At 66.7% G+C, this 110009-nt stretch carries 104 protein-coding genes and 1 riboswitch; of the genes, 60 read left to right on the forward strand and 44 right to left on the reverse strand.

Annotated features, from left to right (window positions below; genetic code table 11):
• Positions 1 to 79: 79 nt before the first annotated feature.
• Entirely contained in the window at positions 80 to 721 is a 642-nt protein-coding gene (locus AC3FJ6_RS18875; RefSeq protein ID WP_488773246.1) for a BON domain-containing protein, read from the reverse strand.
• Between the two features lie 156 nt (positions 722 to 877).
• Positions 878 to 1777 carry a LysR family transcriptional regulator gene (locus AC3FJ6_RS18880; RefSeq protein ID WP_488773247.1) on the reverse strand — a complete coding sequence of 300 codons (900 nt, stop codon included), beginning with the start codon at positions 1775 to 1777 and terminating at the stop codon, positions 878 to 880.
• Positions 1778 to 1909: 132 nt separating this feature from the next.
• Here AC3FJ6_RS18880 and AC3FJ6_RS18885 point away from each other — a divergent pair, with 132 nt between their 5' ends.
• Positions 1910 to 3364, forward strand: coding sequence for an amidase (locus AC3FJ6_RS18885; protein ID WP_488773248.1), 1455 nt, complete (start codon positions 1910 to 1912; stop codon positions 3362 to 3364).
• Between the two features lie 236 nt (positions 3365 to 3600).
• On the forward strand, positions 3601 to 4536 hold the full coding sequence (locus AC3FJ6_RS18890; protein ID WP_488773249.1) for a LysR family transcriptional regulator: 936 nt from the start codon (positions 3601 to 3603) through the stop codon (positions 4534 to 4536).
• A 16-nt stretch (positions 4537 to 4552) separates the two neighbouring features.
• Here AC3FJ6_RS18890 and AC3FJ6_RS18895 read toward each other — a convergent pair whose 3' ends face one another.
• Positions 4553 to 5503, reverse strand: a complete 951-nt coding sequence (locus AC3FJ6_RS18895; RefSeq protein WP_488773250.1) for a dihydrodipicolinate synthase family protein — start codon at positions 5501 to 5503, stop codon at positions 4553 to 4555.
• 245 nt (positions 5504 to 5748) lie between these two features.
• Here AC3FJ6_RS18895 and AC3FJ6_RS18900 point away from each other — a divergent pair, with 245 nt between their 5' ends.
• From AC3FJ6_RS18900 to AC3FJ6_RS18910, 3 genes are read left to right on the forward strand one after another with little or no spacing between them, the layout of a single operon-like run.
• Complete coding sequence (locus AC3FJ6_RS18900) at positions 5749 to 6714, forward strand: Bug family tripartite tricarboxylate transporter substrate binding protein (RefSeq protein WP_488773251.1); 966 nt, start codon at positions 5749 to 5751, stop codon at positions 6712 to 6714.
• Between the two features lie 47 nt (positions 6715 to 6761).
• On the forward strand, positions 6762 to 7787 hold the full coding sequence (locus AC3FJ6_RS18905; protein WP_488773252.1) for a 4-hydroxythreonine-4-phosphate dehydrogenase PdxA: 1026 nt from the start codon (positions 6762 to 6764) through the stop codon (positions 7785 to 7787).
• Positions 7788 to 7812: 25 nt separating this feature from the next.
• A complete protein-coding gene (locus tag AC3FJ6_RS18910; protein ID WP_488773253.1) occupies positions 7813 to 8988 on the forward strand; it encodes an L-rhamnonate dehydratase in 1176 nt (391 codons plus the stop codon).
• Between the two features lie 24 nt (positions 8989 to 9012).
• On the opposite strand, the gene AC3FJ6_RS18915 is transcribed toward AC3FJ6_RS18910, so the two are convergent.
• A complete protein-coding gene (locus AC3FJ6_RS18915) occupies positions 9013 to 9282 on the reverse strand; it encodes a Txe/YoeB family addiction module toxin (RefSeq protein WP_488773254.1) in 270 nt (89 codons plus the stop codon).
• Positions 9279 to 9548, reverse strand: coding sequence for a type II toxin-antitoxin system Phd/YefM family antitoxin (locus tag AC3FJ6_RS18920; protein ID WP_066740286.1), 270 nt, complete (start codon positions 9546 to 9548; stop codon positions 9279 to 9281). The genes AC3FJ6_RS18915 and AC3FJ6_RS18920 overlap by 4 nt, the downstream gene beginning before the upstream one ends.
• 145 nt (positions 9549 to 9693) lie before the next feature.
• Here AC3FJ6_RS18920 and AC3FJ6_RS18925 point away from each other — a divergent pair, with 145 nt between their 5' ends.
• Together AC3FJ6_RS18925 and AC3FJ6_RS18930 are read left to right on the forward strand one after the other, a co-directional pair.
• Positions 9694 to 10737, forward strand: a complete 1044-nt coding sequence (locus AC3FJ6_RS18925; RefSeq protein WP_488773255.1) for a patatin-like phospholipase family protein — start codon at positions 9694 to 9696, stop codon at positions 10735 to 10737.
• A gap of 3 nt (positions 10738 to 10740) precedes the next feature.
• On the forward strand, positions 10741 to 12222 hold the full coding sequence (locus tag AC3FJ6_RS18930; RefSeq protein ID WP_488773256.1) for a GntP family permease: 1482 nt from the start codon (positions 10741 to 10743) through the stop codon (positions 12220 to 12222).
• Between the two features lie 52 nt (positions 12223 to 12274).
• Here the strand turns inward: AC3FJ6_RS18930 and AC3FJ6_RS18935 are convergent, their stop codons facing one another.
• The gene (locus tag AC3FJ6_RS18935) at positions 12275 to 13384 is read right to left on the reverse strand and encodes an NADH:flavin oxidoreductase/NADH oxidase (protein WP_488773257.1); all 1110 of its coding nucleotides are present in this window, start codon (positions 13382 to 13384) and stop codon (positions 12275 to 12277) included.
• A gap of 93 nt (positions 13385 to 13477) precedes the next feature.
• Here AC3FJ6_RS18935 and AC3FJ6_RS18940 point away from each other — a divergent pair, with 93 nt between their 5' ends.
• On the forward strand, positions 13478 to 14353 hold the full coding sequence (locus tag AC3FJ6_RS18940) for a LysR family transcriptional regulator (protein ID WP_488773258.1): 876 nt from the start codon (positions 13478 to 13480) through the stop codon (positions 14351 to 14353).
• Positions 14354 to 14371: 18 nt separating this feature from the next.
• Here AC3FJ6_RS18940 and AC3FJ6_RS18945 read toward each other — a convergent pair whose 3' ends face one another.
• The gene (locus AC3FJ6_RS18945; RefSeq protein WP_488773259.1) at positions 14372 to 14896 is read right to left on the reverse strand and encodes a cupin domain-containing protein; all 525 of its coding nucleotides are present in this window, start codon (positions 14894 to 14896) and stop codon (positions 14372 to 14374) included.
• Between the two features lie 184 nt (positions 14897 to 15080).
• On the opposite strand from AC3FJ6_RS18945, the gene AC3FJ6_RS18950 reads away from it, so the two are divergent.
• The 5 genes from AC3FJ6_RS18950 (at position 15081) to AC3FJ6_RS18970 (ending at position 20629) form a co-directional block, all read left to right on the forward strand.
• Positions 15081 to 15989 carry a DMT family transporter gene (locus AC3FJ6_RS18950; protein WP_488773260.1) on the forward strand — a complete coding sequence of 303 codons (909 nt, stop codon included), beginning with the start codon at positions 15081 to 15083 and terminating at the stop codon, positions 15987 to 15989.
• Positions 15973 to 16743, forward strand: coding sequence for a helix-turn-helix transcriptional regulator (locus AC3FJ6_RS18955; protein ID WP_488773261.1), 771 nt, complete (start codon positions 15973 to 15975; stop codon positions 16741 to 16743). The genes AC3FJ6_RS18950 and AC3FJ6_RS18955 overlap by 17 nt, the downstream gene beginning before the upstream one ends.
• Before the next feature lie 143 nt (positions 16744 to 16886).
• The gene (locus tag AC3FJ6_RS18960) at positions 16887 to 19103 is read left to right on the forward strand and encodes a VTT domain-containing protein (protein WP_488773262.1); all 2217 of its coding nucleotides are present in this window, start codon (positions 16887 to 16889) and stop codon (positions 19101 to 19103) included.
• Positions 19100 to 19861 (forward strand): endonuclease/exonuclease/phosphatase family protein, encoded by a 762-nt coding sequence (locus AC3FJ6_RS18965; RefSeq protein ID WP_488773263.1) that lies wholly within the window; start codon positions 19100 to 19102, stop codon positions 19859 to 19861. Before AC3FJ6_RS18960 ends, AC3FJ6_RS18965 begins: the two co-directional genes overlap by 4 nt.
• A gap of 342 nt (positions 19862 to 20203) precedes the next feature.
• Positions 20204 to 20629 (forward strand): hypothetical protein, encoded by a 426-nt coding sequence (locus AC3FJ6_RS18970; RefSeq protein WP_066740307.1) that lies wholly within the window; start codon positions 20204 to 20206, stop codon positions 20627 to 20629.
• A gap of 28 nt (positions 20630 to 20657) precedes the next feature.
• On the opposite strand, the gene AC3FJ6_RS18975 is transcribed toward AC3FJ6_RS18970, so the two are convergent.
• A complete protein-coding gene (locus tag AC3FJ6_RS18975) occupies positions 20658 to 21203 on the reverse strand; it encodes a hypothetical protein (RefSeq protein WP_488773264.1) in 546 nt (181 codons plus the stop codon).
• A gap of 196 nt (positions 21204 to 21399) precedes the next feature.
• On the opposite strand from AC3FJ6_RS18975, the gene AC3FJ6_RS18980 reads away from it, so the two are divergent.
• Together AC3FJ6_RS18980 and AC3FJ6_RS18985 are read left to right on the forward strand one after the other, a co-directional pair.
• A complete protein-coding gene (locus AC3FJ6_RS18980) occupies positions 21400 to 23529 on the forward strand; it encodes a TonB-dependent receptor (protein WP_488773265.1) in 2130 nt (709 codons plus the stop codon).
• Between the two features lie 279 nt (positions 23530 to 23808).
• On the forward strand, positions 23809 to 24747 hold the full coding sequence (locus AC3FJ6_RS18985; RefSeq protein WP_488773266.1) for a sterol desaturase family protein: 939 nt from the start codon (positions 23809 to 23811) through the stop codon (positions 24745 to 24747).
• An 80-nt stretch (positions 24748 to 24827) separates the two neighbouring features.
• On the opposite strand, the gene AC3FJ6_RS18990 is transcribed toward AC3FJ6_RS18985, so the two are convergent.
• The 7 genes from AC3FJ6_RS18990 to AC3FJ6_RS19020 all read right to left on the reverse strand — a co-directional run bounded on the left by AC3FJ6_RS18990 (position 24828) and on the right by AC3FJ6_RS19020 (position 32685).
• Complete coding sequence (locus tag AC3FJ6_RS18990; RefSeq protein WP_488773267.1) at positions 24828 to 28016, reverse strand: pilus assembly protein; 3189 nt, start codon at positions 28014 to 28016, stop codon at positions 24828 to 24830.
• Between the two features lie 75 nt (positions 28017 to 28091).
• Positions 28092 to 28634, reverse strand: coding sequence for a pilus assembly PilX family protein (locus AC3FJ6_RS18995; protein ID WP_488773268.1), 543 nt, complete (start codon positions 28632 to 28634; stop codon positions 28092 to 28094).
• A complete protein-coding gene (locus AC3FJ6_RS19000; RefSeq protein ID WP_488773269.1) occupies positions 28631 to 29680 on the reverse strand; it encodes a PilW family protein in 1050 nt (349 codons plus the stop codon). The genes AC3FJ6_RS18995 and AC3FJ6_RS19000 overlap by 4 nt, the downstream gene beginning before the upstream one ends.
• The gene (gene pilV, locus AC3FJ6_RS19005) at positions 29677 to 30279 is read right to left on the reverse strand and encodes a type IV pilus modification protein PilV (RefSeq protein WP_488773270.1); all 603 of its coding nucleotides are present in this window, start codon (positions 30277 to 30279) and stop codon (positions 29677 to 29679) included. Before pilV ends, AC3FJ6_RS19000 begins: the two co-directional genes overlap by 4 nt.
• Positions 30276 to 30779 carry a GspH/FimT family pseudopilin gene (locus AC3FJ6_RS19010; protein ID WP_488773271.1) on the reverse strand — a complete coding sequence of 168 codons (504 nt, stop codon included), beginning with the start codon at positions 30777 to 30779 and terminating at the stop codon, positions 30276 to 30278. Before AC3FJ6_RS19010 ends, pilV begins: the two co-directional genes overlap by 4 nt.
• 2 nt (positions 30780 to 30781) lie before the next feature.
• Positions 30782 to 31228: a type IV pilin protein gene (locus AC3FJ6_RS19015; protein ID WP_488773333.1), complete on the reverse strand. Its 447-nt coding sequence runs from the start codon at positions 31226 to 31228 to the stop codon at positions 30782 to 30784.
• A gap of 374 nt (positions 31229 to 31602) precedes the next feature.
• Complete coding sequence (locus AC3FJ6_RS19020; RefSeq protein WP_488773272.1) at positions 31603 to 32685, reverse strand: mechanosensitive ion channel family protein; 1083 nt, start codon at positions 32683 to 32685, stop codon at positions 31603 to 31605.
• A 276-nt stretch (positions 32686 to 32961) separates the two neighbouring features.
• Here AC3FJ6_RS19020 and AC3FJ6_RS19025 point away from each other — a divergent pair, with 276 nt between their 5' ends.
• Positions 32962 to 33318, forward strand: a complete 357-nt coding sequence (locus AC3FJ6_RS19025; RefSeq protein WP_153947938.1) for a hypothetical protein — start codon at positions 32962 to 32964, stop codon at positions 33316 to 33318.
• A gap of 102 nt (positions 33319 to 33420) precedes the next feature.
• Here AC3FJ6_RS19025 and yddG read toward each other — a convergent pair whose 3' ends face one another.
• On the reverse strand, positions 33421 to 34347 hold the full coding sequence (gene yddG / locus AC3FJ6_RS19030) for an aromatic amino acid DMT transporter YddG (protein ID WP_488773273.1): 927 nt from the start codon (positions 34345 to 34347) through the stop codon (positions 33421 to 33423).
• Positions 34348 to 34467: 120 nt separating this feature from the next.
• Here yddG and AC3FJ6_RS19035 point away from each other — a divergent pair, with 120 nt between their 5' ends.
• From AC3FJ6_RS19035 to rpoD, 3 genes are all read left to right on the forward strand, one after another.
• On the forward strand, positions 34468 to 35076 hold the full coding sequence (locus AC3FJ6_RS19035; protein ID WP_488773274.1) for a hypothetical protein: 609 nt from the start codon (positions 34468 to 34470) through the stop codon (positions 35074 to 35076).
• Positions 35077 to 35222: 146 nt separating this feature from the next.
• On the forward strand, positions 35223 to 36245 hold the full coding sequence (gene yihG / locus AC3FJ6_RS19040; RefSeq protein ID WP_488773275.1) for a 1-acylglycerol-3-phosphate O-acyltransferase, YihG family: 1023 nt from the start codon (positions 35223 to 35225) through the stop codon (positions 36243 to 36245).
• Positions 36246 to 36893: 648 nt separating this feature from the next.
• Positions 36894 to 38861, forward strand: a complete 1968-nt coding sequence (gene rpoD, locus AC3FJ6_RS19045; protein WP_488773276.1) for an RNA polymerase sigma factor RpoD — start codon at positions 36894 to 36896, stop codon at positions 38859 to 38861.
• An 82-nt stretch (positions 38862 to 38943) separates the two neighbouring features.
• On the opposite strand, the gene AC3FJ6_RS19050 is transcribed toward rpoD, so the two are convergent.
• On the reverse strand, positions 38944 to 39147 hold the full coding sequence (locus AC3FJ6_RS19050) for a cold-shock protein (protein WP_066740354.1): 204 nt from the start codon (positions 39145 to 39147) through the stop codon (positions 38944 to 38946).
• Between the two features lie 317 nt (positions 39148 to 39464).
• Here AC3FJ6_RS19050 and AC3FJ6_RS19055 point away from each other — a divergent pair, with 317 nt between their 5' ends.
• The 10 genes from AC3FJ6_RS19055 to AC3FJ6_RS19100 all read left to right on the forward strand — a co-directional run bounded on the left by AC3FJ6_RS19055 (position 39465) and on the right by AC3FJ6_RS19100 (position 48569).
• Complete coding sequence (locus AC3FJ6_RS19055; protein WP_488773277.1) at positions 39465 to 39974, forward strand: hypothetical protein; 510 nt, start codon at positions 39465 to 39467, stop codon at positions 39972 to 39974.
• Positions 39975 to 40079: 105 nt separating this feature from the next.
• Positions 40080 to 40757, forward strand: coding sequence for a ProQ/FinO family protein (locus AC3FJ6_RS19060; protein WP_488773278.1), 678 nt, complete (start codon positions 40080 to 40082; stop codon positions 40755 to 40757).
• 133 nt (positions 40758 to 40890) lie between these two features.
• Positions 40891 to 41478 carry a redoxin domain-containing protein gene (locus AC3FJ6_RS19065; protein WP_488773279.1) on the forward strand — a complete coding sequence of 196 codons (588 nt, stop codon included), beginning with the start codon at positions 40891 to 40893 and terminating at the stop codon, positions 41476 to 41478.
• A gap of 12 nt (positions 41479 to 41490) precedes the next feature.
• Entirely contained in the window at positions 41491 to 42165 is a 675-nt protein-coding gene (gene bluB, locus AC3FJ6_RS19070; RefSeq protein ID WP_488773280.1) for a 5,6-dimethylbenzimidazole synthase, read from the forward strand.
• An 86-nt stretch (positions 42166 to 42251) separates the two neighbouring features.
• The gene (locus AC3FJ6_RS19075) at positions 42252 to 43175 is read left to right on the forward strand and encodes a LysR substrate-binding domain-containing protein (RefSeq protein ID WP_488773281.1); all 924 of its coding nucleotides are present in this window, start codon (positions 42252 to 42254) and stop codon (positions 43173 to 43175) included.
• Positions 43176 to 43340: 165 nt separating this feature from the next.
• Positions 43341 to 44480, forward strand: a complete 1140-nt coding sequence (locus AC3FJ6_RS19080; protein ID WP_488773282.1) for an NAD(P)/FAD-dependent oxidoreductase — start codon at positions 43341 to 43343, stop codon at positions 44478 to 44480.
• Positions 44464 to 44772, forward strand: coding sequence for a (2Fe-2S)-binding protein (locus AC3FJ6_RS19085; RefSeq protein WP_488773283.1), 309 nt, complete (start codon positions 44464 to 44466; stop codon positions 44770 to 44772). Before AC3FJ6_RS19080 ends, AC3FJ6_RS19085 begins: the two co-directional genes overlap by 17 nt.
• Positions 44769 to 46253, forward strand: a complete 1485-nt coding sequence (locus tag AC3FJ6_RS19090) for an FAD/NAD(P)-dependent oxidoreductase (RefSeq protein WP_488773284.1) — start codon at positions 44769 to 44771, stop codon at positions 46251 to 46253. The genes AC3FJ6_RS19085 and AC3FJ6_RS19090 overlap by 4 nt, the downstream gene beginning before the upstream one ends.
• Positions 46254 to 46423: 170 nt before the next feature.
• Positions 46424 to 47401, forward strand: coding sequence for a Bug family tripartite tricarboxylate transporter substrate binding protein (locus tag AC3FJ6_RS19095; RefSeq protein WP_488773285.1), 978 nt, complete (start codon positions 46424 to 46426; stop codon positions 47399 to 47401).
• A gap of 94 nt (positions 47402 to 47495) precedes the next feature.
• A complete protein-coding gene (locus AC3FJ6_RS19100) occupies positions 47496 to 48569 on the forward strand; it encodes an AbrB family transcriptional regulator (RefSeq protein WP_488773286.1) in 1074 nt (357 codons plus the stop codon).
• Positions 48570 to 48574: 5 nt separating this feature from the next.
• On the opposite strand, the gene AC3FJ6_RS19105 is transcribed toward AC3FJ6_RS19100, so the two are convergent.
• Positions 48575 to 49852: a TIGR03862 family flavoprotein gene (locus AC3FJ6_RS19105; RefSeq protein WP_488773287.1), complete on the reverse strand. Its 1278-nt coding sequence runs from the start codon at positions 49850 to 49852 to the stop codon at positions 48575 to 48577.
• Positions 49853 to 50087: 235 nt separating this feature from the next.
• On the opposite strand from AC3FJ6_RS19105, the gene AC3FJ6_RS19110 reads away from it, so the two are divergent.
• On the forward strand, positions 50088 to 51242 hold the full coding sequence (locus tag AC3FJ6_RS19110; protein ID WP_488773288.1) for a 3-deoxy-7-phosphoheptulonate synthase: 1155 nt from the start codon (positions 50088 to 50090) through the stop codon (positions 51240 to 51242).
• 52 nt (positions 51243 to 51294) lie between these two features.
• On the forward strand, positions 51295 to 51630 hold the full coding sequence (locus AC3FJ6_RS19115; RefSeq protein ID WP_400396863.1) for a hypothetical protein: 336 nt from the start codon (positions 51295 to 51297) through the stop codon (positions 51628 to 51630).
• A gap of 39 nt (positions 51631 to 51669) precedes the next feature.
• Here AC3FJ6_RS19115 and AC3FJ6_RS19120 read toward each other — a convergent pair whose 3' ends face one another.
• Positions 51670 to 52329 (reverse strand): TetR/AcrR family transcriptional regulator, encoded by a 660-nt coding sequence (locus AC3FJ6_RS19120; protein WP_488773289.1) that lies wholly within the window; start codon positions 52327 to 52329, stop codon positions 51670 to 51672.
• 122 nt (positions 52330 to 52451) lie between these two features.
• The gene (gene cls, locus AC3FJ6_RS19125; RefSeq protein ID WP_153947952.1) at positions 52452 to 53885 is read right to left on the reverse strand and encodes a cardiolipin synthase; all 1434 of its coding nucleotides are present in this window, start codon (positions 53883 to 53885) and stop codon (positions 52452 to 52454) included.
• Between the two features lie 373 nt (positions 53886 to 54258).
• Here cls and AC3FJ6_RS19130 point away from each other — a divergent pair, with 373 nt between their 5' ends.
• Positions 54259 to 55032: a response regulator transcription factor gene (locus tag AC3FJ6_RS19130; RefSeq protein ID WP_153947953.1), complete on the forward strand. Its 774-nt coding sequence runs from the start codon at positions 54259 to 54261 to the stop codon at positions 55030 to 55032.
• A gap of 4 nt (positions 55033 to 55036) precedes the next feature.
• Here the strand turns inward: AC3FJ6_RS19130 and AC3FJ6_RS19135 are convergent, their stop codons facing one another.
• Positions 55037 to 56869, reverse strand: a complete 1833-nt coding sequence (locus AC3FJ6_RS19135) for an EAL domain-containing protein (protein ID WP_488773290.1) — start codon at positions 56867 to 56869, stop codon at positions 55037 to 55039.
• Between the two features lie 307 nt (positions 56870 to 57176).
• Here AC3FJ6_RS19135 and AC3FJ6_RS19140 point away from each other — a divergent pair, with 307 nt between their 5' ends.
• The 3 genes from AC3FJ6_RS19140 (at position 57177) to AC3FJ6_RS19150 (ending at position 60218) form a co-directional block, all read left to right on the forward strand.
• The gene (locus AC3FJ6_RS19140; protein WP_488773291.1) at positions 57177 to 58781 is read left to right on the forward strand and encodes a methyl-accepting chemotaxis protein; all 1605 of its coding nucleotides are present in this window, start codon (positions 57177 to 57179) and stop codon (positions 58779 to 58781) included.
• 215 nt (positions 58782 to 58996) lie between these two features.
• Complete coding sequence (locus AC3FJ6_RS19145) at positions 58997 to 59197, forward strand: hypothetical protein (protein WP_153947955.1); 201 nt, start codon at positions 58997 to 58999, stop codon at positions 59195 to 59197.
• Between the two features lie 370 nt (positions 59198 to 59567).
• Positions 59568 to 60218 carry an HAD domain-containing protein gene (locus tag AC3FJ6_RS19150; RefSeq protein WP_488773292.1) on the forward strand — a complete coding sequence of 217 codons (651 nt, stop codon included), beginning with the start codon at positions 59568 to 59570 and terminating at the stop codon, positions 60216 to 60218.
• Between the two features lie 103 nt (positions 60219 to 60321).
• Here the strand turns inward: AC3FJ6_RS19150 and AC3FJ6_RS19155 are convergent, their stop codons facing one another.
• Complete coding sequence (locus tag AC3FJ6_RS19155; protein ID WP_488773293.1) at positions 60322 to 60867, reverse strand: carboxymuconolactone decarboxylase family protein; 546 nt, start codon at positions 60865 to 60867, stop codon at positions 60322 to 60324.
• A 133-nt stretch (positions 60868 to 61000) separates the two neighbouring features.
• Here AC3FJ6_RS19155 and AC3FJ6_RS19160 point away from each other — a divergent pair, with 133 nt between their 5' ends.
• Positions 61001 to 61891: an AraC family transcriptional regulator gene (locus AC3FJ6_RS19160; protein WP_488773294.1), complete on the forward strand. Its 891-nt coding sequence runs from the start codon at positions 61001 to 61003 to the stop codon at positions 61889 to 61891.
• Here the strand turns inward: AC3FJ6_RS19160 and AC3FJ6_RS19165 are convergent.
• The 4 genes from AC3FJ6_RS19165 to AC3FJ6_RS19180 form a co-directional block, all read right to left on the reverse strand.
• Positions 61885 to 64092, reverse strand: coding sequence for a TonB-dependent receptor (locus AC3FJ6_RS19165; RefSeq protein WP_488773295.1), 2208 nt, complete (start codon positions 64090 to 64092; stop codon positions 61885 to 61887). The two genes, AC3FJ6_RS19160 and AC3FJ6_RS19165, sit on opposite strands and share 7 nt — an antisense overlap.
• Before the next feature lie 137 nt (positions 64093 to 64229).
• Positions 64230 to 64610: a DUF3325 domain-containing protein gene (locus tag AC3FJ6_RS19170; RefSeq protein WP_488773296.1), complete on the reverse strand. Its 381-nt coding sequence runs from the start codon at positions 64608 to 64610 to the stop codon at positions 64230 to 64232.
• Positions 64607 to 66253 carry a PepSY-associated TM helix domain-containing protein gene (locus AC3FJ6_RS19175; RefSeq protein WP_488773297.1) on the reverse strand — a complete coding sequence of 549 codons (1647 nt, stop codon included), beginning with the start codon at positions 66251 to 66253 and terminating at the stop codon, positions 64607 to 64609. Before AC3FJ6_RS19175 ends, AC3FJ6_RS19170 begins: the two co-directional genes overlap by 4 nt.
• On the reverse strand, positions 66253 to 66552 hold the full coding sequence (locus AC3FJ6_RS19180) for a DUF3649 domain-containing protein (RefSeq protein ID WP_488773298.1): 300 nt from the start codon (positions 66550 to 66552) through the stop codon (positions 66253 to 66255). The genes AC3FJ6_RS19175 and AC3FJ6_RS19180 overlap by 1 nt, the downstream gene beginning before the upstream one ends.
• Before the next feature lie 308 nt (positions 66553 to 66860).
• Between AC3FJ6_RS19180 and AC3FJ6_RS19185 the strand changes: the two genes are divergently transcribed.
• Positions 66861 to 68462: a class I adenylate-forming enzyme family protein gene (locus tag AC3FJ6_RS19185; RefSeq protein WP_488773299.1), complete on the forward strand. Its 1602-nt coding sequence runs from the start codon at positions 66861 to 66863 to the stop codon at positions 68460 to 68462.
• An 8-nt stretch (positions 68463 to 68470) separates the two neighbouring features.
• Entirely contained in the window at positions 68471 to 69343 is an 873-nt protein-coding gene (locus tag AC3FJ6_RS19190; protein WP_488773300.1) for an IclR family transcriptional regulator, read from the forward strand.
• 32 nt (positions 69344 to 69375) lie between these two features.
• On the opposite strand, the gene AC3FJ6_RS19195 is transcribed toward AC3FJ6_RS19190, so the two are convergent.
• Positions 69376 to 69879 (reverse strand): MgtC/SapB family protein, encoded by a 504-nt coding sequence (locus tag AC3FJ6_RS19195; protein ID WP_488773301.1) that lies wholly within the window; start codon positions 69877 to 69879, stop codon positions 69376 to 69378.
• A gap of 91 nt (positions 69880 to 69970) precedes the next feature.
• On the opposite strand from AC3FJ6_RS19195, the gene AC3FJ6_RS19200 reads away from it, so the two are divergent.
• From AC3FJ6_RS19200 to AC3FJ6_RS19210, 3 genes are all read left to right on the forward strand, one after another.
• Positions 69971 to 70339 carry a 5-carboxymethyl-2-hydroxymuconate Delta-isomerase gene (locus tag AC3FJ6_RS19200; RefSeq protein ID WP_487522131.1) on the forward strand — a complete coding sequence of 123 codons (369 nt, stop codon included), beginning with the start codon at positions 69971 to 69973 and terminating at the stop codon, positions 70337 to 70339.
• 105 nt (positions 70340 to 70444) lie between these two features.
• Positions 70445 to 70684 (forward strand): DUF2789 domain-containing protein, encoded by a 240-nt coding sequence (locus AC3FJ6_RS19205; RefSeq protein ID WP_153947963.1) that lies wholly within the window; start codon positions 70445 to 70447, stop codon positions 70682 to 70684.
• Between the two features lie 155 nt (positions 70685 to 70839).
• Entirely contained in the window at positions 70840 to 71217 is a 378-nt protein-coding gene (locus AC3FJ6_RS19210; RefSeq protein WP_488773302.1) for a hypothetical protein, read from the forward strand.
• 92 nt (positions 71218 to 71309) lie between these two features.
• Here AC3FJ6_RS19210 and garD read toward each other — a convergent pair whose 3' ends face one another.
• Both garD and AC3FJ6_RS19220 read right to left on the reverse strand, forming a co-directional pair.
• Positions 71310 to 72899 carry a galactarate dehydratase gene (gene garD, locus AC3FJ6_RS19215; protein WP_488773303.1) on the reverse strand — a complete coding sequence of 530 codons (1590 nt, stop codon included), beginning with the start codon at positions 72897 to 72899 and terminating at the stop codon, positions 71310 to 71312.
• A 16-nt stretch (positions 72900 to 72915) separates the two neighbouring features.
• Positions 72916 to 74283: an MFS transporter gene (locus AC3FJ6_RS19220; protein ID WP_488773304.1), complete on the reverse strand. Its 1368-nt coding sequence runs from the start codon at positions 74281 to 74283 to the stop codon at positions 72916 to 72918.
• 431 nt (positions 74284 to 74714) lie between these two features.
• On the opposite strand from AC3FJ6_RS19220, the gene kdgD reads away from it, so the two are divergent.
• The 3 genes from kdgD (at position 74715) to AC3FJ6_RS19235 (ending at position 77980) form a co-directional block, all read left to right on the forward strand.
• Entirely contained in the window at positions 74715 to 75629 is a 915-nt protein-coding gene (gene kdgD, locus AC3FJ6_RS19225; protein ID WP_153947967.1) for a 5-dehydro-4-deoxyglucarate dehydratase, read from the forward strand.
• A 216-nt stretch (positions 75630 to 75845) separates the two neighbouring features.
• Positions 75846 to 76649 (forward strand): enoyl-CoA hydratase, encoded by an 804-nt coding sequence (locus tag AC3FJ6_RS19230; RefSeq protein WP_488773305.1) that lies wholly within the window; start codon positions 75846 to 75848, stop codon positions 76647 to 76649.
• Between the two features lie 335 nt (positions 76650 to 76984).
• Positions 76985 to 77980: an isopenicillin N synthase family dioxygenase gene (locus AC3FJ6_RS19235; protein ID WP_488773306.1), complete on the forward strand. Its 996-nt coding sequence runs from the start codon at positions 76985 to 76987 to the stop codon at positions 77978 to 77980.
• Between the two features lie 128 nt (positions 77981 to 78108).
• Here the strand turns inward: AC3FJ6_RS19235 and AC3FJ6_RS19240 are convergent, their stop codons facing one another.
• Both AC3FJ6_RS19240 and AC3FJ6_RS19245 read right to left on the reverse strand, forming a co-directional pair.
• On the reverse strand, positions 78109 to 78567 hold the full coding sequence (locus tag AC3FJ6_RS19240; protein WP_153947970.1) for an HU family DNA-binding protein: 459 nt from the start codon (positions 78565 to 78567) through the stop codon (positions 78109 to 78111).
• A gap of 274 nt (positions 78568 to 78841) precedes the next feature.
• Positions 78842 to 79339 (reverse strand): Mpo1 family 2-hydroxy fatty acid dioxygenase, encoded by a 498-nt coding sequence (locus tag AC3FJ6_RS19245; protein ID WP_488773307.1) that lies wholly within the window; start codon positions 79337 to 79339, stop codon positions 78842 to 78844.
• A 203-nt stretch (positions 79340 to 79542) separates the two neighbouring features.
• On the opposite strand from AC3FJ6_RS19245, the gene AC3FJ6_RS19250 reads away from it, so the two are divergent.
• The 3 genes from AC3FJ6_RS19250 to AC3FJ6_RS19260 all read left to right on the forward strand — a co-directional run bounded on the left by AC3FJ6_RS19250 (position 79543) and on the right by AC3FJ6_RS19260 (position 83175).
• A complete protein-coding gene (locus AC3FJ6_RS19250) occupies positions 79543 to 80439 on the forward strand; it encodes an arylamine N-acetyltransferase family protein (protein WP_488773308.1) in 897 nt (298 codons plus the stop codon).
• Positions 80440 to 80619: 180 nt separating this feature from the next.
• Positions 80620 to 81384 carry an SDR family oxidoreductase gene (locus AC3FJ6_RS19255; protein ID WP_488773309.1) on the forward strand — a complete coding sequence of 255 codons (765 nt, stop codon included), beginning with the start codon at positions 80620 to 80622 and terminating at the stop codon, positions 81382 to 81384.
• A gap of 24 nt (positions 81385 to 81408) precedes the next feature.
• The gene (locus tag AC3FJ6_RS19260) at positions 81409 to 83175 is read left to right on the forward strand and encodes a class I adenylate-forming enzyme family protein (RefSeq protein WP_488773310.1); all 1767 of its coding nucleotides are present in this window, start codon (positions 81409 to 81411) and stop codon (positions 83173 to 83175) included.
• Positions 83176 to 83215: 40 nt separating this feature from the next.
• On the opposite strand, the gene AC3FJ6_RS19265 is transcribed toward AC3FJ6_RS19260, so the two are convergent.
• From AC3FJ6_RS19265 to AC3FJ6_RS19275, 3 genes are all read right to left on the reverse strand, one after another.
• On the reverse strand, positions 83216 to 83704 hold the full coding sequence (locus tag AC3FJ6_RS19265; RefSeq protein ID WP_488773311.1) for a CreA family protein: 489 nt from the start codon (positions 83702 to 83704) through the stop codon (positions 83216 to 83218).
• Positions 83701 to 84189: an acyl-CoA thioesterase gene (locus AC3FJ6_RS19270; RefSeq protein WP_124686467.1), complete on the reverse strand. Its 489-nt coding sequence runs from the start codon at positions 84187 to 84189 to the stop codon at positions 83701 to 83703. Before AC3FJ6_RS19270 ends, AC3FJ6_RS19265 begins: the two co-directional genes overlap by 4 nt.
• 205 nt (positions 84190 to 84394) lie before the next feature.
• Positions 84395 to 84676: an HU family DNA-binding protein gene (locus AC3FJ6_RS19275; RefSeq protein ID WP_008651272.1), complete on the reverse strand. Its 282-nt coding sequence runs from the start codon at positions 84674 to 84676 to the stop codon at positions 84395 to 84397.
• A 564-nt stretch (positions 84677 to 85240) separates the two neighbouring features.
• Between AC3FJ6_RS19275 and AC3FJ6_RS19280 the strand changes: the two genes are divergently transcribed.
• On the forward strand, positions 85241 to 86443 hold the full coding sequence (locus tag AC3FJ6_RS19280; RefSeq protein ID WP_488773312.1) for an ammonium transporter: 1203 nt from the start codon (positions 85241 to 85243) through the stop codon (positions 86441 to 86443).
• 233 nt (positions 86444 to 86676) lie between these two features.
• A complete protein-coding gene (locus tag AC3FJ6_RS19285; protein WP_153947977.1) occupies positions 86677 to 87537 on the forward strand; it encodes a mechanosensitive ion channel family protein in 861 nt (286 codons plus the stop codon).
• 40 nt (positions 87538 to 87577) lie between these two features.
• On the opposite strand, the gene AC3FJ6_RS19290 is transcribed toward AC3FJ6_RS19285, so the two are convergent.
• Positions 87578 to 88792: a Bcr/CflA family multidrug efflux MFS transporter gene (locus tag AC3FJ6_RS19290; RefSeq protein ID WP_488773313.1), complete on the reverse strand. Its 1215-nt coding sequence runs from the start codon at positions 88790 to 88792 to the stop codon at positions 87578 to 87580.
• Positions 88793 to 89052: 260 nt separating this feature from the next.
• Between AC3FJ6_RS19290 and AC3FJ6_RS19295 the strand changes: the two genes are divergently transcribed.
• Positions 89053 to 89634, forward strand: a complete 582-nt coding sequence (locus AC3FJ6_RS19295; protein ID WP_487522136.1) for a hypothetical protein — start codon at positions 89053 to 89055, stop codon at positions 89632 to 89634.
• An 88-nt stretch (positions 89635 to 89722) separates the two neighbouring features.
• Here AC3FJ6_RS19295 and mdoH read toward each other — a convergent pair whose 3' ends face one another.
• Together mdoH and AC3FJ6_RS19305 are read right to left on the reverse strand one after the other, a co-directional pair.
• Entirely contained in the window at positions 89723 to 92329 is a 2607-nt protein-coding gene (gene mdoH / locus AC3FJ6_RS19300) for a glucans biosynthesis glucosyltransferase MdoH (RefSeq protein WP_488773314.1), read from the reverse strand.
• Positions 92302 to 93819, reverse strand: a complete 1518-nt coding sequence (locus tag AC3FJ6_RS19305; protein WP_488773334.1) for a glucan biosynthesis protein G — start codon at positions 93817 to 93819, stop codon at positions 92302 to 92304. The genes mdoH and AC3FJ6_RS19305 overlap by 28 nt, the downstream gene beginning before the upstream one ends.
• A 569-nt stretch (positions 93820 to 94388) precedes the next feature.
• Here AC3FJ6_RS19305 and AC3FJ6_RS19310 point away from each other — a divergent pair.
• The gene (locus AC3FJ6_RS19310; protein ID WP_153947981.1) at positions 94389 to 94790 is read left to right on the forward strand and encodes an RT0821/Lpp0805 family surface protein; all 402 of its coding nucleotides are present in this window, start codon (positions 94389 to 94391) and stop codon (positions 94788 to 94790) included.
• Positions 94791 to 94849: 59 nt separating this feature from the next.
• On the opposite strand, the gene AC3FJ6_RS19315 is transcribed toward AC3FJ6_RS19310, so the two are convergent.
• The 3 genes from AC3FJ6_RS19315 to AC3FJ6_RS19325 all read right to left on the reverse strand — a co-directional run bounded on the left by AC3FJ6_RS19315 (position 94850) and on the right by AC3FJ6_RS19325 (position 97559).
• Positions 94850 to 95419: a surface-adhesin E family protein gene (locus AC3FJ6_RS19315; RefSeq protein ID WP_488773315.1), complete on the reverse strand. Its 570-nt coding sequence runs from the start codon at positions 95417 to 95419 to the stop codon at positions 94850 to 94852.
• Between the two features lie 188 nt (positions 95420 to 95607).
• A complete protein-coding gene (ribB, locus tag AC3FJ6_RS19320; RefSeq protein ID WP_488773316.1) occupies positions 95608 to 96294 on the reverse strand; it encodes a 3,4-dihydroxy-2-butanone-4-phosphate synthase in 687 nt (228 codons plus the stop codon).
• Positions 96295 to 96420: 126 nt separating this feature from the next.
• Positions 96421 to 96583, reverse strand: a riboswitch (FMN riboswitch).
• A 106-nt stretch (positions 96584 to 96689) separates the two neighbouring features.
• Positions 96690 to 97559: a helix-turn-helix domain-containing protein gene (locus tag AC3FJ6_RS19325; protein WP_488773317.1), complete on the reverse strand. Its 870-nt coding sequence runs from the start codon at positions 97557 to 97559 to the stop codon at positions 96690 to 96692.
• Between the two features lie 189 nt (positions 97560 to 97748).
• On the opposite strand from AC3FJ6_RS19325, the gene AC3FJ6_RS19330 reads away from it, so the two are divergent.
• The 5 genes from AC3FJ6_RS19330 (at position 97749) to AC3FJ6_RS19350 (ending at position 101880) form a co-directional block, all read left to right on the forward strand.
• Positions 97749 to 98048, forward strand: a complete 300-nt coding sequence (locus tag AC3FJ6_RS19330; protein ID WP_488773318.1) for a type II toxin-antitoxin system RelE/ParE family toxin — start codon at positions 97749 to 97751, stop codon at positions 98046 to 98048.
• A complete protein-coding gene (locus tag AC3FJ6_RS19335) occupies positions 98045 to 98392 on the forward strand; it encodes a HigA family addiction module antitoxin (RefSeq protein ID WP_488773319.1) in 348 nt (115 codons plus the stop codon). Before AC3FJ6_RS19330 ends, AC3FJ6_RS19335 begins: the two co-directional genes overlap by 4 nt.
• 110 nt (positions 98393 to 98502) lie before the next feature.
• A complete protein-coding gene (locus tag AC3FJ6_RS19340) occupies positions 98503 to 99816 on the forward strand; it encodes a hemolysin family protein (RefSeq protein ID WP_488773320.1) in 1314 nt (437 codons plus the stop codon).
• A 454-nt stretch (positions 99817 to 100270) separates the two neighbouring features.
• Positions 100271 to 101605, forward strand: coding sequence for a GGDEF domain-containing phosphodiesterase (locus AC3FJ6_RS19345; protein ID WP_488773321.1), 1335 nt, complete (start codon positions 100271 to 100273; stop codon positions 101603 to 101605).
• A gap of 143 nt (positions 101606 to 101748) precedes the next feature.
• Positions 101749 to 101880 carry an entericidin A/B family lipoprotein gene (locus tag AC3FJ6_RS19350; protein ID WP_066740471.1) on the forward strand — a complete coding sequence of 44 codons (132 nt, stop codon included), beginning with the start codon at positions 101749 to 101751 and terminating at the stop codon, positions 101878 to 101880.
• Positions 101881 to 102018: 138 nt separating this feature from the next.
• On the opposite strand, the gene AC3FJ6_RS19355 is transcribed toward AC3FJ6_RS19350, so the two are convergent.
• From AC3FJ6_RS19355 to AC3FJ6_RS19365, 3 genes are read right to left on the reverse strand one after another with little or no spacing between them, the layout of a single operon-like run.
• Complete coding sequence (locus AC3FJ6_RS19355) at positions 102019 to 102660, reverse strand: bifunctional 4-hydroxy-2-oxoglutarate aldolase/2-dehydro-3-deoxy-phosphogluconate aldolase (RefSeq protein ID WP_488773322.1); 642 nt, start codon at positions 102658 to 102660, stop codon at positions 102019 to 102021.
• Between the two features lie 58 nt (positions 102661 to 102718).
• Positions 102719 to 103654, reverse strand: coding sequence for a sugar kinase (locus AC3FJ6_RS19360; protein ID WP_488773323.1), 936 nt, complete (start codon positions 103652 to 103654; stop codon positions 102719 to 102721).
• A gap of 17 nt (positions 103655 to 103671) precedes the next feature.
• Positions 103672 to 104940 carry an amino acid deaminase gene (locus tag AC3FJ6_RS19365; protein ID WP_488773324.1) on the reverse strand — a complete coding sequence of 423 codons (1269 nt, stop codon included), beginning with the start codon at positions 104938 to 104940 and terminating at the stop codon, positions 103672 to 103674.
• Positions 104941 to 105064: 124 nt separating this feature from the next.
• Here AC3FJ6_RS19365 and AC3FJ6_RS19370 point away from each other — a divergent pair, with 124 nt between their 5' ends.
• From AC3FJ6_RS19370 to AC3FJ6_RS19385, 4 genes are all read left to right on the forward strand, one after another.
• Positions 105065 to 105970, forward strand: a complete 906-nt coding sequence (locus AC3FJ6_RS19370; protein ID WP_488773325.1) for a MurR/RpiR family transcriptional regulator — start codon at positions 105065 to 105067, stop codon at positions 105968 to 105970.
• 2 nt (positions 105971 to 105972) lie between these two features.
• Positions 105973 to 107436 carry an N-acyl-D-amino-acid deacylase family protein gene (locus AC3FJ6_RS19375; protein ID WP_488773326.1) on the forward strand — a complete coding sequence of 488 codons (1464 nt, stop codon included), beginning with the start codon at positions 105973 to 105975 and terminating at the stop codon, positions 107434 to 107436.
• A 67-nt stretch (positions 107437 to 107503) separates the two neighbouring features.
• Complete coding sequence (locus AC3FJ6_RS19380) at positions 107504 to 107896, forward strand: RidA family protein (RefSeq protein WP_153947994.1); 393 nt, start codon at positions 107504 to 107506, stop codon at positions 107894 to 107896.
• Between the two features lie 157 nt (positions 107897 to 108053).
• Positions 108054 to 109409, forward strand: coding sequence for a GntP family permease (locus tag AC3FJ6_RS19385; protein ID WP_488773327.1), 1356 nt, complete (start codon positions 108054 to 108056; stop codon positions 109407 to 109409).
• Between the two features lie 98 nt (positions 109410 to 109507).
• Here AC3FJ6_RS19385 and AC3FJ6_RS19390 read toward each other — a convergent pair.
• Positions 109508 to 110009, reverse strand: a 502-nt coding sequence (locus tag AC3FJ6_RS19390; RefSeq protein ID WP_488773328.1) for a DUF6396 domain-containing protein, incomplete at its 5' end; no start/stop codon positions are given.

Genomic DNA, 110009 nt, shown 5'->3' on the forward strand with positions numbered 1-110009 from the left:
GAACGCGGGGCCGTCGTGACGGCGACAGGCCAGTAAAAAGGCCCGGCACATGGCCGGGCCTTCGGAGGCATATCGCACTTCAGCGAATGCGCAGTTCGTTGCGCACGTCCTTCACGCCCATGACATGTTCGGCGATGTCCTCGATGCGATGCTTCTCGCTCCGGTCATGGGCCGCGCCGCGCAGCGTGACCACGCCGCCATCGACATCGACCTCCACCTCCTGCAAGTCGACGTGGCCGTCGTGCGCCAGGCGCGAGCAGACATCGTCGCGAATGCGCTCGTCGGAGCGGACGTAGCCTTTTGGCCAGACGGGCTCGGATCGATGCACCGGCCCGCCGTAGCCGCCACCATAGCCACCGCCATAGCCACCCCCGTAGCCGCGCTCGGCCTCGGCGGGCACGCCGGCCACACGGCCCCCGGCTCCGGGCCGATAGCGCAGGGCGCCATCCTCGTGCCGATCCTGCCAGTTCACGTCCGCCGCGCGATGCCAGCGGGCGCGGCCGGGTGCGGTGCGCAGGCCGTCGTCGTCGGCAATGCCATAGGCGGCCGGATCGACATGCGATGACGCATACACGCTGGCGTCCGGCCTGGGGCCGCGCGCCCACGGGCGCGGATACGAATCCGGGCCGCCAAAGTCCTCGGTCTGGTCGTGCACGGCCCAGTCGCTGCCTTCATTGAGCACACCGGGGCGGAACCAGGGGTTTTTCAGCTTCTGTGTCATCTGGGTCTCCTTAGCGCGTCTGCCGCGATCCCGGGAACCCTGCAATTTCTGTTCCGCTGCCTGTCCGGCCGCAATCGCCCGAACTTTCGGCGGGAACCGCGCACGGGCCATGTAGACCTGCGCGCGTGCGTGGAAGATTTACCGCACCCGGGTGTGTCAGTCAGCCCCCAGCCGCGCGCGCAGGAAATCCACAAAGGCACGCACTTTGGGCGATGCCACCGCACCGCGCGGAAACACCGCGTTGAAATCCTGCGCAGGCCCGGTCCATTCGGGCAGCACGCGCCGCAGCCGTCCCGCCGTGACATCGGCGGCCATGCTCCGGTGCATGGCCAGCGACAGGCCCTGCCCCGCGCAAAGCGCATCGTGCAGCAGCGCAGGATCGCTGGCGACGATGACCGGGTCCACGGCGAAAGACTGGGTGCGCCCGCCGTCCCTGCGCAGCGGCCACGCATAGCCGCGCTCGCGGCGCGCCTGGTGCAGGGCCAGCGTGGCATGGCCCACGAGTTCGGACGGGTGCACCGGCATGCCGGCGCGCTCCAGATAGCCGGGGCTGGCATAGACGCCCGTGGCAAAGCTGCCGAGCCGGCGCGCCACCAGTTCGGAATCGGGCAGCACACCCAGGCGCAGCGCCACGTCGATGTCATCGGCCACCAGGTCGAGCGGCACATGCGAAGCCAGGATTTCGAGCCTGACCTCGGGACAGGCCGTTCGGAAATCCGCCAGCAATGGCGCGATCCACGCCGCCCCGAACGAATACGGCAGCGTCACGCGCAACCAGCCGCGCGGGCCCGCCTGCAACTGGTGGACCGCCGCCTCGGCGTCGTCGATCTGGCGCACCATGTCGCGCGCATGGGCGTAGTACAGCCCGCCCGCCTCGGTCAGCCCAAGCCGGCGCGTGGTCCGATGCAGCAACTGGGCACCCAATTGCGTTTCCAGCGCCATCACCCGGCGGCTGACCGTGGTCTTGGGCATCTTCAGCAGCCGCGCCCCGGCCGTGAAGCTGCCCGCCTGCACCACGCGCACAAAGATCAGCGTGTCGTTGAGATCCGCGGCCATGCGGTCCACTCCCGAAAGCAAAGAGGCGGAGATTGTCCCATCAATGGGCCAATCACGCCCATTTCCGAGGACTAATCAGCATGCGCGGCCATCTCTACGATGCCCACATTCCCCCTGCAAGCTGGAGCCAACATGAAACTGAGCGAATACGTTACCCACGACGCGCTGGGCCTGGCCGCCCTTGTCGCCCGCAAGGAAGTCACAGCCCAGGAACTGGCCGAACTGGCACGCGCGGCGATCGAAGCGGTCAACCCCGCCATCGGCGCGGTGGTCGAGCATTGGCCGCTGGCCGACGCCGGGCAGGCTTCGATCGATGGGCCACTGGCCGGCGTGCCCTTCCTGATCAAGGACCTGGCCGTCGCCATGGCCGGCAAGCGGCTGGAACTGGGGTCGCGGCTGGCGGCCGGGCTGGTGGCGCCAAACGATTCGAACCTGATGCAGCGGCTGCGCGCCGCCGGACTGGTCACGCTGGGCCGCACGGCAACGCCTGAAATGGCGTTCAGCACGGCCACCGAATCGGTGCAACAAGGCCAGACCCGCAATCCGTGGGATACGCGGCGCAGCGCGGGCGGTTCCAGCGGTGGCGCTGCCGCAGCCGTGGCGGCCGGGATCGTGCCGCTGGCCCATGCCACCGATGCGGCGGGATCGATCCGCGTGCCGGCATCGTTCACAGGCCTGTTCGGTCTCAAATCCACGCGCGGCCGGGTCTCGAATGGTCCGGCACTCGACGAGGTCTTTGCCGGGCTTGGCGTGCAAGGCGGCCTGAGCCGCACCGTGCGCGACAGCGCCGCGCTGCTCGATGCCATCCACGGCACGGCAGCCGGCGAGCCGTACCACACGGCGGCCCCCGCGCGGCCCTTCCTCGCCGAGGTCGGCCGCGACCCGGGACGCCTGCGCATCGGGCTGATGCTGGCGCCCTGGAACGATGGCGCCGTGTCACAAGTTGTGACCGATGCCACTGCCGATGCCGCCCGCAAGCTGGCCGATCTGGGCCATCACGTCGAACTGGTGCGCCCGAACCTTAGGGTGTCCTGGGAAGCCTTCGTCCATGCCAACGCGCAAATCTGGTGTGCCACGCTGGTGAACTGGATCGACGCCATCGCCGTGCAGACCGGCCGGCGCGTGGATGCCGATACGCTGGAACCTGCCACGCTGGCGGCCTATCGCTACGGCCAGCGTGTCACCGGCACCGCCTTCGCGGCGGCCCTGGATGTCCGCAACGCCGTGACGCGCGCCACGGCCGGCTGGTTTGCCGAGACCGACATCCTGATGACGCCCACCATGCCAGACCTGCCCGAGCCGGTGGGCACCTATGCGGCCGGCGCCGAACAGATGGACGGCCTGGCATGGACCGCGCGCGTGTTCCGGCACTCGCCGTTCACCCCGGCCTTTAACGTGGCGGGCCTGCCCGCGATGTCCGTCCCGATGGCGACAACGCCCACGGGGCCGCATGCCGGGTTGCCCATCGGCATCCAGTTCGGCGCCGGCTTCGGGCAGGAAGCGGCGCTGTTGCGCCTGGCCGGCCAGATCGAGCAGGCACACCCATGGGCCGGCCGGCTTCCGGCGGTCTGGGCGGGCCGGATGTGAAGCCCGGGCCGGGCGGATGTGAAGCCCGGTTCGGCGCCGGCTTCGGGCAGGAAGCGGCGCTGTTGCGCCTGGCCGGCCAGATCGAGCAGGCACACCCATGGGCCGGCCGGCTTCCGCCGGTCTGGGCGGGCCGGATGTGAAGCCCGGGCCGGGCGGATGTGAAGCCCGGGCGGGCCGGTGGGGCCGACGCATTAGAATGACGCGCCAGCCCTGCTCCACGTAGCCATCACCGCCCCATGATTCCGTCCGTCTCCGCCCTGCACAACCGCCTGAAGATGCAGCACCTGCGCCTGCTGGTCGCCATCGAGGAACGCGGCTCGCTGCGCCAGGCGGCCGAGGCCCTGACGCTGTCCCAGCCGGCGGTCAGCAAGATGCTGCAGGACATGGAAGACCTGCTCGGCGTGGCGCTGTTCGAGCGGCACGCGCGCGGCCTGCGGCCCACGCGCTTTGGCGGCGCGGCCACGCGCTACGCCAAGCTCGTGTTTGCCGACATGGCCGGGTTGCGCGATGAACTGGTGGCGCTGGAAGCGGGCAAGATCGGCCGGGTGCGCGTGGGCGCGGTGATGGCGCCCACGCCGGGGCTGCTCGCCAGCGCCATCCGCCAGCTCAACCGCGACCACCCGCAGCTTGAGATCGCCGTGCAGGTGGACACCAGCGACGTGCTGATGCCGCAACTGGAGCGCGACCAGCTCGACATCGTGCTGGGCCGCGTGCCCGAGGGCTGGGACAGCAGCGCGCTGGATTTCGAGCAGCTTGGCGACGAGGGCCTGGCCATCGTGGTCGGGCCGCAGCACCCGCTGGCGGCACGCAGCGAACTCGCGTTCGGGGAGCTGACCCGGTATCCGTGGATCATGCAGCCCCGCCCCAGCCCGATGCGGGCGCTGCTGGACCGCTCGTTCGAGGACGCCGGCGTGCCGGCACCGCCATCGACCATCGAGTCGGCAGCCGTGCTGATGACCACCTCGCTGCTGATCGACAGCGAACTGATTGCCGTCCTGCCCGCATCGGTGGCCGCCTACTACGCGCAGCTGGGCGCGCTGGCCGTGCTGCCGCTGCCCCTGCCGATCAAGCTCGGGCCGTACGGCATCGTCACCCGGCGCGGGCGCCCGGTGTCGGCGTCGATGAGCCTGCTGATCGATACCCTGCGCGCCCACGCCGCCTACACCGCCTGACCACTGCCCTGCCGGCTCAGCGGCCCCAGCGCAGCACCAGCGGATCGAGCCGCCGCGCCACCTTCAGCAAACCCTCGCGCGTGGCCGGGTGCATCGGCTGCAGCGGATGCCGCACGGCATCCGAGCGGATCACGCCGCCTTCCTGCATCAGCACCTTGGCCGTGGCCAGCCAGCCCTGTCGGTTTTCGTAGTTGATCAGCGGCAGCCATTGCTGGTAGCGGTCGGCCGCCGCGTCGGCATCGCCCGCCTGCCAGGCATCGAGGATCTGGCGGATGCCGTCCGGGTAGCCGGCCCCGGTCATGGCGCCGGTCGCGCCGGCTTCCAGGTCGGCCATCAGCGTGATGGCTTCCTCGCCGTCCCAAGGCCCCACGATGGCGTCGCCGCCCAGCGCGATCAGTTCGCGCAGCTTGGCGGCCGCCTGCGGCACCTCGATCTTGAAGTACGACACATTGGCCAGTTCGCGGGCCATGCGCGCCAGGAACGGCGCCGACAGCGTGGTGCCGCTGACCGGCGCATCCTGGATCATGATCGGGATGTCGATGGCCGCCGATACCGTGGCAAAGAACTCGTAGATGCTGCGCTCCGGCACCCGGATCGTGGCGCCGTGGTACGGCGGCATGACCATCACCATGGCGGCACCGGCGTCCTGCGCGGCGCGGCTGCGCTCGGCGCAGATGCGCGAACTGAAGTGCGTGGTGGTGACAATCACCGGCACGCGGCCGGCCACGTGGTCGAGCACGGTGGTCATCAGCAGCTGGCGCTCGTCGTCGGTCAGCACGAACTGCTCGGAAAAGTTGGCCAGGATGCAGATGCCGTGCGACCCGGCATCGATCATGAAGTCGATGCAGCGGCGCTGGCCGTCCAGGTCCAGCCCGCCCTGGGCGTCGAAGATCGTGGGCGCCACCGGGAATACGCCGCGATACTGGGTCGGGGCGGGGGTGGGACTGCGGGCCGGAATCTGGGTCATGCGGGTCTCCTGGTTGTCTTGTGCCGCCAAATATACGGGCCGCCCGCTGGCCTGCCTATTGAATCCTGCGGATACCCTGATCGCCTGTGGTGATCGCTCGGCGGCGGGCCAGCGCGCCGACGCCGCGTTAACCCCGATATCACCGCCGCTTATCGCCGCTTCAGAAATGCTCAGTTTTCGGGGGGTACTCATCTTTCGTATAGTGGACGTCACGCAGCGCAGACTGCCCATCGACGGAGACAATCATGAAGACATGGATGGCCGGCACCCTGGCCGGTATCGCGGTGTTTGGCATGGCGGCGCCATGCGCCCGGGCCGACGACGCGCGCCCGATCCGCATGATGGTGGGCGCCGCGCCCGGCGGCGGCACCGACATCATGGCGCGCATCGTCTCGGACAAGCTGTCCGCCATCCTGAAGCAGCCGGTGGTGGTCGACAACCGCCCCGGCGCATCGAACACCATCGCCGCCGACATCACCGCCAAGGCCCCGCCCGATGGCAACACGCTGCTGATGGGCGTGTCGACGTCGCAGGCCATCGCGCCGCACCTGCTCAAGCTGCAGTTCAACCCGCTGAAGGACCTCGTGCCCGTGACCCTGGTGGCCCAGGTGCCCAACGTGCTGGTGGTGAACAACCAGCTGCCGGTCCATGACGCGAAAACGCTGGTGGCCCAGATCCAGGCCAACCCGGACAAGTACCGCTACAGTTCGTCGGGCGTCGGCAGCACGCAGCATCTGGCGGCGGCGGCCTTCGTGCACCAGATCCACGGCAAGATGCTTCATGTGCCCTACAAGAGCAGCGCCAGCGGGCTGGTGGACCTGATGGGCGGCCAGGTGGACATGAGCTTCGAGACCATGCCGTCGGTCATCAACCATATCAAGGCCGGCAAGCTGCGCGCGCTGGCCGTGACGTCCGACAAACGCTCGGCGCTGCTGCCCAACGTACCCACGCTGAAGGAAGCCGGCGTGCCCGATATCCAGGCCAATACCTGGTACGGCGTCTACGCCACCGCCGGCACGCCCCCGGCCACGCTGCAGAAAATCAGCGCCGCCATGGCCCAGGTCATGAAGGACCCCGACACCGTCCGCCGCCTGGCCGACGTGGGGGCCGTGCCCGGCGCGATGGACCCCGCCCAGTTCGACGCCTTCTCGCGCAGCGAATATGCGCGCTACGGCAAGCTGATCGCCGAACTCGGCGTGAAACTGGACTGAATGGACTGAATGGACTGAATGGACGCAATCCTCTGATGGACCGAAACATGCCCCAACGCCCCCGTATTGCCATGGTGCTCGGCGACCCCGCCGGCATCGGCCCCGAACTGATCGCCCGGCTGCTGGCCGACCCCGTTGCCGCGCAGGCGCGCATCCTGCTGATTGCCGACCGCGAGGAATGGCGGCGCGGCATGGACGTGGCGGGCGTGAGCCTGTCGCTGCCCGAAGTGGAGCGGCCCGACTTCCAGGGCACCGAGCAGGGCCCGCGCCTGTATCACTGGAACCTGGACGACAAGCCGGCCTACCCGCGCGGCGAGGCCAGCGCCGCAGGCGGGCGCTACTGCCTCGGTACGCTGCAGGTGGCGCTCACGCTGGCCCAGGCGGGCCAGGCCGATGCCATCCTCTTCGGCCCGCTCAACAAGAGTTCGATGCATGCGGCCGGCATGGGCCACAACGACGAACTGCACTGGTTTGCCGAGAAGCTGGGCTACGGCGGCCCGTTCTGCGAATTCAATGTGCTGGACGGCCTGTGGACGTCGCGCGTGACCTCGCACGTCGCCATCAAGGAGGTGCCCGCGCTGATTACCCCGGCCCGCGTGCGCGACGCCATCGACCTGATCGACCACGCGCTGCGCCGGTCCGGCGTGGCGACCCCGCGCATCGCCGTATGCGGCCTGAACCCGCACAACGGCGACAACGGCGCATTCGGCCGCGAGGAAATCGACGTGATCGGACCGGCCGTGGCCGAGGCGCAATCGCGCGGCGTGGCGGCACAAGGCCCGTTCCCGGCGGACACCATCTTCCTGAAGGTCCAGGGGGGCCCGGACCAGCGCCAGTTCGATGCCATCGTCACGATGTATCACGACCAGGGCCAGATCGGCATCAAGCTGATGGGCTTCTCGCGCGGCGTGACGGTACAGGGCGGGCTGCCCGTGCCGATCACCACGCCGGCCCACGGCACCGCCTTCGACATCACGCAGCAGGGCCGGGCCAATCCGGGCGCCACGCTGCAAGCGTTCCACCTGGCCTGCCAGATGGGCGCCCGCCGGCTGGCGGATGCCCGCGCCGCCTGACCCCCATCGCCACCAGGACTCCACCATGAAAATCACCAACGTCCGCGCCCGCGTCTTTCAATGGAAAGGCAAGACGGTGCCGCCGCAGGCGCACTTCTGCACCAATGCCACCGACATCCTGTATGACCGCGGCGACGCCATGGGGTCGTTCCGCTTCCACGACTGGCTCGTGGTCGAGGTGGAAACCGACGATGGCCATGTGGGCATCGGCAACTGCGCGCTGGCCCCGCGCGTGGCCAAGCAGATCGTCGACCAGTACCTGGCGCCGATCGTGATCGGACAGGACCCGTTCGACAACGAATACCTGTGGCAGAAGATGTACCGCCGCACCCATGCCTGGGGCCGCAAGGGCATCGGCATGGCGGCGATCTCGGCCGTCGATATCGCGCTGTGGGACCTGATGGGCAAGGCCACCGGGCGGCCCGTGTTCAAGCTGCTGGGCGGCCGCACCAAGGAGAAGATCTGGTGCTACGCGTCGAAGCTCTACAACAACGATGACCGCGACGCCTTCCTGGGCGAAGCGCAGCGTTACCTGGATCAGGGCTTCACGGCGATGAAGATGCGCTTCGGCTATGGCCCCAAGGACGGCCCGGCTGGCATGCAGAAGAACCTGGAACAGGTGCGCCTGCTGCGCGAGCTGGTGGGCGATGGCGTGGACATCATGCTCGAGTGCTATATGGGCTGGACGCTCGAATACGCCCGCCGCATGATCCCGCGCCTGGCCGAATTCCATCCGCGCTGGCTGGAGGAGCCGGTCATCGCCGACGACATCGAGGGCTACGCCGAACTGAAGAAGATGAGCCCGTTCCCGATCTCGGGCGGCGAGCACGAATTCACCTCGTACGGCTTCAAGGACCTGCTGGAACGGCGCGCGGTGGACGTGATCCAGTACGACACCAACCGCGTGGGCGGCATCACCGCCGCACAGAAGATCAACGCGATGGCCGAGGCCTGGTCGGTGCCCGTGATCCCCCACGCCGGCCAGATGCACAACTACCACCTGACCATGGCGTCCACGGCATCGCCCATGTCGGAGTTCTTCCCGGTCCACGACGTGGAGGTGGGCAACGAACTGTTCTACTACATCTTCCAGGGCGAACCCGCGCCGGACAATGGCTACCTGCAGCTGGACGACCACCTGCCTGGACTGGGCCTGTCGCTCAACGAGGCGTATTTCGACCAGTTCGAGATTATCGGGTGATTGCCGGGAGGGCCCACACCATCGTCACCTGTCGCCATAGTGATAGCGGCAGCTGACGATGGACACCGCCGCGTCGTCGGCCTTGTAGACAAGGCGATTTGTGTCATCAATGCGCCGTGAGCAAAAGCCTGTCAGGTTTCCTTTCAGGGGTTCCGGCTTGCCGATGCCTTCAAATGGAGACCGCCGCGCGTCTTCGACCAGTTGATTGATCCGTTTCAACGTCTTGCGGTCCTGGCCCTGCCAGAACAGGTACTGCTCCCACGCATCGGCCGTGAACAGGATGTTGCGCGTCATTCGGCCGCATCGTCCGGGTCGACGAGTTTCCGCTGCTGCATCTCGCCTGCGCGCAACTGTTCCATGGAACGGGCAAGGTGAGCGGCGTTCGCCGGAGAGTTCAGCAGGTAGATCGTTTCCGCCCAACTATCGTATTGCTCCTGCGACATGATCACTGCGTTCGGCGCATCCCGGCGCGTGATCAGCACGGCGTCGTGGTCTTCAATCGCCTGATCGATGACGGCCTTGAGATTGTTGCGGGCGTCTGAAAAATGAACTGTGCGCATGTCATCACTCCAAATACATGTCCAATTAGCTGTACAAGTATAGCGGCATTGGCCCCGGTCCAACACTCAACCTTGCTGAAGTTGCACTGCACAACAAATAATAGAGCGGCTTGTACCTCACGTGAGTCACCTTCGGGAGCGTCGGATGAACGAGGAAGGCAAGACCGCCGCGGCGCGCGAGCCGCTGCTGATCGACCTGGCGTTGCAAGGCGGTGGCGCCCATGGCGCCTTTACCTGGGGCGTGCTGGATCGCCTGCTGGAAGAGCCATGGCTCGATATCGAGGGGATATCGGGCACGTCGGCCGGGGCGATGAATGCCGCCGTGCTGGTCTACGGCCACGCGCTCGATGGCCGGGGCGGCGCCCGCCGGGCGCTGGAAGCCTTCTGGCAGCGGGTGTCCGATGCCGCCCGCTTCAGCCCGTTCCGCCGCACCCCGCTCGACGTGATCCTGGGCCGCTGGACGCTCGACAATTCCCCGCTGTTCGTCGCCGCCGACCTGGCCGCGCGCATCTGGTCGCCCTATGACCTCAACAAGGCCGGCAGCAATCCGCTGGCCGAGGTGCTGCAGGCCACCATCGATTTCGATGTGCTGGCCCAGGCGCCGATTCATCTGTTTGTCACGGCCACCAATGTGGAAACGGGCCGTGGCCGCGTATTCAAGAACACGGAAGTCACGGCCAGCGTGCTGCTGGCGTCGGCCTGCCTGCCCACGGTGTTCCAGGCCGTGGAGATCGACGGCGTGCCGTACTGGGATGGCGGCTATGCGGGCAATCCCACCATCACGCCGCTGGTGCGCGAATGCCAGTCGCGCGACACCATCCTCGTGCAGATCAATCCGGTGGCGCGCGCCGGCGTGCCCCGCTCGGCGCGCGACATCCTGAGCCGGGTCAACGAGATCTCCTTCAACGCCGCCCTGCTCAAGGAACTGCGCATGATCGCCGTGCTGCAGCGCGTGGCCGACCCTGGCGCTGCCGAGGGCGCCCAGTGGGCCGACATGCGCATCCACCGCATTGCCAGCGAGCGCATGGCCGAATTCGGGTCGTCGTCGAAGATGAATGCCGAATGGCCGTTCCTGTGCATGCTGCGCGACGAAGGCCGCGCGGCGGCCGGGCAGTTCCTGGCCATGCACGGCGATGCGCTGGGCAACCAGTCCTCGTTCGATCTGGACGAACTGCTGCGGGAGGTCTGAACCATGGACTTGCCAGGCATCGTCATCGCCCTGGCGGCGATGGTCTGGATGGCGTTCCGGGGCTGGAGCATCCTGCTGATCGCCCCGGCCGCCGCGCTGCTGGCGGCTGCCACGGCGGGCGACCCGTTGCTGGCTAACTGGACGCAGACCTTCATGGGCACGGCGGCGGGCTTCGTCGCACAGTTCTTTCCGCTGTTCCTGCTGGGCGCGCTGTTCGGCAAGCTGATGGATGACAGCGGATCGGTCACCGCGATTGCCGACTGGATGACGCGCACGCTCGGCCCCCGCCGCGCGATACTGGCCGTGGTGCTGGCCGGCGCCCTGCTCACCTTTGGGGGTGTCAGCCTGTTTGTGGCGTTCTTCGTGCTGGCGCCGATGGCCCATGCGCTGTTTCGCGCGGCCGATATCCCGCACCGGCTGATGCCGGCCGCCATCGTGCTGGGCACCTCGACCTTCACGATGTCGGCGCTGCCCGGCACGCCGGCCATCCAGAACGCGATTCCGATGCCGTTCTTCAGCACCACGCCGTTCGCGGCGCCCGGGCTGGGCATCGTCGCCAGCCTGATCATGCTGGCATTCGGCATGTGGTGGCTGGCGCGCTGCGAAGGTGCCGCGCGCCGCAAGGGGGAAGGCTATGGCGGGGGATTGCCGGATGGCGTCGGGGAGGTGGCCGGGGTTGCCCAGGTGGCCGAGGTGGCCGAACGCCCGCTGATCCGCGAGCGCGCCAGCACAGCACATGAGTTCGATCCGGCCGAAGCGCGGCATGGCCGGCGCAGTGCCGAGCCGCCCGGCGCGCTGGTGGCGCTGCTGCCGCTGGCCGTGGTGATTGCCGTGAACCTGACCATGAGCCTGGTCGTGCTGCCGCGGCTGGATGCGGACTATCTGGCGCTGCCGGAATGGGGCGCCACGTCATTGCAGGCCGTGGGCGGGGTGTGGTCGGTGATCGTCGCGCTGGCGGCCGCCATCGTTTGCCTGGTGCTGCTGAACTGGCGGCGCCTGACCGCGCTGCGCGAAACCATGGGCGCCGGTGCGCACGCGGCGGCCCTGCCGGTGCTCAGCGTGGCCAGCCTGGTCGGCTTTGGCGCCGTGGTGGCGGGCCTGCCGGGCTTTGCCGTGGTACGGGACTGGGTATTGTCGATCGGAGGCGGCCCGCTGGTGTCGCTGGCCGTGGCCACCAACGTGCTGTCGGCGCTGACCGGCTCCGCTTCGGGCGGCCTGACGATCGCGCTCGATGCGCTGGGCGGCACCTACCTGGCGCGGGCGCTGGAAATCGGGCTCGATCCCGCCGTGCTGCACCGCGTGGCCGTGATGAGTGCCGGCACGCTCGACACACTGCCGCACAACGGCGCGGTGGTCACGCTGCTGGCCGTCTGCGGCACCACGCACAAGCAAAGCTACGGCGGCATCGTGATGGTCGGCATTGTCGGGCCGCTGCTGGCGCTGGTGGCCGTCATCGTGCTGGGCACACTGGTCGGATCGTTCTGACCCGGCCAGTGCCCCGGCACAGCTTCCAGGCCGCTCCGGGCGCCCAGGCCGATCAGGCCGACTGCACGCGGTAGCGTTCCAGCCAGTGGGCGTACGGCGCGGGCAGCACCCACGACGGACGCTCCACGCCCAGCTTCATCGCGGCCTGGTACGGCCAGTGCGGGTTCGACAGCATGGCGCGGCCCACCATCACCAGATCCATCTGGCCCTGCTCGACCACGCGGTTGGCCACCACGGGGTCGTCGATGCCCCACGACGACGCCACCGGCAGGCCGGCTTCGCGATGCACGCGCTCGGCAATGGGCGCCAGGAATGCCGGGCCCCAGGGGATCCTGGCATCGGGCGTGGAAAAGCCGACGCTGACGTTCAGCATGTCCAGGCCGCCCTCGCGCATGGCGCGCACCAGTTCGATCGATTCCTTGAGCGTCTGCTCGTCGTTGCCGTCATATTCGATCACGCCGAAACGGGCGGTCAGCGGCAGGTTTTGCGGCCAGACCTCGCGCACGGCGGCCAGCGTTTCCAGCAGGAAGCGGCCTCGGCCGATGGCGTCCTTGCCGTATTCGTCGGTACGTTCGTTGCCGTGGACCGAGAAGAAGCTCTGCGCCAGATAGCCGTGCGCGAAGTGCAATTCCAGCCACTGGAAGCCGGCGTCGCGGGCGCGCCGGGCGGCAGCCACGAAATCAGCCTGGATACGGGCGATATCGTCGTGCGTCATCGCTTCGGGCATCTTCGACAGGTTGGCGCCGAACGGCTTGGCCGACGGCGAGATGGTCTTCCACCCACGGTCGTCGCCCTCGGGAATATGGTCGTCGCCTTCCCACGGACGATTGGCGCTGGCCTTGCGGCCGGCATGGGCGATCTGGATGCTGGCAACGGCACCGCCCGCCTTGATGGCCTCGGCAATGCGCGCCATGCCGACAGCCTGTTCGTCATTCCACAACCCCGTGCATCCCGGCGTAATGCGGCCTTCCGGCGACACCGCCGTGGCCTCGACGATCACCAAGCCGGCGCCGCCACGGGCCAGGCCGGCGTAATGGGACAGGTGCCAGTCGTTGGTAACGCCGTCGATGGCGCTGTACTGGCACATCGGGGGCACCGCGATACGGTTGCGCAGCGTCACGTCTTTCAGCGTGAAAGGGGTAAAAAGTGCAGGCGTAGTCATGGGTGGTCTCTGCATGTTGCAATGCAGCGATATTAGCCACGCGCCGCTATAATGAAAACCGTCTACGCGTTATCAATTCGATAAGAGTTCATTATGCTCAACCCCCAATGGCTGCGCTCGTTTGCCATGCTGGCGCAAACCGGCAGCTTCACCAGCGCGGCCGACGAGCTGGGCCTGACCCAGGCCGCCGTCAGCCAGCACATCCGGCATCTGGAAGATGCGCTCGGTCCGCTGCTGATCCGCCGCCCGCGCGCGCTGGAACTGACGCCGGCCGGCCGCGCGCTGCTGGAATACTGCGCCGACATGGAACTGGCCAACGACCGCCTGCGCGCCCGGCTGGTCGACGATGGCGAGTCCGGCGTGGTCGGGCTGATCACGCCCGGCAGCATCGGCCTGTTCCTGTATCCGCGCCTGCTGGACCTGCAAGGCAAGACGCCGGGACTGATCATCCGCCACCGTTTCGCGCCCGACGCCGAGGTGCTGGAAGGTGTGCTGCAAAACCGCTTCGACGTGGGGCTGGTGTCGCTCAAGCCCGACGATCCCCGGCTGGCCGCGACGCCGTTCAGCGAGGAACCCCTGGAACTGGTCTATCCGGCGGGCGAACAGGTACAGGGCTGGGACGATCTGCAGCGCATCGGCTTTGTCGACCATCCCGACGGCAAGACCATGGCCAACCGCCTGCTGAGCCGGCACTATCCCGGCAATCCGGGCGTGCATACCTTGCCGTGCCGGGGGTTCAGCAACCAGGTGAGCCTGATGCTGGAACCGGTGGCGCGCGGCTTTGGCTTTACCGTGATTCCGCGCTATGCGCGCGAGGCCTTCGTGCAGAAGGACCAGATCCGGGTGCTGGACTGCCACGCGCCGGTGATCGACAAACTCTGGCTGATCCACCGCTCGGAATGGGCGCTGGCGCCCCGCGTGGCGCGCGTGGTGGACTACCTGCGCACGCAGGTGAAGACTGCCGCGTAGGGCCGGGAACGACGTGCCTCAGCGCTCGCGGGGCCGGCTGCCCAGCCGGGTGATCACATCGGCATGCGCCGGGTGCGAGGCCGCAAGCCTCAGGGGATCGGCCAGTTCGAATTCGCTGAACTCGAAGCCGGGCGCCACCGTACAGCCGGCCAGCGCATAGCCGGCCGCGCCTTCCGTGGCCGGCACGCGTTCGGCGGCGAACCAGCAGCCGGCCGGCACGACGGCCTGGAACACGGTGCCGGGCCGCGCCAGCGGATTGCCAAGCCGGTGCGTGACGAGCGCGCCGTCGGGCGTCAGCCAGTGCACGTGGATCGGGTCTCCGGCGTAGAAGTGCCACGCCTCGTCGGCGTGGATGCGATGCCAGGCCGAGAAGGCGGTATCGCACAGCAGGTAGTAGATCGCGGTGGAAGCCGAACGCTCGGCGCCATCGGACACGCGCCGCACACGGGCCGCGTCGCGGAACGTTTCGCGGTAATAGCCGCCTTCCGGGTGCGGAATCAGGCCAAGATCGTCGATCAGGCGTTGCTGCGGGGTATCGGTCATGGTGAAGCGCGGCAGTGGCACGGCGGGCCGCCACCATACCATGGTGCCCCGGGCGAACAGTGCAGGATTTGCCAAGACAGCCGTGCCGGGCTGCGCTAGTCTGCCGGCCATGTCCGGAAATCCGCCCGCGTTTCGCCGCTGAGGACGATCCGGGCCTGCAAGCTGCCCCTTACCAAGATTCAAGATGTCGCGCCCCGTTCCCGCCTGGCTGCCCGCCATGGCCTTTGTCCTGATCTGGTCCACCGGTTTCATCGTCGGCAAGGCCGTCGTGCCGGTGGCCGATACCAGCCTGTTCCTGCTGGCCCGCTTTGCGCTGGCCACGCTGATGTTCGCCGCCGTGGCCGCCGCCGGGCGCGCCGCATGGCCGCCGCTGTCGCAGGTGCCGCGCCATCTGCTGGCCGGCGCGCTGATGCAGGGCGTCTACCTGTGCGCCGGCTATGGCGCGGTGGCGCATGGCCTGTCCCCATCGATCATGGCACTGCTGGGCGCGCTGCAGCCGTTGCTGACCGCCCTGCTGGCCATCCCGCTGCTGGGCGAGCAGCCGACCGCGCGCACCTGGCGCGGACTGGGGCTGGGCGCGCTGGGCGTGGGTCTGGTAGTCTTGCCAGCCATGCAGGCCGGCGCGCCGCACGCGGTGTCCCCGTGGATCGTGCTGGTCGGCGTGCTGGCGATTGTCTCGATCACCATGGGAACCCTGCTCCAGAAAACCTCGATCCGCCGCGCGGATATCCGCGCCAGTTCGGCCTGGCAGAACGCCGGGGCGCTGCTGGTGGCCGGCGTGGTCGTCAGTGCATCGGGCGGCATCGGCGCGTTGCGTTGGCAAGGCGGCCCCACGCTATGGATGTCGCTGGCGTGGGCCGCGGTGGTGCTGTCCGGCCTGGGCACGTGGCTGTTGCTGGGCCTGGTGCGGCGCGGCCAGGCGGCCAATGCCGCCGCGCTGATGTTCCTGGCGCCGCCGCTGGCGGCCGTGCAGGCGGCGCTGCTGTTCGGCGACCGCCTTGGGCCCGTGCAGTGGCTCGGCATGGCCATCGCCGGGGTGGGCGTCTGGCTCTGCCAGACCCAGGGCAAGCCGCGTCATGCCGAAGCTCGTTGAGCACGCCTCGCCCCTGGTCGAACCGCGCCGCTACCCGCACCGGCCGTTCGGCCACGCGCACGACTATCACCAGTTGCTGTTTGGCGTGGATGGCCAGACCGAACTGGAAATCGACGGCCATGCCTACCGGGTTGACGGCACGCACGGCCTGGTCATCCCGGCCGGCATGCACCACCTGTGCAGCGGCCTGACCGACAACCTGCAACTGGTGGCCGACTTTCCCTCCAGCTCCGTGGCGCTGCCGGCACGGCTGATGGCAACACCCCGCATGTTCGCGATGGATACCGCCTTTGCCACGCGTGTCCGCCGGCTGGCCACCGCCGGTCAGGCGTCCGGCACCGCGCCGGCCCAGCATGCCTGGCAACAGGCCGCGGCGCTGGCGGGCGGCCTGTCCGCCATGCTCGGCCTCGATGACCGGCAGGCCGATGCGGCACGCTTTCCGGTGGGCGCCATCGACCACTACCTGCGCACCCATCTTTCCACGCCGTTGCGGGTGGACCAGCTCGCCGCACGCATCGGCTGGGGGACCCGGCGCTTTCATACGCTGTTCTGCGAGGCATTCGGCGACACGCCCCACGGCTATCAGACGCGCCTGCGGCTGGACCAGGCCGTGCAGTGGCTGATGGCCGGCACGATGCCGCTGGCCGATATCGCGTCGGGCGTCGGTTATCCCGACCAGACCACCTTCACCCGCGCCTTCGCGCGGCGTTTTGGCATGCCGCCGGCCGCGTGGCGCATGGCCGCCGCTGCCTGACGCGCAACTTTTACAAAGCCGGGTAAGGGACACACAAGGCGCGCACGACGCCCACTCGGGCATATCCGGAGATCCCGCACCCACGCCCGCGGCATCGCGCGGCCGCGCGACCGGTACGGAACTTGCGAAGCTAGCCCTTCGCCATGTCGAACGTCGCCGAACCCTCCCTGCTGCGCCCGGGCCACAATTGCTGGCGCGTGGCCCCGTGCACGCGCTTCGCGATGCTCGTCGATGCCGATGCGTATTTTCCGGTGCTGCGTCAGGCGCTGACCCGCGCAGAGCACAGCATCTTCATCCTCGGCTGGGATATCGACAGCCGTACGCGCCTGCAGCCGGAATCGCCCACCGACGGCCTGCCCGCCGAACTGCGCGACTTCCTCAACGCCCTGTGCCGCCGGCGCCGGGGCCTGCGCGTGTACGTGCTGAGCTGGGATTACGCGATGGTGTTCGCGCTGGAGCGCGAATTCCTGCCGGCCGCCAAGGCGCACTGGCAAGCCCACCGGCGGCTGTCGTTCTGCCTCGACGGCAATCACCCCGTGGGCGCCTCGCATCATCAGAAGGTGGTGGTCATCGACCATCGGCTGGCATTTGTGGGCGGGCTGGACCTGACCATCCGGCGCTGGGACACCCACCACCACCTGCCCGACGATCCGCGACGCGTGGACCCTGACGGCAAGCCCTACGCACCGTTCCACGACGTCCAATGCATGGTCGATGGCGAGGCCGCGCACGCGCTGGGCGAACTCGCGGCCGACCGCTGGCTGCGCGCGACCGGACGGCATCCGCGCGTGCCGCCCCCTCTGGCGGCATCGGCCACCGACCTGTGGCCCGAGCAGGTGCCGCCCGACATCACCAAGGTGCCAGTGGGTATCAGCCGCACATTTCCCATGCGCGACGACGAACCGGGTATCAGCGAGATCCGCACGCTCTACACCGATGCCATCGGCGCCGCCCGAGACAGCATCTACCTGGAAAACCAGTACTTCAGTTCGGGGCTGATCGCCGACGCGTTTGCGGCCCGGCTGCGCGAGCCCGACGCGCCGGACATCGCCCTGGTATCGCGCCGCACCGAAAGCGGCTGGCTGGAAGAGGCCAGCATGGGCGTGCTGCGGGCGCGCCTGTATCGCGGCCTGCGCGCGGCCGATCCGGATGGCCGCTTCCAGTTGTACTGTCCGCACGTGCCCGGCCTGGGCGATGCTTGCGTCAACGTGCACAGCAAGATCATGGCCGTGGACGACCGCCTGCTGACCATCGGCTCCGCCAACCTGAGCAACCGTTCGTTCGGGCTCGATACCGAGTGCAACCTGGCGATCGAATCCCGGGGCGACCCGCGTGTTGCCGCCGCCATCCGCGCCATGCGCGACCGCCTGCTGTGCGAGCACCTGGCCGTCACGCCCGACGCGCTGCACCAGGCCATGGCCGCGCACCCGCGCCTGCACGCCGCGCTGGCCGCGCTGCATCGGCCCGAAGGGCGCACGCTGCAACCCTTTGCGCCCGCGGTGCCCGACAACGTGGACGCCGCGCTGCCCGATGCCACGCTGCTCGATCCGATGGAGCCCATTGACGCGGAACAGGTCATGGCCGAGTTCGTCGGCCCCGACGCCCGCCCGCATGTGGCCAGCCGTGTGGCGCTGCTGGTGGCATTCGTGCTGCTGCTGGCCGGCGTGGTCTTTGCCTGGCACTACACGCCATTGCGCGAATGGGCCGATTTCCGCCACGTGCTGGCCTGGGTGCAACGCCTGGACGACATGCCAATGGCCCCGCTGGCGATGATGGGCGCCTTCGTCGCCGGCGGGCTGGCGCTATTCCCGGTGACGGTGCTGATCGTGGTGACCGTGGTGGTTTTCGGGCCGCTGTACGGTGGCGCGATTGCGCTGGCCGGGACCGTGCTCAGCACGGCGGCCGGCTACACCGTGGGACGCCTGCTGGGGCGCAACGCCGTGCGGCGCTTTGGCGGGCGGCGGTTGAACCGCCTGAGCCAGAAGGTGAGCCAGCACGGCCTGCTGGCCATGGTGGCGCTGCGGCTGGTGCCGGTGGCACCGTTCACGCTGGTCAACCTGGTGGTCGGGGCGTCGCGCATCCGGTTGCGCGACTGCCTGCTGGGCACGGCCATCGGCATGTCGCCCGGCATCATCGTGTCGGCGTCGCTGGTGGACCGCATCGCGGCCGTCGCCCAGCATCCCGAGCCGAAGACGTTCGCGCTGCTGGCGCTGGTCCTGCTGATTCCCGCCGCGCTGTGGTGGATGTTGCGGCGCCGCCGCCAGCGGCGCAGCCGGGCGGCCCATGGTCATGCGCGGGCCGGCACCGGGCCGCAGCCGCCGCACTGCTGCCGCCCGCCGTCCGGCGAGGGTGCCCGATGACCGCCCGCGAACCGCGCCACGCGGCGCCAGCCGCGCCAGCCGCGCTGCATGCCGATATCGCGGTGGCCAGCTACAACATCCACGGCGGCGTCGGCACCGATGGGCATTTCGTGCCCAAGCGCATTTGCGAGGTCATCAACGAACTGCGTGCCGACATGATCGCCCTGCAGGAGGTGGAGACGCGCGGCACGGGGTTCGACATGCTGCGCTTCCTGTCCCAGCACACCGGCCTGCACGCGATCCCCGGTCCGACGCTGGTGCGCGACGATGGCGACTACGGCAACGCGCTGCTCACGCGCTACCCGCCGCTCAAGGTGCGGCAGATCGATCTGAGCGTGAAGGGGTGCGAGCCGCGCGGCGCCATCGACGCACTGCTGGAATGCAATGCCATCGAATCGGGCACGTTCGCGCTGCGCGTGATCGCCACGCACCTGGGCCTGCGCCCCGGCGAACGGCGCTGGCAGGTGCGGCGCCTGCTGACCGCGCTGGCCGAGGCGCCGGCGCAGCCGACCATCCTGCTTGGCGACGTCAACGAATGGTTTCTGTGGGGCCGCCCGCTGCGCTGGCTGCATGCCTACTTCCAGCGCACGCCGCATGTCTCGACATTCCCGTCGCGGCTGCCGTTCCTGGCGCTGGACCGCATCTGGACGTCGCCGCGCGCCCACCTGGTGGCGGTATCGAGCCATCGCACGCCACTGGCCCGGCTGGCCTCCGACCACCTGCCGCTGCTGGCACAGATGCGGCTCACTTCGGCATAGCAACCATTGCATACCGCGCCGCGCCGGTCCCGGGCAGGCATTCCCCGCGGCGAAGCCAGCCGCAACGCGCAGGCACAACGTTGCACTGCAACGCCGGCATGCGCCACAGGGCGCGTCCGGCATGGCGGGCACCCGTTGCCGCAGGGCCGCAATACGGGTATTTCGCTAGGCGGGCGCGCTAGATTGGGGCCATGACGCTGCCTATACTGACTTGCACACCGTGCATGCCATCGGGCGTGGACGTGTGTTTCCGATAACAACGGGCGGGTGAATGGTGGCCCCGGGAGGACGCCACCGAAGGTCATGTCGATACGGCCTGCCCCATGAACAGGAAAAGTGGAGATGGGCATGCCCAGCGAACAGTTCCTTGCTACCCAGGAAACCCGCCGCTCAGGGCTGCGTGCCTTGCGGGCGGCGTTGCTCCAGGTCCACAAGGAGGTCATCGGCTATGACCGCGGCCAGTATGAAAGACTGCATGGGCCGATTCCCGCAGGACAGTTTGTGCAACTGGTGACGGAGGAATCGTTCTTCCGCTGGCTCGATCCGTTGTCGCGCCTGATCATCGAGATCGACGAGGAACTCGACGGCGACGAGCATCACGATGAAACCTGCCGCGCCGTGGCCGGCGCCACGCAGAAACTGTTCAGCGAACACGGCGACCAGGCATTCCGCCGGCGCTATCAGGAAGCCCTGCAGGACGAAGCATCGGTCACGGTGGCCCACGGCAGGCTGATGTCCGTCATCGGCCAGTTGCGCCAGTTGCCGTAGCAGCCACGATCAAGCGAAGGACGGCCGCCTAGCGGCCCCTGCCACCCCCCCGGCCGCCGCCACGGTAGCCGCCGCCATACGCGCCACCATATCCACCGCCATACCCGCCACCATATCCCCTGCCATACCCGCCGCCGTACCCGCGGTAGCCCCCGCCGTAGCCGTGGTAGCCGCCGTAGTAGCCGCCGTGATATCCACCGTGATAGCCATACCCGCCACGGTAGCCGTAGTAGCCGCGATGTCCGTAATACCCCCGATACCCGCAGCACCCGTAGCCGAACCAGATGCTGCTGTAGACGGGCCAGCCCGCGTAGCCATACGGATATCCGTAGGGATAGCCGGCGTAGTAGCCGCCGTAGTAGTTGCCGTAGTAGTACGGATATCCGCTATAGAACGTGCCGTAGGCGTTGATCGGATAGCTGGCGTCACCGGTGCCGGTGTAACTGCTGTAGCTGCCGGCATAGCTGCCATAGGTCGTGCCATAGGTGTCATAGCCCGGATAGGCCACGCATCCGCCCAGCATCAGGGCCGTCCCGGCCACGACTCCCGCGAGCATCCCGCGTATGGCAACCATTTCCCGTCTCCCGCCTGCCTTCGGAGCGCGTGCGCCCAGCCTCTTGATTCTATTGCTTATGGATGGGCACACAAGCTAGTGCCCGCCCCTATGACGCAGCATGACATTGCACCGAAATAATCACATTGACCGCAGGGATACTTGCAAATGATAATCGCTCCCATTTCTTATTATTACAAGACATTACACTAGGGAAATGGGCCGTTATCTGCACAATCACCGTATTACCCGGTCGCTGGCCGCTTGCCCGGCCCTGCTCGTCGGGCTGGTTCACGCGCAAGGCGCCACGCCGGCGCCGCAAAACCTGCCGGCGGTCACCGTCAAGGCCGACGCCAGCAAGGAGCTGGGCACCGGGTATAACCCGTCCAACACCGTCAGCGCTACCAAGACCGACGCCCCGCTGCGCGACATTCCCCAGACGGTCAACGTGGTGACTGCCGAGGTCATGCAGGACCAGCGCGCCACGTCGATGCAGGACGTGCTCAAGAACGTGCCGGGCGTGAGTTTTTCGACGGGCGACGGGCAGCGCGACCAGGTATCGATTCGTGGCTTTTCGGCCATTGCCGACCAGTTCGTCGACGGCATTCGCGACGACGCGCTGTACTTTCGCGATCTGTCCAACGTCGATCGGGTCGAGGTCATCAAGGGCCCGGCCGCGGTGCTGTATGGCCGGGGTTCGTCGGGTGGCCTGATCAACCGCGTGACCAAGAAGCCGGGGCTCGACGTGACGGACTTCGCATTGAGCTATGGCATGTGGGCCGATCGCCGCGTCGAAGGCGATGTGGGCCGTGTGTTCGCGGATGGCGCCGCGGCCTTCCGCATCACGGCCGCCCACGAAGAAGCCAACAGCTACCGCTCGCAGCAGTTCCTGAACCGCACGGCCGTGGCGCCGTCGCTGGAACTGCGCCTGGCGCCGCAGACGACGGTATTGCTGCAAGCCGACTACCTGGAAGACCGCCGCGTCACGGACTTCGGCATTCCGGCGTACAAGGGCCGGCCGGTGGCGGTGGACCCGTCCACGTACTACGGCGCCGCCAATGCCCGCGACTCGGACTACAGCCAGAGCCGCGTGTACTCGGGCACGGCAACGGTCAACCATCGCTTCAACGAAAACTGGTCGATCCGCAATGCCACGCGCTACTACCATTACTCGCTGGAGCGGAACAACACGCTGACCAACACGGTCAACGAAGCGGCCCAGACCTTCACGATGAATCACGGCAATGTCTATCGTGAAGAGCACGGGTGGTTCAACCAGACCGACCTGACCCAGAAGGCGCAATTCCTGGGCATGCAGCATGAACTGCTGTACGGCGTGGAAGTGGGCCAGCAGAACAAGGACGTGATGAACTACACGGCGCCGGTGCGAAATTCGGCCGGTGCGGTGGCGAACTTTGCGCTGTTCAACCCGATATTGCCCACGTTGCCGCGCCTGGTCGGCGGCAACCCCGGCACGAGCAACCTGGGCGTCTTCAAGACGCTGGGGCTCTACACGCAGGACATGATCCAGTTCTCCGAGCAGTGGAAGGCGCTGGTGGGCGTGCGCTACGACCGCTTCGAGCAGGAGACCTTCCAGCGCGTGCCGGGACAGGCCGACCTGTCGCGCACGGACAATGCGTGGAGCCCGCGCGCGGGCCTGGTCTGGCAACCGTCGAAGCAGCAGTCGTACTACCTGTCGTGGAGCCGGTCGTTCCAGCCGTCCGGCGAAGCCTTCTCGCTGGCCGCCAACAACGCCCAGCTGGCGCCGGAAACCACGCGCAATACCGAGGTGGGCGCCAAGTATGACTTCCTGGATGGCAAGGCCAGCACCACGGTATCGCTGTTCCGCATCGAGCGCACCAACATCAAGGTGGCCAACGCCACCGGTACCGCGCTGATCCCGATCGGCGAGCAGCGCACCGATGGCCTGGAACTGAGCGGTGCCGCGCAACTGGGCGGCGGCTGGCGCATGCTGGCCGGCTATGCCTATCTGGATGCCGTGGTCACGCAGTCCACCCCCGCGCTGCAAGGCAAGCGGGCCACGCTGACGCCGCGCCATTCCGGCAATGTCTGGATCACCAAGGACCTCGGCCACGGCTTCGGCCTGGGCGGCGGGCTGAACCTGGTGGGCGCGCGGCAGGCCGATCCGGCCAACACCGTGACGCTGCCGGGCTATGTCACCGCCGACATGGTGGCGTGGTACCGGCGCGGCAAGTTCGAGGCCCAGCTCAACGTGTACAACCTCTTCAACCAGGGCTACATCGTTTCCGGGCACGGTTCGAGCCCGAACCTGAACCTGCCCGGCGCCCCGCGCAGCGTGATGGCGACGGTGCGGTATCGCATGTAAGGGCTATCCGGCCGATGGCCGGGCCCCGGCGCCCTGCCCCGGCCTGACGGGCGGGCGACCGGGACGCCGCATGCGCCGGCTCCGCCGCATCCCCCTGTGTCACCGGCGCCGTCGGGCGCCCTCGCCATCGCCCGCAAACCGTTACCCGGCGCGGCTTTCCGCGCGGTGACATGGGGCGACATACTTCCCGCATGGCGCCCCGCCCGATCGCCCCCTACATTTGGCTCACCGACGCCGCGACAGCTACGCCAGCGTCACCGCCAAACCGAAAGGACGATCATGCAACTTCATCAAATCACCCTCCTGGCCACCGGCGTCATCGTCGCCGCGTCGATGGTCGAAGCCGCGTTCCTGGCCCGCAAGGCGCGCCAGCAAGGCAAGACCTATCCGTGGCACGAAATGGCCCTGTCGCTGGTCGACATGATCGGCCGCAAGCTGATGGCCTTCCTGCCGCTGTCGCTGGCCACGCCGATCTTTGCACTGGCCTGGCAGCACCGCATCTTCACGGTGGAGATCAACAGCGCGCTGGCCGTGCTGCTGCTCTTCGTCGGCCAGGAATTCTGCTACTACTGGTATCACCGCGCCTCGCACCGCATCCGCTTCTTCTGGGCCACGCACGCCGTGCACCACTCGCCCAATGAACTGACGCTGGGCACCGCGTATCGGCTGGGCTGGACCGGCAAGATCACCGGCACCGCCATCTTCTTCGCGCCGCTGGTCTTCCTGGGCGTGCGCCCCGAGGTGGTACTGGCCACGCTGAGCCTGAACCTGCTGTACCAGTTCTGGCTGCACACCACCTGGATTCCCCGGCTCGGCTGGCTCGAATACGTGTTCAACACCCCGTCGGCCCACCGCGTCCATCATGCTTCCAACGTGGACTACCTCGATGCCAACTACGGCGGCGTGCTGATCCTGTTCGACCGCCTGTTCGGCACCTACGTGGCAGAGCGCGACGACGAACCGTGCCGCTTCGGGCTGGTCCACCCGACCACCACGCACAACCCGCTGGTCAACCAGTTCGAACACTGGATCAGCCTGGGCAAGGACATGCTGGCATCGGGCAGCCTGGCGAGCGCCATCGGCTACCTGACGATGCCTCCGGGCTGGGCACCGAACGGCCAGGGCACCACGACCGAGGCACTGCGCCAGCAGCAGACGCTGCAACGGGGGCAGCAGATCGATCGGGAAATTGAGGGGAAAGTGGCTGTCGCGCAGTGACGGGGGAGTCGCAACGGAAGAACGGGCAGCGTGGGCTGCCCGTTCTTCTTTTTGCGGGCCGGGTACGTCAGGCCGCCGGCTTACTTCTGGTCGGTCTCGGGATACCAGTAGATGCGCTTGCGCTTGCCCACGCCGGTCAGCGCCACCTTCTGCACGCCCAGCGCCGATTTGTCGTCGCCGCCGGCGCTGCTGTTCTGGTTGCCCACCCCGAACAGCACCGGCACTACCACGGGCTGCCCGTCCTTGTCGACGCTCACCACGCCGAATACCGGCGACGGCGGGAACCCGCCGCCATCCAGAATGATGGAGCGGTCGGGATTCAGCCCCGCGCTGGTCAGGAAGCTGTACGAATAGCTGCGCGCCGTGCCCAGGTTCGGATAGCAGACGCCGGCCTTGGGCACCGAGGGCGTGTTCGTTCCGACGCTGGTATAGCCGGCGACGGTAAGCGGCGCGTTCACGGCCTTTTCGCCGGGATTCACCAGCGTGATGTAGAAGCCCGAGCGCGAACCGTCGTAGCCGGCCGTCGTGGCATCGACGAGGTTCGCCTCTGTCAACGGCGTCCAGGTGGACGGCATGCGCGACGTGTTGGTATCGCGGATCATGTAGAGCCGGTTGACCACGTTGTAGGCCGTGCCCGGCGTGGCGGAGGCCGAATAGAGCGGATGCTCGCGGTCGCCGGACCCCAGGGACACCGCGTCGTAGCCGCGCGTGGAAATCACGTCGGGCGCATAGACGAACTTGCGCGCACTGTTGGTATTGGCCGCGCCGCCCAGCGCGGCGAGCTTGTTCATCGTCCAGTTGGCCGGCGCGGTGCCGCCAGCGGTTTCGAAATCGGCCCGCCAGACGTTGCCGCCCACGTCGCCGACGTAGATCCGCTCCACGTAGCCATCGCCGTTGCGATCCAGCGTGGTGACGTCCGACGGAATCGAGCGGGTCAGTGCGGGCACCGCCGTGCAGGCGCCGGTGGCGCCCATGCAGGATGGCTGCGCCGACCACACCATGTTGCCCGTGTAGGCGTCCAGCACCAGCACGCCCCGGCCCATGGTATCCACGCCAGGCGACGGATCGCTGTCCTCGGCCGGATCGTAGCCGGCGCCCATGATGATCACCGGATTCGTATTGCCGCGCACGCGTGCCACCTTCGGTTGCGACCAGCTCTGCCCCAGTTCCGGGATATCGGCGTTGGACCGCTTCCACACAAAGCGCGGGCTCGCGGGGTTGGTGACATCGAGCGCATAGACCAGCCGGCCTCCGCGCCGCGCGGTCAGGTACAGCATCACGCGGGGATTGGCCGGGTCCCGCTGGTCCTGCATCACCGTGGTGCTGCCATCGAAGAAGTAATCGCGCGGCTTGGGCTCCGGCGAGATGCCTGCCGGCGTGGTCGACAGCTTGACTTCAGGCGAGTTGGTGTAGAGCCGGCTCAGCCTGTCCAGGAATTCCGGTGCCACGAAGCCCCACAGTTCGCCGCCGGGCCGCACCGTGCCGATGCCCTGTGTCTGGTTGCCGTTGACGGCGTGGAATACGCCGTCGTTGGTGCCGTAGAACACCACCACGCCCGTGGTGCCGCCATAGTTGACCACGGCCGGGCGCGAATGCAGCACATCGGCGTGGATCGATGACCGCACCGTGACGGGCGAGCCCGGGCCCGTTTCGCTTTCAATGCCGGCGATGCTCTTGTTGTCGACGGCCGCCTCGTCCTGGCCGCGCATCCAGGCAATGAGCTTGGGCAATTCGGTCGCGGTGATCGTGGCCCCGCCATTGGTGCCGCCATTGAACGCCGCCAGCCCGGTCGAGCCCGTCAGCCAGCTATTCGACGCATCGAAACTCGGGAACGCGGCCGACACCGGGCAATTGCCCACGCCATTGCAGGTCAGCAGCGTGCGCGAGTCCTGGCTGGTCAGCCACTGCACGCGCATCATCTCGCCGACGCCGCCCTTTTCGACGATTTCCCCGTCGGGCGTGTCGAGCTTCCACCCCGTGCCGGACGGGCTGTTCTGCCAGTAACCCGTGCTTGGCCAGTTCTTGACCGTGCCGCCATACTTGCCACCTGAAAACGACAGCGGCGCGTCAGCCGTCCAGTAGCTCACCGCGTTCGCCGACACGAACCCCGTCTGGGCGTTGCTGATGGCCGATGCGCCCGTCGCATCCTGCATCACGAGCTTGCCGGTCTTGTCGTAGCCCACCTTGTACTGCTTGAGGTTGCCCATCCAGCGCGGCGCCGCCGTGGCGTCGGGCCGGAACATGCCGATGTACACCTGGTTCAGGAACTGCCCCTGCGCGTTGACCGATGCCGGCAGGCTGACTGACGCGAACACGCTGTTCACGGCCTGCACCTCATTGAAGATCGAAAGCAGGTCGGCCGCCAGGCCGTTGGCATCGCCAAGCTGCACCGTATACGACTTGCCCCCGCCGTTGGTGCCCATGCTCTGGGCCAGCTGCACGTAGTCGGGGTTGTTGTTGTCGGTCACCGCGATCGTGTACGTCGTCACGTTCTGACGGTTGTCCATGTTGCCCAGCACATCGGTCTGGTTCAGGAACCGCGCCCACTCGTCGCCCCAGTTGCTCTGGTACTTGGCGTTGGTCGCCAGCACGATTTCCTGCTGCTGCGCCTTGGTGGCGCCGGCGCTGACCAGTGAATCGAAGGCGTTCTGTCCGGTGTCCTGCGGCTTGCCGTTGTTCACGGCGTTGCCAATGTAGATGATGAAGTTGCGCTGGCACGGGTTGTCGATCGGCGACGCGTACTTGGTACCGGACAGCCCCGTGTTGCCCGAGAAGAAGGCCCAGGCCTCCTGCATCGCGCCGCCTACCTGCGAATTGTTCGAGTTGTCGGCCTGCCGGTCGATCGACTTCAGGTAGGTAAGGAATGCGGGGATCCCCTTCTCGTCCATCAGCGGCAACTTGTACGGCGCCGCGCCCGGATAGCGCATCTTGCCGCCTGCGTTGTTGCCGGTGCCGAACATCATCAACCCGATGTTGATGTTGCCGAAGAGCGTGGGCGACGTCGTGATCGAGTTGATCGCGTTATAGAGCGCGCACTGCAGCGCGCCTACGTCCTTGCCGGCGTTGTTGCTGCTGACCACACCGTCCGTGGAGCAGGTGAAGCTGGCGGAGGCATCCCACGTCGACGCATTGTCGAGAATGATCAGCACGTTCGGCTTGCCCGCCTGGGGCTGCAGCCCGGTGTAGAGGTCGATATCCTCCGCCAGGCTCGGAGACGCCGCCGTGGCCAGGCTCAGGGCAAGGGCCAGACAAAGAGAAGAGATGCGCATGAGTGCGGAGCCCGGAAGAAGACAGCTAGCTGGAAAACGGTTTGGCGATCGGTCAGGCAATCGGCCGGGCCATGGTCACGACGGACATGCGGTGCCATACGGCACCCGCACGGCAATCCCCTGATGCAGGGTGGTGCGGCTGGCGGTCACGGCGGTATCGCTGACCGTCGCGGCCACGTCCCACTGGGTCCCGTTACAGAGCGAATTGCCGCCCCCGCCGCCGCTCCCGGTCACGATGCCGGTGTTGTTGTTGCCATTGCCCACGAAACAGGACACATCGTCGGCATTGTTCTCGTCGAGTTCGATATTCTTGACCGGCTTGCTGGTCTCGCAGACCGGTGCGGCGACCTGCACGGTGTAGTCGGCCTTGCCGTCGCCCGTCACGTCGACGGGCACGGTCCTGGCCACCGGCGCCGCCGTGAAGTCCTGGCTGATGACCTGTTCGATCCCTTGCTGCGCGGCGTGGCGCGCCTCCACGCCGTACTGCTGGTTCGCCGCCACCTTGGTATTGACCACGCTGGAGCCCACCAGCGAGATGGTCAGCATCAGGAACACGACCAGGAACACCAGCGTGATCAGCAGCGTGACGCCGTTCTGGCGATGTCGGATCGGACTCATTGGGACTCCCGGGAACCGGCAATGTTGGCAACGCGGGCCAGTTCCGCATAGACGTGGCGCTTGTATCCATCCCGGAACGGGCCGCTTGCCTGGGCCCGACCCAGATCGTAGGTGCGCTGGTCGGTCCAGCCACTGGTCACCACGGCGGTGCGGGCCAGCAACTGGACCCGCACGGCGGTCACGTTGCGCCAGTTCGTCAGCGGCACGGACCAGTCGTAGGCGGGCGCACCGGTGCAATCCGCCGAGTGGTCGGCACCGGGGTCGGCGACGTAGCAGTCCGGCGCGCCGTTACCATCGAGGTCGACCCCGTACGACAGATGCATGTCCTCGATGCCGTTGGCCACGGACTGCACGCGGAAGGCGCCATTGAACAGTTCCGCCATCTTCAGCGTTGGCTTGCCGTCGCCTGCGCCGGTGCACAGGTCGCATCCGGCCAGGTAGAAGATGCGGACCACCGCCGCACGCAGTTCGGATGGCACCGCGCTGTCGCAGGCCTTGGTGCGCAGCTTGAACGCCGGCGCGCTGGCGTCGAATACCAGCGATGCCGTGTCGTCGGCACAGTAGGAAGCCTGCAGGTATGGCGTCCCGACCACCGCGGCCGACACCGGCGTGGTGCTGACGCGCCGCACGGCCAGGATCTCCGATCCGGCCAGCAGGTTGGGCAGGCATGGCGCCACGGCGCCCGGCGCGAAGCCCTGCACGGCAAGCGGCACGGTGGCGGGCGACGCCGAGAAGCCGAGCGACGCCGGGTCCGTCGCGCACAGGTCGGGGGCCGACACCAGCGCGCCGGCCGCCACGTTGGCGGGGCCGAAGAAGCCGGCCAGTTCCACCTCGCGGCTCATGATGTCCAGCGCGTATCGGCCGTTCTCGATCTGCTCGGCGCTGTTTGAAAACGCATTGCGCGCACGGCTGGTATGGAAGTACAGCGTCGCCAGCGCCGTGATCAGCAGCAGGCCAAGCGTCATCGACACCATCAGTTCCACCAGCGACAGGCCTCGCTGGCGGCGCATCGGCGCGATGTGTCGCACGGGAACGTGCCGCGTCATGACAGCACCCCGATCCGCACCTGCACGCTGACCGCACGCCGGTTCGCGTCATTGCCGAACTGGTTCTGCCCGCACGGCAACGCCGGCGCCCCCGTTTTGGCCAGGCCTTGCCAGGCTACCGTGACGCGGTACGTCTGCGTGGCGGGATCGATCGCCTCGATACAGCCCAGCGCCCCGATCATCGCGCCCACCTTGTTGCCCCCATCGGTCTCCGCACTGCCCTGCAGGGCCGCGCCCCATGTCGCCAGGTCTGAGGCGGCCACTGCGCGTTGCGCGTTGGTTCCCACCGTGCACGCGGCTGGCGGCACCGTCGTGCTGCCCGCCACGGTGGCGTTTGGCCCGCTTGCGTAGCAGCCGATGACCTGCCGGTTGGCGTTGAGCCGCGCCACCATGTCCTGGAGCAGCGTCAACGCCTGCCCACGCTGGTACGACTCCATTTCCGTCTGGCCCGAGCGCGCAATCATCCCGGCTGTGCCGAGCAACGCCACCAGCACGATCACCACCGAGACCAGCACCTCGATCAGCGTCGACCCGCGCTGCGAGGCTCGCGGGCCGCTGCCGGAACGCCGCCACCGGCGAGTACGGACAGACGTGTTCATGAGCAGGCTCCGCTGACAGTGGCCACACGGCCGGTGCCGTTGATCTGGATACAGACGACGTTCGACGTGCCGGTGCCCCCCATCGAGACCTGGAACGTCTGGCTGCCGTTGCCGGGCCGGCCATCGTTGCCGACCCACAGCGAGTTCCCGCCCGCCGTGCTGACGGTGATATCCGTATAGGGGCCATAGGCACGCAGGCGCTCGGTGCCGGCCGTGACGACCCAGCCGGCCGACCACGTGCCATTGGCCGACAGCGTCGTGATGCCATTGCGCTTGACGGCCTCGCTGCGCATCAGCGTGACCGCCGACGCCAGGTCGCTGGCCGCATTGCGCAGGCGCTGGCCGGCAATGAATTGCTGGAACGAAGGCGCCGCCATGGTGGACAGGATGGTCAGCACCAGTAGCGTCACGATCAGTTCGACCAGGGTAAAGCCCCTGGCCTGCCCATTCGTCCCGGCCACACGGCGCGAGCGGCTTGCTGATCCCAGATTGACCGGCATGCTTATCTCCAGCAGCCGGCCTGTCCGGCAGCGCCGGTGGCGCTCTTGTCGCCGGCCTGCGTCAGGGCCAGCGTGCCGCAGCTGGTATCGCGCGACGCCTGGCTGCCGATTGGCGCGGCCGTGATCGTATAGGCCGGCGGCGTCGCGGTGGCGGTCACGGTGATCTGGTAGTACGCCGACACGCTGGCCGGCGTGGCCGGGGCGTTCAGCGCCGCCAGGCTGGCGGCATAGGCGCGGTTGTCGACCATGAACCGCTCCTGCAGGCTCGCCAGTTCCAGCATGTAGGACTCGGCGGCCGCGCGGTTGCCGCGGACGACATAACTGGTATACGAGGGAAATACGAATGCGGCGATGATGCCGATGATGGCGACCGTGATCATCAGTTCGACCAGCGTGAAGCCGGACGACGGCGCCCGGGCGCGCGAAGTGGCGCCCCTGCCCGACCCGATAATCCCGACGATCCCGATAATCCCGTCTGGCGCAGGCGCAAATATGCGTCCGCGACCCGGCTGCCTTGTGGGGCTATGCTTGCCCATTTTTTTTGCTCCCGTTCTTTCCGGCTGACCCTAGCCGCGAGGAACCTTTGCCGGCGAGTGTAGAGGGAGCGCTCCAAATGAGTCAACGCTTTCTGAGTATCGATCAGGTACAGCGTTGCCGATTTGCAAACGGACGAAAATTACGGGATCCAGCGGGCGCCTGTGCACGCGGATTAATGCATGGTTAATGTTTGGCCAGTAGCGTCATTCGGCCAATGACTTTCCGTTCCGGCACATTAGGCTGCTTCCTTTCCCCTCTAGGAAGCAGCCTGTTTTTTTGGCGACGATCAGGCGGGCCCCGACTGCACGGGCTGCACCGCGGGCCGGTCCCCGTCGCCCTCGATCCGCAACCTGGGCAGGAACTGCGGATACTCGCGCTGCATGAAGTCGATCAGTGCCTCACGCACGGCGCAGCGCAGATCCCATGCAAGCCCTGAGGACGCCGCGGTGCACAGCACCCGCAACTGCATCGTCTTGTCGGTGGTGTCGCTGACCACGAGATTAAAGAATCTGCCATCCCACTCGGGACGCGCATGGACGATGCGGGTCAGTGCCTCGCGCAACGGCGCCAGCGGCATGCCGTAGTCCACGTGAAAAAAGACCGACCCCATGATCTGGGCGCTGTTGCGGGTCCAGTTCTGGAATGGCTTTTCGATGAAATACTGCAGCGGAATAATCAGGCGGCGTTCGTCCCAGATCTGCAGCACCACATAGGTGCTGGTGATTTCTTCCACGCGGCCCCATTCGCCCTCGACGATCAGCACGTCGTCAAGCCGCAGCGGCTGCGTCAGGGCCAGCTGCAGCCCGGCGATCATGTTGCTGAACACGGGCTTGGCCGCAAAACCGGCAATCAGGCCGACCACGCCGGCCGATGCCAGCAGGCTCGCGCCCACCTGCCGCGCGCCCGGAAACGTCATCAGCAGCATGGCCGCGCCCATCACGATGACCAGCGTCATGGCGATCCGCGAGATCACGCGCGTCTGGGTGTGGATGCGGCGCGCGCCCATGTTGTCGGCCACATTGACCGGGTGCTGGTCCAGCACACCCTGCGCGAACCCGGCGATGATGCGCACCAGCAGCCAGGTCATCGACACGATCATCAGCAGGCCGTTCAGATGCCGGACGCTGTTGATCCAGGCCAGGTCGTCGGGCGCGGCCTGCCAGGTGGTCTGCAGCAGGAACAGCGGCACCACCACCTTGGCGGGCACGCGGGCCTTCACCACCATCGCATGCAGCACCGGGGTATGGCGGGTCATCCGCAACAGCAGCAGGCCGCCCAGCCGGTGGGCGAGCAGCCCGAGCAGAATGGCGGCAACTGCACCCATCGCCGTGCCAAACCACGGATGACTCGCCACGATTGCCATGTTCATCTGTCGCGCCCCCTGCGCTGTTGCATCACGGATATGCAGATAGCGACGCCTGCGGCGCCCGAAAGTTTCCCCAAAGGCGGTTTTCAGGATCAGACAAAGACCGACACGGCGAGATGGCGCACCGGGCATAGGCGTATCGGGCATCTGGCGCCTAGACTCGTATCTGGTACGACGTGGAGTATCGCTTGCGTACCGCACACCCAGACGCACCGGCCGGCATCCCAACCGATGGGCAGGCCGTCGGTGCCTTCCACGATCGGATATGGAGTCAATAATATGAAGTATCCCGTCATCGTCGTACTGGCCGTGGCCACGCTTGCAGGCTGCGCCAACATGCCCGCCCCCTACACCCCGCCGCCAACGCCCACCACGCGAGCCGTTGGCGAAAGCAAGCTGGCGCCGAAGGCGGCCGCGCAATGCATCGGGCAGAAATGGGCGGATGCCACCAACCAGCAGGTTTGGATGCAATACATGCTGGCCAATGACCAGGCATTCGATGTCTACGTGCCAGGTCAGCAACCGCCAGCCGGGTCCGCAGCCGTCGTGCGCAAATCCACCAACGGGCCAGGCTCGTGGCTGGGCTTCCGCGGCGACGACAGCAACGCTGCGGGCGCGCTCAGCCAGTGCCAGTAACAGCGCGACCGATGCGGATGGCGCAAGGCGCCTGAGGGCCGGACGGCTGGCGTACGCGAGGCGCGCCCGACCGGCGCGCCGCGCGTGCCTGTCGGGCGGTGCTCATGCCCCGGATCGCCTTGCAGCCGGTGCCGCGCTGCGGCCGCGCGTCGCGAGCCAGCACAGGATGGACCCCGCGCAGACCATTGCCGCGCCTTTCCAGAACGACAAGGAAAGCGGCGCGTGCAGCAGCACGGCCGCCAGCGCGGCCGAGATCACCGGGATAAAGTACGACGCGCCCGCCAGCACGGTGACGTTGCCGTGCAGGATGCCGACATTCCAGGCGGCATAGCCGAACCCCATCGCACAGGCCGCGAGCACCAGGTTCGTAACGCCCCTGAGACCGAACACCATGGTTTCGCCATCGGTGATCAGGTATTTGCCCCATAGCGCCAGCGCCGTCAGCATGAAGAACAGCGTCACAGCGTTTTTGCCTTGCGCGATACGGCTGGTCACGGTGCAATACGCGGCCCAGATCAGGGCCCCGGCGAACGCCAGGCCATAGCTGAGCGGGTTGTCCCGCACGTTGCCGGCCATGCCGGCCAGATCCAGCCCCTGGTCGCCGCCCAGCACCGACGCAATCCCCAGGACGGCCACCAGGAATCCCGGCACCACCAGCCAGTTGGCCCGCTGGCCATTGAAGGCGATGGCGGCCAGCATCGTGAAGCTCGGCCACAGGTAGTTGACCATGCCTACCTCGATGGCCTGCCTGCCGGTGTTGGCGTATCCGATGGACAGTGACAGGCAGAGTTCGTAGGCCACGAACAGCAGGCTGCCCCAGATCAGGTAGGCGCGCGGCAGTACCCGCGTGCGAGGCGGGCCCACGGTGAGCCAGAGCAGTGCGGCAGCAACCGTATAGATCAGCGCGGCGCCGCCCGTGGCCCCGAAACTTTCACTGACACTCCGGATCAGTCCGACGATCGAACTCCACAAAAGGACCGCGACGAGCCCGATCAGCGTTGCCTGCCTCTTACTGCGCGTGACTGCCATTTACGTGTGCACTGGGATGGATGCGGAAGGAGCGGCATTCTACCCGCTGGCGCCACTGAAACCCCGGCGCGTGGCGCCCGGCCGGTAGAATGCCGGCCATCGACAGACAACCTGCCCCGGATGTACCGCCTCGAATCCATCCAGATGATGCTGGTCACCGCCCTGGCCGCCCTTGTGACAACGGCATGCTCACGCGAAGCGCAGACGCCGCCGGCCCCGCCTTCGCAGCGCGACGCCCGCAGCGAGCTTGCCGTGTCCGCCGGGCTGGTGCCCCAGATGGACGAGGCCGTGCTGCGCAATACGGTCGACTTCTGTGTCGAGCATGCGCCCCAGGCGCGCAAGGCCGTCGAAGCGGCGTGGACACTCTGGCTGGACCGCAACGCGGCGCGGCTGGCCGTGGCCCGCGTCTATCGCCAGCGCCTCGAAGACGCGGCCGCCAATGGCCCCAGCGAAAGCGAGCGGCAGGCCAACCAGAGCCTGCTGGACCAGCACGCCACGCTGATCGGCAGCTTTACCAACCAGCAGCTCGACGTGATGCGCGTGGCCCTCGAGCATGAGCAGCCCGGAACGGTCGAGCAACTGTGCATGGAGCAATTCGCCAAGGTCAACGCCGGCGAATGGGACATCGGCCAGCGCGACCCCGAGATCGCCGCGCTGCTGGATGCGGGGCCGCCAAAGCCGGCCGTCCCGGCATCGGCTCCAGCATCACCCGACACTGGCCAGCGTTGATTCGCCCGGGCGTTCGCCTTATCGGACGCATCCGACCCAGCCATGCCACGGAAACGCCCCTTCACATCGTCGATTCTTTAGTTTCAACGTCTTCCAATTGATTGAAGACAAATTGACGGCCTTCTGGCTCTTGCAAACTTGCGCACATGAATTCGACCTCCCCTTCGTCCCCATCCTCACCACGCGCTTCCCGCACCGGAACGCTCCCGCCCCAACCACCCCAACCGCCCGAATCTGTCGATACCGCCGGCCGGCAGCCGCCGAAGGCCCGGCCGCAACGCCTGGCATGGCTGACCGGCCTGCTCAGCGCCACGCTGCTGGTGCTCAACACGCTGGCCTGCTTTGTACCGATCGTGCCGCTGGCACTGCTCAAGCTGGCCGTGCCGACGCAGGCGGTGCGCCGCCGCGTGGACCCCTGGCTGAACGGCATCGCAACGGGCTGGGTATCCCGGAACACCCGCTGGATCGCGCGTCTGCAACCACAGATCTGGGACGTCCAGGGCAATACGGATCTGCGCCTGGACGACTGGTATCTGGTCAACTGCAACCACCAGTCGTGGGTGGATATCTTTGTGCTCCAGCGGGTGCTGAACAAGCGCATTCCGCTGCTGAAGTTCTTCCTGAAGCAGCAGTTGCTCTACGTGCCGGTGATTGGCCTGGCCTGGTGGGCGCTGGACTTCCCGTTCATGAAGCGGTACAGCAAGGCACAGTTGCGCCGCAATCCGGCGCTGGGCCGCAAGGACCAGGACACCGCGCGGCGCGCCTGCGAGAAATTCAGGCTGGTGCCCACCAGCGTGATGGTATTTGCCGAGGGCACGCGGTTTTCGCCAGCGCGGCGGCAGGCGCAATCGTCGCCGTATCGCCACCTCCTCAAGCCCCGCGCCGGCGCGCTGGCCACCACGCTGAATGCCATGGGCACCCAGTTCCGCTCGATGATCGACGCGACGATCATCTACCCGGACGGCGTGCCCAGCTTCTGGCACCTTGCCTCGGGCCGTGCCGGCCGGATCGTCGTCCGCATTCGGCAAATTCCGATTCCCGATGCCTTTTGCGGCGCCGACTACGCGACCGACAAGGCTTTCCGGTCGGCGTTTCACCACTGGCTTGCCGATCAGTGGCAAGCCAAGGACCGCGAAATCGATGCATTCATGGCGGCGCAGCGGCCCTGACCGGGCGGCCGCGACTGAGACAAGTCGCACCCGAATTTCAGAAGATTCCGATGTTCGAATGAGAATTGTCTTCTTACACTGCAGTCGCCCGTGCAATGCGGGCGACCCAATGGAGTTCAGGGTTGACCCCTCCCCTGCTCTCTTCACTTCAGATGCCACGCGGTTCCCCGCCGCGTGGCATTTTTTTGTGCCTGGCCGATGACAGGAGGTGCGCCAGCGCGGCAACAGATGTCCGGTGCCGGTGACCATCGCGGCAAACCGCCTGGCCATCCGCCAGACCTGTCGCTTGGGTCATCGCCGATCCTTTGGCTTGAAATGTTCTGGCCTGCCCCCACACCAGAACATGTCACCGGCGAACAGCATCAACCGTGTTTTTTTTGTTGTAATGCGCCCTAATCGGCCCTTTTTGCGACAAAAAGCGGGCCGCCGGTTATTGCACCGCACAACATCGTCAAGTATGATGCGCGGTTCCCCATTTTGCGCACACTGGATTCTGCGGGAGGCATTCGGCCTCGACGTTCCGTGCGCCACTCCACGATTTCGTTCGCGCCCGCAGGCTTGACCGACGGTCATGTCCGCGACGATCGTCGGCCACCAGTCCAGGAGAATGTATTGGCAAATCCGGTTCGTGACGATTCCGCATCCCGCATGACGACGGCTATTTCGAAGACCGCCCGCCGCAAGCCGGCCGGCAAGGCCCCGGCCACCGCCGCCCCGCTGGACCACGCCCAGGCCGCGCGCCTGGACGAGGAGCGCCAGCGCCAGATGCGCGCCCTGATCGCGCTTGGCCGGGAGCGGGGCTACCTCACCCACGCGGACATCAACGATCACCTTCCCGACAACGTGACGCAGACGGCTGCGATGGAAACCATCGTCAGCACGTTCAACGACATGGGGGTGTCCGTCTACGAACAGGCGCCGGACGCCGAGACGCTGCTGCTGAGCGATGCCGCCCCGGCTGCGACATCGGACGACCAGGCGTACGAGGAAGCCGAAGCTGCCCTGTCCACCGTGGACTCCGAATTCGGCCGCACCACCGATCCCGTGCGCCTGTACATGCGTGAAATGGGCGCCAGCGAGCTGCTGACCCGCGCCGGCGAGATCGAGATCGCCAAGCGCATCGAAAGCGGCCTGCAGGAAATGATCCAGGCCGTTGCGGCGTGCCCGTCCATCGTTGCCGCGCTGCTGGCCGACGTGGACCGCATCGTCGCCGGCGAACTGCGCATCGACGAACTGGTTGACGGCATCAACGACGGCGCCGAAGACGTCGACATGGCCAGTGCGGCCGATGACGCCTCCGACGACGCCGATGCCGACGACGACAGCGCATCCGACGACGAATCGGACGATGACGAGGACGATTCAGACACCCCGAACCCGGAAAAGGCGAACGCTGCCCGGCTGGAGCAACTGACGGCCGACAGCCTGGCGATTTTCGCGCGCGTGCGGACCCTGTACGCGCAACTGCCCGGCACCCCGGTAACGGGCAAGGCCCGCTCGGCGGCCGTCGCGCAGGTGCTTGCCGAGATCCAGCGCGAACTGGCGCCGATCCGCTTCGGCGCCAAGATGATCGACCGCCTGTGCGCCAGCATGCGCGAACAGGTTGACGCCGTGCGCGCGATCGAGCGCAGCATCCTGGAGATCGCCGTCGAGCGTTGCAGCATGCCGCGCGAGGCCTTCGTGGCGTCGTTCCCGGGCCGCGAGACCGATCTCGGCTGGACCAGCCAGATGGCGGCCACGTCGCCGCAGTTCGGCCCGGCGCTGGAGCGTCACCTGCCGGCCATCCAGGCCTGCCAGCGCAAGCTGGTCGATATCGAGACCGCTGTCTCGGTGCCGCTGCAGCAGCTCAAGCAGATCTACCGCCAGATGAGCGCCGCCGAGCAGAAGATGCGGCAGGCCAAGCGCGAACTGACCGAGGCCAACCTGCGCCTGGTGATTTCCATCGCCAAGAAGTACGTGAACCGCGGCATGCAGTTCCTGGACCTGATCCAGGAAGGCAACATCGGCCTGATGAAGGCCGTGGACAAGTTCGAATACCGGCGCGGCTGGAAGTTTTCGACGTATGCCACGTGGTGGGTGCGGCAGGCCGTCACGCGCGCGCTGGCCGATCAGGCACGCACCATCCGGGTGCCGGTTCACATGATCGAGACGATCAACAAGCTGAACCGCATTTCACGCGAAATCCTGCAGCAGACCGGCCAGGAGGCCCATCCCGCGGTGCTGGCGGAACGCATGGAAATGACCGAGGAAAAGGTACGCGGCATCCTGCGGATTGCGCGGCAACCCGTTTCGCTGGAAACCCCGGTGGGCGACGACGCCGACGCCACGCTCGGCGACATGATCGAGGACGTGTCGGCAAGCTCGCCGGCCGAAGCGGCGATTCAAGCCAACCTGCGGGCGGCAATCGACGAGGCGCTCGACGCGCTGACGCCGCGCGAGGCAAAGGTCCTGCGCATGCGATTCGGCCTCGACATGGTGTCCGATCACACGCTGGAAGAGGTCGGCAAGCAGTTCGACGTGACCCGCGAGCGGATCCGGCAGATCGAGACCAAGGCGATGCGCAAGCTGCAGCATCCCAGCCGCGCCGACAAGCTGAAGCTGTTCCTGGAGCGTTAAGCAGGAACCCGGCAGCAAAAGTGATACGGCGCCCCGTTTTCAAGGCGGGGCGCCGCAGATCACGCAGTCAATGCGTGAGGATTTACAGCGGCTTGATCGCGCCTGCCTGCTTGCCCTTGGGGCCTTGCTTCACTTCGAAGCTGACCTTCTGGCCTTCTTGCAGCGACTTGAAGCCGTTGCCCTGAATTTCGGAGAAGTGCGCGAACAGGTCTTCACCGCCGTCATCCGGCGAGATGAAACCAAAACCCTTCGCATCGTTAAACCACTTCACGGTACCAGTTGCCATTTTCTGAATATTCCAACTAAAACGAGATAAAGACGACGCCGCCAGTATGGCGGGCGCGCAGTTATCTTGTATCACACCCCGGGCGTTCGCGACAATCAGGATTGTTCTGACCCCGCCAATTAGGCATTGTCAGGCATCGCACCGACATCGCGGCCCCTCGCGCGGATCACCTGCCCCACTCCCAGCCGCTTCAGACTGTGCGCCAGGCGCCTAATGCTACGCAAGGCGTGCCCGGACGGCACCGTGCGGGCTGGCGACTGGGCTAGAATGCCAGCCTTTCGGCCCCAGCCGCTCCCCCTGCCCAGCTTTTCCGCGTCATGCCTCAGCCCCATACCGACACCACGGTTTCCGATGCCGACCTCGAACCCGACCAGATTCACGAGCCCCGGCTCTGGCGCGACAAGGGCTGGACCGCACGCGTCATCAAGAACGAGGACGGCGACGGCTGGGCCGTCGAAATGATCCGCGACGGCAGCGCCGAACCCGCCCTGGTCGGCCCGTGGACCATGGGCCGAAACAAGGTCGATCCCAAGCCGCTCGATGCCACCGCGCACCAGACCCTGGTGAAGACCGCCTCCGAGGTGATCCGCCGCCACGAGCAGCAGTTGCACGCGCAACTTAACAAGCAAATTACGATTGAAGTCGACGATCAGGTCATCAGCGTCAAGCTGGCCATCACGCCGGACGAGTTCGAGCCATTCGGCACGCTGACGGCCACCAGCGCGTTCGGTGACGTACTCGCCACCGCCAATGTACGGCCCGATTTCCGCCTGACGCGCGAGAGCGCCGGGCGCTGGGCAGCCGACGGGTTCGGCAAGATCCGCTGACCCATTTCAGCCTTCCCGGTGACGCCGGGGCGGCATTTTCCGACGACAACCGGCCTCGGCCGGTATCCACGCTATAATCCCGCGTCGTTTGACTGAGCTAGAGCAATGGGTTTCGAACAACTGGCAGGACTGAGGGCAAAACTGGCCGAGCAGGCAAAGAAAGAGGCGCGCGAGAAGGCTCCGCGCCAGCCTGCGCCTGCCGCCAAGCCGAACAAGCCGTCGCGGCCGAACAAGCCGGGCGCCAAACCGGGTGCAAAACCGGCCGCAAAGCCGTCTGGCCAGGCGGCGCAACAGGCCAGGCCGGCGACGCCTGTCGATCCGGTGGTCCGCAATATCGGCAAGCTGCAAAAGAAATTCCCGCTGGCGTTCCCGAAGAACCCCGCGCCCAAGGTGCCGCTCAAGATCGGTGTCTTCGACGATCTGCTGACGCACGCCACCGAACTGGGCCTGTCCGAAGCCGAACTGCGCGAGGCGATCCGCACCTGGTGCCGTGGCGCCCGCTACTGGACTTGCCTGACGCAGGGCGCGCCGCGTCTGGATCTGGCTGGCCAGCCGGCCGGCGAAGTGACCGAGGCCGATGCGGCACGCGGCCGCCAGTTGCGCTCCGCCCGCCCGAAGCAGAAGCCGGCCCAGCCGAAGGCGGCGGCGCAGCAAGCTGCCCAGCCGGCCGCCTCCCAGGCCGAAGCGCAGGCCGCCCCGCAGCCGGAAGCCGCCGCGGCAGACACGCTTGACGTCACGCCCGCCGCACCCGCCGCACCCGAAACCCCTTCCCAGCCGGAATAACGCGCCAAGGGATACCCCAGCAGCCCGTCGCACGCCCCCGCGTACGAACGGGCTGTTTTCCTGGACGAATCGCCATCCCACGGAGTTTTCGCCGCCGCATACTGCCGCAGTCATGCAGCCGGAGATCCCTACCATGAGCGAATTTCGTCCACAGCCCGCACCCGCGTGGGCCGTCCAGCAGTGGTTCAACACTGACCGTCCCCTGTCCATCGAAGCCTTGCGCGGCAAGGTCATCGTGCTGGAAGCGTTCCAGATGCTGTGCCCGGGCTGCGTGTCGCACGGCTTGCCGCAGGCGCTGCGGGTCCATCAGACGTTTCAGTCGTCCGAAGTGGCCGTGGTCGGCCTGCACACCGTATTCGAGCACCACGACGCCATGACGCCCACGGCGCTGCGCGCGTTCCTGCACGAGTACCGGATTCCGTTCCCGGTTGGGGTGGACATGCCCGACGGCCACGGCGGCGTGCCGCTGACGATGCAGGCCTACGCCATGCGCGGCACGCCGACGCTAATCCTGATCGACGCGGATGGCCTGCTGCGCCGGCAGTATTTCGGCTCGGTCAGCGATCTCACGCTGGGCGCCGACATTGCCGAACTGATTCTCGAAGCGCGCGCGGACTCCCGCGCAGACAAGGGGCAGCCTTCCGCCCTGCCGGCCGGCAATCCAGCCAGCACGGCAGCCGGCGACTGCGCATCGGGCGCCTGTCCCGTCGACACCCCATAACCTACCCAAGACATGGCAGACACCGGGCCCGGCCCTCACGTTGACGATACCGAGCGCGCCGCGCTGTACCGCATCCTGGCGCTGCGGCGCGACTGCCGGCACTTCACGCCCGGGCCCCGTCTGCCCGATGACCAGCTGGAACGCCTGCTGCGCGCCGCCCACCAAGCGCCCTCGGTGGGCATGATGCAGCCGTGGCGCTTCATGCGCTTGAGCACGCCGGCCTGGCGCTCGCGCCTGGCGCCGCTGGTGGAAGCCGAACGGCAGGCCACGGCCCAGGCACTGGGCGAACGCGGTGCCGAATTCCTGCGGCTCAAGGTCGAGGGCATGCGCGACTGCGCCGAATTGCTGGCGGTGATACTGGCACCCGACGACGGCACGGTATTCGGCCGCCGCAGCATGCCCACCGAAATGGCGTGGGCGTCCGCCGCCTGTGCGGTGCAGAACCTCTGGCTGGCCGCACGGGCCGAGAATCTCGGCCTGGGCTGGGTATCGATGTTCGACCCCGCTGCCCTGGCGCGCGAGCTGGGTCTGCCCCCCGGCGCAAAGCCATTCGGGCTGCTCTGCCTGGGGCCGGTGCCGGCGTTCTACGCGGCGCCGATGCTCGAACAGGAGGGCTGGCGCAAACGCGCCCCGCTGCAGGACATCCTCTGGGAGCCTCCGGCGCCGCCTGGCCCGCCGACGGCCTAGTCGTCCATACCGGCATATCGTTCTACCAGGGCTTCCCATACGGATTTGCTATACCATCGCCGCAGCATCCATCCAAAGACCCTGGCATGAAGTTCAAGGAAATCCACGCGTTCCAGGCAGTAATGCGGTCCGGCTCGATGACCGCGGCCGCCACCGAGCTCTATACGTCGCAGCCAAACGTGAGCCGGCTCATCGCCCAGCTCGAATACTCCACCGGCCTGACGCTGTTCACGCGCACGGCGGGCCGCCTGCATCCGACCGAAGAAGGGCTGGCCTTCGTGCGCGAGGTCGAACGCGCCTTCGTCGGCCTTGACGCGCTGAAGGACGCCGCGCGCAATATCCGCCAGTTCGGCAAGGGCCGCCTGCGCATTGCCACCGTGCCGTCGCTGGCGATGACCGTGCTGCCGCTCGTGCTGCAGCGGTTTCATGCCGAGTACCCCGACGTCAACGTGGCCATGGAAACGGGCAGCACCCAACTGGTGGCCGACCAGGTCGGCAGCCGCTACTGCGATCTGGGGCTGGTCTCGTTCCTGCCGCCCGCCGCCGTGACCGAAGCCCGGCCCGTGGCCGAACTGTCGGGCTGTTGCGTGCTGCCGCCCGGACACCGGCTTGCCGCGCTCGATGCCATCACGCCCGCCGACCTGGCCGGCGAATCGTTCATCTCGATGAGCCATGGCGACGGCCTGCGCGCCGCCGTGGATGCCGCGTTCGCCAGCGACGACCGGCGCGTGATGCACTTCGAGACTCCCTACGGTGCCACCATCTGCAAAATGGTCGGCCTGGGTCTCGGGGTCGGCATCGTCAATCCGCTGGTGGCCCGCATGCACGCCGCGGAAGTCGTCATCCGGCCATTCCGGCCGCAGATCCCGTTTGTCAGCTACCTGCTGCTGGCCCGCAACCGGCCGGCCAATTTGCTGGTGGACCGGTTCACCGAACGGATGATCGAGGTGATCGCCACCGAAACGGCATCCCTGCCGGCCACCCTATCAGGTTTTGGTATGACCGCCTGACAGACTCGTATTTGCGTCCGGGGTGCTGGCTCCGCAATACTCGTCCGGACAGACATCCCGGCCAGATCGTCCCAGATGGCCGGTGGTGTCACGATTCTTGCGAGTAGCCGACATGCATTCCAGCAGGGCCCAAGGCCCGCACATTCCCCACGGGAGGCGCCGCTGATGGTGGCCTCCAGCCCCCGATATCACGTATTCGACGTCGCCGTGGTGGGCGGCGGCCTGGTCGGCTCCGCCGTGGCCTACGGCTTGCGCAACCGCGTCGGCACCATTGCCGTGCTGGACGAAGGCGATATCGCCCTGCGCGCCTCGCGCGGCAATTTCGGCCTGGTCTGGCTGCAGAGCAAGGGCTACGGCATGGGTGCCTACAGCCGCTGGACGCTGCATTCCACGCGCCTGTGGCCGCAACTGGCGGCCGACCTGCTCAAGGAAACCGGCATCGACGTCGCGCTGGAACAGAAAGGCGGCCTCACGCCGCTGATGGGCGACTACGAGGTGGAAGCCCGCCTGGCGTGGGTCAATACGCTGATGTCTCAGCCCGGCGTCGAGCCGTACGAGTGGAAGCTGCTCGATCACCACCAGGCGGCGTCGCTGGTGCCCGGCCTTGGCCCGGACGTGACCGGCGCGATCTGGACGCCGCACGACGGCATCGTCAATCCGCTCAAGCTGCTGCGCGCGTTCCATACCGCGTTCAGCACCAGTGGGGTCGAATACCTGCCGCACCATGGCGTCACCGATATCGCGCAGCAGCCCGGCGGCGATTTCGTGCTGACCACGCCGAACGGCGAGGTGCGGGCGCGCAAGATCGTGCTGGCCGGCGGCCTGCGCAACGGCGACCTGGGCGCCATGGTGGGCATCGACCTGCCGATGGCGCCGCAGCGCGGCCAGATCCTGGTGCTGGAGCGCACGCGCCGCCTGCTGGACACCCCGCTGGTCACGCTGCGCCAGAACGACGAAGGCAGCTGGCTGGTCGGCGATTCGCAGGAAGATGCCGGCTATGCCGACCATGTGACCACGCTGCCCGTGCTGGCCACGCTGGCCGACCGCGCCGTGCGGACGCTGCCGGCGCTGCGCGACGTTCGCGCCGTGCGCGCCTGGTCAGCCCTGCGCGTGCGCGCCAAGGACGGCTTTCCGGTCTACGAGCAATCGGCCACGCATCCCGGCGCGTTCATTGTCACCTGCCATAGCGGCGTGACGCTGGCCGCCACGCACGCCATGCACCTGGCTCCGATGATCGCCGCCGGGGCGCTGGCGCCGGAGCTGGACACCTTTTCGACCCGGAGATTCCATGTTCAAACGAATTGACGCGGCCGTGCTGCAAGGGACGGCGCGCAGCGTGCGGGTCACCGTGGACGGCACCCCGCTCGAATGCCGGGAAGGCGACAGCGTCGCCGCCGCACTGTTTGCGGCCGGCGTGCTGGCCTGCCGCGACACCGCCGTATCGGGCGCCGCGCGCGGGCCTTACTGCATGATGGGCGTGTGCTACGACTGCCTGGTACGCATCGACGGCCGGCCCAACCAGCAGGCCTGCATGACGCGCGTGCAGGACGGCATGAAGGTGGAGCGCCAGCTTGGCGCACGCGAGGTGGCAGCATGACGGCCGATATCACGACGTGCGACCTGCTGGTGATCGGCGCCGGCCCGGCCGGGCTGGCCGCCGCCACCCAGGCCGCCGCGCTGGGCCTGTCGACGGTGCTGATCGACGAGCAACCCGCACCGGGCGGCCAGATCTATCGCGCCATCGGCAGCACGCCGGTGCAGAACCGCGCCATCCTTGGCCAGGACTACTGGCACGGCCTGCGCCTGCTGGAGCCGTTTGCCCGCAGCGGCGCGCGCCATATTCCGGCCGCCACCGTGTGGTCGATCCATGCACGCGAAGGCCAGCCTGACGCAGCGGAAACAGGCGAGTCCGCCGGCTACGAGGTGGCCTACTCGGTAGCCCATGCCGGCCGGGACCCGCAGGCCGCGCTGCTGCACTGCCGCCATCTCATCCTGGCCACCGGCGCGCAGGAGCGGCCGTTCCCGATTCCCGGCTGGACCCTGCCGGGCGTGATCACGGCCGGCGCCGCGCAGATCCTGCTGAAGACATCGGGCGTGGTGCCCGAGGGGCGGACCGTGCTGGCAGGCGGCGGCCCGCTGCTCTATCTGCTGGCCTGGCAGTACCTGAATGCCGGCGTGAAGCTGGCAGCCATTCTGGAAACCACGGCCAGCGGCCAATGGCGCCAGGCGCTACCGCATGCCTGGGGCTTCCTGCGCTCGCCCTACCTGGGCAAGGGCCTGAAGCTGCTGCGCGCCGTGCGCAAGGCGGTGCCCATCGTCAGCGGCGTGACCGCGCTGGAGGCCGTGGCGGGGCCCGGCGGCCAGGTCGCCGAACTGCGCTACGAGGCCGGCGGCCAGCGCCGCACCATCGCCATCGACCAGTTGCTGCTGCACCAGGGCGTGGTGCCGAACACCAACCTGTCGCGCGCCGTGGGCGCCGAGCATGTGTGGAACGACCGCCAGGATTGCTGGGAGCCGCAGGTCGATGAGTGGGGCGCCACGTCGGTGCCGCACGTCAGCATTGCCGGCGACGGCGCAGGCATTGCGGGTGCCGTCGCCGCCGAGCATCGGGGCCGTATCGCCGCCGCGCATGCGGCCGCTGCGCTGGGCCGCATCAGCACCGCCACGCGCGACCGCACGGCGGCCCAGCCGCGCGCCGAACTGGCACGCGCCACACGTGGCCGCGAGTTCTTCGAGGTGCTGTACCGCCCGCTGCCGCAGTTCCGCCGCCCGGTGGGCGACACCATCGTGTGCCGCTGCGAGGAAGCCACGGCCGAACAGGTACGCCATGCCGCGCGCATCGGTTGCCAGGGGCCGAACCAGCTGAAGGCGTTCCTGCGCTGCGGCATGGGGCCGTGCCAGGGCCGCTTCTGCGGGCTGACCGTGACCGAACTGATCGCCGACGAGCAGCAGCGGCATCCGCGCGATGTGGGTTACTACCGCCTGCGGTTTCCCACCAAGCCCGTGACGCTTGGCGAAATTGCGACGTTGCCGCAGACCCAGGCCTCGCGCGAAGCCGTGGTGCGATTCAAGAAATAAGCCGCGACATGGCGAACGCGTGGCCGGATTGCCAGGCCGGCCGGCCACGCCAGCAGCAAACGCCTGCACAAAATGAGCGGGAGCCGGGATACACCGCGCCCCACCAGTTGGACCAGCACAGCGAGTTCATCCTGAGAGCACTTATCCACCCATCTTTTAGAGAATCAACCATGTTGTTTTCCAAGATCGCCCCCGCTCTCGCGCTCGCAGTGGCAGCTGCCTCGGCCGCCATCCCTGCCGTGGCCCAGGAACTGCCCCCAGGCCCGCTCCGCATGCTGGTCGGATTCGCGCCCGGCGGCGGCAACGACGTCATCGCGCGCACCGTCGCCACGCAATTCCAGCTGAACACCAGGACGACGATCGTGGTGGAGAACAAGCCCGGCGGCGGCAGCACGCTGGCCACCGCCGAGATGGCGCGCGCCAAGCCTGATGGCTCGGTGCTGCTGCTGGGCTCGGTCGGCGGCCAGGCCATCGCGCCGTCGATCTACAGCAAGCTGCCCTACGACCCGGTCAAGGGCGTACAGCCGGTGTCGCTGGTGGCCAAGTCCGCCAACGCGCTGGTGGTCAACAACGACCTGCCGGTCAAGAACGTGCAGGAACTGCTGGCCTACGCCAAGGCCCACCCCGGCAAGCTCAACGTGACGTCGCCCGGCAATGGCACGATCTCGCACCTGTCGGCGGAGCTGTTCAAGAGCATGGCGGGCGTGTCCATCACGCACATTCCGTATCGCGGCGATGCCCCCGCCATGCAGGACGTGATGGCCGGCCAGGCCCAGATGACGTTTGCCAGCCTGCCGTCGGCCAAGGCCGGCGCCGATTCCGGCAAGGTCCGCATCCTGGCCGTGACCAGCGCCAAGCGCGTGGAAACGATGCCGAACGTGCCCACCATCGCCGAATCGGGCGTGCCCGGCTATGAGGTGGTGTCGTGGTATGGCGTTTTTACGACGGGCGGCACGCCGATGCCGACCGTCAACCGCCTGGCCCAGGAAATTGCCGCCGTGGTGGCGCAGCCGTCGATCCGCGAATCGATCGCCAAGCAGGGCATGGAGCCCAGCGCGCTGGGCCCGGTGGAATTCGCGCAACTGGTGAACCGCGACACCCAGAAGTGGGACAAGGTCGTGAAGAGCGTCGGCATCAAGCTGGACTGAGCGCCGCCGACCCGCGTACCGAATGGCGGAGCATCGCAGACAGGGAAGATAGAATTCGCGGCTGGGTCACCCTTCGGGCAACACCGCACAGGACATGGCACACACAAGCCGCGCGCTGCAATGGTCCGCGCTCATGGCCGGTACGCTCGTATTGAGCTATCTGCTGCAACCCGTGATATCGACTGCCAGCGTGCTGGTTGCCGCGATGGCGTGCGCCATGGTCGCCGGGTTCATGGACATCCGGCTGCGCATCCGCCCCGCGTTGACGGCGTTCGCGCAGGCCATGACGGGAACGGCCATTGCCAGCACGCTGCATCTGGCGGAACTGCTCGAAGCGGCCTCCGACGGGCTGGTGGTGCTGGGCGTGGCCCTGACCATCGGCAGCGCCGCGGCCGTGGGCTGGCTGCTGGTCCGCTATTCGCCGTTGCCTGGCACCACGGGCGCCTGGGGCAGCCTACCCGGCGCGGCGTCGATCATGGGCGCACTGGCCACCGAGAACGGCGGCGACGGCATCCTGGTGTCGCTGATGCAGTACCTGCGCGTGGTGCTGGTGGTCGTCACCGGGCCGCTGGTGGCCCATGCCATCGTCGATGCACAGATGGCGACGGCCTCGGCATCGGCATCGGCGACTGCCGTGCAGGCATTCCGCCATGTCTCGCCGGTCGGCACGCCGGTCGCCATCGGGATTGCGATGGTGGGCTGCTGGATTGGCGTGCGCTTTCGCATCCTGGCCGGGGCGTTCCTGGTGCCGCTGGCGCTGGGCGCCGTGTGGGTGACGGTGGTGCCGGCTCCGGTGGTGGTGCCCACCCCGCTGCTCGGCTGCGGCTTCGCGGTGCTGGGCTGGACCATCGGCCTGCAGTTCCGGCGCGACCTGCTGCGGCCGCTGGTGGCGTCGCTGCCAACCATGCTGGCTGCCATCGTGGCCATGATTGCGCTGTGCGCCGCCTCGGCCTGGCTGATCTCGGCCAGCCACAAGGTCAGCTTCCTGACGGCCTACCTGGCCATGTCGCCGGGCGGCGTGGAATCGATCGTGGCCATCGCGCTCGGCACCAACGCGGACATGAACTTCGTGGTGGCCACCCAGACGCTGCGGCTGTTCTCGGTCGTGCTGATCGGGCCGTGGCTGGCCAGGCGGATCGGCAGGTCGGTTGGCGGGTCGATGGGCTGACGCCGTCAGCCGGCCAGATATGCCGCGGCGCCCACCCCCGCCACCCGCCCGCTGGCAAAGCAGGCCGTCAGCAGGTATCCGCCGGTCGGCGCTTCCCAGTCGAGCATCTCGCCCGCACAAAACACGCCCGGCATCGCGTTGAGCATCAGGTGGGCGTCCATCGCCTCGAACCGGACACCGCCCGCCGTGCTGATGACTTCGTCGATGGGCCGTGCGCGCGCCAGCCGCAACGGTAGCGCCTTGATGGCCGCGGCCAGCGCCACGGGGTCGTGCATCGCTTCCCGGGTCAGCGCCTCGCGCAGCAGCCGCGCCTTGACGCCAGTAATGCCCAGCCGGCTCTGCAGATGACTGGACACCGAGCGCGATCCGCGCGGCCGTGCGACTTCGGCGGCAACGTCCTCGGCCGACCGCCCCGGCGCCAGGTCCAGCGTGATGGTGGCGCTTCCCTGGGCGTCGATCAAGTCGCGGATCGGCGCGGACAGCGCGTAGACCAGGCTGCCCTCGATGCCGGTTTCGCTGATCACGAACTCGCCTTGCCGATACAGTACCGTGCCGTCGCGCGCGGTCACGCCGATGGCCACCGGCTTGACGGGCTCGCCGGCGTGCTGGGCGCGGAACACCTCGCTCCATTCGACGTCGAAGCCGCAGTTGGCGGGCCGCAGCGGCGCCACATCGACACCCCGGGCTGCCAGCATCGGCAGCCACGCGCCATCGGACCCAAGTCGCGCCCAACTGCCCCCGCCCAGCGCCAGCACCACGGCGCGGGCCGCCACTTCCACGTCGACCTGCTCGTCGCCCTGGCGGGTAGCGAAACGCAGCACGTGCCAGCCATCGACGGGCTGGCCGAAACCGACCCAGCGATGCCGCACATGTAGCCGCATGCCGGCTTCGCGCAGGCGATGGAGCCACGCGCGCAGCAGCGGGGCGGCCTTCATGTCGGTGGGAAATACCCGGCCGGAACTGCCCACGAAGGTGTCGATGCCCAGCGCATGCACCCAGGCGCGCAGCTGGGTGGCATCGAACGCGTCGAGCAACGGCCCGATGCGGTCGGCGCGCACGCCGTAACGGCCCAGGAAGGCATCGGCCGGCTCCGAATGCGTGATGTTCATGCCGCCCTTGCCCGCCATGAGGAACTTGCGCCCGACCGACGGCATGGCGTCGTAGACATCGACCGGCAAACCCTGGGCGGCCAGCATCTCGGCTGCCATCAGGCCGGCCGGGCCACCGCCCACGACAAGGGCACCGGCAAGGCGGACGGGTTCGGCGGAAGTGACAGCGGACATGGAATCGATGCGGTGGCGAGGGCGGAAAGCCGGCGAATTATAAGCGTAGCGATGCGGGCATGCCGGGCGCCCCGGTGACGGCGCCGTTGCCGGCAGCGTTTTCCAGCCCATGCCCGGCGACGTGGCCGCCGGCCTGCCTTAGAATCGCTTTCCATCGACATCCGCGCCGGGTGGCCCCATGTTTGCGGCAGGCTTTCCGCAGGTGTCCTTTTCCCCAGATTCGCAGGAGTTCGCCATGCAAGACCCACATAAATCGCCGCCGACCGTTGCCGAGGGCTGGCAGGCGCCGCCGCCGGACCGTACGAGCGTGACCGATGACGCGCATGTCGACGACATCATCCCCCTGCCCCCGCCCGAGCACCTGATCCGCTTCTTCCCGATCCGGGGCACGCCGGTGGAATCGCTGGTCACCCAGACGCGCCAGCGCATCTCGCGCATCCTGCACGGCCAGGACGACCGGCTGCTGGTCATCATGGGCCCCTGCTCGATCCACGACCCGCAGGCGGCCCTGGACTACGCGCGGCGGCTGATGGCCCAGCGCGAGCACTATGCCGACTCGCTGGAAATCGTGATGCGGGTGTATTTCGAGAAACCCCGCACCACGGTGGGCTGGAAGGGCCTGATCAACGACCCGTACCTGGACGAGAGCTATCGCATCGACGAAGGGCTGCGCATTGCGCGCAGCCTGCTGCTGGACATCAACCGGCTGGGCCTGCCGGCCGCCGGAGAATTCCTGGACGTGATTTCGCCCCAATATATCGGCGACCTGATCTGCTGGGGCGCGATTGGCGCCCGCACCACCGAGAGCCAGGTACATCGGGAACTGGCCTCGGGCATTTCCGCGCCAATCGGCTTCAAGAACGGCACCGACGGCAACATCAAGATCGCCATCGACGCCATCCAGGCCGCATCGCGTCCGCATCACTTCCTGGGGGTGCACAAGAACGGCCAGGTCGCCACGGTCCATACCAAGGGCAACCCGGACTGCCACGTCATCCTGCGCGGCGGCAAGGTGCCCAACTACGATGCCGATGCGGTGGCCACCGCGTGCCGCGAACTGGAAGCGGCCGGGCTGCGCAATACGCTGATGGTCGATTGCAGCCACGCCAACAGCAGCAAGCAGCACCAGAAGCAGATCGACGTGGCGGCCGACCTGGCGCGGCAGATCAGCGCCGGCAGCGGCTCGATCTTCGGCGTCATGGTGGAAAGCCATCTGCTGCCGGGCGCGCAGAAATTTACCCCGGGCGAACACGAGCCGTGCAACCTGACCTACGGCCAAAGCATCACGGATGCGTGCATCGGCTGGGACGATTCGGTCGCGGTGCTCGAAACGCTGAGCCAGGCAGTCAAGGCGCGCCGCGGGGTGGCCAAGCCGCAAGCGGCAAGCTGATCGGCGGCGTTGCGGGATGGCGCCGGCTTGAGGCCGGGTAGAATCCGGCCCCATGTCGAGTGTCATCCATTACCTTCGCGGCGGGGCTGCGGCCATCGCCGCCGGCGTGGCCTGCGCGGCCCACGCCAGCGATATCGCTTGCGAGGCGCCGGCCACGCGCGCCAGCCAGATCATCTGCGAGACCGCACTGTTCTCGATGGGCTACCAGCGCATCTATGCCGACCAGCAGCGGCTACTCAAGGCCGGCGTGATCTCGCAGGCGGACATCGACGCCTTCCGGCGTCAGCGCGACGCATGCGACACGGCCAGTTGCCTGGATGCGGTGTTTTCCGCGTGGCGGCAGCACCTGACGGACATCGGCGCACCGCGCTCCCGCCAGGGCCGGTAAGCCAGCGCGTCGGGGGCCGTTGCGCCGCCGCGCCGCATTTCACCCCCCGGCCTGCAGCCCTCGATCCACCATCTCCAGTAACCGCTGCCCGATTACCGCGGCCTGCTCCTTCGCCCGGCTGCGCAGGGGGCCGTCGATCAGCAGGACGGCCAGGCCATGGACTGCCGACCACGCGATGTATTCGGCGCCGGGCCGGCGGTCCGGTGCCAGCAGGCCCGCTTCCACCCAGCGATCCAGCGCGGCGCCCAGCAGCTCGAACGGATTCAGTCCGCTGTTGCCGGCCTTGGCCGGGTCGGTATCGTCTTCCACATCGTCCGGCACCGAAAACGCGGTGCGGAACAGGCCGGTCTCCGCCAGCGCGAACTGCAGATATCCCATGCCGACCGCCCGCAGACTGCCCCGCGCGCGCTCGGCCGGCGACGCATCGGCAGGAATCGCCGCCATCTCGGCCTCCATGGCCATCGCCAGGTTCGACAGGGCCCACGCGCGCACCGCCTGCAGCAAATCCTGCCGGCTGGCGAAATGGCGATACGCGGCGTTGGGCACCACGCCCGCGCGCCGCGTGGCTTCGCGCAGCACGATGGCGTCCGGCCCGCCATCGCGGGCCAGGTCGATACCGGCCTCCAGCAGCGCCCGGCGCAGGTCGCCGTGCCGATAGGTCGTGCGCGTAGGCGGCGTTGCAGCAACGGCACGGTTCATGTCATCCCCCATGTGGACGGCGTCCACCCCATTTCGTTTCATAGTAGACAGTGTACACAAATCCTGCCAGTGCCTGACACGTCATCCGGAGCGAATATGGACAGCACGGCACGTTGGAATCGTCAGAGGATCGGCGCGAACAGCTTGGCCACATGCATGGCCACGCGCAGGATCGCAGGCGAGCCCAGGAAGTCGCTTGGGCCAATCTGGCGCGCCTGGGCAAAATCGGCTTCGAGCATGCGCGCCACGTCCGCGGCGAATTCGGGGTGGGCGGTCATCACCATCAACTCGAAATTCAGGCGGAAAGACCGGTTGTCCAGGTTGGCGGTGCCCACGGCGGCCGCCTCGTCGTCGATCAGGATCACCTTCTGGTGCAGGAAGCCAGGCTGGTAGCGATAGATCTTCACGCCCGCGCGAATCGCCTGGTACGCGTAGATGGTGGATGCCCCGTAAACCACCTTGTGATCGGGCCGCGACGGGATCAGGATGCGCACATCCACGCCACGCAGCACGGCCAGCCGCAGCATTGCAAACACGGCTTCGTCGGGCACGAAGTATGGCGATGTCATCCACAGCCGGCGCGTGGCCGACTGGATGGCCTCCACAAAGAACAGCGAACAGGTTTCCTGCGCGTCGGCCGGCCCCGACGGCACGACCTGACACACCATGTCGCCCACGTGGCCCGACGGCGGCGTCATCAGGTACGGCACTTCCCGCGCAGCCCAGTACCAGTCCTCGGCAAAGGCCATCTGCAGGTCCAGCACCGCCGCGCCCCGGATGGCGATATGCGTATCGCGCCACGGCGCCAGCGGCGGCCGGCGGCCCAGGTACTCGTTGCCGACGTTGTGCCCGCCCACGAAGGCCTGCGCGCCATCGACGACCACAAGCTTGCGATGATTGCGAAAATTGAGCTGGAAGCGATTGACAAAGCCGGGATGTGTGGAAAACGGTCGCGCCTCCACGCCGGCCTCCTGCAGCACGCGCACGTAGCCACGCCCCAGCGCATGGCAACCGATGCTGTCGTACAGGAAATAGACCCGGACGCCGGCACGCGCCCGGTCGCAGAGGCGCTTTTGCAGCGCGCGTCCGAGTTCGTCGTCATGCACGATGAAGAACTGCACCAGCACCTGCTCGGTGGCCGCGTCGATGGCGGCAAAAATGGCGTCGAAGGTGGCATCGCCGTTGATGAGCAGCCGCACATCGTTATTCATCAGGCATGGCACACCGGTCAGGCTGGGCAGCGCGCGCATGCAGGCCTGCTCGGGCTGCAGCACCACGCTGGCGGCCAGGGCCTCCCGATCCTTGGCCGTCATGCCGTGCCGGATCTCGCGCAGGCGGTCGTTGTTGAACCGGCGCGCATTGACATAACCGGCGAAACGGCTGCGCCCGAAGATCAGGTACGGGATGATCGTGAAGTACGGCATCATCACCAGCGAGCCCGCCCACGCGATGGCGCCCGGCGCCGTGCGCACGGTCATCACGGCATGCAGCGCCGCAAGGACGCCGACGATATGGAACGCGAGGACAACGGCGGCAATGACGCTGGGACTGAGCATAGGCACTGGCACCACGAACGGCCCGGATTCGATGAGCCGTATTCTGGCATAGCGGATCACTTTGGCGCAGCCGATATCGCGGGCGGTGGGTCGCGCGGCCCAGCTCAGCCCCCGCGCCAGCCCGATGCCTTCGCCCCGTTTGCTCAATTTTTAATCACACCGATCCGTTACCCGCTCCGCCGCACTCCACCGCCCGTCCCCGCTCCGGTTATCCACAAAATCTGTGGATAACGATGGCTGTTTGCAACAAGCCGTCGGCATGCACGCTGATCCCCTCCATTTAAAGAAACGCCGATTGTTGGACCTTTGCCGGGCCGATACGCTGCATCGTGTTTGCCCGATTCAATGCGTTTCGCCCGTCCGATAGTGTCGTATGAATGCCCAATCCAATATTGCGCTGCTCGCCAGCCGCAACTCGCCTCTCCATCCCATGCAGGAGCTGCTCTCCATCGCGGGATTCCAATGCAACGTCTTCCAGGCAGGCCGCGACCTGATCCACGGCCTGGGTCATGACAGCTACGACATGCTGCTGATCGACCGCGACCTGCCCGATATCTCCGCCATCGACGTCATCCGTGCCGTGCGCGCGGTGCGCAATCGCGACGTGCCCATCGTGATGTTCTCGGGCGACAGCGACGACGACGACATGGTGGAAGCCCTGGACGCGGGCGCCGATGATTACATCGTGCGGCCGCTCAATGCCCGCGTGCTGCTGGCCCGCATCGCCGCGTTGCGCCGGCGCATGGCCGGCACCCGGCTCAATGCCAGCATGCCGCTGCGTGCCGGCCCCTATGAGCTCAACAACCCCGGGCGCTTCGCCACGCTCCATGGACAGCGGATTCCGATGACCCCAAAGGAATTCGACCTGGCCATGCTGATGTTCGCCAATGCCGGCCGCATCCTGGCGACGCAGCGCATCGAAAACACCATCTGGGGACACACGCTGCCGCATTCGTCGCGCGCGCTTGCCGGCCTGGTCTCGCGCATGCGCCGCACGCTGGACCTTCGGGCCGAGAACGGCGTGACGATCACGGTGGTATACGCACAGGGGTATCGCCTCGACATCCTGGACAGCGCCGCGCGGGCCGAACTGACGGCACACCGCCGGCTCGGACTGGTTGGCAACGGCGCGCTCGCCGACTACTAGCGCGCTAGCGGTCCAGTTCTCCGCGGGCGGCCAGGTCGGCAATGTCGATACATGCCACGCCCTGCGCCACCGCCTTAGCCCTGCGCTTGGCCACGGCCGCTGCCGCACCCACGTGCTGGCTGCCAAGCCGCCACGCGGCCATTGCATCGGCACCCACGCGCACAGCGCCGACAGCCATCGTCACCGGGGGAAAGAACATGGGCCGCCCGTGGCGATCTTCCGACTGAATGCCGCCGGCCGCGCGGTCAGACGCGGCATACATGGCCAGTGCGCCATCGTTGAAGCGGGCCATCGCGCCGTGGATGCGCGGCTCCCAGTCGTCGCCCTGGAACAGCACCAGATAGTCGTCGCCGCCGATATGGCCCAGGAAATCGCGGGCCGGATCGCAGGCCTGCGCCAGGATGGCGGCCGCCCCCTTGAGCAGTTCGTCGCCCTTCCAGTAGCCGTAGTGGTCGTTGAAGGACTTGAAATGGTTCAGGTCGGCATAGCAGGCGTGAAACGGACTGCGCGCCTCGATCAGGCGATCGATATGCTGGTTCAGCAGGATGTTGCCGGGCAGGAAGGTCAGCGGGTTGGCATAGCGTGCGGCTTCCATCCGGACATCGGAAATTGCGCGCAGGAGGTCGGCGCCCGTGCCCAGGCCCACATAGCGGCCTTCGTCCGTGATGACGAAACCATCGGCCAGCGCCCGTGACGGCTCGCCGGCCACATGCTGGGCCATTTCCTCGAGCGTGGCGCGCCGGTCGAAGCAGACCGGCTGCGGATTGGCCAGCGTGACGCACGCCTTGCGGCCGTACAACTCGCGATGGAACGGCGTGGCGTAGCGATCGATCAGCGTCTGGCGGCTGATCAGGCCAATCGGCCTCAGGTCATCGTCGACCACGGCCATCGCATGCAGGTCCCCTTGCTCATGAAAGCGCGTCAGCACATCGTTGTTCGATGTCTCGGCGTTGACGGCCGGCAGCGGGCGCACCAGACTGCCTGCGGTCATGCCCGACCAGCCCGTGCGCAACGTTTGCGGAAACACCGCGATTTGCCGCGACGACAGCAAAGCACGGGCCTCTGACGTGATCTCGGCCGGTGGCTGCGCGGCGGGACGCCCCAGGAAGTAGCCCTGCCCCGCAGACACGCCCAGATCCCTGACCAGTGCCAGTTCCTCGGCCGTCTCGATGCCTTCGGCGATGACCCGGCCGCCCAGCGCATGCATCAGGCTCAGGACCGCACGCAGGACCTCCAGCCGGCGAGAACTGGCGTGGATGCCTCGCACCAGCGATTTGTCGATCTTGATGAACTGCGGCGTCAGTTCCGCCAGCCGGTCCAGGTTGGCGTGGCCCGTGCCAAAGTCGTCGAGCGCGTACTGCACGCCCAGTTCCGCCAGCACGGCCACGGCGTTGGCAAAGCTGGCGGCATCACCCACCGCGGTCTGCTCCGTAACCTCGATGACCACGCGCGACGGTGCAATCCGCGCCCCGTTGCCTTGCGCACCATCCAGGCCCAGCAGCGCCGCCATGGCACGGCCGCGATGGCCGAGCAGATGGCGCAGCGTCAGCGGGCTGAAGTTCAGGAATAGCTTGCCGGACAGGTCCAGCGCCGCCCACGACGCCAGCGCGGTACGCGCCGCCGTCATCTCGAGCGCGATCGTGGTGCCGGTTTCCTGGGCCATGCGGAACAGCGCATCGGCAGCGGCATGCATCGAACCGGCGGGGCCGCGAATCAGTGCTTCGTAGCCAAGGATCTCGCCGCTGGCCAGCGTCACGATAGGCTGAAACACCGCATGGAGGGGTGGCGGTCGCACGGCCTCGCGGGCCGGAGCCAGATCGGAGGCAACGGGAAACATGAAACAAGTTCAGACGGATGGCAGGCCACCTGGTTGTTGACAGCCGGCCAGAGAGAGTTTGAGCACGGCGTTGCAATACAGGCACGTATGCAGCGCGCGCCATTGCATGACAGTCATATGTCACCCGTATGACAAACGCGCCGCCTGTCGTTTGTCACGCAGCCGTCACATGCTTGCCCGACGATCACGCCGCACCGCAACAAGACCCGGCCCCGCGACGCGTCGCTGACGATGTCTCGCCAAGAGGCCGGGCTGCTGCAGCGCAAGGGTCATGGTATGGCGGGGCGTCGCCCCGAAGGAGTTCGTAGTGTTGCAAGCCATCAAGCTGGGATTGCAGGGACGGCGCGGCCGATCCGCATGGCAAGGACTGGCGGGGTTGCCGCTGGTCGTGCGGCTGTCCGCAGCATTTGTCCTGATCTACGCGTTCGGCGCGATTGTCGGGCTCACCGGCATCGTCAACCTGATCGACCTCAAGCGCGATACCGACAGGCTGTACCAGCGCGACATGCGCGGCGCCATCGCCGCCGAACGCGCGCAGGCATCGCTGGCCATGCTGGGCCGCGCACAGCTTGCGTTGACACTGGCCACCAGTTCCGCCGAACGCGACACCGCGGCGAATGACATCGCCCAGGCATCGAAACAGCTCGACGCGGCGGTCGACGACGTTCGCGTGGCCGCACCGGCGCAGGCCCGCGCCTTGCTCGCCGAGCGTGCCGCGGCCGGCGAACTGGTGACGAAATACGTCGAACTGATCCGCAAGCAGCCGCTCGATTCGCTGCAATTCGACGCATCGGTTTCGATTGACGGCCACTTTCTAGGAGAACAGCTACGAAAACTTGGCGCCCTGATGGAGTCCACGCGTACGACGCTGGCACAGCAGGCCGCCGATACCGTTGCCGGCGTGGCATCGGCCCAGGTGACCGCGCAAACGTGGATGAGCGTGCTGCTCGTGGCCAGCCTCGGCGCGGCCGGACTGCTGGCATGGATTGCCGCGCGCAGCCTGACGCGTGAACTGGGCGGCGAGCCGCGCGACGCGGCGGCCATCGCCACGCGCATTGCCGGCGGCGACCTCACCGCCCGCATTGCCTTGCGCGAGCGTGATGGCGGCAGCCTCCTGTTCAACCTGGCGGGCATGCGCGACCAGCTGGCAGGCGTGCTGGCGCGCATCCAGCATTGCGCGCACGAGATTTCGGCCGCCAGCGACGGCATTGCGCGCGGCAACCAGGCGTTGGCGACCCGCACCGGCCTGCAGACCGCCGCGCTGGGCGAGGCCACTGCGAATGTGGCCCGGCTTACCGCGCTGGTTCAGCAGGCCCACGCGCAGGCGCAGGAATCGAGCGAAATGGCCAGCCGGGCGCGCGAAGCCACGGGCACGGGCATGGCTGCCGTGCGCGACATGAGTGGCGCGATGGCCAACGTGCACGCACAGTCGCGCAATATCTCGGAGATTGTCTCCGTCATCGAGAGCATCGCCTTCCAGACCAATATCCTCGCGCTCAACGCCGCCGTGGAAGCCGCCCGGGCCGGCGAGGCGGGCCGCGGCTTTGCCGTGGTGGCGCAGGAAGTCCGGGCCCTTGCCCAGCGCAGCGCCACGGCCGCCCGCGAGATTGGCGGCATTATTGGCGACGCCGCCAACGAGATTGCCCGGGGCGCCAGCCTGAGCGGCCGCGTGGAATCTGCCATGTCAGGCATCGACGCCGCAGTGCAGCACAGCCACACCCTGGCCGCGGAACTGCGCATGCTGGCCGACGAACAGGCCAGCGGCATTCGCACGGTAGGCGATGCATTGTCCCGCCTTGAGCAGACCAGCGCCGACAACGCCAAGCTCGTCGACGAGGTCAGCGACCAGGCGTCGCGGCTTGACCATCAGGCGGCCGCACTGGAGACCGACGTCGCGCGCTTCCAGTTCTGACTGGCTACCGCACCGCCGCACGTTCGACGCCGCCACCTGAAGCGGCCCCCCGACGCACTGGCCCCACTTCAGCTTCGTTCCGCCCCGCCGTAATTCAAGAAGATCCGATTCGACGGCAAGCATTGCGCCGCTAGCATGGCGATAGCCCCGTCGCCCTCCGGCGGCGGGTCGAGACAGGGATCATCGCCGAGGCGGACAAAGAGCGGAGAACACACATGCTACGCAAGGCAGTGGATGACGATGCAGCGTTCCAGGAGGATTTCGAGGCGGCGGGACGCGACTGGGCCCCCAGGCTCAGGCCGTGCGGCACCTGCCATGCCTGCGAGAAGCCGGTCGGCCAGGCCGAGCTGTTCTGCAGCATCACCTGCCAGTACGCCTTCGAGCATTTCGAAATGCGTTTATTGCGCAAGGAATAGAACCGGAAGCCAAACCGGCACGACGCCCGCTGCCAGAAATTTCTGCCTACACCGGACGGCATTCCCGTTGCAGTGTGCTGTGTGTCAAAGCCACGAACATTTCCTTTCAAATTCCTGTCAACCACCCTCGCCTACCACCCGTTGAGGCGTGCATTACGGCGATATCCGCAAGGCGGAGCAGGCCGGAAAACGAGGCCTGGCGCGGCAGGTGTGTCCGCGAGAAACACTTCGACCTACGCAGTAACCGGCATTAACGAGTCACGCGTAAAAGTTACACAACTGTTGCACTTACGCACACTTTGTGTCGCCTTTCCCACGCGAAAGCCGGATACGCTTGATTCATCCCATCACTGATTGACCGCGAGAAATCATGACTGAACGCCTGATCATGCTGGACGTACCCGGCGTCCTGTATTCGGACCGCTCCGCAGCCCGCCTGGGCGGCACGCCTAACACGGGGACCCTGCGTGACGTCAGGTTTTTCGACCCCATCGCGCTGGGCTTCCTGCGCCGCCTTTTCGGTATCGCTGGCGCGCGCGTGGTGGTGTCCGACGCATGGCGCCGTGGCACCCCGGCGGCCATCTTCCAGCAGCTTGATCTGCAGGTGGAAGGCATGACGCCCCGCGTGGCAGGTGGCCATGGCGCCGAAATCGACGCCTGGTTCAGCCAACGCCCGGCCCCGGGCGCCTGGGTCATCCTGTCGAGCGCGCCGGCATCGTCGTTCACCGAGGCTCAACGCGCCCGCCTGGTACAGGTGAATCCGGCCGAAGGTCTGACGGTCGACAACTTCCGTCAGGCGCTGGACATCCTCGGTGTGGCCTGCCCGTCCACCGTGACGCCCGATTCGCGCGTGGAGCCCGGTCTGAAAGCCAAGCTGCGTCACCTGCAACGCCTGGCACGCGACGAACCCGAGCGTTTCATGCCGGCGCCGGCCGCGGCGGAAGCCCGCGAACAGGCGATGGCCGTGGCTGTGGCCAGCCTGACGGGCAAGCATCTGGAACCTGCCGTCATTCACGCCTGATCCGCGCCGGGTCTCAGGAACCGCCGCAAGCATCACGCCGTGATGCAACAACAAGAAGGCCGCCAGCGTTGGCGGCCTTTTTCATGCGCGGGCGACGCGCAGATCAGCGGGCGGTCAGCTTGACCGCCGGGAAATCCACGGGCACGGCAAATGCCACGTTGATGTAGTTGGTGAACAGATTCAGCGCGACATGGGCGACGATCTCGACGATTTCCCCGTCGTTGAAGCCCACTTCGCGCAGCCCGGCCACGTCGGCACCGGATACCTGACCGCGTGCCTCGACGAGTTTCAGCGCAAACGCCAGCGCCGCCGCGGTCTTCGGGTCATCCGATTGGCCGGCCTGGGCGGCCGCCATCTCTTCGGCCGACGCGCCAGCTTTGCGGCCCAGCGCCGTATGCGCGGCCAGGCAATAGTCGCAGCGATTGCGGTCGGCCACGGCCACGGCAATCTGCTCGCCCAGCTTGGCCGGAATCACGCCAGCGCCGAGCGCGCCAAACGCGGCCCACATCGACTGCAGGGCGGCCGGCGAATTGGACACGGCGCGGAACATCTGGGGTACACCGCCAAAAGCGGCCTGGATCTGGGCCAGCGCGGCCTGGCTGCCCGCGGGCGCGGCCTTGGGTTCCGGTACGGAAATACGTGCGGTCATGATGGAATCTCCTGTCGAAGTGATCTGGAAAGTGATCGAAATCAGGACGTCGCCGTCCATGGGTTCCACTATGGTGGCGCAAGGCGTACGATGGGATACCAACCGTCCCAAAAACGTATCAATTCATCCCGCCGTGTCCACCACCGCTGCACCGCTTACCGTCGATCGCCTGTCCGCGCTGCTTGAGCGGTTCCGCATCCAGGCGCACCTGTTCCATACCGGCCCGCTATGCGGTGTGTCACGTTTCGACGAGTCCCATCGCGGCTTTCTGCACGTCATGCGCGAAGGCAGCATGACGGTGACCCATCAGAGCCGGGGGCTGCCCCGGCGGCTCGAAGTTCACGAGCCCTCGCTGCTGTTTTATCCGCGTCCCGCGATCCACACCTTTCACAATCCACCGGCCGAAGGGTCACAGTTCTCGTGTGCCACGCTGGAATTTGCCGGCGGTGCCCGCAATCCGCTGGCACGTGCCCTGCCGCCGCTGATCGTGCTGCCGCTGGCTGACGTGCCAGGGCTGGCCCCAGCACTGTCGCTGCTGTTCGCGGAAACCGAACGCGTGCGATGCGGCCAGCGATTACTGGCCGATCGGCTATTCGAAGTGGTGGTGATCCAGCTCTTGCGCTGGATGCTCGATCATCCCCGGCAGGTCGGGGTCCAGCCCGGGCTGATCACGGGGCTGTCCGATCCGCGCCTGGCGCGGGTGCTGGTCGCCATGCACGAGGCCCCGGGCGCCAGCTGGAATCTGGAAAAGATGGCGGCCTGCGCGGGCATGTCGCGCAGCGCCTTCGCAGCAGCCTTTCGCGACATCGTCGGCCAGACCCCGGCCGACTATCTGACGGACTGGCGCATCAGCCTGGCCCAGACCCGGCTGCGCGACGGCGCGCCACTCAAGCTGCTGGCCGACGAACTCGGCTATGCCAATCCGTCGGCCCTGTCACGCGTCTTCCTGGCCAGGGTGGGCCAGTCTCCGCGCGACTGGCTGCGCGCGGAGAGTCACGGCATGGCGGAGGCCGCGACTCAGTAGTCGACCGTCATCGACACCTTGAACGTACGCGGATTGCCGATGTACAGCGTGCTGGCCGATGTCGACACGCCAGCCCAGTAAGCCTTGTTCGCCACGTTCTCCACGGCGGCGCGCAGCGTGTAGCGCATTTGCGAGGCCTTGAAGGTGTAACGCGCGCCCAGGTCGAAGCGGTTCCAGGACGGCAGCGCGATCGTGTTCGTGTTGTTCGCGTACTGGCGGCCGGTCTGGATATAGCGGCCCGACACGGTGGCCCCCGCCAGGAACGGCAGGTCGTACTCGCCGCTCAGCGTCATCGTGTAGTTCGGAACGCCCACGCCCTTCTTGCCTTCCGTCAGCGGGTTGCCGGTGTCCTGGTACTGCGAATCGATATACGACACGCCGCCCAGCAGGCGCACGCCGCGCACGGGTTCGCCAAACACGCTCAATTCCACGCCGCGATTGCGCAGGTCCTGCAGGCCGAACACGTTGCCCTGCATGGTGGTGCCCTGCGGCTGTTCGATCTGGAAGAACGCCAGTGTCGTGCCGAACGCGCCCGCGTCGTACTTCACGCCCGCCTCGTGCTGCTTCGACTTGACCGGCGCGAAGACCTCGCCGCGGTTGACGGCGGTATTGCCCGCCGTCGGACCCTGCGCCAGGCCTTCGATGTAGTTGTAGTAGACCGATACGTTCTGGAGCGGCTTGACCACCAGACCGAACATCGGCGACGTGGCAGAATCGCTATAGGTCGACGTCTGGGCACCGGTCGCCGTGGCGTAGCCACGCACGTTGATCACCTGCTGGCGCACGCCGGCGGTCAGCAGCACGCGGTCATTCAGGAAGCCCAGCGTATCGGACACCGACACGCCATTGAGGTTGGTCCGCTGCGTCACGTACGGATCGGACATATTGCCGGTGGCCGGGGCGGCCGGATAGGGAACAACCGGCGCGTTGTAGAGATTGGTCGCAAACGCGCCCGAGAATTCGAACGCCGTGGCCCGCTTCTGCTCCAGCCCCGACCAGCTCAGGTTGACCGTATGCTTGACGGGCCCGGTCACGAAGCGGCCGCGCACGCCGACTTCGCCGGAGAACGTGTCCTGCTCGAACGGCACGGTCAGGCGCGTTGCCGTGCCCACGCCGTTGTTGCCGACGCTCGCGCCGCTATAGCTGCCGAATTCGTTGGTATGGTGTCCGCCGAAGGCGGCATAGGCCGTCCAGTCCTTCGTGATGTCGTACTCGGCGCGGATCGTGCCGTAGATATCTTCGAGCGAAGAATTGGTCCACGGCTGCGCGAAGTTCGTGCTGGCCGACGGCACCGGCGGCAGCGCCGTGCCAGTCAGGTTGACCGTGCTGCGGCCCTGGTAGATGCGCTGCTTCTGATAGCCGAAATCGGCGTTCACGCGCAGGTTGTCGCCCTGGTAGTCCAGGCCCAGCGTGAACAGGCGCTGCTGGCGGCTTTCGTTGTCGATGGCCGTGCCGCCACCGCGCGCCATGGCGTTCACGCGCACCCCGAATTCCTTCTTTTCGCCGAAACGGCGGCCCACGTCGATGTGGCCGCCGGCCTGCCCGTCGCTGGTGTAGTCAAGCGTGCCCTGCGTGATCGGCGCGGCCGTGGCGTACTTCGGCACCAGGTTGATCGCGCCGCCCACGGCGGTGCCGGCGGCCGACACGCCGGTCAGGAAAGCGTTGGCGCCACGGAACACTTCCACACGCTCCAGCCCCTCGGTCGATGCCAGCTGGCGCGGCGCAATGCCGTACAGCCCGTTGTAGCCAAGGTCATCCGAACCCAGCGTGAAGCCGCGCACGACGAAGGTTTCCGAAAAATTGCCGAAGCCCGAGCTGACGCGGACGGCCGGATCGTCGGCCAGCACCTGGCCCACCGTGTGTGCCTGCTGGTTCTGGATCTGCCCGGCCGTGTACGACGTGACGCTGAACGGCACATCCATGAAATCCTGGTTGCCCAGGATGCCGATGCGGCCGCCGCGTGCCACCTGGCCGCCGGCGTACGGCGCGGGCAACTGGTCTGGCGACGACTCGCCCTTGACCGTCACCGTCGGCAGCGTCTGCTGCGTGGGCGGCGGCGCTGCTTCCTGCGCGGACGCCAGGGACGGCTGCGCGGCAGCCAGCGAGGCGGCCAGGATACTGAGGCGGGCACTACGGGACGAACTAGAAGAGCGGGCGGCGCGTGCGGCATGTGCAACGGCGCGAGGTACGGCAAAAGACAAGATGACACTCCCAAAAATAAAACGATGACGCCTGCACCGCGTTCCCGACGCGGCGGACAGGCATGACCCGTGTCCGTGAATGGCGGCATCGCTCTGTCGGCGATGCTCGTTGGAAATCGTTGTGATGCGTCGGCGCCTTATGACGGCATGAGCCATGGCGATGCCATGGTCGCCGCCATGCCCACCGCGATGGACGCGCGCGCCAGCCGCGGCGTGGCATGCGGCGCCCAGGCAAACGCACCGACCACGGCCAGCGCGCCAAGCGTCAGCAGTCCGGCCCAGTAGACGACACCGAAGGCCCAGCCTTCGGCCAGCACGCACGCGGCCAGGGCCAGCACCAGCGCGAGCCATCCCTGCCAGCGCAGCCGCATGGCCAGGGCCGGTGCCGGCGTGCTGCCGCGCCCGAACATGTCCGCGTGATGGCGATCCATGGCCTGCGCCAGCCACATGAAGCCGCCGATCGCGAAGCCCAGGCCTGCGACGCAGGCCGGCCCGACCGGCATCCATGCCACGCTCATTGTGACACCTCCCGCGACATCTCGCCCACGCCAGCTACCGCGCGCGGGGCAGCCGCCTTGCGCGGGGCGGCGCCTCGCTTGCCAAGCCCCCAGGCCGCCGCACCCAGGGCGATGCCCAGCGCCATCGCAGTCAGATCGAAGCCGGCGACCATGCCGGGCCCGTGGAACAGCGTCACGCCAAGATGGGTCGATGTGGTGAGCGCGTTCAGCACGGGCACGCCGGCAAACAGCGTCGCGGCCACCCACAGCTGCACGCGCCACATGGCGCGCGTGGGGCGCCATTGCGCCAGCAGCGCCGCCACGGCCCAGGCGCCGAAGAATGTCTGGATTTCGGCGGCCTGGCGTTGCGCCAGATCGACGGGAAGCAAACGATTGGCCCAGAAGTACGCGCCGATCGCGATCGGCAGGCCCGCAATCACGCCGAGGTTCAGCGCCTCGACCAGCCGCAGGCCGAACGGCGTGCGGCCCGTGGCGGCAATCCGTTTGGCATGGCCCTGGCGCGTCTTGACCGCCCATAGCAACGCGCCGGTGGCCACCATCAGGCAGCCAGCGAGGCCGGACGCGAAGAACAGCGCGCGCAGCAGCGGCGGCGCGAAGTGCGCCACGTGCAGACCGATCATGGCCGAACGCGTGGTGGCCGCCGGCGCCATGTCATCGCCCAGCGTTGCCTTCCGTTCACCGGTGGCACCCGTGAAGACCACGGTGGGCGTCGTCGTGCCGAACTGCCGGCCTTGCTCGCGTGCCACGGCTACCGTGGCGTTGGCCTTGTTGGGCGCCTCCACGGTGACGCGGCGCGGCGCGGCACCCTGCCAGTGCGCCGTGGCCTGCGCGAGCATCGGCCCGATCGGCGCCAGCGGCGCGGTTTCGGTGGCTGGCTTCGCGCGGGGCGCGCGGGCGGCCAGCTCGGCGTTGAAGGCCTGCTCGTCGCCCTTGTACACGGCCTGGATGCCCCAGGGCATGTACATGAACAAAAGCGTCACCAGGCCCGTGTAGGTGATCATCAGATGGAACGGCAGCGCCAGCACGGCCACCGCGTTGTGGGCGTCAAGCCAGGAACGCTGTCCCTTGCGGGCGCGGAACGTGAAGAAGTCCGCAAAGATGCGCCGGTGCGTGATCACGCCGCTGATGATGGCCACGAGCATGAACATGGTGCAGAAGCCGATAATCCAGCGGGCCCAGATCGCGGGCATGTAGTGCAGGTCGAAATGGAGCCGGTACAGGAATTCGCCGCCGCGCGTCTGGCGGGCGCCGGGGATTGGTTCGCCGGATACGGCGTCGAGCGTACGCGTTTCCAGCCGCGCGCGATTGGGCTTGCCAGCGTCCTCGGGCTTGGCCGGACGCAGCCAGAACATCGAGATGGCCGGATTGCGGTCGTCCGGCAGGGTGATGAACCAGCGTTCCGCGTCCGGTGCCTCGCGCTGCAGGAAGGCAACGGCGCGCCCGACGGCATCGGCGGCCGGCACGTTCCGGTTCAGCGAAGCGTGGAACTCCGGCTTCATCCAGACGGTGATCTCGTCCTTGACATAGCTGGCGGTGCCGCCGCAGAACACCAGGAACAGCACCCAGCACACCAGCAGGCCCGACCACGTATGCAGCCACGCCATCGACTGCCGCAGGCCCTGGCCTTTCTTGAGTTCGGCCATCACGCGCTCCGCAAAGCGAGCCAGCCCGCCGCCAGCACGGCGGCGGGCACGGCCAGGCCGATCCAGGCACGCCGGGCCGTATCGGCGGCAAACACCCAGATCACCGCCAGCGCAAACCACAGGAACGACAGCAGCGTGGACGTGATGACCGCCTCGACGCGCGCCATGCCCGCCCAGTTGGCAAGCACCAGCGCCAGGCATCCCGTCGCCAGGGCTGCAACGGCGTAGCCGCCCAGGATGGCGGCCACTGCGCGCGAGGCAATCGCCATGCGATAGCCCATCGGAACGCCCTGCTTCATGTTTGTACTAGCCCGGAAAAAATGGAACGCACATGATAAGCGTTCTCATCTCCATTGTCTTTGGGGACGTATGACAAGTTCCATGACTGGCACAAGACATTGGCATACATGTCGCAAACACGACAAATCCGGGGCACGAGCGGCGAGCGTGGCGCTCCGATATTCGCACAGAGATTCGCGTATGATTCCGCTATGCAGAACCACTATTCCACGGTGCGGTTGCACTCGTTGAAAAACGATGGGACGATGGCCCACATCGAATACCGGCGATCCCAAGGGTCAACGCCGGAGCCTTACCCGGAGACATCATGCGCAGTACCGCTGCACCCGCGACCCATTCCGCGTCCGCACCCGCTCAGCCGCCATCCGCCGCACCCCCCACCGATTCGCCGCCCCCGTTCGAACCCGCGTTCGCCCGCCTGCACCAGACCATGGCTCCGTGGGTGGCCAGCACGCCCGAGCGGATCGCGATCATGGACGCGCACCGGGCCTTGCGCTACGCCGAACTCGACGTGGCGGTTCGTGAAACGGCGACGACGCTGTCCGAACTCGGTGTGCGCGGCGGCGACCGCGTGGTGCTGGTGACCGAAAACAGCGTGGGCTGCGCGGTGCTGCTGCTGGCGCTGAGCGCCATCGACGCCTGGTCGGTGCCGGTCAATGCGCGGCTGTCGCAGCGCGAGATCGCCAATATCGTCGAGCACGCCGGCGCGCGCGTGACGCTGTATCTCGACAACGATTTTCCCGAGGCGCGCGAGCACGGCCTGGCGCGTGGCGCGCAGTGGGCCGAATGGCCGCACGTGGGCAAGCTGCTGGTCAGCGTCATCGACGACGGCGTCGAGCCCGAACCCGTCGAAGCCGACCCGCGCCAGCAGGTGGCGGCGATGATCTACACGACAGGCACCACCGGCGCGTCGAAAGCCGTGATGCTGACGCACGCCAACCTGATGTTCATCGGCCATTCCAACCGGATGCAGTCACGCGTGAAGCCTGGCGACCGCATCTACGGCGTGCTGCCGATCTCGCACGTGTACGGCCTGTCGGTGCTGCTGGTGGGCCCGGTATCGAACGGTGCGACAGTGTTCTACGAACCGCGTTTCCGGCCCGACAAGCTGGTGCGTACGCTGATCGACGATCAACTGACGGTGCTGCACGGTGTGCCGGCCATGTACGCCAAGATCATCGAATGGGCCCGCGCCAACAACCAGTCGCTGCGCACGCCGTCGCTGCGCATTGCCCAGTCGGGCGGCGCACCGCTCACGGCAACGCTGAAGGCCGCCTTTGAAGACGCCTTCGGTATCGTGCTGAACAATGGCTACGGCATGACCGAGACATCTCCCACGGTCTGCCAGACCCGGGTGGAACAGCCACGCAATGACTGCTCCGTGGGCCCGGCCGTGCCCGACGTGGAAATCCGCCTGGGCAACCCGCTGCCCGACGGCAGTGGCGAACTGCTGGTGCGCGGGCCCAATGTGATGAAGGGCTACTACCGCAGGCCCGACCTGACCGCGCAGACCATCGACAGCGATGGCTGGCTGCATACCGGCGACCTCGCGCGCATCGATGCCGACGGCGCCGTGTCGATCGTCGGCCGCTCGAAGGAAATCATCATCCATTCGGGCTTCAACGTGTATCCGGAGGAAGTGGAGCAGTCGCTCAATGCCTTCCCCGCCGTGCTGCAGTCGGCCGTGGTGGGCCGCGCCGTCGAAGGCAACGAGGAAGTGATTGCGTTTGTCGAGGTACGCAGTGGCATGGCGCTGGACGAAGCCGCCTTGCGGGCCTTCCTGCGCGAGCGCCTGTCGCCCTACAAGATTCCCGCCGAAATCCGCACGGTGCAGCAACTGCCTGCCGCACCGTCGGGCAAGATCCTCAAGGCCCGCCTGCGCGAGCAGCTGGCGGCCGGCAACGTGTGAGCAGCCTCATGGAAGACACCCTGACCGAACGGCCGGACGCCGCCGACCTTGGCGACCGCGACGACGCCATCGACATGCCGTCCGACACCACCCCGGCACGCAAGGACAACCGCAAGGAAGACCGCCACTTCGTGACGGCGCTGGCGCGCGGGCTCGACGTGCTGGCGTGCTTTCGCGGGTTCGACGCGGAACTCGGCAATGCCGAACTGGCACAACGCTGCGGCCTGCCGAAATCGACGATCTCGCGGCTGACCCACACGCTGACCGAACTCGGCTACCTGCAGGCACTGTCCGACCCCGTTCGTTACCGCCTGGGCAGTTCCGCGCTGGCGCTGGCGCCGGCCGGTCAGCAAGGCGCCGACGTGCTGTCGGTGGCCAAGCCCTTCATGCGCGAACTGGCCGAACTGTCGCAAGGCGTGGCGTCGCTGATCGTGCGCGACCGCGGCCGCATGCTGATCTATGAAAACTGCCAGTCCGAAAGCTACCTGACGCTACGGGTGCCGGTCGGCAGCCGCGTTTCGGGCCTGACCACTGCGGCGGGCCGCGCGTACCTGCTGGCCCTGCCGCCGGCCGAGCAGCGCCAGGCGCTGAGCGCATTCCGCGCCGACGACAAGGTCAGCGCCGCGCAGGCCGAAGGCATCCTGTCGAACTGCCGCGACGAACAGCGCCGGCTGGGCTGCACGACGTCGTTCGGGGAATGGCTGCCCGACATCAACTCGATTGCGCTGGCGTTCCGGCCGGGGTCGTCGCTGCCGCCGATGACGTTGAGCTGCAGCGGCCCCAACGCGCTGGTGCCGCCCGCCCACCTGCTGGAAAAAGTCCGGCCGCTGCTGCAGCAGCACATCCGGGGCATCGAGGCGGCACTGGGCGTGAGCGCCTGAGCCGGCAGCCTGCCGGACACGCCGCCTCGCGCTCAGCGCGGCGGCGTGTCGGCCCCATCGTCGTCGCCGTCGCGGTATTCCGGGGGCAGCTTCTTGGTCAGCCTGCCGTCGAAGCGGGCATGCAGGCTGTTCTCGAACTTGCCGCCCAGCCGCAGCAGCAGCATGCCCAGCGCGAGCGCCATCACCACGATCGCGTAATAGCCGGCGCCCGACGCCGCACCCAGGATGGCCGCCAGCCAGATGCCCGCCGCCGTGGTCAGCCCCTGCGGACGGTCATGCACGCCGTGCCGCGCAATCACGCCCACCCCCAGGAAGCCCACCCCGGTCAGCAAGCCCTGCAGCACGCGCGACATGGCATCGGCAGGGTGTCCGTTGAGCGTCACCACGCACACGGCCGTGGCCGCCCCCAGCGCCACCAGTCCCAGCGTGCGCATGCCGGCCGCCTTGCCGTGCAGATTGCGGTCCAGGCCGATGATGGCTCCCGCGGCAAGCCCGCCAAGCAGCCGCCAGAAGAGTTCCAGAGAGAATTGGTCCATGTCGGCAAGCTTAGCGCGTGAAGCGTCGACATGACAGCCGGGATTGCCGTACGATGCGGATTCCCTGCCTTCGCCCCACGGAACCGATTCCATGCCCCATCTGATTGTCGAAATCACCGAAAACACGCGCCTGACCTGCTCCTTCGAGGAACTTCTGGACGAAGCGAATGCCGCGCTGCTGTCGAGCGGCCAGTTCCAGGAACCCGATATCAAGTCGCGTTGCGTCACGCTGTCCACGTTCCGCCAGGGCACGGAGCCGGCCGACCGCGCCTTCGTCCATGCCACGCTGCAGATCCTGGACGGCCGCGACCAGGGCGTGCGCAAGCAGCTTGGCGAACTGGTGGTGAATGCGATTTCGGAAATGGTGCGCCCCGGCGCGCCAGGACAGACCGTGCAAGTCACGGTGAACGTCGTGGAAATGGAGCGCGCCACGTTTTCCAAGCAGATCATTGCCGGCTGAATGGCCGGCTGGATCGGGACGGCGCGATCTCGGCAGCGCCAATCCTGACCTAAGCTGGAACCTCCGGCTGGCCACGCCGGCCGCCAGTTACCGGGAGACATCGCCATGGACACCCCCTTCCACCCGTTCTCCGACCTCTTCGCACAGCTTGGCCTGCCGTCGGACGAGGCCAGCATCCGCGCCTTTATCGCCAGGCATTCGCCGGTTCCGCAGGATGTCGATCTCTGGGACGCCCCCTTCTGGACACCGGCACAGGCCGCGCTGCTGCGCGACGAGATCATCGAGGATGCCGACTGGGCCGAGGCCGTCGATCAGCTGAACCTGGCCCTGCGCGCGCCGGCCTGATCCGCGCCGCGCGTCGCTGCTGGCGCGTAGCACCTTGGGCCGATGGACGCGGGCGCGGGATCGGCGCTACCATCGGCTGATCCACCCTCCAGGGTGGTTGCGACCCGCCACCCGCCGCCCTGCGGCGGGCGTGCCAGTCCGCCACGGAGATATCCATGCTGCTGCGCCGTCATGCAAACCGACTCGCATTGTTCGCCGCGTCGTTCGCCATCCTGTTCGCCGGTCTGACGCCCGTTTTCCATGGGCATGCCCAGACACCGCAGCCGTCCCCGGGCGACGCCGCCATCAACGACGCCATTTCCGATGCGGTCCGTCAGGGCTCGATCCGCTTCCAGCCCACACCGTCGCATGCGCCCACGCTCGAAGAGCAATGCGACCAGCTTGCCTTGCAGATCGGCGAAACCCCGCGCCGCAGCTACCGGCCCTCGAACGCGCCGGTAGAAAACAGCCAGGGCAATGAAATCTCGACGGTCGAGCGCGACCGCACCCGGCGGCAACTGCAGAAGGTTTATCAGGAAAAATGCATGCAGTAGCGGACCATCGCGCCGCGACGGCCGGGACGGCGGCCCTGCCGTGATCGGATAACGGGGGTCACGGCATAAGGCGCCGTATTCAGCACTTCCGCTCAGGTCACCGGCGCCGGGTTGAACAGTGCCAGCGAATTGTGCAGGCCATGGTGCTCGGCCCAGGTCTTCTTGCGGCCGCTGGCCACGTCGATCATCAGGCGGAACAGTTCCCAGCCCACATCCTCGATAGTGGCTTCGCCCGTGGCGATGCGGCCGGCGTTGACATCCATCAGGTCGTGCCAGCGTCGCGCCAGGTCGCTGCGGGTGGCCACCTTGATGACCGGCACCTCGGCCAGGCCGTAAGGCGTACCCCGGCCCGTGGTGAACACGTGCAGATTCATGCCGGCCGCCAGTTGCAGCGTGCCGCAGATAAAGTCGCTGGCCGGCGTGGCGGCGTAGATCAGGCCCTTGGTGCGGACCTTGTCCCCGGGCGACACCACGCCCGAGATCGGCGCGCTGCCCGATTTCACGATCGACCCCATGGCCTTTTCGACGATGTTCGACAGGCCGCCCTTCTTGTTGCCCGGCGTGGTGTTCGCGCTGCGGTCTACACGGCCGCGGTCCAGGTATTTGTCATACCAGTCCATCTCGCGAATCATCGCCTCGGCCACTTCGGGCGTGGCGGCGCGCGAGGTCAGCTGGTCGATGCCGTCGCGCACTTCGGTCACTTCGGAGAACATCACCGTGGCGCCGGCACGCACCAGCAGGTCGGTGGCAAAACCGACGGCCGGGTTGGCGGTGACGCCCGAGAACGCATCGCTGCCGCCGCACTGCACGCCTACCACCAGCTCGGAAACAGGCACCGTCTCGCGCTTGCGCGCATTGAGCGCCTCGAGGTGCGGAATGGCCATCTGCACGATCGAATCGATCATCGAGCCGAAGCCCACATGCTTGTCGTCCTGCAGGCAGACCACGCCCACCTGCACTTCGCCGGCGCCGGTCTGGATCGGGATCGTGCCTGGCGGCATCAGGCGCTCGGGTTGCAGCTTCTCGCAGCCCAGGCTCACCATCATGGCGGTTCCGCCAAAATTCGGGTTCAGCGCGATATTGCGCAGCGTGCGGATCGGCACCACGGCATCGGGCGCATCGATGGCCACGCCGCAACCGTAGGTGTGCTCCAGCCCGATCACGTCGTCCACGTTCGGATACTTCGGCAGCAGTTCGGCCTTGATGCGCTTGACCGCGTGGTCGACCACGCCAGCCACGCACTGCACGGTCTGGGTAATGGCGAGGATGTTGCGGGTGCCCACCGAGCCGTCTGGATTGCGGAAGCCTTCGAACGTGTAGCCTTCCAGCGGCGGCAGCGGCTCGGGCAGGCGCGTGCCGATCGGCAGGTCGGTCAGCCCCGGAGCCACGGGCATCTCGATCACGCGTTCGTTGACCCAGCTGCCGCGCGGCAGGTCCTGCAGCGCATAGCCGATGGTCACGTTGTAGCGCGTGACCGCGTCGCCCTTTTTCAGGTCCGCCAGCGCCACCTTGTGGCCCTGCGGCACGCGTTCCACCAGAGTCAGGCCGCACGGGAACACCGTGCCGGCAGGCAGGCCGCCGTCATTGGCGACGATGGCCACGTTGTCATTGGCGTGGATGCGGATGTACAGCGGCGGACGTTGCTCCGCGGCCTGGGCGTTCTGTACCGACAGGTCCGACATGGTGGGGATTCCTTCTCTATTGGGGGTGCTTCAGTTCGACGCGGCGAATGTCCTTGACGATCACCAGGTAGCTCAGCACGGTCACCAGGGCGTTGATGCCCACGAAGACCAGCGCGCCGTTGAACGAGCCCGTGGCGCTCAGGATATAGCCGATCACAATCGGCGTCACGATGCCCGCGATATTGCCAAACGTGTTGAAAATGCTGCCGGCCAGGCCGATCACTTCCTTGGGCGCCGTATCGGCCACCACGGCCCAGCCCAGCGCGCCAATACCCTTGCCGAAGAACGCCAGCGCCATGATGCCCACGACCAGCCATTCGGCATCGACGTAGTTGCACGCGATCATCGACACCGACAGCAGCATGCCGGCCACGATGGGTACCTTGCGGGCCAGCGTCAGCGAATGGCCACGGCGCAGCAGCGTGTCGGAGATCACGCCGCCCAGCACGCCGCCCAGGAAACCGCAGATGGCCGGCAGCGAGGCCACGAAACCGGCCTTCAGGATCGACATGCCGCGCGCCTGCACCAGGTACACCGGGAACCACGTCAGGAAGAAGTACGTCAGCACGTTGATGCAGTACTGGCCCAGGTAGACGCCGGCCAGCATGCGGTTGGTCAGCAGCTGCCTGGCGTAGAACCAGCCGGCCGGATTGGCCACGGGGCCGCCGTTTCTGGCGTCTTCGCCTTCGCCCATGTGGATCAGGCCGCCGCCCTGCGCGATATGGTCGAGCTCGGCCTGGTTCACGCCGGTGTGCGTGGCCGGGCTGCGCATGACCTTGAGCCACACCAGCGCCAGCAGCATGCCCATGATGCCCATCCACAGGTACACATGGTGCCAGCCCCAGCTATGGACGATCCACGCCATCAGCGGCGTGAACACCACGGCCGCAAAATACTGCGCGGCATTGAAGATGGCCGACGCGGTACCGCGCTCGGCGGTCGGGAACCAGCTGGCCACCACCTTGGCGTTGGCCGGGAAAGCCGGCGACTCCGCCAGCCCCACGGCAAAGCGCAGCGCGAAAAGAATGCTGATGGCCTGGCCGATCGTAGCGAAAACGCCAATCCAGCCTTGCAGCAGCGTGAAGAACGACCACAGGAAAATGCTGAAGGCATAGATGCGGCGCGCGCCGAAACGGTCGAGCAGCCAGCCGCCCGGGATCTGCGCCATCACGTAGGCCCAGCTGAAGGCCGAGAAGATATAGCCCATCTGCACCGCCGAGAAGCCGAACTCCTCGCGCATGGCGGGCCCGGTGATGGACAGCGTGGCACGATCGGCGTAATTGATCGTGGTCACGATAAAGATCAGGGCAAGGATCCAGTAGCGGACGTTGGTGCGGCGGGCGCCGGCTGCGGCGGCCGCGCTGGAAGCGGGTGTTGCGTTCATCGGGGTCTCCTCACAGCCGGTGGACCTCGATGCGGGAATGCGTCTGGACCGGCGTGTGATATGTCGTCGTACGACCAGAATTATAGAGACGCGGTTCCGTCCGCCACAGTGCGCGTTTACCCTGCCTTGGTGCAATGGTCTGTATTTCGGCGCGTGGGCCGATATCGCTGCCTTTCAATTGGCTTGCGGCTTTGCGGCGGATTCTGTCCGGTTTGCCAGCCCACCCTGCCCGGCTGCAGCAACGCGTGGGCACCCGTCTTCGCCACCTTTTTCACCGGGGTTTTCCCTTGGTTTGCGCCGTCCCACTTGCACGGTCAAGTTGTTAGTTGTACGATGACTTATCTCGAATTTAACAACGATGGATCGGGCACCCACCGGCCTTGATTCACACTTCACCCACCATTCGCCATGTGGCGATCAGGAAGAGCGACATGACTACACCGCAAGAACTGAAGCAGATTATTTCCGAAGGCCTGCTCTCGTTCCCCGTTACCGATTTCGACGCACAGGGCAACTTCCGCGCCGACACCTATACCGAGCGCCTGGAATGGCTGGCGCCGTACGGTGCCTCGGCCCTGTTCGCCGCGGGCGGCACCGGTGAGTTCTTCTCGCTGACGCAGCAGGACTACTCGAATGTGATCCGCACCGCCGTGGAAACGTGCCGTGGCAAGGTGCCCATCCTGGCTGGCGCTGGCGGCCCGACCCGCGTGGCCATCGAGTACGCCAGGGAAGCCGAGCGCCTGGGCGCCCACGGCATCCTGCTGATGCCGCACTACCTGACCGAAGCCAGCGAAGACGGCATCGCCAACCATATCGAAGAGGTTTGCAAGGCGACCCGGTGCGGCGTGATCGTCTACAACCGCGCCAATTCGCGCATCGGCGCCGACCTGCTGGCCAAGGTGGTGGACAAGTGCCCGAACCTGATCGGTTTCAAGGACGGCGTGGGTGACATCGAAGCCATGGTTCGCGTGCGCCGCAAGCTGGGCGACCGCCTGGCCTACCTGGGTGGCCTGCCCACCGCCGAAGTCTATGCCGCTGCCTACAAGGCGCTGGGCGTGCCGGTGTACTCGTCGGCCGTGTTCAACTTCATCCCGAAGACCGCGATGGACTTCTACCGTGCCGTGGCCGCCGACGACCACGCCACGATCGGCCGCCTGATCGACGACTTCTTCCTGCCGTACCTGGACATCCGAAACCGCAAGCATGGCTACGCCGTGTCGATCGTGAAGGCCGGCGCCAGGCTGGTTGGCCACGACGCCGGCCCGGTGCGCGCGCCGCTGACCGACCTGACCGAGGAAGAAGTGGCCAAGCTGGACGCCCTGATCAAGAAGCTGGGTCCGCAATAAGCCATACCGTATCGAGTTGAAGCATTGCGAGCCGACACAAGTCGGCTCTTTTTTTTTGAGCCGCCGCCGGTGCCAGCGGTGGACGCCGGCAGGCCACTGGCAACCCACCGGTACGCCAATCGTCCGCGATCCCGGCATCCGGATTCACCCTGATTCCGCACCCATTGCGAGCAAATCGCGCGATCATTGCGCCATTGACCGATGACGGAGCCCGATATGGCAGCGCAGTCAGACGACAAGGCAACCGAGCCGCTGGTGCTGCATGACAGCCGCGATGGCGTGGTGACACTGCGGCTGAACCGGCCGCTGCAGTTCAATGCGCTCTCGGAAGCCATGCTGGCCGCGCTGCACGGCGCCCTCCACGGCATCGCCAGCGATGACAGCGTGCGTTGCGTGATTCTGGCAGCCCAGGGCAAGGCATTCTGCGCGGGCCACGATCTGCGGGAAATGCGCGGCCAGCCCGCGCTTTCGTACTACCAGGGCCTGTTCGCCCGGTGCAGCGTCGTGATGCAGGCCATCCAGGCGCTGCCGGTGCCTGTCATTGCGCGCGTCCATGGCATTGCCACCGCCGCCGGCTGCCAGCTGGTCGCCAGTTGCGACCTGGCGGTCGCGTCCATGCAGGCGCAGTTTGCCGTGTCCGGCATCAACGTCGGGCTCTTTTGCTCCACGCCGTCGGTGGCGCTGTCGCGCAACGTGGCAACGAAACGGGCCTTCGACCTGCTGGTGACCGGGCGCTTCATCGACGCCCAGACAGCGGCCGATTGGGGCCTGATCAACGAAGCCGTGGCCGACGATGATCTCGATGCCGCCGTCGCACGCAAGGTCGCCCAGATCTGCGCAAAAAGCCCGACGGCCATCCGCTATGGCAAGGCCATGTTCTACAGGCAGCAGTCGATGCAGCTGGCCGACGCCTACGCCTTCGCTGGCGACGTGATGGCCCGCAACATGATGGAAGAGGATGCGGGCGAAGGGATCGACGCGTTCCTGCAGAAGCGCGATCCGCGCTGGACCCAGCGGTAGCACCGGATGCATCGCCCCGCGCGGACGATGCACCGTCGCCAGCCCATCCACGCACCACAACCGCCCCGCCATGCGCCAGGAAGGTGAAAAACAGCCGGATTTCGTCCGTTTTGCGCTGGCCCAAAACCTGCGATGGTGATGATTGAAGAGTAGAAGCGTTCAACCGCCCGTTTCCTGACGCCCCTATTGGCGCAGGCGGGCGGCAGGAAATTGCTCTTGATGTCCGCGCCGCTGCGGAACTCGAGAGCCAGAGACTTCCTGCATCCCAGGTATTCCAGGTATCCCGCTTTCCCGGTCGGCCGGACCCGTTCAACTTTTCCTGAACCCGGAACGACATGACCAGGACAACCACCCTCCCCCTGCACGAACTGGCGCGCGAGTCGCGCATGGGCGCCCACGGCACCGAGACCGATGCGCGGGACATCCGCCGCATCGACCTGTCGGATTTTGACCAACGCAAAGCCGAGATTGCCGACCAGCTCTGGCAGGCTGCCGTCGAAATTGGCTTCTTCCAGCTGGAAAACCACGGCATCGACCTGACAGCCGTGCGCGAAGCGTTTGCCATGACCGAACAGTTCTTCGCGCTGCCTGAGGCGATCAAGGGCCAGTATCCGCTGCAGAAGGCCAACAACGCCGGCTGGGAAACCCGCGCCCAGGTGCGCCCGTCCACCGGCACCCCCGATCAGAAGGAGTCGTACCAGATCACGCGCCCGCATATGGCCGCGCTGTGGCCCACCGACACCGAGCTGCCCGGTTTCCAGGCCACCATGCTTGCGTTCGAACGGCAATGCTGGGACGTCGGCATGAAGGTGCTGTCCTGCTTTGCCGACAAGCTGGGATTTGACGCGGATTTCTTCAGGCGCGCGCACGACCCCGTAGCGCCCGACTATCAGAGCACGCTGCGCCTGCTCCACTACTACGCGATTCCGCCTGAGGCGCAGGACAAACTCGACCTGTGGCGCGCCGGCGCGCACACCGATTTCGACTGCCTGACGCTGCTGTTCCAGCGCCAGGGACAAGGCGGTTTGCAGGTTTGCCCCGGCAAGGAGATGGAAGCCCAGGCATGGACGCCGATTCCACCGGACGAGGACGTGATCACCTGCAACATCGGCGACATGCTGATGCGCTGGAGCGACGACCGCCTGCCGTCGAACTTTCACCGCGTACGCAACCCGCTGCCGGGCGAATACATGGGCCCGCGCTACAGCCTGGCGTTCTTTTGCCAGGCCAACCGCAATGCCGTGATCGAGGGGCCGGCGAAGCAGTATCCGGCGATCACCGCCGGCGATTTCCTGCGCCAGCGCGTGGCGGCTAACTTCAAGGCGTACTGACGCCCGGGCGCCGGCCGGGCGCCCATAAACCAAAAGACCCCGTGCTCTTGCGAGACACGGGGTCTTTAGCCGTCCGGCGCCTGCACGGGGCAGGCAGCGGGCGGGCGACTACCAAAGTGGGTCGGCGATCAGGCCGCAGCGTCCTTCAGCTTCTTCAGCGGACGGACCTTGACCTTGACGCTGGCCGGCTTGGCCGGGAACCAACGCTCTTCACCCGTGAACGGGTCCTTGCCGAAACGCTTCTTCTTGGCCGGCACTTGCTGCGCGGTCACCTTCAGCAGGCCCGGCAGCGTGAATTCGCCAGCGCCCTTCTTGTTCAGCGCGCTGACGATGGTGTTTTCGAGGTGAGCCAGCACCGTCTTCACAGCCTTGGCTTCGAGCTGGGTTTGTGCCACCAGGTGAGCGACCAGGCTCGACTTGTTGAAGGTGTCCTTCAGCGGCTTCACGGTCGGAGCAGCAGCGGGAGCAGCCTTCTTGGCCGGTGCGGCCTTCTTTGCGGCAGCCTTCACGGGTGCCTTGGTTGCTGCGGCCTTCTTGGCAGCAGGCTTGGTTGCAGTCTTCGCGGTCGGTTTCGCTTTGGTCGCCATATCGATATACGAGAGTTGAAGATTGATGTCCCGGCCATTTGCCATCCATCGCAGCGTAGCACCTGTCATCGCTTGCGAATCGTGCTGGCCGGCACGCACTGAATCATAGCGGAAACAGCCAGAAGTAAAGGGGTTTTCTCACATGCGACAGGTCAAACCAAGGGAAAAACCCGGGTTTTGTCGCTGGTTTGCGTCAGCAGATGCGCTGCGGAGCGGTACGTCCCCCCACTTTCGCACGTGACAGACGCCGCGAACGCGCAAAAGTTTCCGCGAATCAGTGCGCGTGCGCGGCCACCGCATCGCGCGTTTCGCGCGCCAGCCCCATGGCAAAGGCGGCTTCGGCCACCAGAAACAGCGGGCCCACCAGCAGGCCGACGAGGTCGTCGACAAAGGCCGGCTTGCGACCCTCGAAGTAGTGGCCGACAAACTGGATGACCCACCCTGCCACGAACAGGCCGATCCCCGTGGTCAGCCACGCCACGGTGGAAAGCGCGGCAATCCAGGCCCCCGCCCACACGAATACCGCCAGGATCGCGGCCATCGCCACGCCAAAGCCGAACGACAGGCGCAGGTAGAACAGGCAGGCCAGCACATAGACGACGATGGCCGGCGTCAGGAACAGCACGCCGTCCCCCAGCGGCATGGCGGGGCGGCCCAGCAGCGCGGTAACGGCCAGCACGATCATCGGAATGCCGACGAAATGCGTGACGACGTTACGGCTGTCGCGGTGGTAGGCTGCGTAGCTGGACAGATGATCGATCAGGGTTTTCACGGGGCGTCTCCTCTCTTCTGGCTGTTTTCAGGCGCTGTCTGGTCTCTGGTCGTGCGCGGTCGCACCCGCAGGCCGCCGGCACCGCCAGACCACGTTGCGCGCCGGGTTTTGCTGTGGATTTATATTAGTGACGCACCGCGTGCTCCGGAAGAGGGTCAACCCGCCGTTCGAGCCGCCCTACTAATTCTTCCAGTCCCCTCGATATGCGCCACGAAGACGAGATCCCCGCCCTCACCATCGGCCAGCGCGATGCCTGGCTCGAACGGATCGGCATCGGCAACGAGGCCGATCTGTCGCCCACCCTGGACACGCTGAATATCCTGATCGGCGCCCACCTGCGGCATATCGCGTTCGAAAACCTGACCCCGCTGGTGGGCTGGCGCGTGAATATCGATCTGCCGGCGGTATTCGACAAGCTCGTCGCGCAGCGGCGCGGTGGCTACTGTTTCGAGCTCAATACGCTGTTTTGCGCGGGCCTCAAGGCGCTGGGATTCGCGGTGACGCCACTGGCCGCCCGCGTGCGCTGGAACGTGCCCGACGAGCGCCCCACGGGGCTGTCGCACATGCTGCTGCGCGTGGAAGTGGCGCACGAAAGCCATGTCGCCGATGTCGGCTTTGGCGGACCCACGCCGGACCGCGCGCTGGCGCTGTCACTGCCGGCGGCTGCCGCCTCACCGTACCGGCTGCTGCCCACGCCGCCCGCCGTGGCCGGCACGGGCTTCCATTCGTATGATCTGGCCGTACGTGATCCCGAGGCGAATGCTGACGATGCAGAGGCCTGGCGCGTGCTGTACCGCTTCGACTTGACCCCGCAGCCGCAAATCGACTACGTGGCGCGCAACTGGTACGTCTCGACGCATCCCGACAGCCACTTCACGCAGAAGTTGATCGCCGCCCGCACGGAAGCCGACGGCACGCGGCTGTCGCTCGGCAACGGCAGCCTGACCGCGCGCATGCCGGACGGCAGCGTGCAAAAGACCGACCTGCCGACGGCCGGCCACGTCATCGACGTCCTGGCCGGCCGCTTCGGCATCCGTATCGACGACGACCTGCGCGCCGCGCTGGCGGCACGGCTGCCGGCCGTGCTGGCAGCGCCCTGATATGCCGCGCTGCGGCACGGTCCATGCATCGCATGAATTGCCCGCAGAAAGTTTGCTGATATCGGCCCTGCCGCGCCAGTCGGGCTGTGGACTGGGAAACGACGCCTGCCCATAATGTCCCGGCCCATTCACGATTCAGGCGGCGGCCAAGACCGCTGCCCATCCCTATCAGGAGACACCATGTCATTGTTCGATCTGTCGGGCAAGGTTGCCATCATCACCGGGTCCTCGCGCGGTATCGGCCGGGCCATTGCCGAGCAAATGGCCATCCAGGGCGCCAAGGTCGTCATCTCGTCGCGCAAGGCCGAGGCCTGCCAGGAGGTGGCCGATGCCATCAATGCGCAACACGGCGCCGGCACCGCGCTGGCCGTGGCCGCCAACATCTCGTCCAAGGAAGCCCTGCAAAACCTGGTCGACGAAACCAACCGCACTTTCGGCAAGGTCGACATCCTGGTCTGCAACGCCGCGTCGAATCCCTACTACGGGCCGATGAGCGGTGTGTCGGACGACCAGTTCCGCAAGGTGCTGGACAACAACGTGATCTCGAACCACTGGCTGATCCAGATGGTGGCGCCGCAGATGATCGAACGCAAGGAAGGCTCGATCATCATCGTGTCGTCGATCGGCGGCCTGCGCGGATCGCCCACGATTGGCGTCTACAACGTCTCGAAGGCAGCCGACTTCCAGCTGGCGCGCAACCTGGCCGTGGAGTTCGGGCCGCACAACGTGCGCGTGAACTGCATCGCCCCGGGCCTGATCAAGACCGATTTCGCCAAGGCGCTGTGGGACGATCCCGTGCGCTACAAGCAGTCCACCGAGAATGCGCCGCTGCGCCGCATCGGCGAGCCGGTGGAAATCGCCGGCGCGGCCTGCTTCCTGGCATCGGCGGCCAGTACCTTCATGACCGGCCAGGCCTTGGTGGTGGACGGGGGCGTCACGATCTGATCTGTCTTGCGCGGGAGGCAACGCATGTCGCAACATCCGCAACATCCGCAGCAACCCTCGCCGGCCGGCCCACAGTGGCCGGTCATGTCGATTGCCGAGGCGCACGCCCGGCTGACCGCCTCCGGGGCGCCGTTCGAAACCGAGACGCGTGTGATCCGGGGCATCCCCACCACGGTCTGGAAGAATGCCCCGCCCACGCTGCGCGACCTGTTCCTGGTCGCCGCGGGCTGGGGCGAAAAGACGTTCGTCGTCTACGAGGACGAACGGGTCAGCTATCGCGCATTTGCGCTGGCCGCCACCGCGCTTGCCCACCAGCTGGTGGGCGACGGCGTGCGCAAGGGCGACCGCGTGGCCGTGGCCATGCGCAACCTGCCCGAGTGGCCCGTGGCGCTCTATGCCGGGCTGCTGGCGGGCGCCATCGTCACGCCGCTCAATGCCTGGTGGACCGGTCCCGAACTCGAATATGGCCTGTCGGATTCGGGCAGCCGGATCGCCATCGTCGATCACGAGCGCCTTGACCGCATCCTGGAGCACCTGCCGGACTGCCCCGCGCTGGAACGCATCTACGTGTCCCGTGCGCCGGCCGACGCCACGTTCGACGACCCGCGCATCGTGCCGCTGGCGTCGGTGATCGGCGAATCCGGCGCCTGGCCGTCGCTGCCGTCGCAATCGCTGCCGCTGGTGCCGCTCGACCCCGAAGACGACGCCACGATCTTCTATACGTCGGGCACCACGGGCAAACCCAAGGGCGCCGTCGGCACCCACCGCAACGCCTGCTCGGTGGCCGTCTGCGCCCAGTTCAGCCCGCTGCGCAACCTGCTGCGGCGCGGCGAGCCGGTGCCAGAGCCGAATCGCGATGCCCCGCAGAAGGCCGCGCTGCTGGCCGTGCCGTTCTTCCACGTCACCGGATGCATGTCGGTGCTGAACGGGGCGCTGGCCAGCGGCGGCAAGATCGTGCTGATGTATCGCTGGGACACGCTGCGCGCAATGGAACTGATCGAACGCGAGCGATGCACGTCGGCCGGCGGCGTACCCACGATCGCCTGGCAGATCATCGAACATCCGCGGCGCGACGAATTCGACCTGTCATCGCTCGAAAACATCCACTACGGCGGCGCGCCGGCATCGCCCGAACTGGTGCGCCGGATCCAGACGGCCTTTCCGAACGCCGCGCCCGGCATCGGCTGGGGCATGACGGAAACGTCCGCCACGTTCACCAGCCACAGCGCCGACGAGTACATTCACCGGCCGGACGCCAGCGGCCCTGCGCTGCCAATCGGCGAGATGAAGATCGACGATGGCTTCGGCAATGCGCTGCCGCCCGGCGAGATCGGCGAATTGATGGTGCGCGGCGCCAACGTCGTGCGTGGCTACTGGAACAAGCCTGAGGCCACGGCAAAGACCTTTGTCGATGGATGGCTGCACACCGGCGACGTGGCGCGGCTGGACGAGGAAGGCTTTCTCTACATCGTCGACCGCATGAAGGACATGCTGATCCGTGGCGGCGAGAACATCTACTGCATCGAGGTGGAAAGCGCGTTGTATGCCCATCCGGCCGTCATGGATGCGGCCGTGGTCGGCATTGCGCACCGGACGCTGGGCGAGGAACCGGGGGCCGTGGTCAGCCTGAAGCCGGGCGCCCGGGCCACCGAAGCGGAGCTGCAGGATTTCGTGCGCCAGCAGCTGGCCGCGTTCAAGGTGCCGGTGCGGATCATCGTCCGGGACGACATGCTGCCCCGCAATCCGAATGGCAAGATCCTGAAATCGAACCTGCGCAAGCTGTTCGAATAGGAAGGCCGGCGTCGCAAGGCCCTGCGACGCCGCGAGGCCGTCACTTCACAGGAATCGGCGTCCCGGCCGGCACCGGGACGGCCGTCACCGCGTTCTGCGGGCTGCCGCTGACGATGCGGTCCGAATAGGTCAGGTAGACCAGCGTATTGCGCTTGCGATCCACCGCGCGCACCACGTGCAGCGTCTTGAACAGGATCGACATGCGTTCCGAGAACACGTCTTCCTGCGCCTTGAGCGGGCCCTTGAACGCGATCGTCCCCACCTGCCGGCAGGCAATCGACGCCTCGGGCGGGTCCTCGGCCATGCCGAACGTGCCTTTGATGCCACCGGTGCGGGCACGCGACACGTAGCACGTCACGCCTTCCACCTGCGGATCGTCGTAGGCCTCGATCACAACCTTGTCCGACCCCGTCACCCGGAAATTGGTCGAAACGCTACCGATTTCCTCGGCATGGGCGGCAGCCAGCAGCGTGGCCAGGCCACATGCCAGCCCAGCCGCCAGCACAATACGCAATGGCCTCGGCGTCATTCGGCGGTCGCCCCCTTGATCTCGTCGTGGCGGCGCTCCATTTCCTGGCGCAGCGCACGGCGTTGCCGGGCGGCTTCGAAACGCTGGCGCTCCACCTCGTCGCGCGGCTGCAGCGGCGGCACTTCGGCCGGCGTGCCGTTGTCGTCCACGGCCACCATCGTGAAATAGCAGCTGTTGGTATGGCGAACCACCTTGCTGCGGATGTTCTCGGTCACCACCTTGATGCCGATTTCCATCGAGCTGCGGCCCGTGAAGTTCACCGCCGCCAGGAACGTCACCAGTTCGCCGACGTGAATCGGCTGGCGAAACACCACCTGGTCAACCGACAGCGTCACGACATACCGTCCGGCGTAGCGGCTCGCGCACGCGTAGGCCACCATATCCAGGTACTTGAGGATGGTGCCGCCGTGGACATTGCCGGAAAAATTGGCCATGTCCGGCGTCATCAGCACGGTCATGGACAGCTGGTGGGACAGATCATTCATCGCAGAAAATCCAGAAATCGAGCATGAGGCGCGGGCAGTGTAACCCGCTCGGCCGGGTCATGGCATATCGGATGTGCGCGATTTCCGCTGCGAAGCAGCAAAACAGTCTGAATACCCTGCGGGACAAATAAAAAAAGCGGCCCCGCAGGCCGCTTTCTGTACTTCCGTACTTCTGTACTTCTGTAACGCTCCGGACGCGATGCGCTTACTTCTTCTTGTTCACGGCGTCCTTGAAACCCTGGCCGGCCGAGAACTTCACCGTCTTGGCGGCCGGGATCTTGATCGTTTCGCCGGTGCGCGGATTGCGACCGGTACGTGCAGCACGCTTGCCCGAGCTGAAGCTGCCAAAACCTACCAGCGTAACCGAGTCACCCTTCGCAACTGCCTTCTTGATACTGTCCAGCGCAGCGTTCAGCGCGCGCTCGGCGGCGGCGTTGCTGAGTTCTGCTTCCGCGGCGATGGCCGATACCAGTTCACCTTTATTCATGGCTGATTTCCCTTGTTTGGTCGTCGTCACCGGACTTTTGCCAAGTGGCAAAAGTCCGATCGGCGCAGTCTAATCTGCCCTTTACGGCTTGAGCAATCCCCAGTGGCACCGATGCAACGAAAACTGCCGAAAATCGTTCTCCGACAAGACTTAGCGGGGTTTTTACCCCTCTGTTTTTCGAATCGGCACATCACATTTGAGGATCAAGACGTATCGGACGGCGCACTTTATGAAACCGGCAGATTATTGCCGATTATTCACCGTACGGCGCAATTTCCGCCTTCCGGTTTGCCGAGGTCGGATTGCCAGCCCACGGCGCGCATTTTCGGTGCAGCGCGGCGCCATGCACCAATCAGGGTCCGCTCGCGCGCTGACATGCGTCTTTTTGGCGCACGCATGCCCCATGATCGCTCCACCCTCGCCCTGCTCCGTGCCGCGTGGGGGGATGCACCGACAGCGCGCCCGGTGCGGCGCGCCCAGATTTGGCGCGGCATTCCCCGTTTTGCGCCAAAAACTGGAACGCTAATTGCTTATCCGTGCTCCCATTTTGAGCATGAGGTAACGATGGAGAACCTGAAGACAGGCACGGATGCCTTGTTCATCCTGCTGGGCGCGATCATGGTGCTGGCAATGCACGCGGGGTTCGCATTCCTGGAACTTGGCACGGTTCGCAAGAAGAATCAGGTCAATGCACTGGTAAAGATACTGGTCGATTTCGCGGTGTCGACGCTGGCCTACTTCTTCATCGGATACACCATCGCCTATGGGGTCCAGTTCTTTGCCGGCGCGGAGACACTGGCCGAGAAAAATGGCCACGAACTGGTGAAGTTCTTCTTCCTGGCGACGTTTGCCGCCGCCATTCCGGCGATTATCTCGGGCGGCATCGCGGAACGCTCGCGCTTCAATCCGCAACTGATGGCGACCTTCGTCCTGGTGGGCTTTGTCTATCCGTTCTTCGAAGGCATCGTCTGGAACAACCGCCTGGGCGTGCAGGACTGGCTGGCTTCGGTCACGGGCGCACCGTTCCACGACTTTGCCGGTTCGGTGGTCGTGCACGCGGTGGGCGGCTGGATCGCCCTGCCCGCCGTGCTGCTGCTCGGTGCCCGCCGCGGCCGTTATCAGAAGGATGGCCGCATCAGCGCGCATCCGCCGTCGAACATCCCCTTCCTGGCGCTGGGCGCCTGGGTGCTGGCGGTGGGCTGGTTCGGCTTCAACGTGATGAGCGCGCAGACCATCGACAAGATTAGCGGCCTGGTGGCCATCAATTCGCTGATGGCGATGGTCGGCGGCACGCTGGCGGCCTGGGCGGCGGGCCGCAACGACCCGGGCTTCTCGTACAACGGCCCGCTGGCCGGGCTGGTGGCGGTCTGCGCAGGCTCCGACATCATGCATCCGCTGGGCGCGCTGGTGACTGGCGCCGTGGCTGGCGTGCTGTTCGTCTATCTGTTTACGCTGGCCCAGAACAAATGGCATATCGACGATGTGCTGGGTGTCTGGCCGCTGCACGGCCTCTGCGGCGCCTGGGGCGGCATTGCAGCGGGCGTTTTCGGCAGCCGCCTGCTGGGCGGGATGGGCGGCGTGTCGCTGGTGTCGCAAGTGGCCGGCACGCTGATGGGGATCGTGGTCGCGCTGGTTGGCGGCACGGTGGTCTATGGCACGCTGAAAAAGCTGGTAGGCATCCGCCTGGACCCGGAAGAGGAGTTCAACGGCGCCGACCTGACGCTGCACCGCATCTCGGCCACGCCGGAGCGTGAAACCAACTGGTAAACCACGTATTTGCAGGGCATTGTGGAAAAAAGCGGCCGGGCATTAACCCGGCCGTTTTTACTTGGCGCGCAAAAAAGATTGACTTGAACTTTCGCGCGCGAGCGCCCAATAATGCCCTTGCGGTTTCCTCAAACGCCGACACAGGCGTGCCTTGTGATCCTGACATTATCGACAGCATGCTTTCGTTTTCGCTGTCCCTGTTTTTCCTGCCCGTAAATCACAGGAGTATGTTCATGGATACCACCTCGCTGCAAAGCATCCGCGACGTCATTTACAGCTACGCCACCATATTCGGCGTGAAAATCCTGGCCGCGCTGGCGTTCTGGGTGGTGGGCCGCTGGCTGATTCATTTCGTGGTGCGGCTCGTACAGAATTCGCTTGCCAGGCAAAGCGTCGACCCCACCCTGCTGCGCTATGTCGGATCGATCGTCACCGTCACGCTGAATGTCGTGCTGGTGATCGGCATCCTGGGATACTTCGGCATCCAGACCACCACGTTCGCGGCGCTGATCGCGGCGGCCGGCGTGGCCATCGGCATGGCGTGGTCCGGACTGATGTCCAATTTCGCTGCTGGCGCGTTCCTGGTGGTCCTGCGTCCGTTCAAGGTCGGCGACTTCGTGACCGTGGGCGGCGTGACCGGCACGGTGCGCGAAATTGGCCTGTTCGCCACGTCGCTCGATACCCCGGACAACGTCCTGACCGTGGTCGGCAACAACAAGATCTTCAGCGACACGATCCAGAATTTCACGGCCAACCCGTACCGGCGCGTGGAACTGAAGGCGCAACTGGCCGGCACCACCGACGCCGTGGCAGCCATCGCGCTGCTCAAGGAAAAACTGGCCGCCATCCCGAACGTACTGGCCGAACCGGCGGTCGATGTGGAGATCCTGGAATTCACGCTGGTGGGGCCGGTGCTGGCGGTACGCCCGTACTGCCACAACGACCACTACTGGCAGGTGTACTTCGACACCAATCGGACCATCCGCGACAGCTTCGGTGCGGCCGGTTTTGCGGCCCCGATGCCGGCGCAGATGGTGGTCATGCAGAACGCCCCGGCCGTGCCGTTGACCCAGCCGGCCAACCAGGCCGCCTGAGCAGTGAGCCCGGCGCGCCCGGGCCCATCTGCTTGACCGCTCACCCGGGCTGGCGCATGCCGGCCCGCCCGTACAGACGCAGCAGCACGGCGCCGCTGCCGCAGACCGCCATCACCACGGCCAGCGGCAGCGCCGTGCCGTCGTGCCAGACACTGACCGCGGCACCGGCCAGCGTGCCGAAACCGAACTGGAGCGTGCCCATCAGCGCAGACGCCGTGCCGGCCCGATGGCTTTGATGGGCCAGGGCCAGCGCCGAAGCGTTCGGCGTGATGCATCCCAGCCCGGCCAGGAACACGAAGAAACAGCACAGCAGCACCGGCAGCGACGCCACGCCCAGCAGCGTGGCCGCAGCCAGCGTCAGGCCCGCCACGCATGGCGCGATCAGCGCGACGCGCAGCACATCGTCCAGCGCGCGAGCGCGCACCAGCTTGGCGTTGACCTGCGACATCGCGATCAGGCCAAATGCGTTGGCCCCGAAAACAAAGCCGTAGTGGGAGGGATCGATGCCATGCAGTTCGATCAGCACGAACGGCGAGCCCGCGATATAGGCGAACATCCCCCCCTGCACGCATCCGGCGGACAGCGAGTACCCCAGGAATTCACGGTCGCGCAACAGCTCCCAGTAGCCGCGCAGCACCGTGCCGGGATGCAGCGTGCGGCGGCGCTGCGGATCCAGCGATTCTTCCATGCGCGTATGGATCAGCCACAGCAGCAGCACGGCCGCGCCGCAGTGAATCCAGAAGATCGCGCGCCACCCCGTGGCCGCCAGGACGGCCCCACCGATCAGCGGCGCCAGGATCGGCGCCAGCCCCATCACCAGCATCAGCGACGAAAAAGCCCGCGCGGATTCGCGTGCCTCGAGCCGGTCGCGAATCACCGCCCGCGAGACCACCAGCCCGGTGCAGCCGCCCAGCGCCTGCAGGAAGCGCCAGACCATCAGCGACTCCACGCTCGACGCCAGCGCACAGCCGGCGGCGGCCACGCCATAGATCGTCAGGCCCGCATAGAGCGGCGCCTTGCGCCCGAAACGGTCGCTGACCGGGCCGTAAAACGCCTGGCCGATGGCCAGCCCCACCAGGAACGTGCCCAGCGTCAGTTGCACCTTGCCGATGTCGGTATGAAGGTCGGCTGCCAGCGCGGGGAAGCTGGGCAGGTACATGTCAATGGAAAGCGGTGCGATGGCGGTGAGCGACGCGCAGATCAGCAGCCAGAGCGGAAAGCGCGCGTCGGTGCGCGCGCTTGCGGAGGACGTCATGAAAGGGATCCGGTAAGACAAGCCGCAATTGTTGCATAGCGGGCAAGCCCCTGGCGGCGCGCGCGTCAAGTCACCAGACGTACCGTGGAAAATCCGCCGCAAACCGGCTGCCCGTGCGGCATCACGGGTGGCGCTGCTTTCACGTGTGGCGGCGTGGAGGGTACAATGCGTGCCTGTCGGGACGGATGTCCCCAGACCACGCAGTCAGACGCATCGCGGGAGACGGATCACGGGACCCGTCCCCGGCAACGTTATCCTGCATGACCATACGACATACGCCGTTTATTGCTTCGCTGAGCCTGGTTGCACTCGCAGCCTTGCCGTCGTTGCCCGCATGGGCCGCGCCTGGCAAGCCGCCCGCCATGGCACCGGCTTCGTCGCCCGCGCCCGTGGCGATCGACGAAGCCGAGGCCCTGTCACGCATGCTCAAGGGCGCGGCCACCGGACAGAACACCGGCGCGGCCGGCGTTCCCGAACTGCTGCGCAACACCAATCGCCCGGACAGCGTGCTGGCACGCGCCTGCCGCCAGCTCAACGACATCCTGCCCATCGAGATCGACGGCGAGACGCGCCTGCGCCGCTGCCAGTCGATCCCCGGCAAGCACGTGCTCTTCCAGCTGGAACTGACCAACTTCCGCGGCCCGATGCTCGACCTGGCCAGCTTCGAGGTGAATTACGCCGCGCCGCTCCAGCGCAACATCTGCGCCAACCGCGACGTGGAAATCCTGACCAAGCTCGGCGTCAGCATGATGTTCCGCTACATGACGCGTAACGACCGCGGCGAACGCCGCGTGGGCGACGTCTATATCAACGCGCCGATCTGCGTGTCGGCGCTGCGCTGAAACGCGCCGCTGAAACGCTCCCGTTTGAAACGGGCAAAAAAAACGGCAGGCCCTGGCGCCTGCCGTTCTTTATGGTGCGGACCGACGGTCACGCCACCCTTGGCCGCAATGGCAGCACGTTGGGGGCGCGGCGCAGCAGCACCCGCGTTTCCTTCCAGGCGGCATCGGCCAGCGGCGACCCCCAGACCAGTTCGTGCAGCTTCGACAGGGCGAACGGGTCGCCCAGCAGCACATGTTTCTGTGCCGCCGACAGCGAACCGGGGCCATGGGTCAGCGCGTGCTGCACCAGCGACGCATGCTGCAGCCTGGCCGGCTCCGGCTGTACCGTACGCGGCGTGGCCGTGGCGCACATCAGCGCATTGGTCACCGGATCGACCACGGCATCGACGAAGCGCGGCGTTTCCTGGGCGTTTTCCACATGCTGCTGCGTTTCGACGATCTCGCGCGGCACATAGGTTTCCTCGGGGATCATGAACAGGCCCGCGCGACGCGCGGCACGGCCCAGCGATACGCGCGACAGCATCACCGACAGCGGAATCGACATCGCCAGCGAGCCCACGATCGGCAGCAGCCACCAGATGAAGCCCGGGCTCAGCCAGTACACGCCGGCGCCCCACACCAGGCCCAGCACCGTGTGCCAGCCGTGGCGGCGGAACGCTTCGCCCCAGGTGGTTTCGGCATCCTCGCGCGGGGGCGACTTCCACGAAATGCCCCAGCCGCTGTACGCGGCGATCACGAACTTGGTATGGAACAGCATGCGCGTCGGTGCCAGCAGCGCCGAGAGCGTCATCTCGATCAGCATGCTCAGGAACAGGCGCACCACGCCGCCGTACTGCTTTGCATCCTTGAGCAGCAGGATCACGCTGGCCAGCTTCGGCAGGAACAACAGTGTCGCCGTGGCCGAAAACAGCATCAGCGCCTTTTCCGGATGCCATTCGGGCCAGGTCGGGAACAGCTGGTATGGCTTGGTGAAATACTCGGGCGGCACCAGCGCATGCTTGGCCAGCGCGGCGGTGGACAGCAGCAGGAACAGCAGCCACAGCGGCGCCGACACATAGGCCATGATGCCGGTCAGGAACACGGCCCGGTGCACGGCATGAAAGCCCTGCTTCATCCACAGCCGGAAGTTCATCAGGTTGCCCTGGCACCAGCGGCGGTCGCGCTTGACCTCGTCCAGCAGGTTCGGCGGCAATTCCTCGAACGAACCGGGCAGGTCATAGGCAATCCACACGCCCCATCCCGCGCGCCGCATCATGGCGGCCTCGACAAAGTCGTGCGACAGGATTTCGCCGGACAGCGGCCCCTTGCCGGGCAGCGGCGCCAGGCCGCAATGCTCCATGAAGGGCTTGATCCGGATGATGGCGTTGTGGCCCCAGTAGTGCGATTCGCCAAGCTGCCAGTAGTGCAGCCCGGCCGTGAACAGCGGACCATAGACGCGCGTGGAGAACTGCTGCATGCGGGCATAGAGCGTGTCGCGGCCCACGGCCAGCGGCGCGGTCTGGATAATGCCGGCGCCCGGGTTGGCTTCCATCAGCCTGGCCAGCGTGGCAAGGCAGTCGCCGCTCATCACGCTGTCGGCGTCCAGCACGATCATGTAGCGGTACTTGCTGCCCCAACGGCGGCAGAAGTCGGCCACATTGCCGGTCTTGCGCTTTACGCGGTGACGGCGCCAGCGATAGAAGATGCGGCCAAAGCCGCCCACGGCACGGCACAGTTCGATCCAGGCGTCGTGCTCGGCGGTGCGCAGGTCGGGATTGCCACTGTCGGACAGCACGAAGAAATCGAAATGCTGCAGCTCGCCCGTGCGTTCCAGCGACTCGTAGGTTGCGCGCAAGCCCGCGAAGACGCGCGTCACGTCTTCATTGCAGATTGGCATGATGATCGCCGTCCGCGCGGACGGGTCGATCGGCGCGTCGCTGGCGGCACTGCGCGAGATCAGGTGCTTGTCACCGCCCTTGAACAGGACCAGGAAGCCCATCATCGCCGTCCAGAAACCGGCCGAGACCCACGAGAACAGGATCGCGAACAGCGTCAGGATGGCCACTTCGAGCGGATCGGCGCCGTGGTACGGCAGCACACGCGACATGAAGTACGTGGCCATGACGGTCTGGCCCACCACCAGCGCCAGCAGGAACCAGCGACGGTGCGAACCGGCCGGGTGCCACTTGCCTTCGGCGTCGGGGCCGTCGTGCAGCGTGTCCCAGGTCTCGGGCACGGGCGGGCGGCCCAGCATCTTGCGCCAGGCATTGCGGATGCCGCCCCAGACGATATGCGGCGGCCACTGGCGCGGCACCATCGAGGCGCGCTCGGGCTCCGGCCCCGTATGCACGCGCACGGTGCCATCGTCGTTGCGCTGCAGCAGCGGCTGGCCGTCCACCTGCGGGTTGCCATAGGCCATCGCGAAGCGACGGCCCACCGAAGCGTAGGTGGCCCCGCCCGGGGCGTTGCCGTGATTCAAATCGGGAGCTTCCTTGTCCTTCGGGTCGCGACCGGCCAGGCGCGTTTGCAGTTCAATCATGGCCGACGGCACTTCGATACCCTCGGCCGGCACGCTGGACATCAGCGATTTGGGGGTATCGGCCAGCAGCTCGCTACGCAGTTCGGGCGAAGCCGGCAGGCGGTCGACATAGCGCTCGCATGCTGCCGCCGCCTGGGCCGGGCGCTGCTTTAGCCGGGGGGTAAGATGTAGCTCCATGTTTCGGATTGGGTTGTATTGCCGTTGCGAAGGTAGCCGCGCAACTCAACCGGCTTGTTCTCGTCCTTGCGCCGCATGAACATCGTCATGCGCCAGCCACCAGTGGCCTCGTTGCGCTGGACTGTTGTCTTGAGCAGTTCGCCATTGGCGTCCGCCGATACCACGGGGTCCAGGCGCGCCTCTTCGGGCAGCCTCTTGAACGCCGGTCCCTCGAAATCCACCACCAGCGAGAAACTGGTGTCGTCGGCCTTGCGCGTCAGGCCCTGGCCGCGACGCGTCTGCGTGACCCAGGACATCGGCGGCAGGTTCTCGCCGTCCTTCTGCCACTTGAGCCGGTACTCGTAGTCGAAAGCCTGCTTCGGCTTGGGCGGGTTGTCCGGCACCCAGAACGCCACGATGTTGTCGTTGGTCTCGTCCGGCGTCGGGATCTGCACCAGCTCCACGCGACCCGACCCCCAGTTGCCCCGGGGCTCCACCCAGCCGCTCGGGCGGCGCTCGTACCAGGAACCGATTTCCTGGTAGTTGTCGAAGCTGCGGTCGCGCTGCATCAGGCCGTAGCCCTGCGGATTGTTCGCGGCGAACGACGTCACGAGCAGGCGTTTGGGATTGACCAGCGGACGCCAGATCCACTCGCCGGTGCCGAGCTGCACCGACAGTCCGTCGGAGTCATGCACCTCGGGGCGGAAATCGGTGGTGGCCGACGGCTGGTTTTCGCCGAACAGATACATGCTCGTCAGCGGCGCCAGGCCAAGCTTGGTCACGTGCTCGCGCAGAAACAGACGCGACTTGACCTCCATCACCGTCTCGTTGCCGGGCTTGATGACGAAGCGGTACGCACCGCTCATGCGGCGCGAATCCATCAGCGCGTAAATCGTCAGCTGCTTGTCGTTGGCCGACGGCCGTTCGATCCAGAATTCGGTGAAGCGCGGAAACTCCTCGCCGGAGTTCAACGCCGTATCCACGGCCAGGCCGCGCGCCGACAGACCGTACCATTGGTCCTTGCCCAACGCGCGGAAGTAGCTGGCCCCCAGGAACGACGCCAGTTCGTCCTTGCGCTTGCCCTGCTGGTTCAGCGGATACATCAGCCGAAAGCCGGCAAACCCGAGGCCCTTGAGCTTGGCGGGGTCCACCTTGTGCGAGCCATAGTTGAACGCCGCGGGATCGAAGCGGAATTCGCGCACGCTGTTGCTGACCAACTCGTTGATCCGCACGGGCTGGTCGAACACCATACCCTCGTGGAAGAACGATATCTCGAACGGCAGGCGCGCGCCGCGCCAGGCAAATCGCTCGGGCTTGTATTCGATCTCGCGATAGCGTTCGTAGGTCAGTTCCTTCAGCTCGCGCGGCAGTTCCTGCGCCTTGGGCGGCTTGTACGGCGAGGCCGAGAGCTGGCGCGCACGCGCGGCCACGGTTTCGAAATCGAAGGCGTGGGCGGTCAGCGCCAGCAAGGCCAGCATGCCGCCGCCAATCCAGCGCCCCATCCCTGACATCCGGCCGGATATGCGGCGCGCTGGCGCGGCGGTCGGGCGTTGGATCGGCAGGAACGACGTCGGATATGCGGACATGAAGGCCGTGGACAGGTTTGGCGGGGAAGCAGGCAGCCGGACGAAGCGGCCGCCCCGGAATACGTCAGGAAACTTCAACGATTGGCTACAGCAAAAGACGGACCAGCGTGCGGCGCACCAGGCGCGGCACCGATATCAAACATCGGTGCAGTCGCGCCCAACGCAACGTACGCATGTCGAGATTGTTGCAATGCGAGGCGAAACCTTAACAATTCGAGACTTAAAAGTCACGTTTCGTCACGGCAACGTTTGCAACAAAATGTCTCACCTGTCGGCTCGAAGGCGCCTCGCGCGCGGGCTACGAGGCTGATGTCAAGCATAGGTCATCCATCGGACGGCGCCACGATGGTGCCGCGAGGGTGAAAAAGGAGCTCACCCGATGCCGGGCCGGCGACTGAGCGGGTTGCCGCACGACCGCCGGCTGTGCATTCCGATGCACTGCGCTTACAATCGCCAACGTTATCCATCCGCTGTTTCAGCCAAAAGGAATCGTCATGCACGTTCGGCGCCTAACCCGTCCGGCCCTGGCCGCCAGCCTGGGCTGCGCCCTGCTCCTGGGCACCGCGCAACCCGCGTTCGCCTATTTCCAGACGTATCTGTCCGGCAGCATCATTGGCACGCTGACCAAGAAGGAAGCGGCCTCGCTGCAGCAGTCCGTTGGAAAGGCGCTCAATAGCACCGAGGACAACCAGGTGGTGGAATGGCACTACCCGGCCGAGAACCGCCGCCAGGCCGTCGATGGCACGATCAGCCCGATCGCCACCAAGACCGACCAGGGCCAGAAGTGCCGCCGGCTCAAATCCGACCTCAAGCGTGGCAGCGCCACCGAGGCCTGGTCGGGATGGTTCTGCCAGCAGTCGAACGGCACCTGGAAAGCGCGGCACGTCGAAGACTGAAGCCGCGACAAACCGCCGCTGTCCGCCCGCGCTCGGGCATCACTGCCTGAGCGGCCTGCTCAGTGGCAGAGGCGCGTCATCAGGTCGCCGGCCAGCGTGCCGGATACCGCTTGCTGCGGCATGCCTGCCTGAGGCCCGCGGATCGTATACAGCGAGTCGCCTCGGGCATAGCGTTTGGCATATAGCGTCTGCTCGATCACGGCATACATGGATGTGGCGCAGTTGAGCACCATGCGCTTGAGCGACGAGCGGATGTTGTCGCCGCTGGCGGTCTTGATCACGCCCGGCGGCGCGTTGTGCACCAGCGCGACGCCCACCTCCGATCCGCGCCGGCGAATCGACGTCTGGTCCAGATAGGAAATCACGCCATTGGCGCCCATCAGTGGCAGCCAGCGTTGCGGGTCGGGCGCGCCCGGATCGGGAGACACCACCTGCGTGCATCCTTCACGCGGCGCGCCACGGAAGATGTTGCCGCCATTGGGCCCCTGACACTGGTACAGGCCGCTGGCCGCGGCCGCCCGCGCAGACGGATTGGCGAGTGACGGCGCGCCGTTGGACTCGGCCTGCGCCGCCATGCTGAAACACGCGCCGGCGAGCAGGGCCGTGCGTGCGAACATGCGGAAAAACATCGGGAGGTACCCTCGTAAGGACGGGAAGAAGCCCACGATTTTCGCACAGCACGCGCCCCGGAAGACACCCCGCCGCGCAGGAAAGCGCATGAAACCGCGCCAAACCGCCATGGGCATACGGCGGTTTCACGCGATATTCGCGCCTGGCTTGCGCTGGATCAGTCCCGCCGTCCTTCAGCGTTGCCGCGTCAGCCCTGCTGCTCGCGCCACGCCACCAGGTCGGCGATGGTCAGCACCGGCAGCTGGTACTTGTGTGCGAAGGCCAGCGCCTCAGGACGGCGCGCCATCGTCCCATCGGGATTCATCAGCTCGCACAGCACCGCCGCGGGCGACAGGCCGGCCATGCGCGCCAGTTCCACCGAGCCTTCGGTATGGCCCCGGCGCTTGAGCACGCCGCCGTCCACGGCCACCAGCGGAAACACGTGCCCCGGGCTGACCACCGCATCGGTGCCGGCATCGTCGGCAATGGCGGCGCGGATCGTCGTGATGCGATCGGCCGCGCTGACGCCGGTGGTCACGCCTTCGCGCGCCTCGATCGACACCGTAAACGCAGTGCCGTACTGGCTGCGGTTGTTCTCGACCATCGGACGCAGACCCAGCTTGCGCACCTTGGCGGCGGTCAGGCACAGGCAGACGATGCCGCTGCATTCGCGGATCATCATCGCCATGTTGGCGTTGGTCAGGCGCTCGGCGGCCAGGATCAGATCGGCCTCGTTCTCGCGGTCGTCATCGTCGAGCAGCACGACGGGACGCCCCTCGCGCATGGCGTCCAGCGCCTGTGCGATGCGCTCGGCAAGCGGACGCGGGTCGGCTTCAGCCATGGCAATATCGCCAGATGGCAGGTCGGAAAGAGGGTCTTGATTGAGAGCCAGCATGGGTGAAACGCTCCGTGCAATGAAGTTCATGGGCGTTTCAGGGGAACGATCAGCGAACGTCCGCACAACGCTCCGCCCGCGCGGACGGACAGCGCCGTTCGCGCGTGGGCGTGCCATGCGGATTCCGCCCATCTTCTTTCATCCGGACTATGACCGTCGGCCCTGGCTTCTCACCAGGTCTGCTGACCCCGCACGGGAATGCGGGCGCTCGCGGGCTCGTGGCGCCGCTGTCTTTCGACAGTGGCCACATACCGCCGGTGGGGACTTGCACCCCGCCCTGAAGACGTAACGATGCCGCCGCAGCCTGCAAGCCACGACGGCCGGGCGATGTTAGCACGACTGTGCTTTTCTGGCTGAACTGCGATGTCGAAGGATCTCGGCGGCGATCCTGCCGGCTACGGACGGCCTGGCGCCGCCGCCAACGCTTCGAACAGGTCACGGGTCGCATCGTCGGCCGGATAGAAGCACTCGATTCTCAGCTCCTGCAGCGTAACGTCCTGCGGATTGCCCAGCGTGGTGAGCGTGGAAAACAGCGACGCGCGGAAGCGTCCCGCATGCACCACGACCGGCAGCACGGGCGGCAGCGGCCCGTCTGCCGGGTCGTCCTCCACCAGCAGCACGCCGCCCGGCCCCACCAGATCCGGATGCCATTCGGCAATGCGACGAAAGATCTCACGCGCGGTCTGGTCATGCGCCTGCACCTGCAGCTCCTGCCAGACGCGGCGCAGCAGGTAGCGGCCCACCTGGCGCGCGTTTTCCAGCACCGGCCACAGCCCGTTCGGGTCGAACACCGCCAGCATCAGGTTGACGCGTCCGCCGTCACCGTCCAGCGTGGCCGGCTGGCGGCTGCCCAGCAGCTGTTCGAGCATGCGCCGGTACGCCTGGTTGGCATCGACCAGATGCCAGAAGCGGTCCAGCACCACGGCCGGATACGGTTCCTGCTTGGCAAGGATCAGCGAGATGGCGTGCCGCACCATCTGCATCGCGGGCGCGCCCAGCGCGTTTTCGCTGTAGGCCGGCGCATAGCCGCTGGCCAATAGCAGCCGGTTGCGCTGGCGCAGCGGCACGCCGAGCCGGTCTGCCAGCGCCAGCACCATCTCGCGGCTGGGCCGGGCGCGGCCCGATTCGAGAAAACTGATATGGCGCTGGGATACCCCGGCCGCCAGCGACAGCGCCAGCTGGCTGTAGCCGCGCTTGCTGCGCCAGTAGCGCAGGAGTCCGGGAAAGTCGATGGCGGCTTCGGAGCCAGGCGTGAGCGTTTCCATGTGCCGCATTACAGCACATGGCCGGACGTTGCACGACTACCTGCCAGGTAATCGCCGCCATTCATCCGCCCTCACGCCATTCAGACATCGATCGAACCTCTTTCAGATTCGTCGCATTTCGATTCCGCCCCGTCCCGCCTAGCATGACCACTTTCCCTTTGCCTCCCGCTACCCCGATGCGGGCCGACCATGATCCGTTCCCTTGCCAACAAGTCCACGGCCGCGCTGTTCTGTGGCCATGCCGTACACACCCTGCCGCTCGCCATCCAGGCCGGCGCCATGCGCAAGCTGGCCATGCTGGATGCCGCCGTGTGCCCGCCTGACCTGGCCGCCGCGCCGGCCAACGAACTGGAGCCGATGCGCGGCCGCCGCCGCGGCCTGTGGCGCGTCCGTATCGAGGGGGATTGGCACCTCTGCTTCCGCTTCCTGAACGGCGAAGCCTGGGATGTCGAGGTGGCGCAGTGCCCGGCCGACGAGGAGGACGCATGAGCCTCAAGCGAGACGACCTGTCGCGCAGCGACTTCAGCAGCTACGTTACCGGCGACCCCGTGCCGCCTACCCCGCCCGGCGATATCCTGTTGCATGAGTTCATGGTGCCCAACGCGTTGTCGGCGGGCGCGCTGGCCGTGGCGCTGCGCGTGCCGGTGACCAGGATCGAGGGCATTCTCTGGCGCGAACGCGCCATTTCGCCTGAAACCGCGTTGCGGCTGGCCCGCTTTTTCGGTACGTCGGCCGAGTTCTGGGTGCGGCTGGAAGCGAACCATGCGCTACGCATGGCCCAGGCCTATGCCGGAGCGGCGATCGAACGGGACGTCCAGCCGATCACGGCATGATTCCTGCACACCCATTCGGGTGACGTCCGCGTCACTGCAGCGATGCGGCGTCACATGCGGATGGTATGCTCTGACTTTTCAATTCCCGCGCGCACAGGGCGCGCATCCTGATGGAAATAGCCATACTGCTGGCGCTGATATTGCTGAACGGCCTGTTCGCCATGTCCGAAATCGCGCTGGTGACAGCCCGCAAGGCCCGTTTGCAGCGCCAGATCGAAGCGGGCGACCGCGGTGCCATCGAGGCGGTCAAACTGGGCGAGGACCCGACCCGCTTCCTGTCCACGGTGCAGATCGGCATCACGTCGATCGGCGTGCTCAACGGCGTGGTCGGCGAATCGACACTGGCCGCCCCGCTCGCCATATGGCTGCAAGGCTTCGGTATCTCGTCCACCACGGCGGGCTACATGGCCACCGCCATCGTCGTCGCGGGCCTGACCTATTTCTCCATCGTGCTGGGCGAACTGGTGCCGAAGCGCCTGGGCCAGATGGCACCCGAAACAATCGCCCGCCTGGCCGCGCGCCCGATTTCGATCCTGGCCGTGGCGTCCACGCCGTTCGTCAAGCTGCTGTCCGGCTCCACGCAACTGGTGCTGCGCATGCTGGGCGTGAAGTCCGATCGCGGCCCGGCCGTGACCGAGGAAGAGATCCACGCGCTGCTGGTGGAGGGCTCCGAAGCGGGCGTGATCGAACGCCACGAGCACACGATGGTGCGTAACGTATTCCGGCTGGACGACCGCCAGCTGGCCTCGCTGATGGTGCCCCGGGGCGACGTGGTCTACCTCGACGTGGAGTCCTCCGAGGACGAAAACCTGCGCCGCATCGAGGAATCGGATCATTCGCGCTTTCCCGTGGTGCGCGGCGGCATGCATGACATCCTTGGCGTGGTAAGCGCGCGCCAGCTGCTGGCCCGACGCCTGCGCGGGGAAAAGGCCGACCTGACCGCCGTGCTGCAGGCCGCCGTGTTCGTGCCGGAAAGCGTGACCGGCATGGAACTGCTGGAGAACTTCCGGTCTTCGGGCGGCCAGATCGCGTTCGTGATCGACGAGTACGGCGAGGTTTTGGGCCTGGTCACGCTGCAGGACCTGATCGAGGCCATCACGGGCGAGTTCAAGACGGAAACGGCTGGCGAGGAATGGGCCATCCAGCGCGACGATGGCTCATGGTTGCTGGACGGCCTGATCCCGATCCCGGAACTCAAGGACCGCACGGGCCTGCGCGCCGTCCCTGAGGAAGACAAGGAGCGCTATCACACGCTGTCGGGCATGCTGCTGCTGTTGCTGGGCCGCTTGCCGCAAACGGCAGATACGGTCCAGTGGCACGACTGGAAGTTCGAGATCATCGACATGGACGGCAAACGCATCGACAAGGTGCTGGCCTCCAGGGTACCGCCGGAAGACGGCCCGGAGTCCGAGACCACCGGCTGAGACCGGCCGACAAAATGAAACAACAACGGGCGCACCATGCGCCCGTTGTTGTTTGCCCTTTTTCTTTGCCGTTTTTCCTCGGCGGGACGGCCATCACGGCCGACTTCGGGCTCCATTGCGCGGCCGCCCTTTATCGCCAATCCCCCTCGATGGTCAAGATAACAAAGGTAGCGACAATTGAGATCGTTGTTTGAAATCAAAACGTGTGCGCCGCACGCGCCACGCCAACATCGGCGTTCGCCGAAATTCTTCGTCACTGCCGTATGATCTCAGCTATGCGGCCCAACAACTAAGTAGTACCACTTAGATGACGGGCCGCGTCATCATAAAAATAATGAAAACGAGCGCGCTTGTCGGATGTGGAACGCGCGCCTTCACGCATGAACGGGAATGCAGTCCGATGTATCGCGGGCGGCCAATGCACAAATGAACTCGCTGCCAGCACGGGTAATAGATGGATCCTGACACCAAAGACACGCCGACGCCCGGCGTCGGTGCTAGCGGGTCACCTGCCGACCCACCCTCCAAGGCCATCCAGCCGGTGTCCTTTCTGGCCGCGCTGGAGGAACACCGCACGCACTTCGGCCCGGCCCACCTGCTGGCCGTGATGGTGATCCGGCTCGACCGCTTCGCCCACGCCTGTGAAAGCATCGGGCCGCAGCGCGCGCACGACCTCCGCGCCCAGGTGAAGTCCCGCGTCACCTCGGTGACCAGCATGCCGGTGGCCATGCAATGGCTGGGGCCGGCCGATCTTGGCGTGGCCTGCGTGTTGCCCGACAGCGCCGAAAGCGCCCATTCGCTGAGCGAGGCAGTGGCCTGCCAACTTGGCCGGCCCTTCCAGGTGGGCGGCTTCGAAGCGTATCTATCGTGCAGCATCGGCAGTGCCGTGGACGAGCCCGACACCGGCACCGAACGGCTGTTGCAGCAGGCCTTCGACGCCATGCTGCAGGTCAACCGTCGGGGTGGCGCCGGCATCGGCACGGCCAGCCGCCCCGCCACGCCGCGCATGGCGACGCTGCTGGCGGCATTGCCCAGCGCCATCGAACGTGGCGAACTGAGCCTGCAACTGCAGCCGCGTGCGTCGCTGGCCACCGCCGCGATCACCGCCTATACGGTGCGTCTGCGTTGGCAGCACCCGGTTCTGGGTCGCGTGGCGCCGCAAGACTTCCTGCCGGCCGCCGAAGCCCTGGGCCTGATGAATGTGATTGGCGGCTGGACGCTCCAGCAGCTGCTGCAGCTGTTGCGCGATACGGCAACGCTCGGGCCCTTGCAGTTCACGCTGCTGGCCACCAGCTCCCAGCTTCAGGCCGATGACACGATCTGCATGCTGCGTCGGGCCATCGACGCCCATCACGTCAGGCCTGGACAGATCTGCGTCGAGGTGCCGGTCGATATCGTGCCCCCCGCCGAGGCAACCGACAAGGCGCAGCGCCTGCGCGATGGCGGCGTGGTTATCGCGCTGGCGGACTTTACCGACTCGGCGGCCAGCCTGCGGGCGCTTTCACTGGTGCAGCCCGATATCGTGACGCTCGACGCGCGCCATCTCGGCCATGCCAGCCAGAAGCCCGACATGGCGGCAAGCCTGCGCCGTGCCTGCGAGTGGGCCAAGGCGCGCGGGGTGGCGGTCTGTGCCAAGGGCGTGGAAACCCAGGCGCAGCTCGATGTGATCCGCAGCTGGGGTTGCGACACCATGCAGGGCTTTTTGCTGGCGCAACCGTTTCCGGCACCGTGGCTCATGCAGACGCACGCCGCCGTCACCGAACGTGCCCGCCTGCTGCTCAAGCCCTGAGCCGCGAAGCCCCAGGTGCCGGTGTCGGTCTTTGTCTGTCAGACATCTTCGTAGCGCCAAATAGGCACACATCCTGCATCGGCGGGGATCGGGGCGACGATACACTGTGCCCACTTCTCACTATCCCCCGAAAGGAGCCTCTGATGAAAAAAGGATGGATCTGGTGCGTGCTGGTTGCCACGCTGCTCGCAGGCTGCAACACGATGTCCGGTCTGGGGCAGGATGTCCAGAAGGGTGGACAGAAGCTTGAGAATTCGGCCGAGAAATCGAAGTAATCTCCAATTTTCGTCATCGCCACCACCCCGCGATGCATGCAAGGGCGCCAGTGGCGCCCTTGTTGCTTTGCAGGGATCTCGCCCGCCATCGCGCCGGCTTTGTAATTCTTACCGCCAGCGCTGTCTCATCGCCTTGACTCAGGGCTTGCGTAGTTGCGCGGCCTCTTCGGCCAGCTTGCGAATGCGCGCCCAGTCCTTCGCTGCCACGGCGTCCTTCGGCACCACCCACGAACCACCCACGCACACCACGTTGGGCAGCGCCAGGTAGGTCGATGCCTTGGCCAGGTCGATGCCACCCGTCGGACAGAACTTCAGTTGCGACAACGGGCCATGCAGCGATTTCAGCATCGGCACGCCACCGGCAGCCTCCGCCGGGAAGAACTTCAGGAACGAAAACCCGCACTCCAGCGCAAACATCGCCTCGCTGGCCGTGGCCACGCCCGGCAGCAGCGCGATGCCGGCGCCCTGCGCGCCATCGGCCAGCTTCTGCGTAAGCCCCGGCGACACGGCGAACTGCGCGCCGACGTCACGCACCGCGCGCAATTGATCGATAGTGAGCACCGTGCCGGCACCCACCACAGCCTGCGGCAACGCCTTGGCCACCGCCTCCATGGCCTGCAGCGCCACCGGCGTGCGCAGCGTGATTTCCAGCATCGGCAGGCCGCCCTCGACCAGGGCTTCGCTGATGCGCAGCGCGTCGTCCACCGAGTGGTATTCGAGCACCGGAATCACCGGCACGTTGGTCAGGCGTTCGATCAGCGGAGAAGGTTGGATTTGCATGACAGTATTCATAATATTCATTGTCCTGAGCCGTCAGACCCGGTATGCCCGGGCCGGTTCAGGCGATGACGGAAACGCCCCGCTCCAGGCGGGCCAGCACCGTTTCGGCCGTGGGGATCGGCGCCACCGCGCCGTAGCCGGTGGTCGACAACGCCGCCGCCACGTTGGCATAGCGCGCGGCCTCGAATGGATCGGCGCCCGCGGCCAGTCGCGCCACGAAGCTGCCACCGAAGCAGTCGCCCGCGCCCGTGGCATCGAGCGGCCGGACCGGATACGGCGCCACCAGCGTGCGCGACTCGGGCGTGGCCACGTAGCTGCCCTCCTCGCCCAGCTTCAGCGCCACCACCTTTACACCGCAGGCGAGCAGGTGGTCGACGATCGCGTCGCGGTCATCCAGGCCCGTCAGCACGGTGATGTCGTCCCAGCTCGGCAGGCAGATATCGGTCATCGAGAACGCCTCGCGCATGATGCCGCGCGCCCGCGCCAGCGACCACAGGCGCAGCCGCAGGTTGGTGTCCAGCGACACCTGCACGCCCGCCTTGCGCGCATGCTCCATCGCCGCCAGGCCGGCGTCGCAGGCCGACGTGCTGATGGCCAGGCTGATACCCGACAGATGCAGATAGCGCGCCTGCGCAATGGCCGCCAACGGCAGCTGTTCATGGTGATACCGGCTGGCCGCCGACCCTTCGCGCAGGTAGTCGAAGCGATGGCCGTGATTGTCGTGGGAAACGAAATAGACCCCGGTGGGGGCCGCGGCATTGATGCTGACGTGCCGCGTGTCCACCCGCTCGTGCGTCCACAACGCCAGCAGCCGCTCGCCAAAGCTGTCGGCACCCACGGCGCTGATGTAGCCGGTGCTCGCGCCCTGGCGCGCGGCGGCAATCGCAAAGTTGGAGGTGTCGCCGCCAAAACCCTGCAGGTAGCGGGTCGGATCATCGGGCTGCTGGTTGAACTCGACCAGCGGTTCGCCGTAGGCAAGGATGTCGATACTCATGAACGCGTGCCTCTCTTTCAGAAGAACGTCTGCACGATGTCGATAACGCGCAACTGGCCATCCAGCACGGGGATGTGGCGCCACTTGTCGAACGTCAGGCAGGGATGCGAGATATCAAAGGCAATCATATCGCCGACACGAATGTCGTCGCCAGCGGCGATTTCCAGGTAGGCATGCTGGTCCATCATGCCGGTCACCTTCCATTCGGCCGGCGCCGCCACGGGCGCGGCGGCGCCGGGGCGATAGATCTGCGCCGGAATCGGCATGCCGGCGTCGAACGCGGCGTCGCGCTTGCCCATGCCGATGATCGCGCGCCGGGGCTCGGGAATCGACTGCACATAGGCCCACAGCTGCAGCGCCGGCAACAGGCCCTCGCGCATCTTTTGCGCCACCGGGTTGCTGGCCAGGATACGTTCCTGTGCCGCCCGGTAGACGCCCACGTCGTGGGTCAGGTAGCAACCGGGACGCAGCACGATGTCGATCGGCGCGCCAATATCGGTCCGGGCGAATTCTTCAGCCACCACGTCGTACCATGCCGAGCCCGCGCCCGACATCACCACGGGACTGCGGCCGAAGCGGCCGGCGGCGGCCAGTTCGCGCGTGACGGCCACGGTGCGCTGCAGGAACCGCCGGATATCGGCCTCCTGCTGCAGCACACCCTCATAGACCTCGACGCCGGCCAGCGACAGCGCGTCAGGCCAGCGCGACAGTGCCTGCAACACCTCGGCCTGCTGCGCGGCGTCGCGTACGCCGGTGCGGCCGCCTTCCACGCCCAGTTCCAGCAGCACCTGCAGCGTCTGCCCCCGGGCCTGGAAGTACGCGCCAAGCTGGTCGACCAGGGCCGCCGAATCCACCAGCGTGAAGAATTCGAAGCCAGGATCGCGTAGCAGATCGGCCACGATTTCCATATTGCGGAGACCGACCAGCTGGTTGGCCATCAGCACGCGCTTCACGCCGTGCGCGGCGGCGGCCGCGGTCTGTTGCGCCGTGGCGAGCGTGATGCCCCACGCGCCCTCGGCAAGCTGCCGCGCAAACAGCTTCGGCGCCATCGTCGTCTTGCCATGCGGCGCCAACTGCACACCATAGGCACCCATGAACTTCCTCATCCACTGAAGGTTGTGAACGAGCTTGTCTTCGTAGAGCACGGCGGCCGGCAGGCTCAGTTCCTCGCGCAGCAGATGCCAGCCCGGCTGACCCGCTTCGGCCGGTGTCAGCGGTGCGTCCAGACGGCCCAGTGCCTTGTTCAGCGGATCGATCATGCCGGTCTGGTACTTTATTTCACGCATGGCTGGCATCACCTTGTAAAAATTCAATTGACGTAATCATAGCCTTGAAACTACGATATTTCATCCTTGTTATAAAGTAACATGCTGTGTCGGCCCAGCGGCCTGCCAGCCCTCGCCATCCGCCATGACCGCACCGTTCGACATCCTGACCCGCATTGCCGAGCGTGGCCCGTCACTGCGGCTGGCCGAGCAAAAGGTGGCGCAAGTGATTCTGGAGGACCTTGCCGGCGCGGCGGCCACCAGCATCAACGAACTGGCGCGCAAGGCCGCCGTCAGTGAAGCCAGCGTGACGCGCTTTGCCAAGGCTATCGGCTGCCGCGACGTGCGCGACCTGAAGCTGCGCCTGGCCCAGGCCACGGCGGTTGGCACACGGTTTTTGCAGCCCGCCCCGGCGCTGGCCGACGACGCCTCGCCGGCCACCATGGCCGAGCGCATCCACACCGACGTGCTGACGACGCTGGAAGTCAATCGCAAGCTGATCGACCCCGAACGGATTGCCGAAGCCGCGCGGCTGTTGCTTGGTGCACGCATGGTCTACGCTTTCGGCATGGGTGGCGGCTCCACGTTCATGGCCGACGAGGCGCGCTATCGGCTGGCGCGGCTGGGCCAGCCCGTGGCGACGTATCAAGACGCGCTGCTGCAGAAGATGGTGGCGGCCACGTTGTCGCGGGACGACGTAGTACTGGCGTTTTCCGCCAGCGGCAACGTGCCCGAGATGCTCGCCAGTTGCGATATCGCGCGCGAGTACGGTGCCCGGCTGATCGCCGTGACGGCGCTGGGGTCGCCGCTGGCGGCGCGCGCCGACGTGCTGCTGCCCGTGCGGACGCTGGAGACCGACTTCATCTTCAAGCCATCGGCGTCGCGCTACGCGATGCTGATGGTGGTGGACGTGCTGGCAACCCAGTGCGCGATGCTGCAGCAAGACCAGAGCAAGGAAAAGCTGCGCCGCCTGAAATACGTGCTCGACGCCCATCGCGGCGTCAGCCATGACAGCGACGGCCCGGACAGCCGCCAGCCGCTGGGAGACTGACCATGCCACACCTGTTCGATACCCTGATTCGCTGCGTCATGCTGCTGGACGGCTCGGGCAGCGCGGCGCGCATGGCCGACATCGGCATCCGCGACGGGCGCATCGCCCGCATCGATGAAGCCGGCACCATCGATCCCGACACCGCCTCGCGTGTCGTGGAAGGCCACGGCCTGGCCCTGGCGCCGGGCTTCATCGACGTGCATACGCACGACGACACCAATGTCGTGCGCGATCCGGCGATGACGCCGAAGATCTCGCAGGGCGTGACCACGGTCATCGTCGGCAACTGCGGCATCAGCGCGGCGCCGGTGACGCTGGCCGGCGACCCGCCCGACCCGATGAACCTGCTGGGCCGCGCCGACGCGTTCCGCTATCCCGATTTCAAGACCTACGTCGATGCCGTCAACGCGGCGCGGCCATCGGTCAACGTGGCCGCCCTGGTGGGCCACACGGCGCTGCGCAGCAACCATATGGACCGCTTCGACCGCGCCGCCACGGCCGACGAGATCGCGGCCATGCGCGCGCAACTCGAAGACGCCCTGGCACACGGCGCGCTGGGTCTGTCCACCGGCCTGGCCTATGCCAACGCATTCAGTGCCCCAACGGACGAAGTCCTGTCGCTGGCCGAACCGCTGGCCGATGCCGGCGCGCTATACGCCACGCACCTGCGCAGCGAATTCGCCGAAATCCTCGATGCCATGGACGAGGCGTACCGCATCGGCCGCCATGCGCGCGTGCCGGTGGTGATCTCGCACCTGAAATGCGCAGGGGTGCCGAACTGGGGCCGCAGCGGCGAGGTGCTGCAGTCGCTGGAAGCCGCGCAGCGTTGGCAGCCGGTGGGCTGCGACTGCTATCCGTACACGGCCAGTTCCTCCACGCTGGACCTCAAGCAGGTGACCAGCGATTTCGACATCCAGGTGACGTGGTCCGAGCCGCACCCCGACATGGGTGGCCGCCTGCTGGCCGATATCGCCACCGAATGGCAGGTGGACATGATGGAGGCCGCGCGCCGTCTGCAGCCGGCCGGCGCCGTCTACCACTGCATGGAAGACGCCGATGTGGACCGCATCCTCAGCCATCCGGCCACGGTGGTCGGTTCCGACGGCCTGCCCAACGATCCGCTGCCCCATCCGCGCCTGTGGGGCGCGTTCCCGCGCGTGCTGGGCCATTACGCGCGCGACCGCGAACTGTTTCCGCTGGCCGTGGCCGTCAACAAGATGACCGGCCTGTCCGCCGAACGCTTCGGCCTGCAGGATCGCGGCTTCGTGCGCGAAGGCTACTGGGCCGACCTGGTGCTGTTCTATGCGGCGACCATCCGCGACGCCGCCAGCTTCACCGACCCGATGCAGCCGGCCGAAGGCATTGCGGCGGTCTGGGTCAACGGCGAGCTGACCTGGCAGCACCGTGCGGCCACCGGCGTGCGCGCCGGCCGCTTCCTGCCGCGCCACACGCGGCCGCAGCCCTGAATCCCCGAACAACCGCATCAACCGCATCAACCGCATCAATCCCATACCAGGCACAACAGGAGTTCCCATGGATATCAAACGATTCGGCGTCGAAGGCGGCACGGGCCAGGGCGGCTCGCACATGCCCTTCGCGCGCGCGGTGCAGGCCGACGGCTGGCTGTACGTGTCCGGCCAGGTGCCGATGGTCGATGGCGAGGTGGTCGAAGGCAATATCGTCACGCAGACCCACCAGGCCATCAAGAACGTGCTGGCCATCCTGGCCGAGGCCGGCTACGGCCCCGAGCACGTGGTGCGCTGCGGCGTCTGGCTGGACGATGCGCGCGACTTCCCGTCGTTCAACAAGATCTTCAAGGAATACTTCGGCGCCAATCCGCCCGCGCGCGCCTGCGTGCAGTCGAGCATGGTGGTGGACTGCAAGGTCGAAGTGGACTGCATCGCCTACAAGAAACCCGCGGCCTAAAGCCGCACCCCCCGCCTGCCGGCATCGGTGAGCCAACCGATGGCCGGCCGGCTTCATCAACCCGCCGCCAGATACCGGACACCCCGGACACGCGCGGCATTTTCATAGCGGAAGCGGACCGTCCGGCCGGGCGGCAACCGCCACAAGGAGACGAGACATGGGTGCCGTTACCGGAACCACGCTCTTGATTTACGCGCTGATCGCCGTGATCGCGCTGGTGATTCTGATCGCCAAGTTCAAACTGAACCCGTTCATCACGCTGGTGGTGGTATCGGTGGCCCTGGGCTTTGCCGTGGGCATGCCGATGGGTGACATCGTCAAGTCGTTCGAAGCCGGCGTGGGCGGCACGCTCGGCCATATCGCGCTGGTGATCGGGCTTGGCACCATGCTGGGCAAGATGATGGCCGAATCGGGCGGCGCCGAGCGCATCGCCCTGACGCTCATCAACTTCTTCGGCGAGAAGAACGTGCACTGGGCCATGGTGGTCATCGCCTTCATCGTCGGCCTGCCGGTGTTCTTCGAAGTAGGCTTCGTGCTGCTGATTCCGATCGCGTTCAACGTGGCCAAGCGCACGAACACGTCGATGATCCTGGTCGGCATTCCGATGGTCTGCGGCCTGTCCGTGGTGCATGGCCTGATCCCGCCGCACCCGGCCGCGCTGCTGGCCGTGCAGGCCTACGGCGCCGACATGGGCCACACCATCCTGTACGCGCTGATCGTCGGTGTGCCCACCGCCATCATCGCCGGCCCGCTGTTCGCCAAGCTGATCGACAAGCACGTGAAGCTGCCCGAAGTGAACCCGCTGGCCGAGCAACTGACCGAGGAAGCGGCCACGGCCAAGGGCAACCTGCCCGGCTTCGGCATCACGGTGCTGACCATCCTGCTGCCGGTGTTCCTGATGCTGATCGGCAGCTGGGCCGACTTGATCGCCACGCCGAAGACGTTTGCCAACGACGTCCTGAAGCTGATCGGCAACTCGGTGATGGCCCTGCTGATCGCCACGCTGTTCAGCTTCTATACGTTCGGCAAGGCGCGCGGCTTCACGCGTGAAATGATCCTGAAGTTCACCAACGAGTGCGTGGCCCCCACGGCCATCATCACGCTGGTGGTGGGCGCCGGCGGCGGCTTTGGCCGCGTGCTGCGCGATTCGGGCATCTCGACGGCCATCGTCGACGTGGCCACGCACGCCAATGTGTCGGTGCTGGTGCTGGGCTGGCTCGTCGCCGTGATGATCCGTATCGCCACGGGCTCCGCCACGGTGGCCATGACCACGGCAGCCGGCATCGTGGCCCCGATCGCGGCCAGCGTGCCGGGCACCCGCCCCGAACTGCTGGTGCTGACCACGGGCGCCGGCTCGCTGATCCTGTCGCACGTGAACGACGGCGGCTTCTGGCTGGTCAAGGAATACTTCAACATGACCGTGGCCCAGACCTTCAAGACCTGGTCGGTGGCCGAAACGATCATCTCGGTGGTGGCCCTGCTGTTCACGCTGGCGCTGGCAACGGTGGTGTAAGGTGGTTGCCGGCCATCGAACAGGTGTGGCTTTCACCACGCCTGTCGTGGCCGGCTGACCGTACCACCCGAGACAGTCAGACTGCGAAAGTTTCAACCCTACTCGTCGTACGAAATCAGCTTCCACGACACGTTCCAGTACACAGCCCGCTCCCCCAGCAGGTCGTCCAGCCATGACAGCCGGCGAGGCTTGGGCATCTCGAATTCCGGCAGGACGTCACCCTTGCGGAAATGCCGAGTTGCCCCGGCAAATACAGTTGCAGCCTCCGGCACGCACCAGATACCGCTTTCCGGACAAGGCTGACCGGTTTTGGCGCGGGTCCCCAACGGCAGTTTCGGTGGCGGCGGCAGCGGCAAACCAGTGGCTGGATCGAGATTCTTTGCCCGGCTCAGACGATTGACCAGTTCCTCGGAAGGCTTCTCCGGCGGTACTGCTGCGTCATGCTCCCGTACCCACTGGAATGTGCCGTCCCACGGCGGCAGCTTGGCCGGCGGCAACGGGACGATCTGGTCGATGTCGGGGATTTTGGGGTTGAGGTGTTCGAAGTTTCGTAGGAATTTTCCGATCTGCTTGTATCGAAGGGAACGCTCCGGATCTGCT

It is taken from the genome of Cupriavidus sp. 94F1 (assembly GCF_057798875.1).

What these genes read in the sequence shown, in the direction of transcription:
- AC3FJ6_RS18910 (WP_488773253.1), top strand. Translation starts at nt 7,813, where the DNA reads ATGAAAATCACCAACGTCCGCGCCCGCGTCTTTCAATGGAAAGGCAAG.
- AC3FJ6_RS19170 (WP_488773296.1), bottom strand. Translation starts at nt 64,610, where the DNA reads ATGAGCGTGGCATGGATGCCGGTCGGGCCGGCCTGCGTCGCAGGCCTG.
- AC3FJ6_RS18965 (WP_488773263.1), top strand. Translation starts at nt 19,100, where the DNA reads ATGACCGCCCGCGAACCGCGCCACGCGGCGCCAGCCGCGCCAGCCGCG.
- AC3FJ6_RS19155 (WP_488773293.1), bottom strand. Translation starts at nt 60,867, where the DNA reads ATGACCGCACGTATTTCCGTACCGGAACCCAAGGCCGCGCCCGCGGGC.
- AC3FJ6_RS18995 (WP_488773268.1), bottom strand. Translation starts at nt 28,634, where the DNA reads ATGAGTCCGATCCGACATCGCCAGAACGGCGTCACGCTGCTGATCACG.
- AC3FJ6_RS18905 (WP_488773252.1), top strand. Translation starts at nt 6,762, where the DNA reads ATGCCCCAACGCCCCCGTATTGCCATGGTGCTCGGCGACCCCGCCGGC.
- yihG (WP_488773275.1), top strand. Translation starts at nt 35,223, where the DNA reads ATGAATTCGACCTCCCCTTCGTCCCCATCCTCACCACGCGCTTCCCGC.
- AC3FJ6_RS19315 (WP_488773315.1), bottom strand. Translation starts at nt 95,419, where the DNA reads ATGTTTTTCCGCATGTTCGCACGCACGGCCCTGCTCGCCGGCGCGTGT.
- AC3FJ6_RS18915 (WP_488773254.1), bottom strand. Translation starts at nt 9,282, where the DNA reads ATGACGCGCAACATCCTGTTCACGGCCGATGCGTGGGAGCAGTACCTG.
- pilV (WP_488773270.1), bottom strand. Translation starts at nt 30,279, where the DNA reads ATGAACACGTCTGTCCGTACTCGCCGGTGGCGGCGTTCCGGCAGCGGC.
- AC3FJ6_RS19325 (WP_488773317.1), bottom strand. Translation starts at nt 97,559, where the DNA reads ATGGAAACGCTCACGCCTGGCTCCGAAGCCGCCATCGACTTTCCCGGA.
- AC3FJ6_RS18890 (WP_488773249.1), top strand. Translation starts at nt 3,601, where the DNA reads ATGATTCCGTCCGTCTCCGCCCTGCACAACCGCCTGAAGATGCAGCAC.
- AC3FJ6_RS19385 (WP_488773327.1), top strand. Translation starts at nt 108,054, where the DNA reads ATGGGTGCCGTTACCGGAACCACGCTCTTGATTTACGCGCTGATCGCC.
- AC3FJ6_RS19120 (WP_488773289.1), bottom strand. Translation starts at nt 52,329, where the DNA reads ATGAACCGTGCCGTTGCTGCAACGCCGCCTACGCGCACGACCTATCGG.
- AC3FJ6_RS19240 (WP_153947970.1), bottom strand. Translation starts at nt 78,567, where the DNA reads ATGGCGACCAAAGCGAAACCGACCGCGAAGACTGCAACCAAGCCTGCT.
- AC3FJ6_RS18940 (WP_488773258.1), top strand. Translation starts at nt 13,478, where the DNA reads ATGCTCAACCCCCAATGGCTGCGCTCGTTTGCCATGCTGGCGCAAACC.
- AC3FJ6_RS19010 (WP_488773271.1), bottom strand. Translation starts at nt 30,779, where the DNA reads ATGCCGGTCAATCTGGGATCAGCAAGCCGCTCGCGCCGTGTGGCCGGG.
- AC3FJ6_RS19080 (WP_488773282.1), top strand. Translation starts at nt 43,341, where the DNA reads ATGGTGGCCTCCAGCCCCCGATATCACGTATTCGACGTCGCCGTGGTG.
- AC3FJ6_RS19380 (WP_153947994.1), top strand. Translation starts at nt 107,504, where the DNA reads ATGGATATCAAACGATTCGGCGTCGAAGGCGGCACGGGCCAGGGCGGC.
- AC3FJ6_RS19025 (WP_153947938.1), top strand. Translation starts at nt 32,962, where the DNA reads ATGAAGTATCCCGTCATCGTCGTACTGGCCGTGGCCACGCTTGCAGGC.
- AC3FJ6_RS19285 (WP_153947977.1), top strand. Translation starts at nt 86,677, where the DNA reads ATGGATACCACCTCGCTGCAAAGCATCCGCGACGTCATTTACAGCTAC.
- AC3FJ6_RS19035 (WP_488773274.1), top strand. Translation starts at nt 34,468, where the DNA reads ATGTACCGCCTCGAATCCATCCAGATGATGCTGGTCACCGCCCTGGCC.
- AC3FJ6_RS19065 (WP_488773279.1), top strand. Translation starts at nt 40,891, where the DNA reads ATGAGCGAATTTCGTCCACAGCCCGCACCCGCGTGGGCCGTCCAGCAG.
- AC3FJ6_RS19255 (WP_488773309.1), top strand. Translation starts at nt 80,620, where the DNA reads ATGTCATTGTTCGATCTGTCGGGCAAGGTTGCCATCATCACCGGGTCC.
- AC3FJ6_RS19305 (WP_488773334.1), bottom strand. Translation starts at nt 93,819, where the DNA reads ATGTCAGGGATGGGGCGCTGGATTGGCGGCGGCATGCTGGCCTTGCTG.
- cls (WP_153947952.1), bottom strand. Translation starts at nt 53,885, where the DNA reads ATGCTCAGTCCCAGCGTCATTGCCGCCGTTGTCCTCGCGTTCCATATC.
- AC3FJ6_RS18945 (WP_488773259.1), bottom strand. Translation starts at nt 14,896, where the DNA reads ATGACCGATACCCCGCAGCAACGCCTGATCGACGATCTTGGCCTGATT.
- AC3FJ6_RS19110 (WP_488773288.1), top strand. Translation starts at nt 50,088, where the DNA reads ATGCAAGACCCACATAAATCGCCGCCGACCGTTGCCGAGGGCTGGCAG.
- AC3FJ6_RS19000 (WP_488773269.1), bottom strand. Translation starts at nt 29,680, where the DNA reads ATGACGCGGCACGTTCCCGTGCGACACATCGCGCCGATGCGCCGCCAG.
- mdoH (WP_488773314.1), bottom strand. Translation starts at nt 92,329, where the DNA reads ATGGAGCTACATCTTACCCCCCGGCTAAAGCAGCGCCCGGCCCAGGCG.
- AC3FJ6_RS19270 (WP_124686467.1), bottom strand. Translation starts at nt 84,189, where the DNA reads ATGAATGATCTGTCCCACCAGCTGTCCATGACCGTGCTGATGACGCCG.
- AC3FJ6_RS19290 (WP_488773313.1), bottom strand. Translation starts at nt 88,792, where the DNA reads ATGACGTCCTCCGCAAGCGCGCGCACCGACGCGCGCTTTCCGCTCTGG.
- AC3FJ6_RS19200 (WP_487522131.1), top strand. Translation starts at nt 69,971, where the DNA reads ATGCCCCATCTGATTGTCGAAATCACCGAAAACACGCGCCTGACCTGC.
- AC3FJ6_RS18875 (WP_488773246.1), bottom strand. Translation starts at nt 721, where the DNA reads ATGACACAGAAGCTGAAAAACCCCTGGTTCCGCCCCGGTGTGCTCAAT.
- AC3FJ6_RS19355 (WP_488773322.1), bottom strand. Translation starts at nt 102,660, where the DNA reads ATGCAAATCCAACCTTCTCCGCTGATCGAACGCCTGACCAACGTGCCG.
- AC3FJ6_RS19195 (WP_488773301.1), bottom strand. Translation starts at nt 69,879, where the DNA reads ATGGACCAATTCTCTCTGGAACTCTTCTGGCGGCTGCTTGGCGGGCTT.
- AC3FJ6_RS18960 (WP_488773262.1), top strand. Translation starts at nt 16,887, where the DNA reads ATGTCGAACGTCGCCGAACCCTCCCTGCTGCGCCCGGGCCACAATTGC.
- AC3FJ6_RS19020 (WP_488773272.1), bottom strand. Translation starts at nt 32,685, where the DNA reads ATGAACATGGCAATCGTGGCGAGTCATCCGTGGTTTGGCACGGCGATG.
- AC3FJ6_RS19055 (WP_488773277.1), top strand. Translation starts at nt 39,465, where the DNA reads ATGCCTCAGCCCCATACCGACACCACGGTTTCCGATGCCGACCTCGAA.
- AC3FJ6_RS18900 (WP_488773251.1), top strand. Translation starts at nt 5,749, where the DNA reads ATGAAGACATGGATGGCCGGCACCCTGGCCGGTATCGCGGTGTTTGGC.
- AC3FJ6_RS18975 (WP_488773264.1), bottom strand. Translation starts at nt 21,203, where the DNA reads ATGGTTGCCATACGCGGGATGCTCGCGGGAGTCGTGGCCGGGACGGCC.
- AC3FJ6_RS19210 (WP_488773302.1), top strand. Translation starts at nt 70,840, where the DNA reads ATGCTGCTGCGCCGTCATGCAAACCGACTCGCATTGTTCGCCGCGTCG.
- AC3FJ6_RS19135 (WP_488773290.1), bottom strand. Translation starts at nt 56,869, where the DNA reads ATGTTTCCCGTTGCCTCCGATCTGGCTCCGGCCCGCGAGGCCGTGCGA.
- AC3FJ6_RS18985 (WP_488773266.1), top strand. Translation starts at nt 23,809, where the DNA reads ATGCAACTTCATCAAATCACCCTCCTGGCCACCGGCGTCATCGTCGCC.
- AC3FJ6_RS19095 (WP_488773285.1), top strand. Translation starts at nt 46,424, where the DNA reads ATGTTGTTTTCCAAGATCGCCCCCGCTCTCGCGCTCGCAGTGGCAGCT.
- AC3FJ6_RS19280 (WP_488773312.1), top strand. Translation starts at nt 85,241, where the DNA reads ATGGAGAACCTGAAGACAGGCACGGATGCCTTGTTCATCCTGCTGGGC.
- AC3FJ6_RS19295 (WP_487522136.1), top strand. Translation starts at nt 89,053, where the DNA reads ATGACCATACGACATACGCCGTTTATTGCTTCGCTGAGCCTGGTTGCA.
- AC3FJ6_RS18990 (WP_488773267.1), bottom strand. Translation starts at nt 28,016, where the DNA reads ATGCGCATCTCTTCTCTTTGTCTGGCCCTTGCCCTGAGCCTGGCCACG.
- AC3FJ6_RS19220 (WP_488773304.1), bottom strand. Translation starts at nt 74,283, where the DNA reads ATGAACGCAACACCCGCTTCCAGCGCGGCCGCCGCAGCCGGCGCCCGC.
- AC3FJ6_RS19105 (WP_488773287.1), bottom strand. Translation starts at nt 49,852, where the DNA reads ATGTCCGCTGTCACTTCCGCCGAACCCGTCCGCCTTGCCGGTGCCCTT.
- AC3FJ6_RS19205 (WP_153947963.1), top strand. Translation starts at nt 70,445, where the DNA reads ATGGACACCCCCTTCCACCCGTTCTCCGACCTCTTCGCACAGCTTGGC.
- AC3FJ6_RS18980 (WP_488773265.1), top strand. Translation starts at nt 21,400, where the DNA reads ATGGGCCGTTATCTGCACAATCACCGTATTACCCGGTCGCTGGCCGCT.
- AC3FJ6_RS19310 (WP_153947981.1), top strand. Translation starts at nt 94,389, where the DNA reads ATGCACGTTCGGCGCCTAACCCGTCCGGCCCTGGCCGCCAGCCTGGGC.
- AC3FJ6_RS19345 (WP_488773321.1), top strand. Translation starts at nt 100,271, where the DNA reads ATGGATCCTGACACCAAAGACACGCCGACGCCCGGCGTCGGTGCTAGC.
- AC3FJ6_RS19235 (WP_488773306.1), top strand. Translation starts at nt 76,985, where the DNA reads ATGACCAGGACAACCACCCTCCCCCTGCACGAACTGGCGCGCGAGTCG.
- AC3FJ6_RS19230 (WP_488773305.1), top strand. Translation starts at nt 75,846, where the DNA reads ATGGCAGCGCAGTCAGACGACAAGGCAACCGAGCCGCTGGTGCTGCAT.
- AC3FJ6_RS19075 (WP_488773281.1), top strand. Translation starts at nt 42,252, where the DNA reads ATGAAGTTCAAGGAAATCCACGCGTTCCAGGCAGTAATGCGGTCCGGC.
- AC3FJ6_RS18970 (WP_066740307.1), top strand. Translation starts at nt 20,204, where the DNA reads ATGGGCATGCCCAGCGAACAGTTCCTTGCTACCCAGGAAACCCGCCGC.
- AC3FJ6_RS19180 (WP_488773298.1), bottom strand. Translation starts at nt 66,552, where the DNA reads ATGAAGCAGGGCGTTCCGATGGGCTATCGCATGGCGATTGCCTCGCGC.
- AC3FJ6_RS19175 (WP_488773297.1), bottom strand. Translation starts at nt 66,253, where the DNA reads ATGGCCGAACTCAAGAAAGGCCAGGGCCTGCGGCAGTCGATGGCGTGG.
- AC3FJ6_RS19350 (WP_066740471.1), top strand. Translation starts at nt 101,749, where the DNA reads ATGAAAAAAGGATGGATCTGGTGCGTGCTGGTTGCCACGCTGCTCGCA.
- AC3FJ6_RS18920 (WP_066740286.1), bottom strand. Translation starts at nt 9,548, where the DNA reads ATGCGCACAGTTCATTTTTCAGACGCCCGCAACAATCTCAAGGCCGTC.
- AC3FJ6_RS18950 (WP_488773260.1), top strand. Translation starts at nt 15,081, where the DNA reads ATGTCGCGCCCCGTTCCCGCCTGGCTGCCCGCCATGGCCTTTGTCCTG.
- AC3FJ6_RS19330 (WP_488773318.1), top strand. Translation starts at nt 97,749, where the DNA reads ATGATCCGTTCCCTTGCCAACAAGTCCACGGCCGCGCTGTTCTGTGGC.
- AC3FJ6_RS18925 (WP_488773255.1), top strand. Translation starts at nt 9,694, where the DNA reads ATGAACGAGGAAGGCAAGACCGCCGCGGCGCGCGAGCCGCTGCTGATC.
- AC3FJ6_RS19130 (WP_153947953.1), top strand. Translation starts at nt 54,259, where the DNA reads ATGAATGCCCAATCCAATATTGCGCTGCTCGCCAGCCGCAACTCGCCT.
- AC3FJ6_RS19100 (WP_488773286.1), top strand. Translation starts at nt 47,496, where the DNA reads ATGGCACACACAAGCCGCGCGCTGCAATGGTCCGCGCTCATGGCCGGT.
- AC3FJ6_RS19335 (WP_488773319.1), top strand. Translation starts at nt 98,045, where the DNA reads ATGAGCCTCAAGCGAGACGACCTGTCGCGCAGCGACTTCAGCAGCTAC.
- AC3FJ6_RS19375 (WP_488773326.1), top strand. Translation starts at nt 105,973, where the DNA reads ATGCCACACCTGTTCGATACCCTGATTCGCTGCGTCATGCTGCTGGAC.
- AC3FJ6_RS18895 (WP_488773250.1), bottom strand. Translation starts at nt 5,503, where the DNA reads ATGACCCAGATTCCGGCCCGCAGTCCCACCCCCGCCCCGACCCAGTAT.
- bluB (WP_488773280.1), top strand. Translation starts at nt 41,491, where the DNA reads ATGGCAGACACCGGGCCCGGCCCTCACGTTGACGATACCGAGCGCGCC.
- AC3FJ6_RS19145 (WP_153947955.1), top strand. Translation starts at nt 58,997, where the DNA reads ATGCTACGCAAGGCAGTGGATGACGATGCAGCGTTCCAGGAGGATTTC.
- AC3FJ6_RS19360 (WP_488773323.1), bottom strand. Translation starts at nt 103,654, where the DNA reads ATGAGTATCGACATCCTTGCCTACGGCGAACCGCTGGTCGAGTTCAAC.
- AC3FJ6_RS18885 (WP_488773248.1), top strand. Translation starts at nt 1,910, where the DNA reads ATGAAACTGAGCGAATACGTTACCCACGACGCGCTGGGCCTGGCCGCC.
- AC3FJ6_RS18935 (WP_488773257.1), bottom strand. Translation starts at nt 13,384, where the DNA reads ATGACTACGCCTGCACTTTTTACCCCTTTCACGCTGAAAGACGTGACG.
- yddG (WP_488773273.1), bottom strand. Translation starts at nt 34,347, where the DNA reads ATGGCAGTCACGCGCAGTAAGAGGCAGGCAACGCTGATCGGGCTCGTC.
- AC3FJ6_RS19085 (WP_488773283.1), top strand. Translation starts at nt 44,464, where the DNA reads ATGTTCAAACGAATTGACGCGGCCGTGCTGCAAGGGACGGCGCGCAGC.
- AC3FJ6_RS18955 (WP_488773261.1), top strand. Translation starts at nt 15,973, where the DNA reads ATGCCGAAGCTCGTTGAGCACGCCTCGCCCCTGGTCGAACCGCGCCGC.
- AC3FJ6_RS19050 (WP_066740354.1), bottom strand. Translation starts at nt 39,147, where the DNA reads ATGGCAACTGGTACCGTGAAGTGGTTTAACGATGCGAAGGGTTTTGGT.
- AC3FJ6_RS19150 (WP_488773292.1), top strand. Translation starts at nt 59,568, where the DNA reads ATGACTGAACGCCTGATCATGCTGGACGTACCCGGCGTCCTGTATTCG.
- AC3FJ6_RS19365 (WP_488773324.1), bottom strand. Translation starts at nt 104,940, where the DNA reads ATGCGTGAAATAAAGTACCAGACCGGCATGATCGATCCGCTGAACAAG.
- AC3FJ6_RS19060 (WP_488773278.1), top strand. Translation starts at nt 40,080, where the DNA reads ATGGGTTTCGAACAACTGGCAGGACTGAGGGCAAAACTGGCCGAGCAG.
- rpoD (WP_488773276.1), top strand. Translation starts at nt 36,894, where the DNA reads ATGACGACGGCTATTTCGAAGACCGCCCGCCGCAAGCCGGCCGGCAAG.
- AC3FJ6_RS19250 (WP_488773308.1), top strand. Translation starts at nt 79,543, where the DNA reads ATGCGCCACGAAGACGAGATCCCCGCCCTCACCATCGGCCAGCGCGAT.
- AC3FJ6_RS19370 (WP_488773325.1), top strand. Translation starts at nt 105,065, where the DNA reads ATGACCGCACCGTTCGACATCCTGACCCGCATTGCCGAGCGTGGCCCG.
- AC3FJ6_RS19185 (WP_488773299.1), top strand. Translation starts at nt 66,861, where the DNA reads ATGCGCAGTACCGCTGCACCCGCGACCCATTCCGCGTCCGCACCCGCT.
- AC3FJ6_RS19115 (WP_400396863.1), top strand. Translation starts at nt 51,295, where the DNA reads ATGTCGAGTGTCATCCATTACCTTCGCGGCGGGGCTGCGGCCATCGCC.
- kdgD (WP_153947967.1), top strand. Translation starts at nt 74,715, where the DNA reads ATGACTACACCGCAAGAACTGAAGCAGATTATTTCCGAAGGCCTGCTC.
- AC3FJ6_RS19190 (WP_488773300.1), top strand. Translation starts at nt 68,471, where the DNA reads ATGGAAGACACCCTGACCGAACGGCCGGACGCCGCCGACCTTGGCGAC.
- AC3FJ6_RS19090 (WP_488773284.1), top strand. Translation starts at nt 44,769, where the DNA reads ATGACGGCCGATATCACGACGTGCGACCTGCTGGTGATCGGCGCCGGC.
- ribB (WP_488773316.1), bottom strand. Translation starts at nt 96,294, where the DNA reads ATGCTGGCTCTCAATCAAGACCCTCTTTCCGACCTGCCATCTGGCGAT.
- garD (WP_488773303.1), bottom strand. Translation starts at nt 72,899, where the DNA reads ATGTCGGACCTGTCGGTACAGAACGCCCAGGCCGCGGAGCAACGTCCG.
- AC3FJ6_RS19260 (WP_488773310.1), top strand. Translation starts at nt 81,409, where the DNA reads ATGTCGCAACATCCGCAACATCCGCAGCAACCCTCGCCGGCCGGCCCA.
- AC3FJ6_RS18880 (WP_488773247.1), bottom strand. Translation starts at nt 1,777, where the DNA reads ATGGCCGCGGATCTCAACGACACGCTGATCTTTGTGCGCGTGGTGCAG.
- AC3FJ6_RS19340 (WP_488773320.1), top strand. Translation starts at nt 98,503, where the DNA reads ATGGAAATAGCCATACTGCTGGCGCTGATATTGCTGAACGGCCTGTTC.
- AC3FJ6_RS18930 (WP_488773256.1), top strand. Translation starts at nt 10,741, where the DNA reads ATGGACTTGCCAGGCATCGTCATCGCCCTGGCGGCGATGGTCTGGATG.
- AC3FJ6_RS19275 (WP_008651272.1), bottom strand. Translation starts at nt 84,676, where the DNA reads ATGAATAAAGGTGAACTGGTATCGGCCATCGCCGCGGAAGCAGAACTC.
- AC3FJ6_RS19265 (WP_488773311.1), bottom strand. Translation starts at nt 83,704, where the DNA reads ATGACGCCGAGGCCATTGCGTATTGTGCTGGCGGCTGGGCTGGCATGT.